The sequence below is a fragment of the Alphaproteobacteria bacterium genome (assembly GCA_005883305.1).
GTDB lineage: Bacteria > Pseudomonadota > Alphaproteobacteria > Sphingomonadales > Sphingomonadaceae > Allosphingosinicella.
Genome location: VBAC01000001.1, coordinates 1,447,288 through 1,556,623, shown reverse-complemented (window position 1 = coordinate 1,556,623; position 109,336 = coordinate 1,447,288). Strand labels below are relative to the sequence as shown.

Here is a 109,336-nt window from a genome sequence, read left to right as displayed (position 1 = left end):
ATCCAGGCGCTGATCGTCGCGGCGCTCGACCGGGCCGAGGCGCCGATCGACCCGCGGGCCGAGGAGCGGCTGATCATCAAGTCGGTCTCGGCCAAGCAAAGGCCGCGCCGGCCTAACTAGGGATTGTCCCTCTTTTTCCGGCCGCGGTTTCGCGGGCGGCGGCGTAACGAAGGGAACGGGAAAGCGCCTCGTGCGTCCCACCTCGCGCAACGCCATGGAGCCCGTCATGACCCACGCCGAAGCCGAAAATACGCCCAAATCCTGGACCCTGGCCGAGCAGGTCGCGCGCGGCCTCGGCTGGTTCTCGTTCGGCCTCGGCGCCGCCGAGCTTGTCGCGCCCGGCCGGCTTGCGCGGTGGCTCGGCCTCGAGGGCAAGGAAGGCCTGATCCGCTTCTACGGCGCGCGCGAGATCGGGGCTGGAGTCGGCGCCTTCGCCGCCAATCCGGCGCCGGCGATGATCGCGCGCGCCGCAGGCGATTTCGTCGATCTCGGGACGCTCGCTTTGGGGCTGAGGAGCGAGGACCGCGCCGTCCGCCGCAACGTCGTCGCAGCCATGGCCGCGGTCGCCGGAGTCACGCTGGTCGACATCTGGGCCGCGGCCAAGCTGACGGCCGAGCGGCGCGCGCAGCGGGCCGAGGCGCTCGCCGGCGCCTGAGCCGCCGGCGAGCGGGAAATAGCGACAGTCCCCAATTTCGGGCGCGGGGGCCATTGCCTCGGGCGGCGCGGGACCATAATCCTGAAATCGGGTTGGATTTGCCGCGGTGGGGGATCAGGTGGTCGGCGCCGGTACGCTCTTTTCCTATCTGAGCGCGTTCGTCACGATCGTGCTCGCGCTCGCCCTTTCCGATCTGCTGATCAGCCTTCACCGGCTGCTCCGCCGCGCCCACGCCGTGAAATGGGCGGCGCTTCCGGTCGCCGCCGCCTTGCTCGTCCTGCTCCTGCTGATCTCCGAATTCTTCAGCATCTGGAGCATGACCGTGGTCGATCGGGTGAGCTTCGGCGGCCTGGTCGTGCTGCTTCTGCCCAACGTCTTCGTCTTCCTCGCGGCGAGCGCGGTGCTTCCGGACGAGGTCGGCGAGGAAGGGATCGATCTCGGCCGCTTCTATTTCGAAAACCGCCTCTATTTCTACCTCACTTTGGCCTGCGCGCTGGCGGCGGACGCGCCGCGCGCGGCGATGGCCGGCGAGGCCGACCTCGCCGGGCTGCTGCTCGACATCGCCTTGCCGACAGTGCTGATCGCATCGCTGTTCGTCGCCATGGCGCTATCGGAGAGGCGCTGGCTGCACTGGACCGGCCTCGCCATCGCCTACGCTCTGATCTCCCTCAATTTCACCGCCCAGACGATCGCCGCGCCGGCCGCGATCGTCGGCCAGGGTTGACCGGGGGCGGGCAGGGACCCTAGGCCGAGCGACATGAAATTCTTCGCCGACACCGCCGACACCGCAGAAATCCGCGACCTGGCCGAAACCGGTCTGCTCGACGGCGTGACCACCAATCCCAGCCTCGTCCACAAGGCGGGGCGCGACTTCATCGAGGTGGTGCGCGAAATTTGCGGGATCGTCGACGGGCCGGTCTCGGCCGAGGTGGTCGCTCTCGACCATGACGGGATGATGCGCGAGGCCGAGGTGCTTCGCAAGATCGCCGACAATATCGCGGTCAAGGTGCCGCTGACGGTCGACGGGCTCAAGACCTGCAAGAAGCTCACCGGCGACGGGACGATGGTCAACGTCACCTTGTGCTTCTCGGCCAACCAGGCCTTGCTCGCGGCCAAGGCCGGCGCGACCTTCGTCTCGCCGTTCCTCGGCCGGCTCGACGATATCGGCCAGACGGGCATGGAGCTGATCGCTGACATCCGCCTGATCTATGACAATTACGATTTCGCCACGCAGATCCTGGCGGCCAGCATCCGCCACCCGATCCATGTGCTCGAGGCGGCCAAGCTCGGCGCCGACGTGATGACCGCGCCGCCGGCGGTGATCCGGGCCCTGTTCAAACACCCGCTGACCGAGGCGGGGATCAAGACGTTTCTCGCCGACTGGGAGAAGACGGGGCAGTCGATCGGCTAGGGTGCGGACTCGAGTCGAAGTTCACCCTTGGAATTAATAAGGAGTCATCCCGGCGAAAGCCGGGACCTATGAACACTTTGGGTCGAGGAGAGGCGCAGACTTGCGTCTTTCCACCGAATACCGCGTTCATGGGTCCCGGCTTTCGCCGGGATGACTCTGAATTTTTCTCGCCAATCCAGGCAAGCCTAACTGAGTCCGGACCTAAACCGCGGCGCCTTCGCGCTGTGGGTCCAGCAGGCCCATCGATCGGAAACTCGCCCAGCCGGCGCGCGAAATGACGATGTGATCGTGGACGCAAATCCCCATCGACGAGGCGGCCATGAGGATCCGCCGGGTCGCGTCGACGTCGCCGTCGCTCGGCTGGTGGCTGCCGGAGGGATGGTTGTGAACGAGGATGAGGCCGACGGCGCCGACTTCGAGCGCCCGCTTGACCACCTCACGCGGATAGGCCGGCGCCTCGCCGACCGTCCCCTCCCAGATGAGATCGTCGGCGATGAGCGCGTTCTGCGCGGTCAGGAAGAGGACGCGGAAGCGCTCGTTGGTGAGATTGGCCATGTCGGCCTTGAGATAATCGAGCAGCTGCTTCGAAGTGGAGACGACCGGGCGCTCCGCCACCCGCACGCGAAGGCCGTGAACGAGGCTGTCCTGGACCCGCCCGAGGAAGCGCGCCGGCGCCGGACCGGTGATCTGCGCCCGCTCGCTGGTCCGCGCCGCGAGCGCCGCGGGAAGAGAGCCGAAGCGGGCGACCAGAGCGTCGGCCCAGCGCTCGGATTCGCCCGGCCAGGCGGGGCGGAGAAGCGAATCGAGCAGCGAGCGGCAGCGGCCGGTTTCTTCTTCTCCGAGAGCCACCCGCGAAACCTCGCCGCCATCGCACGGCTGCGGACCGCAGGGGTCGCGCGACAGGGCCACGGAATGGCTGGCGGACGTCGCGACGTCGCCGAGCCCTCCGCCGGCCGGGTCTTGTCCGGAACGGCCCGCCGGCGAGGCTGGGGACTGCAAGCGGCCGCGCACGCGCCGGCGCAGCATCCGCGGCTCCGTCCGGCGCAAGCGGCGTTCCTCGCTGGCTTTGCCCACGATCAGAGCAGCCCCAGGTTGCGGAAGCTCGACCAACCCGACCGGGCGACGATCAGGTGATCGTGGATGCAGATGTCGAGCGCCTTGGCGGCCTCGGCGATTCGCCGGGTCGAGTCGATGTCGCCCTGGCTCGGCGAGGGGTCTCCCGACGGGTGGTTGTGGACCAGGATCAGGGCCGTCGAGCCGAGCTCCAGGGCGCGCTTCATGATCGCGCGCGGATGGATCGCGATCTCGCTCACCGAGCCTTCGCTCATGGTCTCGTCGGCGAGCAGCCGGTTCTTGGCGTTGAGGAACAGAACGCGAAGCCGCTCCGTCGGCAAATGCGCGAGATCGGCGAACAGATAGTCGACCAGCGCCCGCAGGTTGCCGAGGACCGGGCCCTTGAGGATCTCGGCGCGAAGCACGTGGAGCATCACGTCGCGGATCATTCCCAGATGAGGGACGGCGGGGTGGCCGGCGCCGAGCAGCCGGGCCTGCGCGGCCGGCCCGGCGGCGAGGATCGCCGCGACCGAGCCGAACTCGCCGATCAGCGCATCGGCGCTGCCGGCCGCCCCGAACGGCCGGAGAAGCTCGACCAGGACGGATCGCTCCCGAAGCGCTTGAGACGACGCTGGTGGTTGAAGGTGCCGAAGGCGATGATGGCCAGAATCGGATAGCTCCAGATGCCGAGAAGAAAGGCGTAAGCCCAGCGTATCATCTGCGGGTCGGCCAACTTTGCGAGATGACCGACTGTACTGACGGCTTGCAAGGCTGTCACCCATAATGGCCACCATCTTCGAGCACGGAGCGCGAGCACCAGAAGCGCGACGGTTGTTGCCAAGTCGAGAGCCATGATTCCGACCTCAACTGCTCCGAAGCGCTGCGCCCACGCTCGGTAAGTAAGCACTGTGAGAGCGGTGCCGATCGCATAAATCGCGGCGCCAATTCGCTCCGGCGCACCGCCGCGCAGGAGCGCGTAACCGCAACAGACGAGCAGCAGAAGGTAAAAGACAATGAGCTTAACCATAGGTTGATCGGACCACGCGACCGCGATCCGGTCAAGTCCATCTTCAGGCGGCTATGAGGGTGGTCCGCGGCGCTACGCTGGTCTTGAGCTTCGCCCCCCGATTCCTGCCTTCTCATCACAAGCGACTCTCCTTGCAACCTTCCTACGGCGCTAATTAGGCAACGACCTTGAGGTGGCCACTTTGCTCTCCGGTCGGCTGGGGCGGCTTAGGCCAATCGGTTCCGTCGCCGACCGCAATAGTGCGCAAACCAACTTGGATTTTGGTCTCGCTCAGCCGCTTGTGAGTTTCGACGATGTCGCAACGAGCTCGCGCGAGAGCGGCAAAGGCGGAGGCCGATACCTCGAATGCGTCCTGGCCGACGAGCGCGGACAGCTTTGCATCGATTCGAGCAGTGACGATGTTGCCATTAAGTTCGGCAGCTCGAGCGAGCGCGTTGTCGATGGCCTGCTCCGCGGCGAAAAGGCTTTCCGCGACCTTGATCGCAGCACTACGACGAGCCTTCAGCATAAAGCTTCCCCCTCTCCACGCAGCCGTGGCTGCGTGGTCATTTGGTTTTTCGGTTTCTCTACTGTTCAGCCCCAGATGAGCCGTGTCAGTCCTTCAACTCCGGCGATCAGGGCGCCAAATGCGAGCGCGACCCCGATCGTAATGGCGGCAATCCATGCCAGCCGTCCAACCAACCCTATGTCATCTGGCCTCATTCTCCCAATTGGGAGCGGCAGCGCGGGTTCTCTGCTTTGAGGCGCTACCCAGAAGGCAGCCTGGTCTTCCCTCATCGCTTCGCCCGAGAACCCGCTTTGCCGCCCGCCCTCGGTTGATGGGCCAAGCATCGCCGGTTCAGACGCTGAGGCAATGTCCCGCGACCGGTATACCAGCGGCGGGTAGGTCCCAAGGCCTTCCGCCTCGGCCAGCATTTGGGCGGCGTCGCGGCGGCGGCTGACGCCGAGGGTATTCATCGCGGTCTTGATGCGCTGGTTGACGCCGTCGGGACTGAGGCCCAGCTGCCGGGCGATCTCCTTGGTTTCCTTGTGCGCGTAAACGAGGCGCAGGCATTCGCGCTGCTTCTCCGTCAACCGGTCAAGGCCCTCGGGTTTCATGGCTTTTCCCTTATCGCGCGAATCGGCGCGATTACAAAGGCCCGTCTATGGCCGCCGGGGGGGCGCCCGTGCCCGCCGTCACGCCCCAAGCGATGTATTGGCTATGGCGCCCAAGGCGACAGGTTGAGCGCCGCCAGCAGGTAGGCGCGCATCCGGTCGGCGCCGTCGTCGGTAAGGTCGACCAGCGCCTCCTCGCCCTCGGGAATCCTGCGCGATATCAGGCCGCGCGCGGCGATCGAATCGATCCAGTGAAGCACCGAATCGAGGGGGAGCGCGGTTGTGTCGCTGAGCTCCGCCACCGTGAGTCGCCGGCCCTCGAGCCGGCAGGCGAACAATTCCAGCAGAACGTCCCATGCGCCCTCGCTCATCGCCGGCCAGAAATGCTCGTCGCGCAAGCGGCGCGCGGCGATGAGAGCGCGGACGGTTGCCGGGTTAATCTCGAGAGCGACGGTTTCCGCCATGCGCCGAAGGATCGGCACCCATGCCGCCAACTCCCGGCTGAGCACCGACAATGTTGCGGCGCGATCGAGCGCATCGGGCGCGGCGGCGGTTTCCTTCAATGCAATGTCCCGGCAGCGGATATCGCAAGGAGTTAGGCGTCATGCCGGGAGCACCGGCAATCTCCGGCAATTGGTATTCCAATAATCAAGATCAACGATCAGGCCGAGAACAGAGTCCAAGGCCTGTCCTCTCCAAATCGCGCTAGGCGACGGCGATGAGTCCATGCTCCCAACGCCATCAAGAACAGTATCGGGTAGCTCCAGATGGTCAGGCTGACGGCATAAGGCCACGAGCCTAGATTGGGCGTAAGCCATCGCGCCAAATGGCCGAGCACTCCAAGGCCAAGCAATGCGCTCGCCCATATCGGCCAGAATCGGTCGGCGCGCGACGCGAGCACACAGAAACACGCAAATATCAGGAAGTCGATGATCAACACGCCGACTTCGAGCTTCAGCCAGCGGCTGCCCGCGTGACTCGCCAAGGCGAAGTGGGTCCCACCACAGGACAAGGCGTAGCTCGCCGCTGCAATCCGCTCAGGCGCGCCGCCGACCGCAAGGGCGTAGGCCGAGCAAATCGCGAGGAGAGCGACGAAATAATAATTCACGAAACGAGCGTCCGACCGAGCCGTGAGAGCGCCTCCAGTCCGGCGAGGAAGACGCCGAAGGCGAAGGCAATCGCCATCATGATTGCGAAGATCCAGGCCAGTCTTTGCAGTGGTCTCAGGTCGGCAGGGGTGACGCCGCGCAGCGGGAGCGGCCATCGGGCCGACGGCCGCGGCGGCCCCGCTTCAAACACATCCTGCTCCTCGCGCATCGCCCGCGCCGGCTGCGCCGCATTTTCATTTGCCGCCAGAATCCGCGCGGCCGCTCGCCGCTCGCTGACCCCCAAAATCCGCATCGCCGTCTTTACATATTGGTCGACCGTGCCGGGCTCGACACCGAGTTGCTTGGCGATCTCCTTGGACGACATATGCGCGTAGACCAGGCGCAGGCATTCGCGCTGTTTTTCGGTTAGGTGTTTCAGGCGATGCTCGTCCATTCGCTCACGCTTATTGCGCGGATCGGCGGAATTACAAAGAGCCGGTGTTCCGGATCGCAGCCGCTTCATGCCCAATTGCCCTGAAAAGAGCCGACGTCGCCACGCTCCGGCGCTCCTTCCGTTGCGGTTAGCCGAAACGCCTTGCCCATCGCATCTTAACCATATTCGGTTTAGGCTGGTCTCATGGGTACGGTGATCAACTTCGAGGACCGGGCGCTGGCCAGCCTGCGCGCCCGGGTCGCCGCGGCGGAGGAGGCCAATCAGGACCTCATCGCCTTCGCGCGCGGCCATTCGGGCGCGGTCGCCTCGATCCACACCGCCGTTCTTGCGGCGATCGAATCGGAGGGCCTCGATCATCTGCTCCATGTCGTGACCCAGGAATGGCCGCAGATGCTCGGGCTGGACGCGGTCGCCGTTGCCCTTTTCGCAGGCGAGATGGGCGTTCGCGCCGACGCCTCGGGGCTGCAGTTCGTCGATCCGCGGCTGATCGAGCGGTCGGTCTGCGATTTCCAGGGCGTGCTCCTCCGCGGAGTCGAGCGCGGCCATCCCCTGTTCGGCCCGGCCTGCGAGTTGATCCGCGCAGAGGCGCTGATCCGGCTGACCAGCGAGCCCCCGCTGCCGAGCGGCCTGCTCGCGCTCGGCCAGCGCAACCCGCAAAGTTTCGACACGCGCCACGGCTCCGAGCTGCTCGTCTTCCTCGGCCGGGTGCTGACCCGCTGCATGGGCCGGTGGCTGATCCCCTAGGCAGCCATCCCGCGGCCGCCGTCGCCGCGCGCTGGCACGACCATCTGACGCGCGAGCGGCGCCGCTCCGAACATACGGTCCGCGCCTATGTCGCCACCGCCCACCGCCTGATCGGCTTTCTCGGCGGCCATCTCGGCGGTCCGCTTCATGCCGAGGCGCTGGCCGGCCTCAAGCCCTCGGACCTCAGGGCCTTCCTCACCGTTCGCCGCGCCGAGGGTCTCGGCAATTCTTCGGCGGCGCGCGAGCTCTCCGCCGTTCGCGGCTTCCTCGCCTTCGCCGCGGCGGAGGCCGGGCGCGAGGCCTCGGTGCCGCGGCTCAAGGGGCCGAAGAGGCCTCGCTCCGTCCCGCGCCCGATCTCGCCCGACGAAGCGGTGTCGCTCGCCGAAACCGCGGCCGGGGATTCGGACGAGCCGTGGATCGCTGCACGCGACCAGGCGGTGCTGATGCTGCTCTACGGCTCGGGCCTGCGCGTCGCCGAAGCGCTCGGCCTGACCGGCGCCGCGCTTCCGCTCGGCGAGGCGCTGATGGTTACCGGCAAGCGCAACAAGACCCGAGTCGTTCCCCTGCTCGTGCCGGTGCGCGAGGAAATCGAGCGATACCTTTCGCTTTGCCCGTGGCCGACGGCCAGGGAGCAGCCTTTGTTTCGCGGCGCTCGGGGCGGGCCGCTCAGGGGCGAGATCGTCCGGCGCGCGGTGGTCAAGGCGCGGCGGACGCTCGGCCTTTCGGAGCGGACCACGCCGCATGCGCTTCGCCACAGCTTCGCCACCCATCTGCTCGGGCGCGGGGCGGACTTGCGCTCGCTTCAGGAGCTGCTCGGCCATGCCAGCCTCTCCTCGACCCAGATCTACACCGCGGTCGACGCCGCGCATCTCATGGACGTTTATCGCAACGCTCATCCGCGCGCCTGAGCGCGCGCTTGTCCCAGGTGAATTGCCGCCAGACGTACCAGATCGCGAGCAGGGCGACGGTGCCCGCGGTGACCGGGCCGATCAGCTCGGCGGTGATTCCGAAGCGGCGGCCGAGGCCGAATCCGATGGCCGCCAGCGCCCAGCTCCACAGTGCCGTGCCCGCGCTCGACCAGAGCAGATATTTGGCCAGGTTCATCCGCGCGATGCCCGCCGGAATCGAGACGAAGGTGCGCACCGCGGGCAGGATTCGGGCGGCGAAGACGATTCCGGATCCGTGGCGGTCGAACAGGCGCTGCACCCGCTCGACCTCTTCCCAATCCATCGTCAGCCAGCGCCCGTGCCGGTCGATGAAGCGGTGCAGCCGTTCCTCTCCGATCGAGCGCGCGATCTGGTACCAGAGGAAATTGCCGGCCATCGAGCCGAGCGTTGCGAAGACGACCACGCCGGGAAGGCTGAGCGTGCCCCGCCACGCCTGGTAGCCGGAGAGCGGCAGAATCACCTCCGACGGCATCGGCGGGAACATCGTTTCGAACAGCATCAGCGCGAAGACGGCCGGATAGCCGCCCCATTCGATCAGCCGCAGGACCCAGTCGGTCAGCCGACCTTCCCTTCGATCGCGTCCCAGATGCGCGCCGGCGTGTCGGTGCCGTTGAAGCGGTCGATGGCGACGATGCCGGTAGGGGAGGTGACGTTGATCTCGGTCAGCCATTCGCCGCCGATCACGTCGATTCCGACGAAGAGCAGGCCGCGCTTCCTGAGCTGGGGGCCGATCGCCGCGCAAATCTCCTGCTCGCGCGGGGTGAGCTCGGTCTTCGCCGCCTTGCCGCCGACGGCGAGGTTGGAGCGGATTTCGCCTGCCCCCGGGATTCGGTTGACCGCGCCCGCCACCTCGCCGTCGACTAGGACGATCCGCTTGTCCCCTCCCGCCACGCCGGGGAGAAAGGCCTGCACGACGTGGGGCTCGCGATAGGCGGTGTTGAACAATTCCATCAGCGAGGCGAGGTTGGCGCCGTCGCTGCCGACCCGGAAGACCGAGCCGCCGGCGAAGCCGTGCAGGGGCTTGACCACGATCTCCTTATGCTCGGCGAGGAACTTGCGCGCCACGCCGAGCGAACGGGTGACGACGGTCGGGGGCATGAAGCGGGCGAAATCGAGCACCCATATCTTTTCGGGCGCGTTGCGAACGCTCGCCGGATCGTTGACCACGAGCGTCTCGCTCTGGATGCGCTCGAGCAAATGGGTGGCGGTGATGTAGCCGAGGTCGAAGGGCGGATCCTGGCGCATCAGCACGACGTCCACGTCGCGGCCGAGGTCGAGCTTTTCCGGCTCGCCGAATTCGTAATGGGCGCCGGCGACTCGCTGCACGGTGACGGGGCTGGCCATGGTCCACAGCCGTCCGTCCCACCAGGTCAGATCCTGCGGCGAATAATGCCACAGGCGGTGGCCGCGCGCCTGGCCGCCGAGCATGATGGCGAAGGTCGAATCCCCCCCGATATTGATCGAGTCGAGGGGATCCATCTGGACGGCGACGCGCAGGCTCATGGCACTGACTTAGCTGGGTAATACAGCCTTGTCACCCCATCCTCACAGGAGTCATCCCGACGAAAGTCGGGACCCATGAACGTCAGCCCGGCAGGAATGCGAGATCGTGGTCGCCTCTCCCTCAAATTCCGTGTTCATGGGTCCCGGCTTTCGCCGGGATGACTCCCCTCTTACCGATCTTTCCTGCCGATCCGTGCCCTACGGGATGACGCCCCAGTCGGTCGGATGGACCTGGCCGGTGGCGATCACCGTGATGTGCTCGATGAAGCCGTGGTCGTTTATCTCGTAATGCGTCGAGCTGCCCGTGCCGACCCGGGTGAGCGTGGTGCCCGGCGCATAGCCTTCGAGAACGATCGAATCTTCGATCGAGGCGCCCTGGCCCCAGAAGTCGATGATCGTGTCGCCGTCGGCCTCGCCCTTGTGGAAGACGAAGATGTCCTCTCCGGCGCCGCCGCGCAGCACGTCCGCGCCGGCGCCGCCGTTCAGGACGTCGTTGCCGTCGCCGCCCGAGATGTCGTCATTGCCGCCGTCGCCGTAGAGCACGTCGTTGCCGGTGCCGCCGAGAATCGTGTCCTGTCCGCCGCCGCCGCGAAGCGTATCGGCGCCGCCCGCGCCGTTCAGAGTGTCGCTTTCGGCGCCGCCCCAGAAGGTGTTGTTGCGGCCGTCGCCGAGCACGTTCTCGCCGTGAACGTCGAGAACGCTCACGTTCATGTCGAAATCGGCGGACGCGCCTTCGTCGTCGGTGGCGCGTACGCGAATCGTGTGGCTGGCGGCTTGCTCGTAATCGAGCAGCAGGCCGTCGGCGACGGTAACGTTGCCCGCCGAATCCATTGCGAAGCGACCGCCGGCATCGTTGAGCAATGTGTAGGTGAACACGCTGCTGTCCGGATCCTGCGCGGTCACCGTGCCGACCGCGCTGCCGTTGTTCGCATCCTCGGGGGCCTGGAGCGTGCCGGTCACGCCAGTCGGCGCGTCGTTGATGTCGCTGACGGTGACGTTGACCGTGGCGGTCTCGGTCGTGCCCGCCGAGGTCACGGTGTAGGTGAAGCTGTCCGATCCGACATAATTGGGCGCCGGCGTGTAGGTGACGAAATCGTCGGCGGTGTTGCCTGGCGTTCCGTTGTTGTTGATGGAAACCACGCCGCCGTTGAGGCCCTGGGTGACCGCCGTGATGGACCGCCCGGGATTTTCGAAATTCTCGTTGGCGAGCAGATTGAGAGCGTTCGCGACACTGTCCTCGTCGACCGTCACGCTGTCGCCGACGATGTCGGCGACCGCATTGACCGTCATGTTGACGGTGGCCGTCTCGGTCGCCCCGCCCGACGCCACCGTATAGGTGAAGCTGTCCGAGCCGTTGAAATCGGCGCTGCCGGTGTAGACCAGATAGTCGTCGCTCGTATCGCCCGCGGTGCCGTTGTCGTTGAGTGTGACGCTGCCATGGACGCCCTGGGTGAAGCCGGCGATTGCCGGGACGGCCTCGAAGCTGTCGTTGGCGAGGACGAAGACATTTGCGGCGCTGTCCTCGCTGGCCGAGGCGGCGTCGCCCGCGATGTCGGCGACCGCGCTGACGGTGATCGCGACGCTGTCGCTGTCGCTCAGCGTGCCGTCGCTGCTGACCATTTGCAGCGTGTCGGAGCCGTTGAAGTCGGGCGCGGGCGTGTAGGTGACACCGTTCATCGCGGCCAGAGTGGCGTTGATCTGGCTCTGGGTGCCGGAAAGGACGACCGAGCCGGTGCCGTTGCCGCTCACCTGCCCGGCGCCGAGGCCGCCGGAGACTCCGGTCGCGACGTTGATCGCGCCGTGAGTCACCGACAGGGTGACGGTGAGGGCGTTCGAATCCACGTCGTTCACCGAGAGCCCGGTGACCGCGACGGCGCTCCCATCCTCGCTCGCCGAGACCGCGCCGCCGGTGGTGTTGACGGGGGCGTCGTCGGTGTTGACGACGTTGACCGTGGTGTCGAACTCGTCGCTGGCGAGCAGGCCGTCATTGACCGAGAAGGAGATGGTCCGGGTCGGCGCCGTTCCGCTGGCGTCCGGATTGTCGCCGCTGATCGAATAGGAAACCATCTGCAGCGCCGCTTCGTAATTGTCGAAGCTGTTGACGCCGGCGAGGGTCATCACGCCGGTCAGGCTGTTGTAGCTGTAGGAGATGCCGGTGCCGAGCACGCCGCTGGTCGTGCCGCCGATCGTCAGCTGCTCGGCGCTGCCCGGGGCCGAATTGAACCCGCCGGAGATGCGCACCTGAGCGCCGCGGAGCTGATCGGTGAACGCCGCCGAATCGAGATCGCTCGCGGTGATCGAGGCGAAGGGCTGGGCCTGGTTGCTGAAGCCCGAGCCGACGCCCGCCGTCTCCGTCGCCGTGGCGCCGGTCTCGGTGCCGGCGAGGGTGGGCGCGTGGAGGATGTCGATGCCCTGCGGGATGAGGTCGCCGGGATTGCCGATCGTGGCGAAGAGCGTCGGAGTGCCGCCCGAAAGGCTGCCGACATAGACTCCGCCGTCGCCGTTGGCCGGGCCGCCGGTGGTGTCGACGACGAAATAGCGGCCGGTCGAAGGATCGACCTCGATGAAGCCGAGCGAGCCGACCGGGCCGGTCACGCCGTCCTGCTGGTAGATGGTGGTGTAGGCGCCGCTCCCATTACCGGTCGTCTGGTAGGAGAAGACGCCGCCATAATAAGTGGTGATCTCGGACCCGTCCTGATCGGTGCTGGTGTCCAGCGCGACCGACGCGGTGCTGATGTAGAGCGTGTGGGTGACCGGATCGTAGTCCAGCCCGCGGATCGCCCCGAGTTCCTGCGGAAAGCCGTTGCCGGGGACCGGCGGGATGTCCGGATCGCCGAAGGCTGCGTCGTCGGGGCCGAAGGGCAGGGTGGTGAAGGTGAGGCTGGCCGAAGCCGGCGTGAGGCCGGAGGCGTGATAGATGTAATTGTCCTCGACGATGTCCTGGCCGAAGAAGCTGTCCGTGCGGCTGCTCGCGAGATAGACGTCGCCGGTGGCGAAATCGATCGCGATCTGGGTGATGAAATTGCCGGCGCCGAGGTTGGCGAGAACGGTCGGGGTCTGAAGAGCCGAGTCGTAGCCGATCTTGTCGAACGTCGTTCCGTGATCGAAGTAGATCAGGCCGTGCTCGGGATCGATGGCCAGCGCGCGAAGGCTCGCCGCCGCGGTCGTGCCCGTGTCCTGGTACAAGGTGGTGAAGGCCGGCGATCCCGGATTGGCCAGGACCTGGCTGATGCTGCCCTGGATGATCCTGTTGTGGCCGCCCGAAACATCCGAATCGACGAAGAAGAACTTGTCGTGGACGGTGTCGAGCACGATGTCGCGAGGAGCGAAGAGGTTCGGGTTGCCCTGCAGGATATAGGTCAGAGCGATCGCCGTATTGCCGCCGCCGGACCCGGCATCTCCGCTGACGTAGACGAGCGCTTCGCCCCCGCCCGTTCCGCCGAACCACAGCTGAAAATCGTTCGAAGTGTTGTTCGTCGGCATGATGTGTCTCCCGCTCTCTCGTCTCGATTCGTCGAGTCGCCCCGTGTCATACTCACACGGAAAGAAGACGGGTCAAAGACGTTTAAGGACCGTTTCGACAATCATTGCGGAATCCGTGGCTTGCGCGACTTCGCTTTACTCGACCGTTATAGTTGAGAAACGTTTTGCAGCCATTTCGGCAGTGCCCAAGGGGTAATGAACATGGCGTCGATTCGCACAACGTCTCCCTCTTTCGCGTAGCGCGGAAGCAAGGCCTCGGCGGCGCGGACAACGCGGCGCAGGCGCCACTCGTCGAGCGCCGCTTCGCTGTCGGCGGCCGTCGCCCGAGCCTTGACCTCGACGAAGATGAGCATTCGGCCGCGGCGGGCGATGAGGTCGACCTCTCCGACCGGGGTTCGGACGCGCATCCCCAGGATCCGCCAACCCTGCAGCCTCAGCCACCAGGCGGCGAGGCGCTCCGCCCGCCGCCCGCCACGCTCGGCACGGCGGCGGGTCACTTGAGCCGCTGCGCCCGCTCGTAGGCGAGCCGGCGCTGGACGCCGAGCCGTTCGGCCACCTCGGCCGCGGCGCGCGACGGGGAAAGGCGCAGCATCGCCTCGCCGAGCGCGGCGTCGAGCTCGGCCTCGCTCGCGCCGGGCGCCTCTCCCGGCGGACCAACGACGATCACGATCTCGCCTTTGGGCGGCGCCTCGGCGTAGCGCTCGGCCAGCATTGCGAGCGTGCCCGTGACGCATTCCTCGAACCGCTTGCTGATCTCGCGCGCGACCGCCGCGTCGCGATTCCCGAGCCCCTGGCCGAGCGCGGCGAGCGAGGCGGCGAGCCGGGGCCCGCTTTCGTAGAAGGCGAGGGTGCCCTTGAAGGCCGCCGCCTCGGCGATCGCCGAGGCACGGGCGCCGGCTTTGGCGGGGAGGAAGCCGAAGAAGGCGAAGCGGTCGGTGGGGAGGCCGGCCAGGGTCAAGGCGGCGATGACCGCGCTCGGCCCGGGGATGGTTGTGACGGCGATCCCGGCCGAGCGCGCGTCGCGCACCAGCTTGTACCCGGGATCGGAAATGAGCGGCGTTCCGGCGTCGGAGACGAGCGCGACCGCTTCGCCGCGCATGCGCTCGATGAGGCCGGGCCGCACCCTGTCGGCATTGTGATCGTGGTAAGGGAGCATCGTCCGCCTGACGCCGATATGCTGGAGCAGCTTCGCGGTGACCCTGCTGTCCTCGACCGCGATGGCGTCGGCACGCGCCAGGATATCGGCCGCGCGCGGACTCAAATCGGATAGATTGCCGATCGGGGTGGCGACGATATAGAGGCCCGGCTGAAGTTTCTCGCTCATGAGGATTCACGTCATGGCATCGCTGTCGCTCCGCCCGCAAGCCTGTCCCGAGCAAGGCCGGGGGGCCGCTTTCAACCTGGTGAAGCTCGGCGTCCTCGCCCTGATCTCGGTCGCCCTCGCCGGCTGCGTGTCGCGGACGAGGCCTGTCGCGCCGCCGGCGCCGCCGCCCCGGGAGGAGGCCCCGAGCCGGCTGCCGCCCGGCGAGACGCACAACCGGGTCGCCGTTCTGGTGCCGCTCACCGGCCCCAATTCGGCGCTCGGCCGCTCGATCCTCAACTCCGCCAACCTTGCCTTGCTCGATATGGGCGGGCAGCGGATCCGGATCACCGCCTACGATACGGCGGCCGGGGCGCTCCCGGCGGCGAACAGCGCGCTCGCCGAGGGCAACGGCCTGATCCTCGGGCCCCTGCTGGCCGAGGACGTGCGGGCTGTGGCCGGCGTCGCCCGGCAGGCACGCGTGCCGGTGATCGCCTTCTCCAACGACGTCAGCGTGGCGGGCGAAGGGGTCTATCTGATGGGCTTCAACCCGGCCCAGTCGATCGAGCGGGTGGTCTCTTTCGCCCGCGCCGGCGGCGCCCGCAGCTTCGGCGGGCTGGTGCCGGCCAACACTTATGGCGAGCGCGCCGGGCTCGCGATGACCCAGGCGGTCCAGGGCGAGAGGGGGCGGCTGATCGGCATTGAGACGTTCGATGCAAGCCCAGCTGGCGCCCGCGCCGCGGGGACCCGGCTTGCGGCGAGGGGAGCGGCAGACGCGGTGCTGGTCGCCGACGTACCGCGCACGGTGGCCTCCGCGGTCCCCGTCCTTCGCCAGGCCTCGCCCCAGGCGCGCCTGCTGGCGACCGAGCGCTGGGCGGCGGAGGGGGAGATCGGCGCCAATGCCGCGCTTCGCGGTGCCTGGTTCGCGGCTCCGAGCGACGCCAATTTCGGTCCGTTCCGCACCCGCTACCGCGCCCGTTACAACGCGGCGCCCTTCCGCCTTTCGACGCTAGGCTACGACGCTGTGCTGCTGGTCATACGCGCCGCCGCGAACTGGCCGCTCGGGCGCGATTTTCCCGAGCGCGCGCTGCGCGATCCCGGCGGTTTTTCGGGTGTGGACGGCGCGTTTCGCTTCGGCCGCGACGGCGTAGCCGAGCGGGCGCTGGAGGTGCGCGAGGTGAATGCGACGGGGACGAGCGTGGTCTCGCCCGCCCCGCGCGGCTTCAACTGACGATCTCGGCCAGTATCGCGTCGAGGAGCAGCATCCCCCGCGGGGTTGCGCCGAGCCGTTCTTCGCTTCGCTCGAGCAGGCCCTGGGAGACGAGCCGTTCGACGGCCGGAAGGTTCAGTCCCCCGGGTTTGAAGGGAATCCCTTCCGCGAGGCGAAGGCCCATCAGCAGCCGCTCGATCCGCTGATCCGCGAGCGTGATCGTCGTTTCCTCTACGATTCCGTGGCCGTTGCGCGCGATGCCGGCGAGCCAATTTTCCGGCTTGCGGTGGCGTTGCGTGGCGTGGCCGCCGCGCCGGCCGTGCGCCCCGGGGCCGACGCCGGCATAGGGATCGTAGCGCCAGTAAGCGAGATTGTGCCGGCTCTCCTGGCCGGGCCGGGCGTGGTTGGAAATTTCGTAGGCGGGGAGCCCGGCCTGCGACGTCATCGCCTGGGTCAGCTCGTAGAGCGAGGCGCTCGAGTCGGGATCGGGGATCGCCAGGTCGCCGCGCGCCGCGAGCGTGGCGAAGCGCGTGCCGGGCTCGATCGTCAGTTGATAGAGCGACAAATGCCCCGTGCCGAAGGACAGCGCCCGCCGCAGCTCATCGGCCCAGGCGGCTTCGCTTTGACCCGGCAAGGCGTAGATGAGGTCGAAGCTGGCCCGCGCGAAGGCCGCTTGGGCGGTCTCGAGCGCTCTCAGGCCTTCTTCGACATCATGCGCCCGACCGAGAAAGCGCAGCGCCTCATCGTCGAGCGATTGGAGACCGAGCGAGACTCGGTTGACCCCTGCGGCGGCAAGATCAGCGAAGCGCGCCGCCTCGACCGAGGAGGGATTGGCTTCGAGCGTGATCTCGACGTCCGGTGCGAATCCCCAATGCGCCTCGGCCGCGGCGATCAGCGCGGCGACAGTCTGCGGGGGCATCAGCGACGGCGTGCCGCCGCCGAAGAAAATCGAGGTCAGGCGGCGGCCAGCGGTCTCGCGCGCTTCATGGGCGAGGTCGGCGAGCAAGGCGGTACGCCACACCTCCTGGTCGATCGACTCGCGCACATGGCTGTTGAAGTCGCAATAGGGGCATTTGGAGACGCAGAAGGGCCAGTGGACGTAGAGGGCGAGCTGGGAACGGGGCTCTCCGGAACCGTTCGTGTCGAGCGAAGTCGAGACACCCTGCCGAGCCATGTCGAGGCTCGTATTCTCGCTGCGCTCGAAGGGGTCCCTCGACTTCGCTCGGGGCGAACGGGTCTGTATTTCGACGGTCAACCGAGCAGCGCCGCCACCAGCTTCCCGAAGGCATCCGCCCGGTGGCTCATGGCGTGCTTCTCGGCCGGGTCCATCTCGCCGAACGTCTCCTCGCGGCCGGCGGGCACGAAGATCGGGTCGTAGCCGAAGCCGTTGGCGCCGCGCGGCGGCCAGACCAAAGTGCCGTCGACACGGCCCTCGAACCATTCGCAATGGCCGTCGGGCCAGCACAGCGCGAGGGCGCAGACGAAATGGGCGTTTCGGCTCGCATCGGGGTCGAGCGCCTCCAGCTCGTCATGGACGCGGCGCATCGCGCGGTTGAAGTCGCGCTCGCCGCTCACCTCGCCGGGACCGGCGGCGGCGGGAACGCTCGCATCGGCCATCGCCCAGCGCGCCGAGAAGATGCCGGGCCGGTCGCCGAGCGCCTCGACGCACAGGCCGCTGTCGTCGGCGAGCGCGGGAAGCCCGGAAAGGTCGGCGGCCGCGCGCGCCTTCAAATCGGCGTTGTCGATGAAGGTCGTGCCGATCTCGTCGGGCTCGGGCAGGTCCAGCTCGGCCGCGGAAACCGGCTCGATTCCATAGGGGCCGAGCAGCTCGCGGATCTCGCGCACCTTGCCCTCATTATGGCTGGCGATGACCAGCTTGCCGGCCTGTAGCTTCCTCACCGTCCGGTCGCCTTGTCCTGCGCCGCGAAGATCTCGGCGCAGCCGATGCGGGCGAGGCGAAGCAGGCGGAGCAGGCCCTCCTCGTCGAAGCACTCGCCCTCGGCGGTGAGCTGAGCCTCGACCAATTTGCCGTCGTCGGTCAGCACGAAATTGCCGTCGCAGCCGGCGTTGCTGTCCTCGACATAATCGAGGTCGAGCACCGCCTGCCCGCCGTGGATTCCTGAGCTGACCGCGGCGACCTTCTGGCGGATCGGGTCGGTTTCGATCAGCTTCTTCGCAATCAGCCCGTCGACCGCCAGCCGCAGCGCCACCCAGGCGCCGGAAATGGCCGCCGTGCGGGTGCCGCCGTCGGCCTGGATCACGTCGCAATCGAGCGTGATCTGACGCTCGCCGAGCTTCTCGAGATCGACAACGGCGCGCAGGGAACGGCCGATCAGCCGCTGGATCTCCTGGGTGCGGCCCGATTGCTTGCCGCCTGCCGCCTCGCGCCGGCCGCGGGTGTGGGTGGCGCGCGGAAGCATGCCATATTCGCCGGTCACCCAGCCGCGCCCCTTGCCGCGAAGCCAGGAGGGCAGGCTGGTCTCGACCGAGGCGGTGCAGAGCACTCGCGTGTCGCCGAAGGAGACCAGGCAACTACCCTCGGCATGGCGGGTGAAGCCGGGTTCCATATTGATTGCGCGCATCTGGTCTGGCGCGCGGCCTGAGGGACGCATAGAAACTCCTGAGACGAAGGGGCGCGCTTTAGCCCCAAAGGGGGAGAGAAGGAAATGGCGATCGTCCGGCTGCTCATCGTCGTGATCGGGGCGCTTTGCCTGATCCTAGGCCTGCTCTGGATCGGCCAGGGGCTGGGTATTGTCCGTTGGCCGGCCGAAAGCTTCATGGTCGACCATTCCGAATGGAGCATGCACGGCCTGGTCCTCGCCGCCCTCGGCGCGGTGATGATCGCGATCGGACGGCGGATCGGGCGGTGACGCGGGCGCGTCCCGCATGACGAAACGAGATTCCAGCTTCCGCTGGAGTAACGGATCACTACATCTCCTTCCATGACCACCAGCATCGGCGAAATGAGCGACCGCGCGCGCGACGTGTTCCGGATGGTGGTCGAAGCCTATCTGGAGAGCGGGCAGCCGGTCGGCTCGCGGACCATCTCGCGCACCTCGACGCTCAACCTTTCGCCAGCCTCGATCCGCAACGTGATGCAGGATTTGGAGGAATCGGGCCTGCTCGCGGCGCCGCACACCTCGGCGGGACGGATCCCGACCGAGAGCGGGCTGCGCCTGTTCGTCGACGGGATCATGCAGGTCGCGGAGCCGCGGCCCGAGGATCGCGCGGCGATCGCCGCCCAGCTCGACCGCGGCGGGCCGATCGAAGAGGCGATCGCCAATGCCACGGCGGCGCTGTCGGGCATGTCCGCCTGCGCCGGTATCGTGCTGGTGCCGAAGGAAGAGCCGGTGCTCCGCCAACTCGCCTTCGTCCCCCTCTCGGCGGGCCAGGCGGTGGCGGTGGTCGTCGGCAGCGACGGCCGCATCGAGAATAGGGTTGTCGATCTGCCGCACGGGGTGACGGCCGGGACGCTCGCGGAGGTCGGCAATTATGTCACCGCCCGGCTTTCCGGGCTGACGCTGTCCGACGCCCAGGCCCGCCTGTCTGCCGAGATTCGCGACGGGCATGCGGCGCTCGACAAGGCTGCGCGCAAGCTGATCGAGGCCGGCCTGGCGCTCTGGTCCGAAGACGGCTCGCGCCGGCCGGTGATGATCGTGCGTGGCCAGGCGAATCTGATCGACGAGCATGTCGCCGCCGATCTGGAACGGGTCCGCCAGCTGCTCGATGAGCTCGAGGGCAAGGAGGAGATCGCCCGCCTGCTCGATCAGGCGCGCTCCGGGGCGGCGATGAAAATCTTCATCGGCTCGGAGAATGAATTGTTCGCTTTGTCGGGCTCGTCCGTTATTGCCGCGCCCTATCGCGGGCAGGACGGAAAAGTGGTCGGCGTCGTCGGCGTGATCGGCCCGACCCGGTTGAACTATGCGCGGGTGGTTCCCATGGTGGATTTCACTGCGAAGGCACTATCGAGATTGTTGAGATGAGCGACGAACACAGCACCACCGACGACGCCGAGATCGACCTTTCGGGCGAGATGAACCTCGACCGGCTGGGCGAGCTGGAGAAGGAATTGGAGGAGGTGCGCCAGCACGTCCTCTACGCCCAGGCGGAGACCCAGAACGTCCGCCGCCGGCTCGAGCAGGAGAAAAGCGCGGCCACGCAATATGCCGCGACCGCCTTTGCCCGCGACATGCTGAGCGTGAAGGACAATCTCGAGCGCGCGCTGGCCGCGATCCCCGAGGACCTGCGCGCCGACGATCGAATGAAGAGCCTGGTCGCCGGGATCGAGGCGACCGGCCGCGAGCTCGACGCCGCCTTCCAGCGCCACGGCATCGCCCGGGTCGAAGCGATGGGCCAGATGCTCGACCCGCATTTCCACCAGGCGATGCTGGAAGTGCCGAGCGACGAGGAGCCGGGCAGGATCGTCCAGGAGATGCAGGCCGGTTACACGATCAAGGATCGGCTGCTCCGGCCGGCCCTGGTCGGGGTGGCGCGGAAGGGCTGAGCACCTCCGTCATTCCCGCGAAAGCGGGAATCCAGCTCTTTTTCAGAAGCTCTGGAGGCGGTTCAGGCGATCCTGGACTTGCTTGAGCAAGGCGCTCAGCCATTCATGTCCGGCGTCGGGATTGAAGGCCTCGATCGGCTTATGATCCTTGCGGCGGTTGCAGGGTTTGCAGGCAATGAGGAGGTTCTGAATCTCGTCACGTCCGCCAACCTTTATCGGCTCGGCGTGGTCGATCGTAAGTTCCTCATGTACGACCGGTTTCTTGCAATAGAAGCAGTTGCCGCCGTGGACTCGGTGGGCTTCCTTGAGCGCTTTTTCCGCTCCTGAGGGATCGGCATCGGAGCCAGCGACCCAATAGAGCGGCTTTTGATGATGGTTCAGCTCTTTGAAGACGAGCGCCCGGTAGGGCATATCCTCAAGGCAGGGCCGAGCCGCGTGGAGCGGATTTTCCTTGCGCGCGGATTTTGAAGCCATAGCGCTCATTAGTCCCGATTTTTCTGAGAAATCGTGAATCGCGAGCGAAGAAAAAGCTGGATTCCCGCGTTCGCGGGAATGACGATGGGGTATGACCCGGCTGCCGATCCTTTGCTTCATGCTCGGCGCTTGCGCGACAGTGCCGGCGCGTGAGGCGGCGCCTGCTCCGTCCTCGCCGGCGCCCGCTTATGCCTGGGCGACGTTCGACGGCTCGCGAATCCACAGCGCCGGCGCCTCCGGCCTCGCCGACCGGGCGCGGGGGCGGGCGCTTACGATCGACGATCCTGTGCGGATCGCGTCGATTTCCAAGCTCGTCGTCGCATTGGGCGTGATACGGATGGTGGAGCAGGGGAAGCTCGATCTCGACCGCGACGTTTCGGACTATCTCGGCTGGAGCCTGCGAAACCCGGCTTTTCCCGAGCGGCCGGTCACGCTCCGCCTGCTGCTCGGCCACCGCTCCTCGCTCAAGGACGGGATCGACTATGCGATTCCGCTCGGCACGACGCTGCGCCAGGCGCTCGCCCACCCGGCGGCGTTCGACGCCGAGCACGCGCCCGGAGCCTATTTCCGTTATTCGAACCTCAATTTCCCGGTGATCGCCTCGGCGATGGAGCGAGTCTCCGGCGAGCGGTTCGACAAGCTGATGCAGCGCCTCGTTTTCGGTCCGCTCCATATGGACGCCTGCTTCAACTGGACGACGTGCAGCGACTCGGCGGTTGCGCGCGCGGTCGTGCTTTACGGAGCCGACGGAGCGGTCATGCGCGACGACCTCGGCGGCCATCGCCCCGATTGCCCGGTGCTGGCGCCGTCCGGGTGCGATCTCTCCACCTATGAGCCCGGAAGCAACGGCGCGCTCTTCTCGCCCCAGGGAGGCCTGCGCGTGTCGGTGCGCGATCTCGTCACCGTCGGCCGCCTGCTGCTCGACCGCGGCTGGCACCAGGGCGCCCCGTTTCTCAGCGAGCAGAGCCTGACGGCCATGCTCGGCCCGGAGTGGCGCTTCGATGGCGCCAACGGCGATACCGACGGCGGCTTCTACTGCGCTTATGGCCTCGCTGTGCAGAGCCTTCCACTCGCCGCCCCCGGCTGCAACGACGATCTTTTCGGGGGCGGGCGGATCATGATCGGCCATGCCGGCGACGCCTATGGCGTGCGCTCGGGCCTGTGGATCGACATCCGCACCGGCACCGGGATCGCCTATATCTCCACCGGCAACGGCGACGATCCGCCGCGCGGCCGCTCTGCCTTCCGCCAGATCGAGGAGCAACTCGCGGCCCATCTGGGGCGTTCAGCCCCTTGACAGACAGGCATGATAAAGCGACCGACGAACCAATGCGCACGATGATCGCAACCGTCTATTATTATCGGCTCGCCCGGGCGGGACCGATCTGACGCGCGCTTAACAAGCCAGATTTCAGATACGCCCCGTCCGGACCTCCGGGCGGGGTTTTTCTTTGCGTGAGGAAGACCAATGCTGACCGAGACCATCATCAAGGCCCAGAGGGGCGATTGGACGATCCCCCAGAATTGGGAGCGATTTACCCGCGAGGAGCATGCCGTGTGGGACCTGCTCTTCGCGCGCCAATCCGAGGAGCTGAAGGGGAGGGCGGTCTCCGACTTCTTCAGCGGGCTCGACGTCCTCAAGCTGTCGAAGCCCGGAATTCCCGATTTCGACGAGCTCAACGAGCGGCTGTTCGCGCGCACAGGCTGGACGGTGGTCTCGGTCCCCGGACTGGTGCCCGACGACGTGTTCTTCGAGCATCTGAGCAAGCGTCGCTTCCCGGCCGGCAACTTCATCCGCGCTCGCGGCAGCCTCGATTATATCGAGCAGCCCGATGTCTTCCACGACGTGTTCGGACACGTGCCGCTGCTCGCCCAGCCGGCGGTCGCCGATTTCATGCAGGCGATGGGCGCCGAAGGGCTGGCGGCGATCGAGCACGGGGCGCTCCATCGTCTGTCGCGGCTCTACTGGTACAGCGTCGAGTTCGGGCTTGCGGAGGAGGCGGGTGAGACTCGCCTCTACGGCGCCGGTCTTCTTTCCAGCTTCGGCGAGGCCCACTTCGCGCTTGAAAGCCCGAAGCCGCGGCGCCGGCCGTTCGAGATCGAGCGCGTGCTTCGCACCCGCTACCGCTCGGACGCCTTCCAGGAGAGCTATTTCGTCATTCCGAGCTTCGACGCGCTGCTCGGCATGCTGAACGATGTCGCACTGCCCGAACTCTATGACGCGCTGGAAGGCCAGCCCGACCTCGATCCGGCCTAGGGTCGGTACTTAAAAGGGGTTGAGCGTTTTCGTTTACACAGTCATCCCGGCGAAGGCCGGGATCCATGAACACTGTATTGGCAGAAGCAGCTCGGGACTTGCGGCCCCTTTTTCACCCGTCGGTGTGCATGGGTCCCGGCCTGCGCCGGGATGACTCCATTTTTGCCCCAAAGCTCAATTCCAATTGAGTCCCGACCCTAAGGCGCGTCCTCGTGCACCATGTCGATTTCCCGCACGCTGCGTTTTTGCCGCGCGGTGTCGACGAGGCGGCGGAGCTGCTCGCGGCGCTCCTGGGCGCGCTCGATGTCGCGCATGACGAAGTCCCCGCCGCGGGTGGTCTCGTCCGACGAGGAGACGCTGATCCGGCCGATGCCCGCCATCTGGTTGACGAGGGTGAAGTCGATGCGCACGTCCTTGATCCGGTAGAGCTCGATCTCGTCAATGCTCTTGTTGACGATCCCGCGGCGGACGATCAGCCGCTCCTCGGTGACCTCATATTTCGCGGCGACGTTCTGGAACCACTTCCACACGACGATCAGCGAGGCGAGGGCGGTGAGGCCGAGCCACCAGGTGCCGTAGCCCATGAGTGTCACTAGGATCCCGGCGAGGGCGAGAAGGACGGTTCCCCATCCGGCGAGCGTGCCGCGCAGCCAGCCGAGCGTCGAGGGCCGGAACGTGTCGAGCGCTGCTTCCATCTTCTACCCTCCCTGTCGCCGGCGATGGCTAGCATGGACGAGGTGGCCGCGAAACCGCTTGCTAGCGGGTCTCCCCGCCCGCGGATTCGACCCGCGCAAGTTCGGTCCGCGGGGGTCCCTGTTCGAAATGGAAGACCAGCGGAATTTCATCGCCGGCGTGGACCCCCGGGTCGATTCCGAAGAGCATCAGGTGGCGGCCACCGGGCGAGAAGGTGATGCCGCAAGCGTCCCCGGTTGCGCGCGCGATGGGCCGCATCGATGTCATCCGGCCGCCGGACATCGTCTCGTGCATCTCGATCCGCTGGACGCGCGGCGAGCTGACGGAGACCAGCGCGGCGTCGGACGGAATCCGGAAATAGCCGGCGCCCGGGCCTGCCGGCACGGCCGGCAGCCGGATCGACGCCTCGATGGGCGCGGCGCAGGTCGGATCGCTTCCCTGGCTGCATCCGCCGAGGGCGGCCAGGGCGGCCAGGACCGGGACAGGCATTCTCATGGCGGTGCCCTTAGTGCCGCCCGGCTTCTTGTCGCAAGAAATTCGGCTCCTATATCGCCTCGGTAAACACCCGCGCTGCCTTCGGAAGCGGCCGCGGGCGGCTTGAATTTTATTGGGGCACAAGAGGATAGACATGGCAAGAGTGATCGGCATCGACCTCGGCACCACCAACAGCGCGGTGGCTGTCATGGAGGGCGGCAAACCCAAGGTCATCGAGAATGCGGAAGGCGCGCGCACCACGCCTTCGGTGGTCGCCTTCACCAAGGACGGCGAGCGCCTGATCGGACAGCCGGCGAAGCGTCAGGCGGTCACCAATCCCGACAATACCGTGTTCGCGGTGAAGCGCCTGATCGGCCGCCGCTTCGACGATCCGATCACCAAGAAGGACACCGAGCTGGTCCCCTACAAGATCGTCAAGGGCGCCAACGGCGACGCCTGGGTCCAGGCCGGCGGCAAGGATTACAGCCCGAGCCAGATTTCCGCCTTCATCCTCCAGAAGATGAAGGAAACCGCCGAAGCCTATCTCGGCGAGCCCGTCACCCAGGCGGTGATCACCGTTCCCGCCTATTTCAACGACGCCCAGCGCCAGGCGACCAAGGACGCCGGCCAGATCGCCGGCCTCGAGGTGCTTCGAATCATCAACGAGCCGACCGCGGCCGCGCTCTCCTATGGCCTGGAGAAGCAGGACGGAAAGACGATCGCGGTCTACGACCTCGGCGGCGGCACGTTCGACATCTCGATCCTCGAGATCGGCGACGGCGTGTTCGAGGTGAAGTCCACCAACGGCGATACCTTCCTCGGCGGCGAGGATTTCGACGCCAAGCTGGTCGATTACCTGGCCGACAAGTTCAAGGCGAAGGAGAATATCGACCTTCGCACCGACCGGCTCGCGCTGCAGCGGCTCAAGGAAGCGGCCGAGAAGGCCAAGATCGAGCTCTCCTCGGCCCAGACGACGGAGGTGAACCTGCCGTTCATCACCGCGCGGATGGAGGGCGGCGCCTCGACCCCGCTCCACCTCGTCGAGACGATCAGCCGCGCCGACCTCGAGAAGATCGTCGCCGACCTGATCAAGCGCACGCTGGAGCCTTGCAAGAAGGCGCTGGCCGACGCGGGCGTCAAGGCCGCGGACATTGCCGAGGTCGTCCTCGTCGGCGGCATGACCCGCATGCCCAAGGTGCGCGACACGGTGAAGGAGTTCTTCGGTCAGGAGCCGCACACCGGCGTCAATCCCGACGAGGTCGTCGCCATGGGCGCCGCGATCCAGGCCGGCGTTCTCCAGGGCGAGGTCAAGGACGTCCTCCTGCTCGACGTCACCCCGCTCTCGCTCGGAATCGAAACGCTCGGTGGAGTCTTCACCCGGATGATCGACCGCAACACGACCATCCCGACCAAGAAGTCGCAGACCTATTCGACCGCCGAGGACAACCAGAATGCGGTGACCATCCGCGTCTTCCAGGGCGAGCGCGAGATGGCGGCGGACAACAAGCTGCTAGGCCAGTTCGATCTGGTCGGAATCCCGCCGGCGCCGCGCGGCGTGCCGCAGATCGAGGTCACCTTCGACATCGACGCCAATGGCATCGTCAACGTCCATGCCAAGGACAAGGGCACCGGCAAGGAGCAGCAGATCCGAATCCAGGCCTCGGGCGGCCTTTCGGACGCGGACATCGAGAAGATGGTCCAGGAAGCGGAGCAGTTCGCCGACGAGGACAAGAAGCGCCGTGCCGCAGCCGAGGCGCGCAACGAGGGCGACAGCCTGGTGCACGCCACCGAGCAGCAGCTCGGCGAGCATGGCGACAAGATCGACTCTTCGCTGAAGTCCGAAATCGAGGCTGCGGTCGCCGAAACCAAGACCGCGCTCGAAGGCGACGACACCGACGCGATCAAGACCAAGGTCGAGGCGCTGAAGCAGGTGGCGATGAAGCTCGGCCAGGCGATCTACGAGAAGGGCCAAGCCGAAGCCGCGGCGCAGCCGGAAGGCGGCGCTTCGGCCGGCAGCGAGGGCGGCGCAGAGGACGTCGTCGACGCCGAATTCTCCGAAGTCGATGAAGAGAGCAAGGGCTGAAGATCCCTCCCTCTCCCCTCTGGGGAGAGGGCCGGGGAGAGGGGGAATTTGGGAGATGAGCTGCGTGTGTGATTGCCAGGCACTGCCCCTCTCCCTTCGCCGCTTCGCGGCTCTTCCCTCTCCCCAGAGGGGCGAGGGTTAAATGGCTGAGACCGATTATTACGAGATGCTGCAGGTGGAGCGGACGGCGGACCCCGCCACGATCAAATCCGCCTATCGCAAGCTGGCGATGGAATGCCATCCGGACCGCAACGGCGGCTGCACCAATGCCGAGGCGAAGTTCAAGGCGCTGAGCGAAGCCTATGAATGCCTGAAGGACCCGCAGAAGCGGGCGGCCTATGACCGTTTCGGCCATGCCGCCTTCCAGGGCGGCAACGGCAATGGCGGCGGAGCGCAGGATTTCAGCTCCTTCGCCGACATCTTCGACAACATCTTCGGCGAGTTCATGGGCGGCGCCCAGCAGGGCGGCGGGCGCGGCAACGTGCTGCGCGGCTCGGACCTTCGCTACGACCTCCAGATCACGCTCGAGGACGCGTTCAACGGACGCGCGGTGGAGCTCCAGCTCGATACGACCGCGCCCTGCGCGCCATGCGACGGCTCCGGCGCCAAGGCGGGCACCTCGGCCAAGACCTGCGGCACCTGCGGCGGCCGCGGACAGGTTCGCGCGCGGCAGGGCTTCTTCGTCATCGACCAGACCTGCCCCAATTGCCGCGGCGCCGGCCAGACGATCGCCGATCCCTGTCCGACCTGCCGCGGCGACGGGCGCGTGGAGAAGCGCAAGTCGCTCCAGGTCAACGTCCCCGCGGGTGTCGACGAAGGCACCCGAATCCGAATCGCCGGAGAGGGGGAGGCGGGCGTGCGCGGAGGGCCGGCGGGCGACCTCTACATCTTCGTCCACGTCGCCCGCCACGCGATCTTCCAGCGCGAGGGGACCAACCTCCTCGCCCGCTGCCCGATCAGCTTCACCACCGCGGCGCTCGGCGGGACGATTACGGTGCCCGGCCTCGACAAGACTCCGCACGAGATCAAGATCCCGGCCGGCACGCAATCCGGCAAGCAGCTTCGCCAGCGCGGCGCGGGCATGCCCTCGGTCGGCCGCAACGGCCATGGCGACATGGTGATCCAGGTCGAGGTCGAAACGCCGACCAAGCTCAGCGCCAAGCAGCGCGAGATACTCGAGCAGTTCCGCGCCACCGAGACCGGCGACGAATGCCCCAATTCGCGGGGCTTCTTCCAGAAGATCAAGGTGGCGCTGGGGGCGTAACCGCGGGCGGCTATGTCTCGGGACGAGCGGGAATCGTCAGACCGCGCTGCACCGCCGGCCGCGCCAGCCCGCGCTCCAACCAGGCGGGCACGTTGGATAGAGCGTCGAACTCGACCAGTTCCCGCGCTTCATAGAAGGTGATCAGGTTGCGGACCCAGCCCAGGGTCGCGACGTCGGCGATCGAATAATCGCCCACGATCCATTCGCGTCCTTCGAGCCGCTCCTCAAGCACGCCCAGCAGCCTTTTCGCCTCGGCGACGTAGCGTGCAAGCGGGCGCTTGTCCTCCCACTCGCGGCCGGCGAACTTGTTGAAGAAGCCGAGCTGGCCGAACATCGGGCCGACGCCGCCCATCTGAAACATCAGCCAGGCGATCGTCTCGTAGCGGCGCGCGCCGGTGCCGAGCAGCTTTCCGGTTTTCTCGGCGAGGTAGATGAGGATCGCGCCGGATTCGAACAGGCCGATGGGACGGCCGTCCGGCCCATCCGGATCGACGATCGCCGGGATCTTGCCGTTGGGGTTGAGCGAGCGGAACTCGGCGGACCCTGTACCCTCCGGTTCGCCGAGGGGAATGAAGTGCGGCTCGTAGGGCAAGCCGGTTTCCTCGAGCATGATCGAGACTTTCACGCCGTTTGGCGTCGGCACCGAATAGAGCTGCAACCGGTCGGGATGCCCGGCGGGCCAGCGGCGGGCGATGGGGAAGGCGGACAGGTCGCTCATTCGGCTGCTCCCTCGACAGAGGCCCGACATAAGGCCTAATCCATCGCGCAAAAGGGGGATGCCGATGAAAGCCGCCGCCGCACTGCTGCTCGCCCTCGCCGCGCCAGCCGCCGCCCAGACGAGCACTATGGAGAACGTCCAGATCCGGGTCGAGCGGGTCGCGCCCGGAGTCGCCGTGCTGTTCGGCCGGGGCGGCAATATCGGCCTCTCCTACGGCGCGGACGGCAACATCATCATCGACGATCAATATGCGCCGCTGACGGAGCGGATCCTCGCCGCGATCCGGACGCTCGACCCCGATCCGGTGCGCTTCGTCATCAACACCCACTGGCACGGCGATCATACCGGCGGGAACGAGAATGTCGCGCGCACCGGGGCGGTGATCGTCGCCCACGACAATGTCCGCCGGCGGATGTCGGCCGAGCAGCTGGTGCGCGGCGAGATCGTTCAGCCGTCGCCCTCGGGCGCGCTGCCGGTCGTGACCTTCGCCGAGGGCGTCACGTTCCACCTGAACGGCGACGATTTGCGCGTGGTCCATGTCGCCAACGCCCATACCGACGGCGACGCCTTGGTCTATTTCACCCACGCGAACGTGCTTCACATGGGCGACGTCTTCTGGAACGGGATGCTGCCGTTCATCGATCTCGATTCGGGCGGATCGATCGACGGGATGATCGCCGGAGTAGCGCAGGGGATCGAGTTGGCGGATGAGCGCACAGTCGTGATCCCCGGCCATGGCCCGATCGGGCACAAAGCCGATCTCGAGCGCTTCCGCGACATGCTGATCCACGTCCGCAATCGCGTCGGCCAGGGAATCGCGGCCGGGCGCACGCTCGATCAGCTCAAGGCCGAGGGCCATGCCGACGCCTATGCCCACCCGGGCGACTTCATCACCGGCGCCTCGTTCACCGAGACGGTTTACCGAAGCCTGATGCGCGACCATGGGGGGATCGGCGAGGAGCGCCGCTAGCCCTTCGCACGCAATCCTCCTATCATAGGTTAAACGGACCGGCGCATCCTCCGTGGGAGAACTCCGACATGGCCTCGATTCGCGCGTTCCTCCGCAGCCTGCAGCGCTTGCTCGGCTTGGGCAGCCCTGAGCCCGAAGCGCATCCGGCACCAGGCCCCGGGACGCAGGAACCCGATGTCGACGCCTTCAGGCCGGCGCCGGGCCCGACGACAAAGGCGATGCCGCAGCTCGTTGCCCTTTCCGGCGAGTTTCCGACCCGAGGCGACGGCGGCACCAATGCCTATTTCACCCTGGCCATGGTCCAGACCTTCGCGGGCCTCAGCCCCGCTTTCGGCGCGCCGCGCGCGGAAGGGCAGGTCCTGCAGCTCAGCAATCCGCCGAGCAATCAAGCTCTGTTCTCGGTGTTCGGAACCTCGTTCGGCGGCGACGCGATCAGGACGTTCGGCATTCCCAATCTCGTCGGCCGGGCCGCGATCGGCGAGCCGCAGCAGGTCGGAAGCTTCGGGCAGGGCACTTTGGGCCTGACGTGGCTGATCTCGACCGGACCCTCGACGCTCGCACCGGAACCGGGCACGCTCGCCATGTTCGGCGGCAATTACGCGCCGGACGGCTGGGCTTTTTGCGACGGCAGCACGCTGGCGGTCGCTCAGTGGGTCCCGCTCTATGAAGCGATCGGCACGGCCTTCGGCGGCAGCGCCGGGCTCGACTTCATGCTGCCCGATCTCAATGGCGCCGCCCCGGTCGGCGCGGGTCAGGGCCCGGGCCGGGCACCGGTGGCGCTCGGCCAGCAGATCGCCGGGCCGATACCGGGTCTCGGCGTCAATTATCTGATTTCGATCGAAGGGCCCGTTCCGCCGAGCTCCGGTTCAGGAGCCTTTCCCGACACCGGCCAGTTTCTCGGCCAAATCATCGCTTATGGCGGCGCGCAGGTGCCTGCGGGCTGGGCGCTTTGCGACGGCTCGCTGTGGCAAGTCTCGGCCAACGAGCCGCTCTTCGATCTGATCGGCACCATCTATGGCGGCGACGGAAAGACCAGTTTCGCGCTTCCGGACCTTCGCGGCCTGATGGTGACCGGGCTGGCGAGCTAAACAAGGGGGCGGTCAGCCGAAAACGCGCGCGAAGATCGTGTCGACGTGTTTGTAGTGATAATCGAGGTCGAAATTGGCCTCGATCTCGGCGGGCGGGAGCAAAGCGGTGACCTCCGGGTCGTCCTTGAGCAGCTCCAGCAGCGACAATCGCCCGTCCGATTCCCAGACCTTCATCGCGTTGCGCTGGACGAGGCGGTAGGAATCCTCGCGACTGGCGCCGGCTTGGGTCAGCGCAAGCAGGACGCGCTGGGAGTGGACGAGGCCGCCCATCCGGTCGAGATTCTTCTGCATGCGCTCGGGATAGACGAGCAATTTGTCGACCACGCCGGTGAGGCGGGCGAGCGCGAAATCGAGGGTGATCGTGGAGTCCGGGCCGATGAAGCGCTCGACCGAGGAGTGGCTGATGTCGCGCTCGTGCCACAAGGCGACGTTTTCGAGCGCCGGAGTCACCGCGGCGCGGACCATCCGCGCGAGGCCCGTCAGATTCTCGGTCAGCACAGGGTTGCGCTTGTGCGGCATCGCGCTGCTGCCCTTCTGGCCCGGCGCGAAATATTCCTCGGCCTCCAGCACCTCGGTCCGCTGCAAATGCCGGATCTCGGTCGCCAGCCGCTCGACCGAGGAGGCGATCACGCCGAGGGTCGCGAAGAACATCGCGTGACGATCGCGCGGGATCACTTGGGTCGAGACGGGTTCGACGGTCAGGCCCATTTTCCGAGCGACATAGGCCTCAACCCTGGGATCGATGTTGGCGAAGGTGCCGACCGCGCCGGAGATGGCGCAGGTGGCGATGTCGGCTCGCGCCGCGAGCAGACGGGCGCGATTGCGGGCGAACTCGGCATAGGCCTGCGCGAGCTTGAGGCCGAAGGTGACGGGCTCGGCATGGATGCCGTGGCTGCGGCCGATCGTCGGCGTCAGCTTGTGCTCGAACGCGCGCCGCTTCAGCACTTCGAGCAGCGCGTCGAGATCCGCGATCAATATGTCGGCGGCGCGCGACAGCTGCACCGCGAGGCAGGTGTCGAGCACGTCGGAGCTGGTCATCCCCTGGTGCATGAAGCGCGCCTGCTCGCCGACCTGATCCGCGACCCAGGTGAGGAAGGCGATCACGTCGTGCCTGGTGACCGCCTCGATCGCGTCGATCGCCGGCACGTCGATCGCCGGATCGGTCGCCCACCAGTCCCAAAGCGCCTTTGCCGCCTCCTTCGGCACCACGCCGAGTTCCGCCAGAGCGTCGGTCGCGTGCGCCTCGATTTCGAACCAGATGCGGAAACGCGCCTCCGGTTCCCAAAGGGCGGTCATCGCGGGGCGGGCGTAGCGGGGAACCATGAGGCCGCCTAGCAACCGCGCCGGGGACGCGCAACTTGACGGACCGAGGCCCCGTCAGGCAAGCCTTCGATATGATCGCACTCGGCTTCCTCCTCCTCGCTGCCCAGCCCGCTCCGGCGCAAACGCTCGCGCCCGAGCTTCAGCCTCTCGCCTTTCTCGTCGGCTCCTGCTGGCGCACGACCATGGGAAACGGTCACGTGACCGACACCCATTGCTTCACCAGCATGTACGGCGGGCGGTTCGTGAGAGACCGCCATCGCCTGACGGGCGCCGATTATGCGGGAGAGACGATCTATCGCTGGGATTCGGGCGCGCGCCAGATCCGGTTCGACTATTACCAGTCGCAAGGGCTGATCATCCGCGGGACGGCCGCGCCCGCCCCGCAGGGACTCGCCTTCGAGCTAAGCATTCCCCTGGCGGACCCGCCGACGCAGATGCGGGGCACCTGGACGCGCGACGGTGACGATGCCTATGTCGTCAGCCAGGAAATTCGCAGCGGCGACAGCTGGCGGCCGGTGGCCGAACGGCCGAGGTTCGTTCGGGTCTCCGCAGCACCGGCCGACTAGATCAGGCCGAGTCCTTTCAGGCTCGAATGGCCGGATGCGGCGATGATCACATGGTCGTGGAGCGTGACGTTGAGGTTGCGGCCGGCGGCGGCGAGGTCGCGGGTCAGCCGGATATCCTGCTGGCTCGGCGAGGGGTCGCCCGACGGATGGTTGTGGACGACGATGATCGCGGTGGCGTGAAGGTCGAGAGCGCGGCGCATGATTTCGCGGATGTAGACCGCCGATTCGTCGACCGAGCCTTCCCACATCGTCTCGTTGGCGATCAGCACGTTCTTCGAATTGAGAAACAGCACGCGCACCCGCTCGATCGGCTCATGCGCCATGTCGGCGCGCAGGTAATCGAGCAGGGCCTGCCACGAGCCGAGCACCGGCCGCTCCTTGATCTGCTCCTCGAGCAGCCTCAGCGACGCGGCCTGGACGATCTTGAGCGCGGCGACGGTCGTCTCGCCGAGCTTGCCGACCCGCTCGAGCGCATGCGGATCGGCGGCGAGCAGCCCGCCGAAGCCGCCGAACTGGGCGATCAGCCGCTTGGCGATCGGCTTGGTGTCCATCCGCTTGATCGACAGGCCGAGCAGATATTCGACGATCTCATGGTCGAGCAAAGCATCCGGTCCGCCCACGAACAGGCGCTGGCGGAGGCGTGCGCGGTGTCCCGCGCCGTCGATCGAGGCGTCGTCGGCCATCGGCAATGGATTAAAACGGGCCGTCCGGTTAGGCAAACGGCGTGGATGAAGCGACTGAAGTGGTGCGGAAGCGGCGCTGGCCGCGGAGGCTCGGCATCGCCCTGCTCGGGCTGGCGCTTCTCCTCGTCCTCGCCTTCGCCATCGTCTGGCCGATGCGTGAGGACCTCGCCACCCGCTATATCGAGGCCGAGTTGCGCGCCCGCGGCGTGCGCGCGACCTACGAGATCAGGCGGATCGGGCTCGGCACTCAAATCTTCGAAAATCTCGCGCTCGGCGACCCGCGCCGTCCCGATCTCACCGCCCGGCGAGTCGAGGTGCAGGTGCTCATCGGGCTCACAGGGCCGCGGATCGGCCTGATCACCGCGCGAGGGGTGCGCCTGCACGGCCGGATCGAGAACGGGCGGCTTACGCTCGGCGAAGTCGATAAGCTGCTTCCGCCGCCGAGCGGGCAGCCATTCCGCCTGCCCGACCAGCGTCTCGACCTGAAAGACGCGGCGCTTGATCTCGCCACGCCCGCCGGGCGGCTCGCCATCGGCTTTGCCGGCCGGGGCAATCTGGCGGACGGTTTCATCGGCGGCATTGCGCTCGCCTCCCGCGAGCTTCGTCTGGGCACGTGCAGGCTGGACGGCCTCGTCGCCCGCCTCCGCCTGCGCGTCGAGAACGAGCGGCCGCAGGTGAACGGACCGGCCGCAATCCGGCGACTCGCTTGCGGCGGCGGCTTCACCGCCGAGCGGCCGCTCTTCGCGCTGGGCGCGCAGCTCTCGCCGGCCCTGGACCGCTGGCGCGGCATTGCCGCGACCCGCATCGCCAACCTGCGCGCGGGCACGCAGATCGTCGCAGGCATTGAAGGTCGAGTTGGCTTCGACGGGACGGCCGACCGGACCCGCGGCGATTTCTCGATCGACACCGGTGCCGCAGCACTGGGCATGCTGCGAAGCACGAGCGCCGCCGTCGCCGGACGCTACGATCTCGCCGCCCGCCGCAACCAGTTCGCGATGGAGGCCACCCTCGCCGTCCACGGGCTGCGGGTGGCCGAGCCGGCGCTGGCCTCGATCACCTCCGGGCTGCGTGGGGCGCGCGGCACGCCGCTCGGCCCGATTGGCGAGGCGCTCGCTCGGGCCGTGCTGAATGCAGGGCGCGGCGGCGCCGAGGGTGAAGCCCTTCTCCTGCTGGATACGGGTTCAGGCGGCGGCTCGTTGCGGCTGGCGTCGATCGACGTTGCGAGTCGCAGCGGCGCGCGCCTGACCGCCCCGGGCGGCGCGGCGTTGAGCTATGCCTGGCCGAGCGGGGCGCTACAGCTGGACCGCGACTTCACTCTGACCGGCGGAGGATTCCCCGACACGAGACTGGCGTTCGCCGGCGGCTCCGATGGCGTGGTGATCGGCGCGGGGCAAATCGCCCCAATGTCCGCTGGCGGCGCGCGGCTGGCGTTGGGCGAAATTGCGTTCACCACCGGCGGCGGGACCACCACCTTCCGAACCACCGCGCTCGTCGACGGGCCGCTCGGGGATGGCCGCGTCCGTGGCCTCAGGCTTCCGCTGACCGGGCGATTTGGACGCGGCGGCTTCGCTCTCGGCGAGCGCTGCGTTACCGCCTCTTTCCAGGCCTTGCAGCTCCAAGGGCTGGCGATAGGCCCGAGCCGCCTGCCGATCTGCCCCACCGGCCGCGCGCTGCTGTGGAGCGATGGCGGCGGCATCCATTTCGGGGCGGAGCTCCGGGGGCCTCGCCTCGCCGGGCGTATGGGCGGCGTCCCGATCGCGCTCGCCGCCAGCCGGTTTCGGATCGACGCGGGCGGCTTTGCCGCGGCGGGCCTGACCGTGCGCGCCGGCTGGATCATGCGCATAAGCCGTTTCGAGGCCGCCAGCCTCACCGGGCGCTTCGTCCCTGGCGGCATGGCGGGGCGCTTCGCCGGCCTTTCCGGCGCGCTGGCGGGCGTTGCGATCGAGGTTCGCGAAGCGCAGGGCGATTGGCGGCTGCGCGGCGGGACCCTCTCCGCGAACGGCCGGCTCGCGGCTCTCGACACGGCGGAGCCGCTTCGCTTCCATCCGCTGCGCAGCGACGACGTGCGCCTGACCCTCGCGGGCAACCGGCTCCATGTGACGGGGACCCTGGCCCATCCCCAAAGCGGTACGCGCGTTGCTTTGGCCACGATCGACCACGATCTCGCCAGCGGCGCCGGGCGGGCCCTGCTCGACGTGTCCGATCTGCGCTTCACGCCGCAATTCCAGCCCGAGGCGCTCACCCCCTACACCGTCGGCGTCGTCGCCCTGGTGGATGGCAGCGTCTCCGGACAGGGACGGATCGAATGGGATTCGCGCGGCTCGCGCAGCTCCGGCCAATTCTCGACGTCGAACATGAACCTGGCGGCGCCGTTCGGGCCGGTGGAGGGGCTGTCGACGACGATCGATTTCACCGACCTGCTCGGCCTCGCCAGCGCCCCCCACCAGGAGGCGCGGGTGCGCCTGATTCAGCCGGGCATCGATGTCTATGACGGCGTGGTCCGCTACCAGCTCCAGCCGAACTACCATGTAGCGGTCGAGAGCGGGCGCTGGCCGTTCGCCGGCGGCACGCTCACGCTGGAGCCGACGATCCTCGATTTCAGCCGCGAATCGACCAAGAACCTCACCTTCCGGGTCGAGGGGCTCGACGCGGCGCGCTTCATCCAGCAGATGGAATTCAGCAACATTGCCGCCACCGGCACGTTCGACGGAATCGTCCCCATGCAGTTCAGCCAGGCGGGCGGACGGATCGTGGGCGGCCACCTCGTCGCCCGGCCCGAGGGCGGCACCCTCTCCTATGTCGGCGAGCTCTCCGACCGCGATCTCGGCCCCTACGGCATCCTCGCCTTCGATGCGCTGAAGTCGATGCGCTACAGCAGGCTCGATCTGACCATGGACGGCGCGCTCGACGGGGAGTTCATCACCCACGTCAATCTCGACGGCATCGCCCGCGACGTCGCCGGCACGCGCGAGCCCGCGGGCGGGATCAGGGCGATGGTCGTCGGTCGGGTGCTCGGCCAGCTCGCGCGAATCCCGTTCCACTTCAATATCCGCATCCAGGGCCGCTTCCGCGCCTTGCTCGCAACGGCGCGCTCGTTCGAGGATCCGAGCGAACTGATCCGCGCCGCGCTCCCGCAGCTTCTTGAAACACAGCCTGACAACAACGTTCAGCCTCACGAAAGCGAGCCTCAGCCATGATCCTGCCAAGCTTGACGAACCGGGCCCGCGATGCGAGCCGGAAAGGAATGAAGCGGATCGGAGGAGGATTGTCGGTGATCGCCGCGGCGGCCGGGCTTGGCGGGTGCGTCAACGTCTCAGCGCCGGAGCGGCCGATCGAGATCAACCTCAACATTACCATCCGCCAGGAAGTCGTGGTCAGGCTCCAGCGCGACGCGCAGGAGCTGATCCAGAACAACCCGGGAGTATTCTGATGAACCGCCGAACCAAATTGCTGATCGCCGCCGGCATCGGCATCGCCGTGGTCGCGGTAACGCGCGCCTACGCCATGCAGGACGCCGCCGGGCAGCTGCGCGCCTCGGGCCAGGTCGGCGAGCAGTCCGACGGCTATCTCGGCCTCGTCGGCGCCGCGCCGGCCGACGTCCGCGCGCAAATGGAGCAGGTCAACATCCAGCGACGCGCGGCCTATACCCAGCTCGCCACCCAGCGCGGGGCGACGATCGAGGAGGTCGCGGCGGCCACCGCCTGCCAGCTCTTCTCCGGCCGAGTCGGCCCCGGCCAATATTACCGCCTGCCCGACGGCGTCTGGCGCCAGCGCAACGGCAACGAGCCGGTGCCTCGGCCGAGCCATTGCGGGTGAGTGAATCCCTTTCCTCCCTGTGAGCGTAGCTCATGGGGAGGGGGACCATGCGACGCATGGTGGACGGGCCATCGGCGCCTGAAGCCCCTCCACCGCACTTCGTGCGGTCCCCCTCCCCATCCGCTGTGCGGACAGGGAGGAAAGTTCAATCGGCGGCGCGAACCGCGAACGCCTCGCGATATTCCGGCTTGATGAGTGCGAGCAGCTCCACCGTCACCGGGAAGGCGAAATCGTAGGGTCCTTCCGCCCAGCTTCCGGCCACATAGGGATTGAGCAAAGCGTAGAAGCTGTCGATCCGCCCGCCCGGCCCGAGTTTCAAGGTGATCGGCTGCTGCGCCGGGACCGGACATTCGGCGCCCGATTCGTCTGTGCCGCGCCGCTCGCCCATCTCTTGGCGGAGCGCGGCGCAGAAGCCGTTCTGGACGAGCGGCCACGCGCGCGAGGGATCGGTGAACAGATCGGCGAGCGCGATCCGCCGGCCCCGGCGGCGGTCGATCAGGATCGTCTTGAACTCGATCCCCCCGTGCGCCCCGCCGGTATAATGCTGGATCGAGCCCGACGCCGCGACCAGATCGGGCGCGGCGGCGTCGATCGACCATAGGCCCGAATAGCTTAGCGGGAAGATCTCGGCGCCCGCCTGCTCGCGTTCCCGCACCCAATCCCGCGCGATCCCGGCGATCCAGCTTTCGGCGCGCCGCGCCTCCTCCCTCATAATCGCTTCGAGCGCCGGCACAGTACGGATCTCAGCATCGTAGGCGAGGGCGAAGGCGTAGCCGCGAGTCAGCCGGCCGATGCACAGCGATCCGGGCGGCCGCGCCGACGCCATGTCGCCGAGCGGACAGGACGGGTCCTGCGGCGGGTCCTGGGCCAAGGCAGCGGCGGGGAGGAGCAATCCGGCGAGGGCCAGGAAGGCGCGTGACAGCATCGTAAATCCTAGCGGCTTTCGAAGGCTGGGCGGTAGGCTGCGGCGACGGCGGTCAGGTCGGAAGCCTCGAACGGCACATCGACAACGAACGAGCCGTCGGCATAGGAGGCCGCGACATAGGGCGCGATGAGCACGTGCAGCGCGTCGAAGCGACCGTCATGATCGGCGTCGGAGAAGGCGAGGACCCGCTCCGCGAGCGGCGGACAGCGCTCCGGCGGCTCGCCGCCGTGCCGGGCGACCATCGCCGCCAGCGCGCTGCAATAGCGCGCGTTCATTCCGGTCAGCGCCGCCGCGCCTAGCACGGCTGCGACGGACGTCCGCCGGCCCCGAACGCGGTCCCAGATCAGGGAATCGAAATCGCGGTTCGGATGGGCGCCGTTCTGATCGGTGCGATTGTCGGCGGTGAGGCTCAGCAACCGGCCATTGCTTGCCTCGACGCTCCAGACCTTGTCGAACATCTCCTGATGGAAAGCGACCTGCGCTTCGCGTGAGACTTCGCGCGTCTCCCGCGCATTTGCCAGTGCCTCGGCGCGCGCCCTTGCCATCTGGCGCCGCAGCTCGGCGCGCAGGGCAGGAATGGCCTTCGCCTCCGCCGGCCAGGCGTAGTGGAAGCTGAGCAGGGGGGTGTCTTCGCGGCGCTCGAATGCCCCCGGCTGAGCAGCGAGCAGAAAGACCAGAAGGGCGATCATCCCGCCACCATAACCGCCCCCGCGCCACCGCCAAAGCCCGACCGATGCTGCACCGCGGCGAAGTGTTGACTTGGCCCCGGCCCCTTCCTAAAGGAACCGCGCCTTGGCGGGCTCGTTCGCCGGCATGTCCCTCGCCCTCGCCGCCTGAGCTTTCGAGCGCGCGGCCGCATAGGAAAGAACGGCATGGCGGAAAACGAACCCTGGCAGGACCCGATGTCTCCCCAGGATGCGCGGCTGGCCTCGCTCGACGAGCGGCTCGCCCAAGCGCAGGCAGAGGAGGCGGCGAGGACCCGCCCGATGAAAAGGCGCGCACGGGCAAAGGGGCAGGCCGAGCTCGGCCGAATCCTGTCGGTGTTGGTCAGCTACCCGCTGGGGAGCGCGCTGATCGGCTACGTGATCGACCGCGTGGCGGGAACGCGCGGGATCTGGGTCGCGATGCTGTTCGTCGGCTTCGCTACGGCCATGTGGGAAGTGTGGAAACTGTCGAAGCAAAGCCCGAAGGGCTGAGGGAAGCATAAGAGTGGCGGCCGAGAGCAAGATAGATCCTATGCATCAATTCCAGATCAGCCCGCTCGCGGGCAATCTGGACGGCAGCCCGTTCGTCTTCACCAACAGCGCGCTGTGGATGTTCGTCATTCTCGCGCTCGTCTGGCTGTTCATGCTCGGCGGGATGAAGCGCGCGCTCGTTCCGGGGCGCTGGCAGGCGATGGTCGAAGGCGTCACGGGCTTCGTCGCCGGAATGCTGGAGACGAGCGTCGGCCCCGAAGGACGCAAATACGTCCCCTGGGTCTTCACCATCTTCATGTTCATCCTGTTCGCCAACCTGCTGGGGCTGATGCCTTTCGCCCTGGTCGGCGCCCAGCCCTTCACGGTCACGAGCCAGTTCACCGTCACCGGAGTGATGGCGATCATCAGCTTCTCGATCGTCCTGATCACCGGCTTCTGGCGGCACGGCTTTCATTTCTTCTCGCTGTTCGTGCCGCACGGCACGCCCTTCATCCTCAAGCTGCTGATCGTTCCGATCGAGTTCGTCTCGTTCATGGTGCGCCCGTTCAGCCTCGCGCTTCGACTGTTCGTGGCGATGATCGCCGGCCATATCCTCGTCGAGGTGTTCGGAAGCTTCGTCGTCAGCGGAATCAACGCGGGCGGCGTGGCAGGCCCGGCGATCAGCCTGCTGTCGTTCGTTTTCATCGTCGGCGTGATGGCGCTGGAGGTGCTGGTCTGCGCCATCCAGGCCTATGTCTTCGCTCTTCTGACCTCGCTCTACATCAACGACGCGGTCAACCTTCACTAATCTATTCAAGCGTTTACCCAAGGAGAATATCATGGACCTCGCATCTGCAAAAGTGATCGGCGCCGGCCTCGCGGCGATCGGCGTCGGCGCCGCCGCCATCGGCGTCGGCAACGTGTTCGGCTCGTTCCTCGAGAGCGCGATCCGCAATCCGGCCGCCGCCGACGGCCAGCAGGGCCGCCTGTTCATCGGCTTCGCGGCCGCCGAGCTCCTCGGCCTGATCGCGTTCGCCGTGGCGATGATCATCCTCTACGCCCAGTAAGAACCGAGAGGGGACAGTTGTCCGCGACTGTCCCCGGATAAGGGCCGATGCCTCAGATCAACCAGCTCGCGCTCGTCGCCTACTCGCAGTTCTTCTGGCTGCTGGTGGTGCTCGCGCTCATCTATTTCGGCATCGGCCACGCCATGCTGCCGAAGATCCAGTCGACCGTCGATTCGCGCGACAAGCGGATCGCCGACGATCTCGCCGCCGCTCAGGCCGCGCGTACCGCGGCCGACGAGACGGAAGCGGCCTATCGCGCGCGAATGGATTCGAGCCGCGCCGAGGCGCTGAAGGTCGCCGCCGCCGCGAAGCAGTCGAGCGCGCAGGCGACCGAGGAGCGGATCCGTTCCGCCAACGGCGAGATCGAGGCCAGGGTCGATGCGGCGGAGCAGCGCATCCGCGCGGCCACCGACGCCGCTCTGGCGGATATCGAAAGCGTGGCGGCGGAAGCGGCACAGGATATGGTCAAGCGTCTGGCCGGCGTTTCGGTCGGCGCTTCAGAGGCGGCGCGGGCCGTGAAGGCGGCACTTTCCCATGGCGCTTAATTCCCAGGACACCCATGTCGCCGCGCCTCCGGGCGACGGCGGCAATGTCGAGCATGTCGGGGCGCCCGAGCATCATCCCGAGCCGACGGCCTTCGGTCTCGACGCGCCGCAGTGGATCGCGCTGGCGATGGTCGCGGTTCTCGCCATCCTCATCTGGAAGCGAGTCCCGGCGCTGATCGGCGCCGCGCTCGACCGCAAGATCGCCGGAATCCGCGAGCAGCTCGACGAGGCCGCGCAGCTGCGCTCCGAGGCCGAGGCGCTGAAGGCAGAATATGAGGCGAAGTCGGCCCAGGCCGACGCCGAGGCCGTGACCATGATCGAGCGCGCCCGCGGCGAAGCCGACGCCATCGTCAGGCAGGCCGAGGCCGACGCCGCCTCCCTGGTCGAGCGCCGCGCGCGCATGGCCGAGGACAAGATCGCCGCCGCCGAGCGCGCCGCGATCGAGGAGGTCCGCGCCACCGCCGCCCGCGCCGCGACCGCGGCGGCGGAGTCGCTGATCCGGGAGAAGGTGGACGCCAAAGCCGACAAGGCGATGGTCGACGCGGCGATCGCGGAATTGGGCAAGCGCTAGATGCTCCCCGGCGAAGGCGGGGGTCCAGGCCCGGCGTGAGCCGGGGGTTAGGACGAGCGCGCAAGCGGGGATCTCAGCAAGGGTCCGCTTCCTCGTCTAGCCTCGCTGCAGACTTGCAAAAAAAGCCTTCGGCTCCTGGGCCCCGGCCTTCGCCGGGGAACCGCATCGTGCGAGCCCCATCATTCGAGACGAGCTTTCGGCGCCCGCTTCGCCCAGGCCCATTGTAGCGTCCGCTCCAGCCATTCGTCCGACACCGCATCCAGCCGCACCAAGGTCGACCCGCTCCGGCCCCACGCACCGGTCGCTGGCGTGAACGCCTCCGGTTCCGCCTCCATCGCCAGTTCCTGTTGCTCGGGCAGCAGCATCACCGCGCCGGTGCCCTTGCCCGGCGCGTGGAGCGTGGCGAAGATCCTGCCGCCAACCCGGAAATCGGGGTGGTTCATGTGCGCCTTCTCCTCCGCGCCTGGGAAGGAGAGAGCGATCCGCCGGAAATCGTCCGCGCTGGCCATGGGCTGAGGCTATCATGCGCGCGGGCAAATCCCTAAATCCTCCCCATGTCCGCCGAGCGTCCAGACATCCCGAACGCGCCCGAACGCTTCAACGAGGAGAAAGCGACATACACCGTGCGCGGCGCCGGCCAGCCCGATCTGGAGGCGGGCGTGGCGGCGATCCGGTCGGTGGTGAAGACTCTGCCGGTGCGGCCCGGGGTCTACCGGATGCTCGATTCGCGCGGCGACGTGCTCTATGTCGGCAAGGCGCGGGCGCTGAAGAACCGGGTCACTCAATATACCCAGGTCGCGCGGCAGCCGAAGCGCTTGCTGCGGATGATCTCGCAAACGCGCTCGATGCAGATCGTCACGACCCACAGCGAGGCGGAGGCGCTGCTGCTCGAGGCGCAGCTGATCAAGCGCTACCGGCCGCCCTACAACGTGCTTTTGCGCGACGACAAAAGCTTTCCGTTCATCCTGCTGCGCGAGGACCACGATTTTCCCCGCGTCCAGCTCCACCGCGGCGCGCGGCGGATCAAGGGGCAATATTACGGGCCTTTCGCGAGCGCCGGATCGGTGCGCAACACGCTCAATTCTCTGCAGAAATTGTTCCTCCTCCGGAGCTGCTCCGACAGTTTCTTCCAGAACCGCACGCGGCCCTGCCTGCTCTATCAAATCCGCCGCTGCTCGGCGCCCTGCGTCGGGCGGATCGACGAGGGCGGCTATGACGAGCTGGTCCGCGACGCCAAGGATTTCCTCGGCGGCAAATCGACCAAGATCCAGCAGAAGCTACAGACTCTGATGTCGGAGGCCTCGGAGGCGATGAACTTCGAGCTGGCGGCGGTTTATCGCGACCGCCTTCGCGCGCTGACCTACGTCCAGGGCAGCCAGGCGATCAACGCCGAGCGGCTTGGCGACGCCGACATGTTCGCGCTCGCCTGCAAGGGCGGGACGATGTGCATCCAGGCCTTCTTCATCCGCGGCGGCCAGAATTGGGGCCATCGCAGCTTCTTCCCGGCGCATACCAACGACGTGCCCGAGGCGGAGGTGCTGCAGAGCTTCCTCGTCCAGTTCTACGAGGAGGTGCCGCCGCCCAAATTGATCCTGACCGACCGTCCGGTCCCCGAAGCGGAGTTGCTCTGCGAGGCTTTTTCAGAGCGCGCCGAGCGCAAGGTCCAGCTCAAGACTCCGCAACGGGGCGAGCAGGCGCGGATGATCCGCCAGGCTGCGCGCAACGCCGAGGAGGAGCTCGACCGCCGCCTCGCCGAAAGCTCGACCCAGGCGAAGAATCTGCGCGAGCTGGCCGACGCGTTCGAGCTGGCCGAGCCACCGCAGCGGATCGAGGTCTACGACAACAGCCATGTGATGGGCACCAACGCGGTCGGCGCGATGATCGTCGCCGGGCCGGAGGGCTTTCGCAAGAACCAGTATCGCAAATTCAACATCAAGCGGCCCGAGACGGCGCCGGGCGACGATTTCGCGATGATGCGCGAGGTGCTGTCGCGCCGCTTCGCCCGGCTCGAGAAGGAGGATCCTGACCGGTCGAAGGGCGATTGGCCGGACCTGCTGCTGATCGACGGCGGCAAGGGCCAGCTCTCGGCGGTCTGCGAGGTGATGGAGGATGCCGGAGTCCACGACGTTCCGGTGGTCGCGGTGTCGAAGGGGCCGGACCGCAACGCGGGGCGCGAGATTTTTCATTTGCCGGGCGGGCGCGAGATCACGTTTCCGATGAACGCGCCTTTGCTCTTCTACCTCCAGCGCCTGCGCGACGAGGCGCACCGCTTCGCGATCGGCGCGCACCGGCAGAAGCGCGCCAAGAGCTTCACCGCAAGCCCGCTCGACGAGGTCCCGGGAATCGGCCCGGGGCGCAAGCGGGCGCTGCTGATGCACTTCGGCACGGCGCGGGCGGTGAGAAATGCGGCGCTCCAGGATCTGGAGCAGGCGCCGGGGATTTCGGCCACGGTGGCGCGCAAGGTCTACGATTATTTCCACCCGGGGGGGTGATATCCTGTTCCCCGGCGAAGGCCGGGGCCCAGGGGCACTGGAACAGGGCCTGGACCCCGGCCTTTGCCGGGGAACGTTCAGCGCCCGACAGCCTGCTTCGCCTTTCTGATCGCGCGGTAGGCGTAGGCCTTGCCTGCGTTGCTGCGGGGGAAGGGCGCCGGCGAGCTCGGCTGAAGCCCCACGCGGCGCAAGATGTGGTTGAGCCCGCGGGCGTCGGCTTCCTGGTAGATCCAGTGGGACTTCCAGGTGATCGAGAAGCTGATCGAGGGCTCCGGCCCATTCTTCACCCAATGCGGCCACATCAAGGGCACGTGGACCGCGTCGCCGGGGGTCAGCTCGAACTTCTCGCCGCGCGCCTCGTACTCGTCCTCCCAGGGCACGTTGCGGTGGCCGCCGACATGATAGGCCTCGTGCTTCTCGTCCGGCACGACGTCGCTTTCGCCCGGCACGATCATCATCGTCTTCCGCCCACGGATCTGGAGCAGCACATTGTGCTCGGGATCGAGATGGAACGGAGTCACCGCGCCCGGAGAGGAGACGAAGATGAAGCCGACCTTGGTCACCATCTCGCCCGACACGGGCTCGATCACGTCCGCCAGCTCGCCGAGGCATTCGTCCAGCAACGCCTTGTAGGCCGGGTCCTGGTCGACATGCTTGAGCACCATCCAGCTGCCGCATTCCTCGATGCGCCGGATCGTGTCCTCGACCGAAAGACCGGTGTGGCCGACCGCTTCGGGATCGACGCCATAGGGCAGATCGCCCGCATTATATTCGACGCTGAAGCGCGGCAGGCGCTTTCCCAGCTCGACCAGCGCCTCGAGGGTGAGCAGCGGATGATCGAGCAGCTTGTGGGACAATTTGCCCGGCTGTTCGGGATAAAGCTCGCGCAGGCGCGAAAGATCGCTTTCGGAGAAGATCGACATGCCGCGTCCCTAGCGCAAAACCGTCGCCAATCGGTTACCGAGGGGGCATGCATCTGGCGACCCGAGCCATCATCTGCGCCGTCCGCGGCCATGGCGAGCATGGCGCGATCGTTCGTGCGCTGACTCCGGACGACGGGTTGCAGGCCGGCTATGTCCGCGGCGGACGCTCGCGGCGCCTCAGGCCGGTTTTGATGGCGGGCAATGTCGTCGAGGCCGACTATCGCGCGCGCACCGAGGAGCAGCTTGCCCATCTCTCAGTGGAACTCGTCCGCAGCCGCGCGTTCGTCCTTTCCGAGCCGCTCGCCGCGGCGGGGATCGAGTGGGCGACGGCGTTGACCGCGGCCGCCTTGCCCGAGGCGCAGCCTTATCCGGCCCTGTTCGAAGGACTCGACGGTTTGCTGGCAGCGATCGAGGCTGCGCCCAGCGCGCGCGGCTGGGCGGGGGCCGTCGTGCGCTACGAGCTTCTGCTGCTCGCCGAGCTCGGCTTCGGGCTTGACGAGGAGGAGATCGAGGCGCTGCCCAATGCCGTTCGCGACGCGATGAAGATCACCGGCGAGCGTCTCGCGCGCGACCTGCTCGCCGACCGGCGCGGCGTGGTGCTGGCCGCACGCGAGCGGCTGGTCGAGCGGCTCGGGCGCATGGCCGGTTGACCGCGCCCTCGCTCCGTCTCATCAAGCGCGGGTGAAAGAGCTTTTTCCCCACAGCGCGACGACCGGCGACATCACTGTCCGCGTCTCGGTCAGCTTTCTCCCGGAGCAATCGGAGCCCGGCAAGGGACGCTGGTTCTGGGCCTATCACGTGCGCGTCGAGAATGGCGGAGGCCGGACGGTGAAGCTGGTCAGCCGCGAATGGATCATCTCCGACGGCCGCGGCGCCCGCCACGAAGTGCGCGGCGAAGGGGTCGTCGGCGAGCAGCCGGTGCTCGAGCCCGGCGCCTCCTTCGATTATGTCTCGGGCTGCCCGCTGACCACTCCGACCGGGGCGATGGAGGGGCGCTATTTCATGATCGCGGCGGACGGATCGAGCTTCCCGGTCGAGATCCCCCGCTTCCCGCTCATCGCGCCTGCGGTCGCGAATTAGGCGAAGACCGTGCCGACGGCGCGGTCGCGGATGTTGCGATTGGCCTCGCGGACCATCGAGGGGATGATGAAGACGTCGGCGAGCATCCACAGGCCGCCGCAGAAGAGGACCGGCAACCCGGCCAGCGAGCCGGCGATCAGCATCGCATAGCCGATCGGCGTCAGCGCGAGCTGGATCACGGCCGAGGTGGAATAGCCGAGATAGAAGCGGTGCGCGGAGAAACCGCAAAGGAAGAACCACAGCAAATAGGCAGTGCCTGTGGATTTCTCGCGCACGAACAGGGGGGCTCGCGCGGCGCCGATGGGATCGCCTTGCGCCTGCGGCTGGTTCCGGCGGGCGCGCTCCTCGGCGAGGAACGCGGCACGCCGTGCGGCGAGCGCCTGATCCGCGCCCGCTTCCGCCTGCTTGCGGCCAAAGGTCGCGCCGCTCATTGGCGCCCCGAATTCCGGTGCATGCGCTCGACCAGGAAGCCGTCGGCGACCATCCACAGGCAACTGAGCGCCAGGCCCGCGAACGCCCAGTAATATTCGAGCAGGGCCGCGCCCCAGCAGCCGAAAAAGAGCGTCGCCTGGATGCCGCCGGTGATCGGACGCCGCAGGTAGAAGCGATGGCCGCCGGCGAGGCCGGTCAGGAACCACGAAGCGTAGGCGATTTTCAGCGACCGGTCGGTGGGAGCCAATTCCGCCTTGAAAGCGCGGAGGGCCTCTTCACTTGCCTCCTGAGGCGCTTCCTCGGCCTTCGGCCCTGCGCGCGCGCGCTCCTCGGCGACGAAGGCGGCGCGGCGCGCCTCGATTTCCTCGTCGGTGCGCTTCGCTCTATGAATCGGCTCGAAGCTTCGCGGCTGGCCGGCGACGAGGGCGATGCGCGAGGGCGCCGGCGCGGCGCCCGCCAGGGATTTGCGACCAAAGCTGCGAGCCGTCATGCTCCACTCCCGAAGGCGACGGGCAAATCTAGAAGCGGGCGGCAAACATCCGGTTAATGAACGCGGATCAACGCAGCTGCTGGGCGACCCGGGCCATCAGGCCGATGAAGCGGCTTTCCTCCAGCCTCGCCGCGGGATCGTTCCAAGTGCCGCTAAGCGCATGCCACACGCCCGAGCGATTGCGCACCAGCCAGGTCAGGTTGAGCACGCCGGCCTCCGATCCGCCCTTGTAGCCCGCATAGGCGAAGCCGCCCGAATTGGGTCCGAGCGCGCCGTTGATCGCCAGGATCGCGCGCGCCGTATCGTCGCCGTTGCGCCGAAGCCAGTCCATCGCCTTGACCAGGTCCGCCGTCGACGCGAACCATTCGAGGCTGTCGATGTGAAGAGGGCCGCCCTCGAGCCGGGAGATGTCGACTCGCGTTGGGTCCGGATTCGCATAGTCCCGCGCCAGCAGCTGCCGCCGTCCCGCCGCATCCGCCTGCAGCCAGGCGTTCAGCGCCGGGGCCGGCGCGGTCTTGAGCGTCGATACCTCCAGAGTCGAAAGAAACGGGATGTTGCGGGCGGGATCGGCGACCCCGATCGTGGTCATCATCCGCTCGACATTCTCCCGGCCCAACGTGTGCAGAAGCACGTCCGCGGCGGTGTTGTCGCTGACCGAGATCATCAGCGCCCCGAGCGTGTGCAGCGTCACCGGAGACCCGAGCGGCCAGGTCTGAAGGCTGCCCGTGGGGATCGAGTGCCGATCGAGCGCGACCACGTCGCTCCAGTGCCGCCGTCCCGCCTGCACCTGGCGGGTCAGCTCGGCGAGGATGAAAAGCTTGAATGCGGAGCCGATGGCCATCGGCCGGTCCGGCTCGAGCGAGGCGAGCATCTGGGGCGCGCCGGGCCCGAGCCGAGCGACCGCCAGCGACGTCGTTCCGGGCAGCGCACGCATCTCGCCGACGACCCCGCTCAGGCTGTCGCCCTGCGTCTCGGCTCCGGTCACGAGCAAGCCGGCCACGCGTCCCGGCGGGTCGGGCTCGAGGACAATCCGCATGTGCACCGTGCCGCGCTCGAACGCGACGTGAATCACGCCCGCCTGCGCCGAGGCCGCGTCGACTCCCGCGAGTCCGCGCACCGCCCCATATTGCGCGGCGAGCTGCCGGGAGACGGCGCGGACCTGGTCCGGCGGGACCTGCGCGAGAAAGACGGGAGTGAACAAGGCGGTGGGATCGCCGCCGCCGCGCAACAATTCGACGACCTGCTCGGCGCGGGCGCGCAGGCCGGCCTCCGCTTCTTGCGCCCGGACCGGACCGGCAAGGCCAAACAGGAGCAACAGGATCAGGAAAAGAACACGCATGGTCTGAACCTCCGGGCGCGAATCTAGGCGAAACCTCTCCACCGCTCCACCGTTACACGCTCGAACCATTGAAAAAGGGAGAGCGCCGTGCCGGTGTCCAACATGAGCCTGGTGGAGCGGATCGCGCGGGTCATCGCCGGGCGCGTGCTCAGCATCAACGCCGAGGGCGAGGATGCTTCCGCTTCGGACGAGGTCGATTCGACCTGGCGCGATTATCGCGAGGACGCGCTCTCGATCCTGCGCACGCTGCGCGAGCCGGACCCGGCCATGGCCGAGGCCGGCGACGTCGACAATTGGCACAGAATGGTCGAGGCGGCGCTCGACGCCGCCGAGACCGACGCCTCATAGGCCGAGCTCCGGCCAGACCAGCCACAGCGCGTAGGCGCTCGGCAAAATGAGCGCGAGGCCGGCGGCGACGTCGAAGACCCGGATCGGCCGCATCCGGCCGCCGCGGCCGCGATTGCGGACGTCGAGCATGGTGATCCACAGGACGGACGCGCCGCAGCACGACGTGAAGGCGAGCAAGCCGGCATAGATTCCGAGCAACGGCTCGTGCCAGCTCCCGCCCAAGGCGGAAAGCAGCAACGCCGCGACGCCCGCTGCGATCCCGGCAACGGTCGCCCGCTGGATCGTCCAGAAGGCGAGCGGGCCGTCCCTTTTTTGAGGAGGCGGGCGGCGGCTACGCGTCAATCGCTTCCTCATCGAGCTCGGCGGCCCGGGTCTGGATGAAATGGAAGCGGTGCTCGGGGTTGCGGCCCATCAGGCGCTCGACGAGGTCCTTGACCTCGAAGCGGCCCTCGGGGTCGTGGGGGAGGGTGATTCGGAGCATGGACCGCGTTGCGGGATCCATGGTGGTTTCCTTGAGCTGGTTCGGGTTCATCTCGCCGAGGCCCTTGAAGCGCGAGACCTCGACCTTCTTGCCCTTGAAGGTGCCCGCCTCGAGCTCGGCGCGGTGCGCATCGTCGCGCGCATAAGCGATCGTCCCGCCCGAGACGAGCCGGTAGAGCGGCGGCTGGGCGAGGTAGAGGTGGCCTTGTTGAACTAAGTCCTTCATTTCATTGAAGAAAAAAGTCATCAACAGAGTGGCGATGTGGGCGCCGTCGACGTCGGCGTCGGTCATGATCACGACGCGCTCGTAGCGCAGATCCTCGGGCCTGCACTTGTCGCGCGTGCCGCAGCCCAAAGCCTGGATCAGGTCGGCGATCTCGCTGTTGGCGCGGATCTTGTCGGCGGTGGCGGAAGCGACGTTCAGGATCTTGCCGCGTATCGGAAGGATCGCCTGCGTCTTGCGGTTGCGCGCCTGCTTGGCCGAGCCGCCCGCGCTGTCGCCCTCGACGATGAAGATCTCGGTCCCCGCCGGATCGTCGTTGGCGCAGTCGGTGAGCTTGCCCGGAAGCCGCAGCTTGCGCCCCGAGGTCGCCGTCTTGCGCTTGATCTCGCGCTCGGCGCGGCGCGCCAGCCTTTCGTCCATCCGCTCGAGCACGAAGCCGAGCAAAGCCCGCCCGCGCTCCATATGGTCGGCGAGATAATGGTCGAAATGGTCGCGCACCGCGGCCTCGACCAGCCGCGTCGCGTCGGGCGAGGTCAGCCTATCCTTGGTCTGGCTCTGGAATTGCGGATCGCGGATGAAGAGCGAAAGCATGATCTCGGCGCCGTTGGTGACGTCCTCGGCCTGGATGTCCCTGGCCTTCTTCTGCCCGACCAACTCGGCGAAGGCGCGAAGCCCGCGGGTCAGCGCCTGGCGAAGCCCCTGCTCGTGGGTGCCCCCGTCGGGCGTCGGGATCGTGTTGCAGTAGAAGGAGGCGTTGCCCTCGCCCCAGAGCGGCCAGGCCACCGCCCATTCGACCGAGCCGGCCCCGCCCGCGAAATCCTGCCGCCCGGTGAAGGGCGTCGAGGTCGCCGTCTCCTTGCCCTCGACCTGCTCGCGGAGGTGATCGGCGAGGCCGCCGGGGAACTGGAACACCGCCTCGTCGGGAATGCCCGCCTTGCGGTCCTCCTCGGAGAGCAGGGAAGGGTCGCACTTCCAGCGTATCTCGACCCCGGCGAAGAGGTAAGCCTTGGACCGCGCGAGCCGGTAGAGCCGCGCCGGCTTGAACCGCGCGTCGGCCCCGAAAATCTCCGCGTCGGGGGTAAAGGCGACGGTGGTGCCGCGACGGTTCTGGGTGGCCCCCACTTCGATCAGCTCGCTGGTCGGAACCCCGCGCGAGAAGCTCTGGCGGTAGACCATCTTGCCCCGGGCGACCTCGACCATCGTGTCGGTCGACAGCGCATTGACCACCGAGACCCCGACGCCGTGAAGGCCGCCCGACGTGGCGTAGGCCTTGTCGGTGAACTTCCCGCCCGAATGGAGCGTGGTCATGATCACCTCGAGCGCCGACTTGCCCGGATATTTGGGATGCTCGTCGACCGGCATGCCGCGGCCGTTGTCGGCGATCGTCAGCCGCCCGGCGGCGCCTTCGGCGGCCTCCAGCGCGACCTCGATCCGGTTGGCGTGCCCGGCCACCGCCTCGTCCATGCTGTTGTCGAGCACCTCGGCGGCGAGATGGTGAAGCGCCCGCTCGTCGGTCCCGCCGATATACATGCCCGGGCGGCGGCGGACGGGCTCCAGGCCTTCGAGCACCTCGATCGAGTGGGCGTCGTAATCGGTGCTGGTGCGGGAGGCGGAAGCGAACAGGTCGTCGGACATGGGAGGGGTATGGGGCGGGGGAATCTTGAGGGCAAGTTTGAGGGGCTGTTCTATCCACAGGTGGATTGGGTGCGCGCGGAGACGCGGAGGGAGGGGAGACGTGGCGCGGAGAAGCGAAAGGGGGTCTCACGCGAAGGCGCGAAGGCGCGAAGCAGGCCGGCTTCGGTTCAGCCGTGGATTGCGGCGACGATGGTGAAGACGAGGAAATAGGCGGCCCACACACCGAACATGGCGAGCGAACTGTAGAGGCCGCGCTTGCCCCATTCGCGGAACAGGCTCTCGCCCCTGGCGGCGCTCCGCACCGAGACGATCGTCGACACGATCATTGCCGCCAGAAACGATGCGATAGCCGTGAGCCAGACCACCCATTCCGGGGCGGTCATGGGTTTGCCGGCTTCCGGCGGAAGGCCCCTTGGGCGGGCTCAGGACGGGGAGAAGCGAACAGGTCGTCGGACATCGGAGGGGTATGGAGCGGGGGAATCTTGAGGGCAAGCGGGGCGGGACGTGGCCGTTGAATTCTGTGGAAAGGAGCCCCGAAGAACTGGCCTTTAAGCCTCCAATTTCCTATATTTATCGCATAGGAAGAAAGCAGCAGTCTGACGCCTTGGTCCGTTAGGGGGAAGGAGATGTTGCGTATGAGAAGGCTGTGGGGTGTCGAAGGAGACAAAGCCTCCCAATGATGTGAATCCGCCCGCACCAGCAGGTACGGGCGTGAAAGCCTTTGTTCCGATCACCACGCGCCTTGCGATTGAGATACCCAAGCCGAAGGATTGGCAAGCATTCCAGCGCAACTGCGTATTGCTATTCCGATCTGAACTGAAAGATCCTCATGCCCAGGAATATGGCCGCGCAGGCCAGAAACAAAGGGGCATCGACATTCTTGGCCGGCGCGACGGCCGCGGTGATCATTTTGTAGGTGTTCAATGCCGATTGATCGTCAATCCCCTTAAAGAGGCAAAAATCCTCTCGGACGCCCGTGCTGCTTTAGAGCTTAAGGCGGACTTGAAGGAGCTCATTTTCGCTACTACGGCCAAAGACGATACTGGAGCGGCGGATGCGGCCATCGCAGTGACGCGAGCTCTCAAAGCCGAAGGTCACGATTTGGAGGTCGCAGTCTACGGCTGGGGCCAGCTTCAAACGCTGATTGCGCTCCACGAGCAAGCCCACAATGCCTTTCATCCGTCTGCTGTCGCGAGCGCGGCTCATCAGAACACCGCTTTGTCAGCGGATCAGCCAGAACTGGCAGCCCTCATTGCCAGCCAAGTTGTAGAACAGCTTCGCAATTCGGTCTTCACGGCGCCACAGCGCGAAGTCGCTACCGGTGCTGATGAAGATCCAGCCTTACATGCGCGCATCGACACATTTCGCGATCTGTTCAATGATCAAGACGAGACAATCTTGGCCAAGAAGGGCCTGCTTTCGATCTTAGACACAGAGGATCTCTCAGACAAACCCTGGGCTCGCTATCGGATCGAAACCAACCTTGGAGCAATTGCGATCGATCTTGGCCGAGAGGAAGAGGCCGCGGGTCGATTTGAAACTGCCCATTCCATTCGTCCCGAAGATCCAAATGCCTTGGCGAACCTCGCCCTCGCTCGAACCATTCAAGGACGTTTCGACGAAGCGATAGAGGCCGCGCGATCGGCGCTAGCTGGTGAACCACGCGCAGATCATGCCGTCGGATATTTGCTCCAAGCGGCGGCGCAAAGCGACTTCAAAGGCGATCCAGAAAGTTTGATCCCGGCCGACATGATCGGATCGACCCACGCCGACCTTGGTCTAGCCGAATACCTGCGCAGACGGAGCCCGCCCCACTGGGAGGGGAGCGTCTTGGAGATAGTGCGGCGTCATCCGGATGCATCGGAGTTCACCCGTGTTCGCAGTGTCGCCATTCTCGCTTTGGCGGTTGAATCCGCTGACACGATTGCTGGCGGTCACGGTCCGGTCACCACGCAAGAGCTGAACGCGGCTGCCGACGACACCAAGAAGCTGGCAGAGCATTGCCTCGATGTCGGCTTTCAAGACACGCACGATTTAGTGGCACATCTGAACAATGCGGCAGTCTTGCTTCGCCTTTGCCAGCGTCACGCCGAAAGTGAAGAGTTGTTGGTTAAGGGGATCTCCAGAATTGGGGACGAGCCTCAACTACGTCGACTGCTTGCGATCGCACGTGCCGCTCAAGGGCGGGACGATGAAGCAATCCAGACACTCAGAGATGATGCCGACCCCGAAAATCAGATTTTTCGCGCGGAGCTTCTCGCCTCCACCGGCGATTTGCCGGGAGCACTAGCAAGCGCTCTAGCCATTGAAACGGATGGTGTTTCCGATCGAATAATTCGCCTGCGATGGCGAATAATTGGCGAAGTGGCAGTCCGACTGGGTGACGATGCAGCCCTCACCAGCGCCGTCGGAGGTCTGCGCTCACTTGATCCTGATGACATCGCTGCCAGCTTGCTGGAGATTCGGGCCGATCGAAAGGCCTCCGCCGATGACGAGGCTGCACAAACCAGGCTCCGCGCCCTTGCCGCAACTGTTCCAGCCGATCTCGATATGATGTCTCGATACTTCTTGGCAGCCGAGCTGAAACACCAAGATTTGCCGGAAGAGGCGTCGCATCTACTGGAAGGCCATGTCGACTTGAGCCGACAGAGTCCCTCCACAACGCTTTTTCTTGACAGCCTCGCGGCGGCGCGGCGCGACAAAGCCTTTCGCCAAGCACTGGCTGAATCGGCCCCAGAAGTCCGAAATGATCCGGAAACCTTGTGGACGGTTGCCGCTCATGCTTGGAATCTTGGCGACCTTGCTGCGTCACTAACCGCAGTCGATGAACTCCTGCAACAACAACCGGATGAACCTCGGGCCCGGCTCCTTCGAATTGAAATCCTAATTCGGCAGGATCGATCAAATGAGTTATTTGCAGAACTAGAAAAGCCCCTCGAACGCCTTGCGTGGCAACGTCCAAGTGATCAATTCCGCCTTGCATCTTTGCTAGGGCACTTCGGGTTTGTAGAGCGCGCCGCTGAATTGGCTTACCGGCTCTTTCTTCAGCACCGAGATAGATCTCGCGCATGGATGACGCTTTCCATGTTGGTTCTCGGCGAAGGTCAGGGGGACCAAAACGCAGGCACGCTTTGGGATGCCTCGCAAGTCGCTCCGAACATGGCAGTAGATTTGAAATTCGACGACGGAAGTGATCTGTTTTTCGTCGTGGAACCAGATGCAGGTCTGCGCAGGCTCGACCCAGAGTCGTGGGAGTTGGATCATGCCACAGTTCGCAACGTCATAGGATTGAAAGTTGGCGATACGTTTGTAGCTCCCGATGGCCGCAGTGGGGAAGTCAGCCAAATTCGCCACAAATATGTGGCTCGATTTCATTATGTCATCGATCATCATGAATCGCGCTTTCCGGAGATCTTTGGCTTTAAGCGCGTCGCAGTGGATGTTGATCAGCCCGGCGGGCTCGATGGATTAATCGCCCAGCTCAAATCGCGGCGTGAATGGATTGAACAGGAGCAAGCCCAATATCTGAATGGGCCAATGCCACTTGGCATCCTGGCTCATCGGCTGGGAATGGACACGATCGAGGTTGCAGCTGGACTGGCCGAGCAGGGCTTGAAGCTGAAAGTTGCCATTGGAAACCTCGAGGAACGTGAAGCTGCAAATGAAGCGGTAAATGACAACGCCAAGCGGGGCTGTGTCCTCGATCTCTTGGCATTTTGGACGATATGGCGGCTTGAGGCGTTTGATGCAGTGAGAGCCACTTGTGGTCCAATTCATTTGCCGCCGAGCGTCCTGGATCGCCTTCGTGCGCGCCGCGAACGATTGGAAGCCTTCACGGCCGATAGCCACAAGAGCGCCAGCTACGAAAAAGGCAAGATCGTCCTCCAAGAAACGCCAGCAGAGGTCGTTTGCAAGCTTCGTGAGGAGGTGGATCGTGCTCTCGTGTGGGCTGAGTCGAATGCGACGATATTGCCAATAGTAGCTAGCGATGAACTTCCTGAGGCGTTGCGTGAGCACCTGCGCCTCGGACGCTCCGATATCTGTGACAGCGTGGTCGTGGCACATCAAAATTCTTTGCTTCTGGTGACCGATGATTTGACAACGCGGCAACTGGATCGACTCATGGGAGGAGCCGGTGGCGCATGGCTACATGTGGTGTTCGGAGTCGCCTGCAATCGCGGCAACATCAATTTCGACCAATACGTTCGGTGGTCAGCGAATTTGGTTGGAGCCGGGCACAACTATCTTGGTGTTTCGGGCGCAGCATTAGCTCAAGCTGCGCGGCTGGACGCCCTGTCGGAAGGATCCCCAGGTTATCTGTTCCGGACCCTCAGTCAGCAGATCGGCGGATCAGCAGCAGAGCCTGTCTCGCATATTCAAGCAACCATCGACTGCTTGCAGGAACTCTGGAGTGATGTTGCAGCTGCTAGGTATCGCGAGCCAGTGACCGGCTACTTGCTACGTCAACTAGTGCGCCAGCGTCAGGCTGATTATCCGATAATTTTGCGGACAGTATTAGCGTCCGTGTGGAGGCAACCGCACCTAATTGAGTATATCCGTGATTGGTTGCACGGGCACTTTATGTCCAAGGCCGTGCTTAACCCGAATCAAAAAGCAAAACGTCCGCGCGGCGGCTCGAAAAAATAAATTCGTCGCGCATTTTTCCTGCATTTTGTCGGATTTCCGATCCGACATTCCGCCCCCCTCAGCGGCGGGAAAGTGCCGAAAAGGGCGGGATTTTGTCGGAGATGAACCGGTCAGGATTTTCTGGTTGACAGCTACACACTGATATGGCACATTTTGGTCATCGTCGAGAATTGCGAGTCGCGCCGGTGGGCGAGTCGCGGGGACGATTTTCACATCGTGGTGGGCGGTGACATTTGGGTCTGATCTCAGGCGCCGAACCCCCTCACCCTAACCCTCTCCCGCTAGGGGAGAGGGGATTTGAGGCCGTGGCGTTTCGCCGCGGCCTTTTTCATTTTTCGCAGACGGAGAGCGGGAATGGCGCGCAAGACGGACGGGAAAAGCGTGAGCATCAGGGGCGGCAACAAGCGCAAGGTGCAGGCGCGCAAGGAGCGCAAGGACGGGTTCACGGCGGCGAAGAAGCGGATCGTGCTCGATCACATCGCGACCTGCTGCAACCTCAAGGCGGCGGCGGAGGCGGCGGGGATCACGCCGGAGACGGTGAACTATCACCGGCGGCGCGATCCCGTCTTCGCCGGGCAATTCGATGAGGCGCTGGAGATCGGCTACGGCAATCTCGAGGCGCAGATGATCGCGCTGGCGGCCGGCGGCTGGCCCGACGGGCCGGGGCCGGACTCGCCGGAGCCGGCGCCCGAGCCGCTGCCGCCCGACAGGGAGCTGGGGCTGCATCTGCTGCGGCTGCGGCGCAAGGCCGGCGAGAAGCGCACCGGGCGGGCCGGCTACGCGCCCAGGCGGGTCAGCGAGAAGGCGCTGGACGAATCGCTGCTGGCCAAGCTGGAGGTGCTCAACCGGCGGCTCAGGCTGAAGCGCGAGCAGGTGCGCAAGCTGAAGACTCGGGGCGATGTGGCGGCGGCGGCCGGTATGGATGGAGGCGAGGGTGAGTGATGCCGAACACCGTACCCCCTCACCCCAGCCCTCTCCCCATGGGAGAGAGAGCACCGGGCAGCGAGGCCTGACCCGCGACGAACGGGCGTTGCGGCGGACGGTGTACCGGATCGCGCGGCTGCCGGCGGACAAGAGGGCGTGGATCGTTCGGCGGCTCTCCGTGCCCGAGAAGCGCACCTTCAACGAATTCTGGGCGGGCTGGGCGCATGAGGGGCAATTGCCGCCGCCGGGAGACTGGCCGGCCTGGCTGATGGTCACCGGGCGCGGCTTCGGCAAGACCCGCGCGGGGGCCGAGTGGGTCAGTGCGCTGGCGCGGGCCGACGGGTCCTTGCGGATCGCCCTCGTCGGAGCGACGATCGAGGATGCGCGCAAGGTGATGGTCGACGGTGTGAGCGGGCTGATCGCGGTGGCTCGGACCGGGGAGGCGGTGACGTTCGCGCGGACGGCGGGGGTGGTTCGCTTCGCCTCGGGGGCCGAGGCCACTCTCTATTCGGGCGCCTGCCCGGAGAAGCTGCGCGGGCCCGAGCATCATTTCGCCTGGTGCGACGAGATCGCCAAATGGCGCTACCCCGAGGAGACGTGGGACAATCTGCAGCTGGGCTTGAGGCTCGGGAGCGCGCCCAGGACTTTGGTGACGACCACGCCGCGCGCGGTGCCGCTGCTTCGCAGGCTGGCGGCGGCGGGCGACGTCGCCCGGACCAACGGGCGGACGGCCGACAATCTCAACCTGCCGGCGGCGCGGGTGGCGAAGCTCGAGGCCGATTATGGCGGCACGCGCAAGGGGCGCGAGGAGCTGGAGGGCGAGCTGATCGCGGAGGCGGAAGGGGCGCTGTGGACTCGGGGGATGGTGGAAGGTGGCCGAAGCGAGGCCTGGGCCCCGGCCTCCGCCGGGGAACGGCTTCGCCGGATCGTGATCGGGGTGGATCCGCCGGCTTCGGCCGAGGGGGATGCGTGCGGGATCGTCGCCTGCGGGGTGGATGCGGAGGGCCTCGGCTATGTGCTCGGCGACCATAGCGAGCGCGGGCTCTCGCCCGAGGGGTGGGCGGCCCGGGTGGTCGCCGCGGCCGAGCATTGGGGCGCGGAATGCGTGATCGTCGAGAAGAACCAGGGCGGGGACATGGTGAGGAGCGTGCTTCGCGCGGCCGACCGGGGGCTTCCGGTGCGGCCGGTCTTCGCCCGCTTCGGCAAGGGCGACAGGGCCGAGCCGGTGGCGATGCTGTTCGAGAGCGGCCGGGCGAAGTTCGCCGGGCGCTTCCCCGAGCTCGAGGACGAATTGTGCGCGATGATCCGGGGCGGCGGCTATGCGGGGAAGGGATCGCCGGACCGCGCGGACGCGATGGTCTGGGCGCTGACCGATCTGATGCTCGGGCGCGAGCGGGGCGGGCCGCGGATCGCCTGGCTCTAGGCGCGCGCCTGTCGCCCGGGCGCAACAGTGCCGCCGAATGTGCGCCGCGCGCGGCGAACGGCGGAACGCGGCGGCGCTTCCGCCGGTTTGGGGCCCCCATGGACGAGGGTGAGATCGTCGCCAAGATGCGGGCGCGGGTGGCGCAGTGCCGGCGGCTCGCGGCGGCGACGACCGATCCGCGCGCCGCCTCCATCCTTCGGGCCATGGCCGAGGAGGGCGAGGCGGATATCAGGCGGATCCTGGAGGAAGGCGGCGGCGCGGGCTGAGGGGGACGGCTAGGGAATAATCAGCTTTATTTTGAACCGCTCATCCTGAGTAGGGACTGAGCTTGGCGAAGGCCCGTATCGAAGGACCGTCCTTCGAGACGCCGTTTCGACAAGCTCAACGGCTCCTCAGGATGAGCGGAGAGGGCTGTCGAAGGCGATCAGGCCCCTAGACGACCGAGCCGACCGGATTGCCGTCGCGGAGCACCTCGCAGACCGGGCAATCGTCGCTCTCGTCGGCGCGGCGAAGCGCCTCGCGGTCGGAGGCGGCGAGGACGTCCTTCTTCTTGAGCACGGTCCCGCCGGGCCTGGTCAGCTTGTTGATCCGGTAAAGCTTCACTGGGACCCCCGAATATCGGCCGCGAAGGCCGCCTTCCATGCCCGGCAGATTAGCAGATCGGTCCGCGCCCGCAACCGCGATCAGCCGTTCAGCAGCGCGCGATATTCGGCGCGCATCTCGCGAAGCGTTTCGCGCTCGTCGGGCGGGCAGAGCGGGGCGGCGAGCGCCTCGCCGATCAGAGCGCTCTGGTCGGCGATCAGCGAGCGGCACTGGCCGGGGGCGATCAGCCCGGCATCGGCGGCGATCCGCCAGGCGACGCCCATCGAAACCGTCGTCGCCCCGAACGGCGCGTTGGCCTCGATCTCGCGATGGCCGGGCAGTCCGCTATTCCTGGAGCCGGGCTTCATCCGGCGAAGAATGGCCCGGGTCCAGGGGCGGTCCTGCCCGGCGAGGGCCAGCGCGTCGCTTCGCGCCCGGCGCGTCTCGGAGTCGACGATCCGGCCCGCTTCGAGGACGATCGGAGCGTTTGGGCCGGTGTCGCAGCCATAGCCCGGCGTGGCGACGAAGGCCGCGAGGTCGCGCCCGGCCGAGGCCTCGGCGCGCGAATAATGGAAGGGCACGCTCCGGCAGGCGGCGGGGCGGCGCTCGTAGATCGTGCAGCGGCCCTCGTGGAGGGCGGCGCAGGCGCCGCCGCCGGTGTCGAGCGACAGCGCGGAGACGGCGAGCGAGCGGATATAGTCGACCGGCTTGCCCTCGCGCCTCAGCTTCGCGGGATATTGGCGGGCGGCGAAGGCGGCGAGCAGGCGCCTCGATTCGTAAAATTCGGCGGGCGAAGCGGCGGCGGCGGTGCGGGCCGCGAAGGCGCGCGGAAGATCGTAGAGGCGGAACATCAGGCGGAAGACGAACGTGCCCGCCAGCGCCGCCGCCTCGGACAATTGCACCTCCGGCGAACGGTTGCAGCAGGCGCCGCACGACGTGCAGGCGAATCGCAGCGTGGGGGCAGGTTCGGGGGCGGTGGACATGGGCGCGATGCTGGCAGATCGCGGGGCGGAGGGGAATGTTCGGGTGGGGTAAGGGGTTGAATTGGCTCGATGAAGGGGTTGGCGCCAAAACCCTCTCCCCATGGGAGAGGGAGTCAGCTTAGCGCGCTTCGAGGACCATATTGAAAGGCCCCTCGGTGGCCCGGCGCACGCTGGCGAAGCCGCCGCTGCGGATCACCTCCGACAGGCGCGCCTCGCCGGCCTGGGCGCCGAGGCCCTCGCCGACCTCCTGGTCGAGCGAGGTGGGGACGCAGATCATGGTCGAGGCGTTGTAGTAGAGCCGGCCGACCGGGTTCATGTTGTCGGCGGGCGAATTGCCGGCGATCGGCTCGACGATCATCCAGCTTCCGCCGTCCGCGAGGATTCGGCGCATGTGGCCGGCGCAGCCTTTGGGATCGCCCATGTCGTGGAGGCAATCGTACATGGTGACGAGATCGAAGCCGTCCTCGGCGATGTCCTTGGCCGCGGCGACCTCGAAGCGGACGCGATCGGCGAGGCCGTGGCTTTGCGCATGGGCGCGGGCCTCGCGGATCGAGGGCTCGTGGAAATCGTAGCCGACGAAGCTGGAATTGGGCCAGGCCTCGGCCATCAGAAGGGTCGAGAAGCCCACTCCGCAGCCGACGTCGGCGACCTTCGCGCCGGCCTCGAGCTTGGCTCCAACGCCGTCGAGCGCCGGGATCCAGCTCTGGACGATGTTGTTGACGTAGCCCGGGCGGAAGAAGGCGCCGGTGGCGCAGAACAGGCAGCCGGCATGGTCGCCCCAGCGAACGCCGGTGCCGCGGCGGAAGCACTCCTCGACCCTGGGCTCGGCCTCGATCATCGCCGCGACCAGCTCGAACGCGCCGGCGAGATAGACCGGGCTGTCCTTGACGGTGAAGACCATCGCCTGCTCGGGCGAGAGGCTGAAGCGCTCGGTCGCGGGATCGTAGTCGACATAGCCGTTGGCGGCCTGGGCAAGCGCCCATTCGCGGACGTAACGCTCGTGAAGGCCCCCGGCGCGCTCCGCGAGCTCGGCGGCGGTGGCGGGGCCCTCGTCCAAGGCAGCGAACAGGCCGAGGCGGTGCCCGATGCGCACCGTCGGAACGCTCATCGCGCCGCCGATGTCGCCAAGCATCTTGCCGATGAAGGCGTGCAGCTTTTCTTCGTCGATCGCGGAGGCCATCGCTTTCCCCTTTCAGGCGCGGGACTCGAAGGGGGGATCATATCGCGGGCGGTACGAGATGGCGAGCGGGAGCCTGTTGACGGCGGGCGGTTCCAAATTTGGAACGGTTCGCAATTCAGAGTCATCCCGGCGAAGGCCGGGACCCATGAACACCGACCGTCAGGAGAGGCGACGCCCGCGCGGCCCGCACTTCACTCTCAGAGTTCATGGGTCCCGGCCTACGCCGGGATGACTCCCTTTGGGGCAGAAGGGCAGGGCACTTGTCGGTTGAAGCCTGTCTTGGCGGAAACGTCACGGAACCATTGTCCCGTGACGTCGGACGGGTTCGGCGGACTTAAGGCCCGCCGCCCCGCCGGCCGGGTGAGCCGACTCCGCTAATAGTGCGCGCACTATTAGCGGGACGGCTTCACCTCACTCTCGGTCCACCAAACGGAAGCGGAGGCGGGGGCTTCCTGTCGCGGCGCGGGAGCTGGGCCTGGTAGGCGACTCCGCAATGCTGGACGCAATAAGGGAAGCCGGGGTTGGACGGGTTGCCGCAGAAGTGGAAATCGGGTTCCCCGGGGTGCCCGATCGGCCATTTGCAGACCTTCTCGTTGAGATCGAGCAGGCCGGTCTTGTCGGCGACCTCGGGGCTCGGCTTGGCGGGCACGAGGCGGCGCGGAGGGGCGGGGGGGATCGGCGCCTGCTGGTCGCCCGGACCCTGGCGGACGAAGCCGCCCGGGCCGATCGAGCGGACGAGGGGCTCCTTGGCGGCGGGGCGCGCCGCCGGCTCGGCGGTTGCCGTGGAGGCGTCGGCCGGGGCGGGGGCGGGCTTGGGCTCGGGCCGTGCGGGAGCGGGGCGGGACGCCTCGGCGGCCACAGGCCTGGGCGGCGCCGGAGCCGGGGCGGCCTCGGGCAGCTCTTTGGTCTTCTTGGGCTTGGGCTCGGGCTCGTTCGGTTTGACCGGCGAGGGACGCGCCTGGAGGCCGAGGCGGTGGGCCTTGCCGATCACCGCGTTGCGCGAGACTCCGCCGAGCTCGTCGGCGATGTGGCTCGCCGTCATTCCCTTGGTCCACAGCGCCTTCAGGCGATCGATCCGTTCGTCGGTCCACGACATGGCTTCGTCCTATGCTCTCACGGCTTGCGGCAACAGGCGTCTGCGGATAGCGACGGCCCCTGTGAACGACCAGCCTTCGAATTGGGTTCGTACCGCCCCAGGCGTCCCTGTCATCAGGAACGTCAATTGGGGCGGCCTTGCGACGCTCTATGTGAAGGAGGTGAGGCGTTTCTTCAAGGTCCAGTTGCAGACGATCTGGGCGCCGGCCGTCACCACCTTGCTTTTCCTGGTGATCTTCACCGTCGCTTTGGGCCGATCGGGGCGGACGGTGATGGGCGTGCCCTTCGCCGATTTCATCGCTCCCGGCCTCATCGTCATGGGCATGATCCAGAACGCCTTCGCCAATTCGAGCTTCTCGCTGCTGGTCGGCAAGATCCAGGGAACGATCGTCGACTATCTGATGCCGCCGCTCTCGACCGGCGAGCTGATCTGCGGCCTGGCCGGCGCCTCGGTGACCAGGGCCGTGCTGGTCGGCCTCGCCGTGTGGCTGGCAATGCTGCTGTGGCCCGGCGTTCACGTCATTCCGCGTCATTTGTGGGCGGTGCTGTGGTTCGGCCTGGCGGGCAGTTCGATGCTCGCCTTCCTCGGCCTCATCACCTCGATCTGGGCCGAGAAGTTCGACCATGCGGCGGCGGTGAGCAATTTCGTCGTCGCTCCGCTCGCCCTCCTTTCGGGCACTTTCTATTCGATCGAGCAGCTCTCGCCCGCCTTCCGCGCGGTGAGCCATGCCAACCCGTTCTTCTACGTCATCTCGGGCTTTCGCTACGGCTTCCTCGGGACGAGCGATTCGCCGGTGATGTTCGGGGCGCTGCTGCTGCTGGCGATCAATATCGGGCTGGGCGCGCTGTGCTACGGGCTGCTTAGGACGGGGTGGAAGATCAAATCCTAGGGTCCGGACCCGATTGGAAGTCGCTTCATCGTTGCGATAAACGAGTCATCCCGGCGAAGGCCGGGACCCATGAGCACGACGGGGTGAAGAGACGCGAGGCTTCTCAGCCCTTTTCTGCGCGTCCTGAGTGCATGGGTCCCGGCCTTCGCCGGGATGACTCCTGACATCAGACGCAAAGCATCCCAAGCTGATTGAGTTCGAACCCTGCGTCGGTTCATCTGCGTAACAGGTTTGACAGACTAGGCTCCCCGGCATCGCCATTCGAGGAGGTGTCGGGTGCACATTGTCCTGCTTCTCGCGATGTATCTGCCGCTGACGACCGGCACCGGGCCAGGCGCACCGCGCCACGGCGGCGGGATCGCGGGCACGATCCGGACGGAGGCGCCCGCCCCGCGCAACGCCTCGCGCGGCGTGGAGCTTGGCGGGCAGATCCGGCGGCTCGAGGAACGGATCGACGATCTTCGCGACAGCGGGCAGATCACGCGCCGCCAGGCACGCGACATGCGCCGCGATGCGCGGGCGATCGCCGATAGCTGGTGGGCTTATGGCAGCGACGGCTTGTCCGATTTCGAGGCCGATCAGCTTCAGAGCCGGCTTTTCGCCGCCCGGAGTCTTGCCCGGCCGACTGCCCCGCCTGCTCACTGAGGGAAGGATACGCTGCTTCGTCATTGCGAGGAGCGAAGCGACGAAGCAATCCAGCGGGCCTCAGAGGCCGCACTGGATTGCTTCGCTACGCTCGCAATGACGAGAGGAGCCTGATTCCGTTCATACAAGTTGCGACAATTATGAACGGATTCTGTCGGACGCATTCAGGAGCCTAACAGCGGCTCGTGCGTAGAACGGCCTCTGCAATAGTGCAGCAAGGAGTGAGTAACATGCGTAAGTTGATTGTTTCCGTCGCTTTGGCGACCGCCGCGATCGCAGCCAGCGCGCCGGCTGCCGCCCAGTATCACAATACGGCCTGGAACCAGCGCGGCCCCGCCCGCCCGGCCGTCAACAACCTGCTGCGGCAGCTCAACGAGGTGAACCTGCGGATCGACCGCTCGCTTCGCTACCGGCAGATCTCGCCGCGCGAGGCGACCGCCCTGCGGCGCGACGCCGAGCAGATCCGGATGCGGCTGAACTATCGCGGGCGCAACGGCCTTTCGGGCCGCGAGTTCGCCAGCCTGCAGAACCAGGTCAACCGCCTCGAGCAGCAGCTCCGCTACGAGCGCCGCGACCGGGACGGCCGCCGCGGCTAAGCGGCAGCGACCGAGGCGGGCAACCCCGCGTGAAGGAATGGGAAGGCGGCTCCTTAGGGGGCCGCCTTTCTTATTGGCGCCAGGAAACGAATATCCGTTTAAGCCCTCCCCCTGAGGGGGAGGATGAGCAGGTCGCCATGTCCCCCGGACATGGCTAAGCAGTGCGGGGCACTGCTTACCTTCTCATGGTGGGGGTTTACGGAGTTTGCGGGTAACCTCCCGCGCCCGAACCCCTCACCCCGACCCTCTCCCTATGGGAGAGGGAGGTTACGCTCGATTGACGCTTCTCGCCCCCCTTCCCTATAGGCTGGCCCCTGCGTCCCCGGGACGCGTTCAACACCTGATCCGGAGCTCCGAAATGGCCATCACGCCGCTCATGCCCGTCTATCCGCGCTCGCCGGTGCGGCCGGTTCGCGGCGAGGGGTGCTATCTCTATGGCGAGGGCGGCGAGAAATATCTCGATTTCGCGGCGGGAATCGCGGTCAACCTGCTCGGCCACGGCCATCCGGTGCTGACCAAAGCGATCCAAGACCAGGCGGCGACGCTGATGCACGTCTCCAACCTCTACGGGAGCCCGCAGGGCGAGGCCTTCGCCCAGCGCCTGTGCGACCTGACCTTCGCCGACACCGTGTTCCTGACCAATTCGGGCGTGGAGGCGATCGAGTGCGCGATCAAGACGGCGCGTCGCTACCACCATCATCACGGGCGCCCCGACAAGCACGAGCTGATCACCTTTTCCAACGCCTTCCACGGCCGCACGCTGGGCGCGATCAGCGCCACCAACCAGCCCAAGATGCGCGACGGCTTCGCGCCGCTGATGCCGGGCTTCACCGTCGTCGAGTTCGACGATTTGGAGGCGGCGAAGGCGGCGATGGGGCCGCACACCGCCGGCTTCCTGGTCGAGCCGGTGCAGGGCGAGGGGGGAATCCGCCCGGCCAGCCAGGAGTTCATGAAGGGGCTTCGGGCGCTTTGCGACGAGCACGACCTGATGCTCGTGCTCGACGAAGTGCAGTGCGGCTATGCGCGGACCGGCAGGATGTTCGCCTATGAGCATTACGGGATCGAGCCGGACCTCATGGCCGTGGCCAAGGGCATCGGCGGGGGATTCCCGATGGGCGCCTGCCTCGCCAGCGAGAAGGCGGCGGCGGGGATGGTCGTCGGCACTCACGGCTCCACCTATGGCGGCAACCCGCTCGCCTGCGCGGCGGGCCAGGCGGTGCTCGACGTCGTCGCCAACGAGGACTTCCTCGCCCACGTGGCCCAAATGGGCGAGCGCCTCAGGGGCGCGCTCGAGCAGATGATTCCCAATCACGACCATCTGTTCGAAAGCGTGCGCGGCATGGGCCTGATGCTCGGCGTGAAGATGAAGACCGACAGCCGGGCCTTCGTCAATTACCTACGCGAGCACGGGCTGCTGACGGTGGCCGCCGGGGACAATGTGATGCGGGTGCTGCCGCCGCTGGTGATCGGGGAGGCGCATATCGCCGAGTTCGTCGAGAAGCTCTCGGCGGCGGCGCGGGATTACGAAGTGCCGCAGGCGGCCTAGGCAGGCGTGAATCTTGACATTGGACAATCCTTTGTCCATATCGCGGCGATGAAAGCGATCAGCTATTCCGAGGCGCGCGAGAATCTGAAATCGGTGATCGACCAGTGCGTCGACGACCATATGCCGATCGCGATCACCCGCCAGCGCGGCGAGGGCGCGGTGCTGGTTTCGGAAAGCGACTGGGCGTCGATCGAGGAGACGCTCTATTTGCTGCGCTCGCCCGCCAATGCCCGCGAGTTGCTCGCCAGTATCGCCGATCTCGACGCCGGAAGGGGCATTGAGCGGGATCTGCTCGAGCCGTGAAGCTCGCCTTTTCGGAACGTGCCTGGGACCAATATCTCTATTGGCAGGCGGAAGACGATAAAATCCTGGCCCGCCTCAACGCCCTTCTGAAGGGATGCATGCGCGATCCGTTTCGCGGCACCGGAAAGCCGGAGCCGCTGGGAGGCAATCTGACCGGTTGGTGGTCGCGCCGGATCGACCAGAAGCATCGGCTGGTCTACCGAGTCTCGGGGAAGGGCGACGCGCAAACGCTGGAAGTGGCGCAGTGCCGTTATCATTACTGAGCCTGCTCCGCGGAGACACGATGGAGTGCCGCAGGCGGCTTGAGGGGAACGCGCCGCGCTCCGGGCCGTTTTGCCCGGATGGAGAACAAGCCGCACGCGACTCCGAGCGAGGTCACCGCCGAGGAAGGCGAGGTCCAGGTCGACGGGCCGGACGGAGTCGCCATTTCCTTCACTCCGGACGCGGCGGTCGAGACCTCCGACCGTTTGTTCCGCGGCGCGGCCGAAGCGAAAGGCCAGAAGGCGCGGAGCGAATCGGGCGCGGAGTGAAACACGTTCCGCATGACGACCTTCGGGGCGGCGCGCCTCAATCCACCGCCTTGCCCATGCGATAGGCGTCGACTCCCTCGCCGAGGTGGGGGTTGTTGGCCTCGCGCAGCTTCGCTCCCTCCTCGTCGTAGAGGAAGGGGAGGAAGGCGAAGCGGCGGCCGCGGGTGACCGGGGTCGCCTCGTGGAGCAGCGAGCAGGAGAAGACCACCGCGCCGCCGGTGGGCGCCCGGTAGGTGCGCGCGCCATATTCGGGGAAGCGAAGGTCGCCGCCGTCATAATCCCCGGCGTTGAGGTTGATCGTCACGGCGAACTTGCGGTGCGCGGTGCCGGCGGTGGTGTTGTCGCGGTGGGGACGGAAATAGCCCGCTCCGGCCTCGTAGCAGGCGACGATGTAGCGCTCGATCCTGGTCGGGCGGAACTGGAAGGCGCGCTCGACCGCCGGGCTCAGCCGGCGCCGCAGCCGGGCGACGAGCGCCCGGCGAAGCGCCTCGTCCTCGATCCCGGCGTCGCGGCGCTGCTTGTGGGCGGGATCGACCTGGAGGACGGTCTTGCCCTCCACCTCGCGCATGAAGCCCGAAGGCTCGCCGCCCTGCTCCTCGTAAAGGCCGATCAGCGTGGCGCACATTTGCGGCTCGAACACGTCCGGAACGACGAGGACGGGAGCCCAGCCGCTCTCGCCGGCGCCGGCGATTCTCTCTCTCAGAGCGGCGACGGCCTGTTCGCCCTGGTCCGCGGCGAAGCGGCCGACGACCCTGAGGCCGGGATCGAGCAGCAGCCAGTGCGGGCGGTAGCGTTCGCCGTCGATCGCCCCGTAGAGCGCGCTGACCTTGCGGTCGAAATCGAGGAAGAAGCGGACGCCCGGGAGCTGCTGGACGATTCTGCCCGCCTCGGCGTCCTGTGGATCGACGGTTATTCCGAAGAAGCAGGCGGTCTCGTCGTCGAACAAAGCGCGTTCGCGGGCGACGACGGCGAGCGCGTGGCGCATCGCTTCGTGCTTCGCCGAGCCGATGAAGAGCAGCAGGACGTGGCGCCCGGCGACCGTATCGAATTGATAAGTGGGCGATCCCGAAAGCGCCGCGGCGCGGAACCACGGCGCGTGGTCGCCGGAGGCCAGCGGCACGCCCGGCGCTTCGCGCTTCCCTTTCCCTGCGTCGGCCATGGCGCCCACCCTACAGAAGCGGCCCGCAGGACGGAAGATATTGACCCCGCCGACTCAATCGCCACATCGGCGCGATGGATTCCGACAAAACGACCAATGCGGCCGCGGCGATCGACGCGGCGATCGGCTTCGCGCTTCCCGACCGGCACGCCCGCGGGCGGCTGGTGCGCCTCGGCCCGGTGCTCGACGACATCCTCTCGGCGCACGATTATCCGGCGTCGATCGCCCGGCTCCTCTCCGAGGCTTTGGTGCTGACCGCCCTGCTCGGCGCAACGCTCAAGGACGCCGGCGGCCAGCTCACTCTGCAGGCGCAGACCGAGGCCGGGATCGTCGACCTGCTCGTGGCCGACTATCGCGGCGGCGAGCTTCGCGGCTATGTCCGCTTCGATACCGAGCGGCTCGCGGAGCAGCCGAACCTGCCCTCGCTCTTCGCCCTGTTCGGCAAGGGCTATCTGGCGATCACCTTCGACCAGTCCGCGTCGAACGAGCGCTACCAGGGCATCGTCCCGCTCGAAGGCGGGAGCCTCGGCGAGGCGGTCGAGCATTTCTTCGCCCAGTCCGAGCAGATCCCGAGCCTCGTTCGACTCGCGGTCTCGGACAAGGGCCATGCCGCCGGCGGAATTCTCCTCCAGCATTTGCCGGAAGGCGAGGAGGGGCGCGAGCGGCTGCACACCAGGCTCGACCATCCCGAATGGGACCATGTCCGGGCGCTCGGCGAAACGATCCGCCGCGAGGAGCTGGTCGATTCGGCCCTGCCGCTCGAAACCCTGCTCTGGCGCCTGTTCCACGAGGAGGAGGCGCGCGTGCTCGCTGCCGTGCCGCTGAGCAAGGGCTGCCGGTGCAGCTACGATTATATCCGCGGGGTGATCGGACGGTTCGGGGCCGAGGAGCAGGCGGAGATGGTCGACGACGAGGGCTTCATCAGCGTCGATTGCGAATTCTGCTCCAGAGTCTTTCCGATCAAGGCGAGCGAACTCAACGATTGATTGCGGTCGGGGCGCCGATGCCGTAAATTTGCTGTAATTCGGACCGAGTAGGCCCCGTCTCATGCGTATCCTTCCCCCCTTCGCGCTTCTTTCCGCCGCTCTGGCCTGGCCGGCCGTGTCGCAGGCGCCCGGCCCGCTCGGCGCGGTCGAGCGCGGGCAATGGGAGCTTCGGTCCGGCGACAGCCCGGCCGGAACCGTCTGCCTCGGCGATCCCTTCCTGCTCGCCCAGCCGCAGCACGGCCCCCAGGCCTGCACCCACGAGGTGATCTCGTCGGATGCCCATTCGGTGACGGTCAACTATGTCTGCCCGGGCGTCGGCCGCGGCCGCACGGTGCTTCGGGTGGAGACTCCGCGGCTGGTGCAGATCGACAGCCAGGGCCTGCACAACGGCACGCCCTTCGCGCTCCGCGCCCAGGCGCGCAAGATCGGCGCCTGCTGAGGCCTTGAGCCTGGGCCGGCCTCGGACGGACCGACATTCAGCGTCGTTGGCTTGTTTGGCTCCGGATATTACCTTGCCCGTCACCCCGCGAAAGCGGGGGTCCAGCTTGTTTCTCCTCGTAGGCGATTGAAGAAGCTGGATTCCCGCTTTCGCGGGAATGACGATGAAATTGAATCTCGATCCGCCCTTCGCCCGTGGTTAACCGGCTGTTTACCATTCGCCGCTAGAGGATGTGCGTGCCTTTCATTGGGCACGCTTTCCTCCCTAGCAGGCTTCGAGAGGCCTGAACTGGGCCGTCCCTTCGGGGGCGGCCCGTTCTTTTTGTGGCCTCGCGCTCAGAGTCATCCCGGCGAAAGCCGGGACCCATGAACACCGATCATCGCGGAGAGGCGACGCCGTCTGACCGCCAATTCATTCTCTGAGTTCATGGGTCCCGGCCTTCGCCGGGATGACTCCCCAGGGGGCGGGGGGCGGCCCGTTCTTTTTTGGGCGTGGCTCGCTATATGCCGGCCCATGTCCGCCCGCGCAGTCGTGCTCCTCTCCGGAGGCCTGGATTCGATGGTCGCCGCCGGCCTTGCCCGGGAGGCCGGCTTTTCGCTGCTCGCGCTGACCGTCGATTACAACCAGCGCCACCGGGTGGAGATCGACTCGGCCCGGGCCATCGCCGCCGCTTTGGGCGCCGAGCGGCACATCGTCCTGCCGCTCGATCTCACCGGCTTCGGCGGCTCGGCCCTGACCGCCGACATCGAGGTGCCAAAGAGCGGGGTGGAGGAGGGCGCGATCCCGGTCACCTACGTTCCGGCGCGCAACACGATCTTCCTCTCGCTCTCGCTCGGCTGGGCCGAAGCGGCGGGCGCGCGCGACATGTTCATCGGCGTCAACGCGCTCGATTATTCGGGCTATCCCGATTGCCGGCCGGAATTCGTCGCCGCGTTCGAGACGATGGCCGGCCTCGCGACTAAGGCAGGGATCGAGGGCGAGGCGTTCAAAGTCCACAGGCCCCTGATGGCGATGACCAAGGCCGATATCGCGCGCGAGGCGGCGCGGCTCGGCCTCGACGCCGGGATGAGCTGGTCCTGCTACGACCCGACCGGCGACCTCAAGCATTGCGGCCTGTGCGATTCCTGCCGGTTGAGGGCCAGGGGATTCGCCGAGGCGGGGATCGCCGATCCGACCGATTATGCGATTCTCGGGGACGGCGGCGCGTGAGCCAAGGTCCCGTCTCAATCAGGATTCAGGTTTGGGCAAAAAATGGAGTCGTCCCGGCGGAAGCCGGGACCCATGCACACTTTGGGTTCAGGAGGAGCGCAGACTTACGTCTTTCCTCCCAACACCGCGTTCATGGGTCCCGGCTTTCGCCGGGATGACTCTATCATTGAACGAAACCGCCCTGCTATTTGAGCCGACCTAGCGCGCCCGCTCGCACGCGCGCCGCTCGTCGCGGGGCAAGCTTCTGCAGTCGCGCCCGCGGCTCGACACGGCGATCGGCGACAGGCGCAGCGGCGAGCGGTCGAAGGCGTAGCGATCGGGGGTCGGAATCAGGCTGTCGCGAAGCTCGCGCATCCGTTCCGAGGCGAGCTGGGCGAGCTGGCCGCGCGGCCGCGCAAGCGCTTCCTTGCCGATCCGGGCGGCCGTCTGGCAGAAGGCGTATTGGGCCTGCAGGGTCGAGAAATTGTTATAGGTCTGGGTCGAATAGCGATCGAAATTCCCGGCGCCGCCGCGGCCGCCGACACGCCGGAAATAGCCTTCGAGCGCGGTGTAGGCGGCGGCCAGCTCGCGCGAATGGTTGTTGATCACCGCATTGTAGGTGTCGACCGTGCGCAGATAGGGCGAGAACTGGCATTGCAGCGCAGCGACGTTGAGGCCGGCGCGCAGGTTCCACAGCATGTGGGCGCGATATTCGGCCGGTGTCGCGCCGGGCAAAGCGATGCCGACGAGCGGATCGTTTCCTTCGATCGGCCCGAGGTGGAAGACCGGATCGGTGACGAACAGCTGGGCCGAGGCCGCGGTAGCGAAGCCGGCGAGACCGGCCGCCGCGGTCGCCCGGCGGACGAATTTCCAGATCGCGATCATCTCATTCCTTCCCTGGCCCCCTATCGGCTTCGCTTAGCATGGAGGCGCGGGGCGCCCCACAAGCAGCGGCGCCTTTGGTCGCGCGCGCCGAACCGTCTGGCGGGCGCGCGCGCGACCGGGCCTTACATCCCGACGGTGTTGCTCTCGACGTTGTTGCCGCCGGCATCGCCGCCGACGTTCGTGCCGCTATTGCTGCTGTTCTCGGCGGGCATGGGGGCGACCGGTTCGGCGGCGTTGGTCGTGCTTTCCATCGCGCTGGCATCGTTGGCCGGCTCGCTCATCGTCATGTTGGCGTCGAGCTCGTTGGCCGCTGCGTTGTTGGCCGGGGCCGCGCCGCGGTCGCAGGCGGTCATTGCGAGGGTCATTCCGGCGGCGACGGCGATCTTGATCATGTTGCGCATCTTCAAGTCTCCATGGATGGCGTCGCCCCGCTTATCCCCGCGGAAGGCCACGCTTTCAAGACGAAAGCGGGAGACAAAAAAAGAAGGCCGCCGGAAATCCGGCGGCCTTCCCGTCGATAACGTTCCGAACCCGATTACTGGGCGTTGGTCGTCGTCGTGTTGGTCGTCGTCGTGGTGGTCGACGCGTTGCCGTCCACCGTGGTGGTGTTGGTCGTCAGGTTGGTGTCCATGGACATGTTGGTGTCCATGCTCATGTCGGAGGCATTGGCGTCGTAGGTGGCGTCGACCGCATTGGTGTCGGCCGCCGTGTTGTTCGCCGCGGTGTTGCCGCCGCAAGCGGCGACCATGAGAGCCGCGCCGGCGACCATCGAGGCAGTGAGAATCTTACGCATGAAATAGTCTCCCTAGATTGGTGATTTGGTCGGGTTCGCCCCTCTTAGATCCCCAAATCGGGGTGCACATTTATATGGAAAGGGCGCCGCCCTCAAGCCTTCCCGGTTCCAGCCCCGCCTATTCCGCGCTGAGCGAGGTTAGAAAGTCTTCGAATCCGTCCCTGAGAGCCAGATCGAAACGGGGCTGGACGTCCGCCAATCCCATTTCCCTGAGGCTGGTTACCGGAAATTCGGCGATACCGCACGGCACGATGCCCGAGAAGTGCGAAAGCTCCGGGCTGAGGTTGACCGAGAAGCCGTGCATCGTGACCCAGCGGCGAACGCGCAGGCCCAGCGCGCCCACCTTCGCCTCGCCGCCGCGGCGATCGACCCAGATGCCGATTCGCCCCGGCGCGCGCCGCGCCTCGACGCCCAGCCCGGCGAGCGCCGCGATCACCCAGCCTTCGAGCGCGTGGACGAATCGCCGCACGTCGCGGCCGCGCCGGTCGAGGTCGATCAGCACATAGCCCACCCGCTGCCCGGGCCCGTGATAGGTGTAGCGGCCGCCGCGCCCGGCCGCGTAGACCGGAAAGCCCTGCGGGTTGAACAGCTCGGCGGGATCGGCGCTGGTGCCTGCGGTGTAGAGCGGCGGATGCTCGAGCAGCCAGACCAGCTCGCGCGCCTCGCCGGCGCGAATCGCGGCGGCGCGCGCCTCCATTTCCGCCAGCGCCTCCGGATAAGGCGTGAGGCCCGCGGAGACCCGCCATTCGATATCGTTCGAAGCCACCGCCGCGACCTAGCTTGTAAGCCCCGCGGCGCAAAGGCTATGCTCAGGCCAGACGAGAGGGGCCTTTTCGAATGACGATTTCCTACAGCGCCGTCTGGGACGATACGATCGCGCTTACCCGCCGCCACGCGACCCTGATCGCCGCGATCGCCGGCGTCTTCATCTTCCTTCCCGCTTTGCTCTTCGACGTCTTTCTCAAGCCGGAGGATCCGCAGACGCAGGATTTGAGCCGGATGCTTGAAATGATGGTCGAATGGTATCGCTCGGCCGCGCCCTGGCTGGTGCTTCAGGGGCTGATCAGCATGGTCGGGGGCCTGGCGATATTGCGGCTGGTGTTCGCCGAGCGCACGACGGTCGGCGGCGCGCTGATGTTCGCGCTGGGCCTGCTGCCCTTCTATTTCCTGATGACCGTGATTTCCGGCTTCATGGTCCTCGCGGCTGCGATTCTTTTCATCATCCCGGGCCTCTATGTCTGGGCGCGCGTGGCGCCGGCCGGCGCGATCATGGTCGCCGAGAACAGGCGCGGCCCGATCGACGCGATTCGCCGGTCCTTCACGCTGACTCAAGGACAGGGCTGGGCGATCCTCGGCCTCGTGCTGATCGTCCTCATCGTCGGCGCCGTCTCGATCGGTGTCGCCGAAACGCTGCTCGGCATCGTTTTCCACCTGGCGGCGGGGCAGGAGCTGGGCTCGTTGCTGACGACGATCATGGCGACCGCGCTGACCGCCGCCTTCTCGACGCTGATCATCATGCTCTACGCCGCGATCTACCGCGCGCTGGCGCCCCAGGTTCCGGCGGCGGTGTTCGAATAGGCTATTCGACCAGCGGCAGCTGAGGCGCGACATCGCGCGGCAGAAGCCCCGCGAGGCGCGGATCGGGAAAGCTTTCGAACGCCCGGCCCACGGCGGCGAAGCCGGCCCTGAGATAGGAGGGCAAGGCCGCCGGATGGTCGAGCGAGCAGGTGTGGACCGTCACCTGCGCGATCCCGGGCGCCCAGGCGCGGCGCAGGGTCTCGGCGAAAAGCCAGCGGCCATGGCCCTGCCCGGCGAGCTCCGGGACCAGCCCCAGGAACAGGATCATGCATTTGTCCCGGCGGAAATCGAGCTCGACCATGCCGCACGAGGCGCCGCCCTCGTCGATCACTTCGTAGACCGTGCCGGCCTTTTCGAGGAGCTCGGCATCCCTCATGGCCAGACGCGAGAACCACAGCCAGCGCCCGCCGACCCGGCGGAACAGGTCGCGGTAGCGCGCCGGATCGATCGTCTCCCATCGCCGAAGCCGAAGCGGCGAATCGGGCTCCGGCTCGAGCGCCGGCCGGGCGTTCATTTCGAGATAGGTGACGATCGCCGCGACGTGCCCCGCCGGCACGGGCGTGAGGCCGAAGCTCATTCCCCCACCCTCATTCCCACGTCGCCAGCGGCGGAAGGCTCATCAGGATCGCGTCGACATTGCCGCCGGTCTTGAGGCCGAACAGGGTGCCGCGATCGTAGATGAGGTTGAACTCGGTGTAGCGGCCGCGCCAGGCGAGCTGCTTCGAGCGGTCCTCGTCGGTGAACGGCGTTTCCATCCGCCGCCGGACGATCCGCGGGAAGACGTCCAGGAACGCCTCGCCGACGTCGCGGGTGAAGGCGAAATTCTGGTCGAAGAAGCCCTCCAAATGATCGTAGAAGATTCCGCCGACTCCGCGATGGGCTCCGCGGTGGGGAATGAAGAAATAATCCTCCGCCCATTTCGAGAAGCGCGGATAATAGGTCGGGTCGTGAGCGGCGCAGGCGGCGCGGAGCCGGGCGTGGAATTCGTCCGTATCCTCGCCGCAAGGGATCGGCGGATTGAGGTCCGCGCCGCCCCCGAACCAGCGCCTGGTGGTGGCGAGGAAGCGCGTGTTCATGTGCACGGCGGGGACGTGCGGGTTGGCCATGTGGGCGACGAGGCTGATTCCGGTGGCGAAGAAGCTCGGATCCTCCTCCGCTCCGTGAATCGTCCGGGCGAACTCCTCGGAGAAGCGGCCGCCGACGGTCGAGACGTTGACTCCGACCTTCTCGAACACCTTGCCCTTCATCACGCCGCGAACGCCGCCGCCGCCCGGGGAGCCGTCCGGATCCTCCCGATCCCAGGGGGTGTAGGCGAACGCGGCGTCGCCGCCCGCCTCGCGCTCGATCGCCTCGAACTCGGCGCAGATCCGATCCCGAAGCGATTCGAACCAGTCGCGGGCCTGTTGCTGCTGGTCGTCGAGCGCGATCATGGAGCGATCGCCTATCAAATCCTCGCCGACGTGGGGAGGGGGCTTGAGCGGCGGTGGCCACAATCCCCGATCGGAGGCTAAGGTGCGTCATGGCCGACCGTCCGGACGAGCTTCAACTGGTCTCAGCCGACTTTGCCGCGGCGCTCGATCTGCTGCGCGCCCTCGGCATGCGGCTGGACCTCATCTTCCCCGCCGACGATCCGCATACGGCGGTCCTGACGCATGACGGGACGCGGGTGCGGCTGACCTCGCGGCCGGACGCGCCGGCGCCCTCCGCCGGCCTCCCCGCCTTTCGGCCCGAACTCGTCGTCACCCGTGCGGGCGCCGCGGCGGGCGAGGGGCGGGCGGGGATGCGCTACCGCGATCTCATCCCGGGGCGGCTCGGCGGGCGCTACATCGCCTCGCATATTTCAATCCCCGAAGGCGGTCCGGTCGCCGATTGGGTCCATTTTCACCGCATCGCCTTCCAGCTGATCGCGGTGCGCCGGGGCTGGGTCCGGGTCGTCTACCAGGACCAGGGCGATCCCTTCGTCATGCACGCGGGCGACATGGTCCTCCAGCCGCCCGGCATCCGCCACCGCGTGCTCGAAAGCTCGGCCGGGCTCGAGGTGGTGGAGATCAGCTGCCCCGCGAGCCACGAGACCTTCGCCGACCACGACATGGTCCTGCCGAACGGCGAGGCCGATCCGGGGAGGCTCTACGGCGGCCAGCATTTCCTCCACCACGCCGCTGCCGCGGCGCCCTGGACGCCGTGGCACGGCGCCGAGGCACAGGAGACCGGGGTAAGCGAGGCGAGCGGCGGGCTCGCCGAAGCGCGTATCGTGCGGCCAGGAGCCGCGCCGGCCGTCCTCGTTCCGCCGCACGAGGGCGAGCTGGCCTTGGGCTTCGTCCTCGAAGGCTCGGCCCGGCTCGACGCCGGCGACCGTCATCCCCTCGGTCCCGCCGACAGCTTCGTCATCCCGCCGGGCGAGGCGTGGCGGCTGAGCGAAGCGTCGGACGATTTCCGCCTGCTCCACGTAACGACGGCGAAGATCGCGCGCTAAGCGGGCTGCAGCGCCTCCGGCATCGCCGCCGCCGGCCGCTTGCCGGCCTGCCAGCCGGCCCAGCTGGTCAGCGCGCCGATCGCGAAGCCGGTCAGCACCACCGCCGCGCTCGGCACATGGCCCAGGGCCGCGAGCAGAGAGCGCAGCAGCGGCACGTCGGCCATCAGGCCCATGGTCAGCATCTGGGCGGCGATGAAGCCCGCGGCGACGAGGAACGGCCGGGCCTTCTCGCGATATCTGAGCCAGATCGCGGCGACGAACGCCAGCTCCAGCGCCATCGACCACAGGATAGCCGGCATGATCAGGTGCAGATCGTCGAGCCCCCGGATCTGAAGCCCCGGCATGAAGCCGTTGAGGATCCGCCCGAACGGCGATTCGAACAGGATCAAAGGCGTCGCCAGCATATAGCCCGAATGGACCCACACCTTCCGCCGGAACTTGAGCGCCCGGTAATAGACCGTGACGTAGGCGGCGATGGCGACGGCCATGCCGATCAGGAAGGAGCCGCCGAACATCATCCGCGACGGGCCGTCGCCGGCGACATAGCCCTTGGCGGTGACGTCGATGATCGCCGAGAGGCCGGCGATCAGAAAGGGGAAGAGGAACAGGCTCGATTTGCCGACCGCGCGGTGCAGCGGCAGCTGCTTGTGGTGCGCGGTCCAGCTCTGCCCCGCGACCATCGCCACCCAGATGCTGGCGGCGACGCCATGCAGGTGGAACTGCCACGGAACGCTCCCCCAGACCGAAAAATAGCTCGGCCAGAAGCCCGCGGCGATCACCGCCATGACGACGAGGACGTAATAATGCGCGTGGCGATATGGCATGGGGACCCCCCTCCCGTTGCCGCAGCGTCATAGCACGAAAACCGCGCTCCTCCCGCGAAATCGGGGCGAGGTTTCGAACGCGTCGCGGGCCTGTGGCGCTCGTCGAGCGGATCATCATTTCGAGCCACCGGAATGGAGCGAAAAACGTGTGGCGAGGTCAAGAATATGATCTAGATTATCTTTGCAAGAAATCTGCAAGAAGAGGAGCAATAGCCTCATGAACGCAGTCGCCGGCCGCCGCGGGCTTTCACCTTTATTGTGGATTGTCATCGCCCTGATCGTCCTGGCCGCAATCGCCTGGCTGGCGGGCGCGTTCGACGGCTGGCGCGGCCGTGGCGCCCCCGCGCGCGCCGGCATTTACGTCGGCGCGTTCCAGGTCTGCAGCCAGCCGACCGCGCCGATCCCGGCCGGCTTCGATTTTCCGCAGCCGGAGGGGACCGTCGCCCAGTGGGTGCAGCAGGGCAACGAGGCGCGCGCCCGCGAACATGGCTGGTTCGTATGGGCCGGACTCAACAGCGCCACCGGCGCCGGCCCGGTCTGGCGCACCTGGTGCACCTCGACCCAGGCGTTCACGGGCGAGGGCTCGGCCGCGATGGCCGCCAGCCACGCCATTGGCGGCCGGCTTTCGCTCGGCGCCCGGCGCCGCGCGGTCGGCGGCGCGGCGCAGGCCGGCGAGGACCCGATCAGCTTTCCCGTCTCCCCCGTCTACACGTTGCCCGCTGCGGTGCTGAACAATCCGGCCTATCAGCAGGCCGGGTGCATCCGGCCGGCGACGTCCGGCATCCCGGCCGCGCTCAACGACGGTCCCACGCTGGAATCCAACGGCGACATCATGGTCGCCGGAGTCGTCTACAACGACTCCGCCTTCAACTCGATTCGCGGCCAGAATCTCTACCAGCCGGCGACGCTCGAGCGGATGCTGCCCGCGCCCGGCCAACAGCAGCCGAACTGGCCGCGGCTCGCGGCGAACTCGGTCGCGCTCAAGCCGATGATGTGGCCGGTGCCGCAGACCGGCTATTGGGCGCTGCCGGTGTGGGACAATCTCGAGTCGGACAACGGGGCTTATTCGGGCTTCGAAATCTCGGGCCAATGGCGGCGCGCGGTGGCGGTCTCGGCCGAAACGCCGGCCGCCGGCACGCGCGACGTCAGCCTGCTGACGAACGGCGGCATCGCCCTCAACGGCGCGCCGCTCGGGCCGAATCTCTATCCCGGCGCTCCAGTCCATTCGATCGACGAATTTTACGGCTTCCAGCCCGATCTGGCGAGCATGACGCCGTGCGACCGGGCGATCCTCGATGCCTCGTCCTACTGGGCCTATAACCGGCCGTTTCAGCAGGGCGATTATCTGATCGTGGTGGCGATGCACATCATGACCAGGGAGCAGGCCGACTGGACCTTCCAGTCGGTCTGGTGGCACGACCGGCCCGACGCCGGCCCGTTCGCGGCGAACCGTCCCGATATCCCTGGCGCGCCGGGGCCCTGGCGCCATTATCTGATGACATCGACCTACGGGTTCCAGGGCCCGCCGGGGCCGCGCGGGCCGCAATGGCCGATCGCCTACAACCCCTATATCGAGCTCGCCGCCAATCACCCGATCCGGACCAATTGCATGAACTGCCACCACCGCGCCGCCGCGCCGGGCGAGCCCCCGCCTCCGGCGCCGTCGCCTCCCTGGCCGGTCGGCAGCTACGAGGCGGGGCGGCTCATGTGCGGCGCGCCCGTGCCCGACGCGCTCGACGTCTACGCGCAGGACAATGCGATCTTCAACAGCCTGCTCCTCGTCGATTCGATCTGGTCGATCAGCGACCGCGTTCCGGTCAGCCGATCGGGCGCCGCCGCCGCCGGCCCTCGGCCGGGAGCAAGCGCCGCGTCGTGCCCGTCCGCCGCGCGGGCCGGCGCTCCGCGGCGGCGATGATGCGTAGCGCCTGTCGCAGTCGCGCGCTCAGCCCAGCGCCCACAACCCCGTCTGCCTGATCGCCTCCGCCACGCCGATCCCCGCCGCCACCGCAAGGTTCAGCGACCGCGTCCCCTCGACTTGGGGGATGCGCACCCGCAAATCCGCCCGCTCGTGCGCCTCCTCCGGCGCGCCGCGGCTTTCGGAGCCGAGCAGGAGCGTGTCGCCCGGCTCGAAGCGCGCGTCGGGCAGCGGCACCGCGGCTGCGGCAGTGGTGAACAGCACCAGCCGCCCCTCGAGCCGGGCCGCGAACGTCTCCCAGCTTTCGTGCCGGGTCACGTTGGCGATTTCGGCATAGTCCATCCCGGCGCGCTTCAGCGCCCGGTCGCCCCACGGAAAGCCCAGGGGCTCGATCAGATCGAGCGGAACGCCGAGGCAGGCGGCGAGGCGAATGATCGTTCCGACATTGCCGGCCTGGTCGGGCTGATAGAGGGCGAGGCGCATGATCTTCTCTTCGACGAAGGGGCGGCCAGGATATTAACCGGAAAGAGAGCCCGCCCCCCTAGGGATGTCCTGCAATTTCCGGAGGTTCGTCGATGAAGTTCGTTCTGCTCAAGTCCATGGGGGGCGACTATATGGTCGTCGTGGAGAATGTCGCCTGGCTGCGCGCGGCCGAGAACAACCAGACCAATGTCGGGATCGTCGGCGGCAATCCGCTGCTCGTCTCCGGCAATATCCAGGAGACGGCGGCGACCATATTGGCCGGCTAGGCTCGCCGCACGTGGGACCGGGCGACCGTCAGCTCCGCCCGGTCATCAGCGGGCCCTCCGGCGGCGGCGCGAAATCGAGCGGCGGGATGGCGGCGCCCGGAGAACCCGCGGTGACTCCCCGGTAGATCGCGTCGCCGAGCGGGCTGTAGGTGATCGCCTCGGTCAGCAGGAAGCCGCCGAGCATCGCCGCAATCCCCCAGCGCCAGGCCGGATGGGCTCGCCCGCCGCGCCTGACGTCCACCATGGCGCCGACGAACGGCGGGATCAAGCAGGCCGCGAAGGCCGCCTCCCAGGCCCAGGGCTGAAGCAGCGGCATCGGCAGCAGCCGCCCGAAGGCGGGGCCGAGCAGCATCGCCATGCCGCAGAAATGCAGCCGCCGGTGCCATTCGGTGCGGCGGCGCAGAACGATCGCCGCCGTGGTCAGGACGGCGAAGGTGAACACGGTCATCGGATCGAAGACGAGGAATTGCAGCGGCCGGAAAAAGAACGGCACCTGCCCGTTGCGGACCATCACGGCGGTGACGTAGCAGCCGAGAACGACCATCGGCACCATCCACGCCGCGGCGATCCAGCCGAGCGGCCGGTGGAGGTGCATCCGCCCCGTCGCGGCGAAGACGTTCTGAAGCAGGTAGATCGCCACCCAGCCCATGAACACGATGGCGTGGGCATGGACCCGCACGGGCGACGCGAAGGTCGATCGGCCCATCGCCAGCTGGAGCGAGAAGCCGGCGACGACGATCAACGCCATGACGATCGCGCCGCGCAGGAAGAAACGCTCGTCGCCGACGGCGGGAGCGGTTGGTCTTTGCGTCAGTGTCGCCATCTCCGTTCCCCCGATTGCCCGGGGCGAGACTATCTCAATCCGGCACCCGTTCAAAGTGCTCCGCGGGCGCGCTTCCGGGACGGTGCTTCGCAGCCACGGGCGGACGCCGATCCGCCGGTGCGGCGTTTCAGGCGCTCCGCCGTCCGAGCGAGCTGACTCCGCGATTAGCGCTGCGCGCTATTTCCGGGACCAACTTCGCTGTTGGCAAAGGCCGCGTCGCGCGTCTATCAGGCCCGCCAAGCCGCCCGATCCTGGGGCGGTGCGGACGCATATTCGCGCTAATCGAGCAACCCTGAAGGACATTATGGCCGCGGTTGAGACGAATGATGGGACGGCCCTCGCGGCCGACACCGCCGAGGGCGGCGAAATCCGCCGCAGGGACTTCATCAGCATCGCCGCCGTGAGCTTCGCCGGCGTCGGCGGGGCCGCCTTGCTCTATCCTTTGGTCAACCAGATGAACCCGTCGGCGGACGTGCTCGCGCTCGCCCAGATCGACGTCGACATCTCCCACATCCAGCCCGGCCAGGCGATCAAGACGATCTGGCGCAAGCAACCGATCTTCATCCGCAACCTGACCCCGGCCGAGATCCAGGCCGCCAACGCGGTCGACACCGGCTCGCTGCGCGATCCGCAGACCCTCGCCGAGCGGACCAAGGAAGGCCATCGCAATTGGCTGATCACGCTCGGCGTCTGCACCCACCTGGGCTGCGTTCCGCTGGGCGCCGCCGAGGGCGAGCAGCGCGGCGAATATGGCGGCTATTTCTGCCCCTGCCACGGCTCGCACTACGACACCGCCGCGCGCGTGCGCAAAGGCCCGGCGCCCCGCAACCTCGAGGTGCCGGATTATGAATTCACGACACCCACCCAAGTTCGCATCGGCTGAGGTCTGACACGATGAGCTTTCCCTGGGCTGAAGAATACAAGCCGAAGAATTCGTTCATGCGCTGGCTGGACGACCGGCTGCCGCTGCCGCGCCTCGTCTACGGCTCGGTCGGCGGCGGCTATCCGGTGCCGCGCAACCTCAACCATTGGTGGAATTTCGGAGTCCTCGCCGGCCTCGCTTTGGTGCTTCAGATCGTCACCGGGATCGTCATGGCGATGCATTACGAGGCCTCGGCCGCGGGCGCCTTCGCTTCGGTCGAGCATGTGATGCGCGACGTGAACCAGGGCTGGTTCCTTCGCTACGCCCACGCCAACGGCGCCAGCTTCTTCTTCATCGTCACCTACATCCACATCTTCCGCGGCCTCTATTACGGTTCCTACAAGGCGCCGCGCGAGATGGTGTGGATGCTCGGCCTGGTCATCTTCCTTTTGATGATGGCCACCGCCTTCATGGGCTATGTGCTTCCCTGGGGGCAGATGAGCTTCTGGGGCGCCAAGGTGATCACCGGCCTGTTCGGGGCGATCCCGCTGGTCGGCGAGCCGATCCAGCATTGGCTTCTCGGCGGTTACGCGCCCGATCAGGCGACGCTGACGCGCTTCTTCTCGCTCCACTATCTGCTGCCGTTCGTGATCGCCGGCGTCATCATCCTCCACATCTGGGCGCTTCACATCCCGGGCTCGGGCAACCCGACCGGGGTGGACGTGAAGACCCCGCAGGACACGGTGCCGTTCCACCCCTATTACACCGCCAAGGACGGCTTCGGCGCCGGCGTCGCGATGATCTTCCTCGCGGTGCTGATCTTCTTCCTGCCGAACTTCCTCGGCCACGCGGTCAACTACGTGCCCGCCAACCCGCTTTCCACTCCGGCGCACATCGTGCCCGAATGGTATTTCTGGCCGTTCTACGCGATTCTTCGCGCCTTCACCGTCGATTTCATCCTGCCGGCCAAGCTGTGGGGCGTGCTGGCGATGTTCGGCTCGATCCTTCTGCTCTTCCTTCTGCCCTGGCTCGACAAGTCGCCGGTGCGCTCCGGCAGCTACCGGCCGACCTTCCGGATGTTCTTCTGGATCCTGATCGTCGACGTCGCGGTGCTCGGCTATTGCGGCGGCTCGCCGGCTGAAGAGCCCTATGTGATGATCAGCCAGGTCGCCACGATGTATTATTTCGCGCACTTCCTGATCATCCTGCCGATCCTCTCGATGGTCGAAAAAACGAAGCCGCTGCCCAATTCGATCTCGGAAAGCGTGCTGCACGGCGAAGCCGCCGAAGCCGCGCCGGCGCAAGCGTAAGGGGACGACGCAGTCATGGTTCGAATTCTCGGTTTCCTCGTCGGCCTGGGTTTCGTCGGAGTGGCCGCCTGGTCGCTGCTGTGGGGCGTGATCGCCTATGTCGGCGAGCCGCCGGCAGCGACCGCCGAGCATCGCTTCCACGAGGAAGCGCGCAACATCTCCTATTCGTTCAACGGCCCGCTCGGCCGCTACGACACGCAGCAGCTCCAGCGCGGCTTCCAGGTCTTCAAGGAGGTCTGCGCCGCCTGCCACAGCCTGAACTACGTCGCGTTCCGTAACCTGCGCGAGATCGGCTATACGGAGGCGGAGGTGCGCGCGATCGCCGATCAGTGGCCGATCCAGGTGGCGTCGATCAATCCGGATACCGGCGAGCCCGCCACCCGCAAGGCGATCCCGGCCGATCATTTCCCGAGCCCCTATGCGAACGAGACCGCGGGCCGCGCGGCGAACAACAACGCGCTTCCGCCCGACCTTTCGCTGATGGCCAAGGCGCGCGAGGGCGGCCCCGCCTATATCGCCTCGCTGATCACCGGCTATCGCGATCCGGCGACCTACCGCAACGAAGAGGGCGAGGCCCTTCCCGCCGAGAACCGGCCGAGCGGAACGCTCCACTTCAACCCCTATTTCGCCAACCTCAACATCGCCATGCCGCCGCCGCTGACCGCCGACGGCCAGGTGACCTACGCGCCCGGCAATCCGGCGCCGACCCGCGCGCAGATGGCCGAGGACGTCTCCGCCTTCCTGATGTGGGCGGCCGAGCCCAATGCCGACCAGCGCAAGAATATGGGTCTCGTGGCGCTCGTCTTCCTGACTCTGGCGACGATCCTCGCCTACATGGCCTATCAGCAGATCTGGCACGGTGGGGCGAGCCGCAGGGTCCGCCGGACGGGCGCGCTCGATCCGGAGAACCAGGCGAGGATCGCGGAGGCCAAGGGCGAGGCGGGAATCGCGGGCTAGAGTCGAGCCCGATCAAGTCAGTCGTTCCCCGGCGAAGGCCGGGGTCCAGGCCCGGGGCGAGCCGGGCTTGGGACGCGAAAGCGTTGGGGAAAGCCTTCGGCTCCTGGGCCCCGGCCTTCGCCGGGGAGCGGCAATGTGAGTATCCGCCCCGAGCTGGAGTTTTGCGCCGCGCTATTGCGGCCGGCGCCGCATCAGCACGATCGAGACGAAGGTGAGCACCGGGATTCCGTCCTGGTTGGTCACCGTCGTTTTGGTGCGGAACGAGCCGATGTCCGGCTTCGAGCGCGACGGGGTCTTTTCGAGAATCGTTCCGTGGACGTGCAGCGTGTCGCCCGGATAGACGGGCTTCAGCCAGCGCAGCTCGTCGATTCCCGGCGCTCCGAGGCCGGCCTGCTCCTCCTCGACGACCTTGCGGGCGATCACCCCCATGACCATCGCGCAGGTGTGCCAGCCGCTCGCGGAGAGGCGCCCGAAATAGGTCTTGGCCGCCGCTTCGTCGGAAAGATGGAAGGGCTGCGGATCGTATCGCCGGGCGAAGGCGATCACCTCCTCGCGGTCCACCTCGGCGCTTCCGAAATAGCGCTCCTTGCCGACCTCGAGGTCCTCGAACCAGATCAATGCGTTTCTCCGGCAGCCGCGTAGACGAAGGCCTCGTTACCCGATTCCAGAGTCACTGCAATGCGCGCATAATCGTCGACCTCGTAATCGTCGGCGGTCGCCAGCTCGGCGTCGGTGAGATGAAGCACCAGCCCTTCGACGCGCGCCTGGGGCTCGTCGCTCCGCCGGAGGATCCGGTGACCCGCGGTCCCGCTGGCCGCGATCGCCGCTGCGTCCGTGATCGTCACCTCGCCGAGCCGGTAGCCCGGCAGAGCGTCCGGCGTTCCCTCGACGGCCCGGCCGAACAGGCCGCGCTGGACCGCGGGATCGCGCAGCGAGCCGTAGACGAAGAGATGGGCGGCCACGTCAGGCCTGGTTTAAATCGGCCTGGCCGCGTGCCACGGCGAACGTCGCGCGCTTGCCCAGGGCGCCGCCCGGCGTGCTCACCCGGTCGACGACCATGAAGTTGGTCCGCCATTCGTCCGGCGTCACCTCGCAGGTGAGGTAGCCGCGCTGGTCGTTGATGAACTTGAGCTGCGGGTTCTCGGCGAGGATCCGGTCGCTTCCGCGGCGCTGGTCCGAGCCGTCGCCCCCGCTCGAGATCGAGGTGCCGACGAACTCGACCGCGACCGGCCGATCGCCGCTCTGGAGGATGCCGGCGAAGTTCTGATGCTCGTCGCCGGTCAGGACGACGACATTGTCGAGGCCGCGCATCCGCGCGAGCAGCCGCTGCCGCGGCACCTCGTAGGCGGCCCAGCTGTCCATATTCATGATTTTCGCCGGCTCGTCGCCGGTGCGGCGGTCGAGCGACATCATCATGATCTGCTGCGCGAGGCAGTTCCAGCGCGAGTCGCGGTCGGCGAGGTTGCGCGCGAGCCAGGCTTCCTGCTCGGCGCCGAGGACCTGGGCATTGGCGTCGGTCACGGCCGGGCAGCTCGGCTTGAAGCCGTCCTCGCAGGGCTGATCGGAGCGGAACTGGCGGGTGTCGAGCACCTCCATCTTCATCAGATCGCCGTAGCGAACGCTGCGATGGGCACTGACGGCGCCGTAGCGCGGAAGCATCGAGCGGCGGACGGGCAGATTCTCGTACCACGCTTGGAGCGCCATCGCCCGGCGCGTCCGGAAGAGGTCCGTCGGCGCTCCGTCCGGATCGACGTCCTGCACCCAATTGTCGGTGATCTCATGGTCGTCGAACGTATGGAAGAAGCTGTGCGCCGCATGGGCGCGCTGCAGATCGGTGTCCGCCTTGTAGAGCGCGTAGCGTGCCCGGTAGTCGGCAAGGTCGAAGCAATCCTGCTCGCCGCCCTGGCGCGCCGCCGCGACCAGGCTTCCGCCCCGGCTCGGGTGCACCGCGTCGATCCGGTATTCGTAGATATAGTCGCCATAATGATAGACGAAGGCGAGGTCCTCGCGCGCTAGGTGGCGGTAGGCGGTGAAGTAGCCGTCGCCGTAATTCTGGCAGCCTGCGACTCCGAAACGAAGCGCCGCCGGGCTGGCGCCGGTGGCTGGGAGGGTGCGGGCACGGCCGTTGATGCTTCGCTCGCCGCCGGCGCGGAAGCGGTACCAATAGGGCCGGTCGGGCTCGAGGCCGGTCAGCTCGACATGGACCGAATGGCCGAGCTCCGGCCGCGCCAGCTCCTCGCCGTGGCGGACGATCGTTCGGAAGCCCTCGTCGGACGCCACTTCCCAGGTGACCGGCATGGGCGCCATCGCCATCCCGCCGTGCTGCTCCAGCGGCTCGGGCGCGAGCCGGGTCCAGATGACGAACCCGTCCGCCGCCGGCTCGCCCGAGGCGACTCCAAGGCTGAACGGATAGGCGCGAAAGACGCTCTGCGCGCGAAGGATGGCGGGGGCGGCGAAAGCCGTGGCGGCGGCGCCGGTGATGAAGCGGCGGCGATTGAGCATGATCGTCATGCTCCCAGCCTTATCGCGCGGTTACGGCCTCTTCAAACGTTGAAGCGGAACAGGAGGACGTCGCCGTCCTGCACGACATAATCCTTGCCCTCGGCGCGCATCCGGCCGGCTTCCTTCGCCCCCGGCTCGCCGCCGCAGGCGATGAAGTCCTCATAGGCGATCGTCTCGGCGCGGATGAATCCGCGCTCGAAGTCCGAATGGATCACGCCCGCGGCCTGCGGGGCCTTCGCGCCCTTCTCGACCGTCCAGGCGCGCGCCTCCTTGGGGCCGGCGGTGAAGAAGGTGATGAGGTGGAGGAGATCGTAGCCGGCGCGGATGATCTGGCTGAGGCCGGTCTCGGTGAGGCCGAGATCGGAGAGAAACTCGGCGCGGTCTTCGACCGGCATGGTGGCAATCTCGGCCTCGATCGCGGCGGAGATGATCACCGCCTTCGCGCCTTCGGCTTCAGCCTTGGCGAACACCGCCGCGCTGTGGGCGTTGCCGGTTGCCGCGTCGCCCTCGTCGACATTGCAGACGTAGAGGATCGGCTTGGCCGTCAGCAGCTGCGCGCGCTCCAGCGCCAGCTTCTCCTCCGGATCCTTCGGCTCGACGAACCGCGCGGGCCTCGAATCGCGCAGCAGATCCAGCGCCTGGCCGAGCACGCTCGCCTGGATCTTGGCCTCCTTGTCGCCCTGCTGCGCCTTCTTGGCGAGGGCGGGGACGCGCTTTTCGAGGCTTTCGAGATCGGCGAGCATCAGCTCGGTCTCGACCGTTTCGGCGTCGGCCACCGGATCGACCCGGCCCTCGACATGGGTCACGTCGCCGCCCTCGAAGCAGCGCAGAACGTGGACGATCGCGTCGACCTCGCGGATGTTGCCGAGGAACTGGTTGCCGAGCCCTTCGCCGGTCGAGGCGCCGCGCACGAGCCCGGCGATGTCGACGAATTCGAGCTGGGTCTCGATCTCCTGGGCCGATTTGGCGATCTCCCTGATGCGATCGAGACGCGGATCCGGCACGGCGACTCGGCCGACGTTCGGCTCGATCGTGCAGAACGGATAATTGGCCGCCTGCGCCGCCGCCGTCTCGGTCAGCGCGTTGAACAAGGTGGACTTGCCGACATTCGGCAGCCCGACGATTCCGCAACGAAAGCCCATGACTTCTCCCTCTCCCCTATGGGGAGTGCTCCCCTAGCTCTAGGTCGATCGTGCTCCCAGCACGATCTGCGAAATGCCGGGGGCATTTCGCACCTTGGGCTAGGGGAGCACTGGCCGGGGAGAGGGGAGTCCCATCATCCCGACCCTCGGATGTTGATTGAAATGGAGAGGCCGTTCCCCTCTCCCAGCCCTCTCCCCGAAGGGGCGAGGGCTATTCGCGGCGTCCGTTAGACGTTGCGCCGGGCGATTGCCAGTCTATCGTCCCGGGCCATGAAGCTTCGCCTCGCCGTCTTGCTGCTCGCAGCCGCCGCCGCTCCCGCCTTCGCCATCGATCCGCCCGCGCAGGTGCTCGCCGGGACGACGGCCGAGGAAGGGCTGCTGCCCGTCCACGTCGATCGAGGCGGCGGGCGGATCATCCTGTCCCTGCCGCGGCCCGGCGCGGACGGGGTTTCGGGCCGCTTCCTCTATGTCAGCGCGCTCGAATCCGGTCTGGGATCGGCATCGCTCGGGCTCGACCGCGCGCAAAGCAGCGAGGCGCGGCTGATCGTGTTTCGCCGGATCGGCCGAAAGATCGTGGCGGAGATCGAGAATCCCCGCTTCCGCGCGAGCGGCGCGGGCGCCGACGAACGGGAAGGGGTCCGCCGAAGCTTCGCTTACTCGACGATCTGGATGGGCGATGTCGCGGCCGAGACCGCCGACGGGCGGCTGCTGGTCGACATCGCGTCCTTCCTGACGCGCGACGACCAGAACATCGCCCGGGCACTTCGCGAGCAGGACAATGGCGATTACCGGCTCGTCCCCGAGCTCAGCGTGGCCGACGTCAATTTCGTGCGCGTCTTCCCGCGCAACATCGAGCTGGAGGCGCGGCTGACGTTCGTCAGCGCGCGTCCCGGGCCGGAGGTGGGCAATATCGCGCCGGTGACGGGCAATGTCAGCTTCGTCGTTCGCCATTCGCTGATCGCCCTGCCGGAGCCGGGCTACCAGCCGCGACGTTTCGATCCGCGTGCCGGTTCGTTCGGAATGCAGGTGGTCGATTTCTCGGCGCCGCTCGGCCGGCCCGTGGTCTACGAGCTGGCCAACCGCTTCCGGCTCGAGCGGACCAATCCGTCCGATCCCGCCTCGCCGGTGCGCAATCCGATCGTCTTCTACATCGACCGCGCGGCGCCCGAGCCGATCCGCTCCGCGCTGCGCGAGGGCGTTTCGTGGTGGGCGGATGCCTTCGCCGCGGCAGGCTGGCCGGGCGCCTTCCGCGCCGAGATCTTGCCCGAGGGCGCCGACCCGCTCGACATCCGCTACAACGTCGTCAACTGGGTCAACCGCGCGACCCGCGGCTGGTCCTACGGCCAGCCGATCGTCGATCCCAGGACCGGCGAGATCGTCAAGGGCCAGGTTCTGCTCGGCTCGCTGCGCATCCGCCAGGACCTGATGATCTATCAGGCGCTGGTCGGAGCAGGCCTGACCGGCACCGGCGATCCCAACGATCCGGTCACCGCCGCTTTGGCACGAATCCGCCAGCTCGGCGCGCATGAAGTCGGCCATGCGCTCGGCTTCGCCCACAATTTCGCCGGATCGGCCGCCGGGCGCTATTCGGTGATGGATTATCCCGCGCCGCGCGTCGGCCTGGTGAACGGGGTTCCGGACCTCACCGACGCCTACGGCACCGGCATCGGCCGCTGGGACCGGTTCGCGGTCGACTGGCTATACGGCGCGCAGACCGACGCGGAAGGGGAGGCGCGGATGCGCGCGGCGATGACCGAGGGGCTTCGCTACGTCGCCGACGACGACAGCCGCCCGGCCGGCTCTTCCCATCCTCTCGGCAGCCTGTGGGACGACGCTGCCGATCCGGTCGCCGAGCTGGTTCGGGTGATGGCCGTTCGGCAGGCCGCGGTCGAGCGCTTCGGGCCGGCGGCGCTCCATCCGGGCGATCCGCAATCGCAGCTCCGCCGCGCCTTCGTGCCGGTCTGGCTGCTTCACCGCTATCAGGTCGAGGCGGCGGCCAAGCTGCTCGGCGGCGTCGATTTCACTTACGCGCTGGCCGGCGACGGCTATGGCGAAGCGCATCCGGTCGACCCCGCGAGGCAGCGGCAAGCCCTCGACGCGCTGCTCGACACGCTCTCGCCAAGCGCGCTCACGGTTCCGTCTCCGATCCTCGTCAATCTTTCGGCCGGCTGGTCCGGCAATTCGGACCGGCAGACCGATATCGAAACCATCCCGACTCCGGGCGGCCCGCTGTTCGATCCGCTCGCCGCCTCCGAAGTCGGCGCGATGGTGACGCTGACGGGCCTGCTCGCGCCCGAGCGACTCAACCGGCTCGACATCCAGAACCAGGCGAATGCCGCCTCGCCTCCGGCGCATGAAGTCATCGACCGGCTGATCGGGCGCGTCTTCGCGTTCGGCGGCCTCGATTCGTCGGGAGCCGCGGTTCAGCGCCGGATCGCGACCACCACCGCTCTCGCGCTGGCCCGAGTCCAGCGCGACCCGGCCTTGTCGCCGACGATCGCATTGGCGCTGTCGGAGCGCCTCAGCCGTCTCGCGGCGCAGCTATCCCGAGCGAGCGACGACTGGAGCCGGGGCCTCGGCCGGCTGCTCGCCGACCGGGAGGCGCTCGGCGCCGCGCTCGCCGACCAGCGTCGCCTGCCGCGAATCCCGCCGGGCATGCCGATCGGGGCGGAAGGGGAGGAGTGGCCGGAGCTATGAACAGAGGGGTCTATCTTGCAGCGCTGGCGCTCGGGCTGGCCGTGCTCATCTATGCCGAGTGGCACACCGACGAGGTGACGGTGATCCTGGCGCTGCTGCTGGCGCTCTCGGCCGCGGTCGGCTTCGTTCGTCCCGCGGCGGCGCTCGTCACCGGCCTCATGCTGGGCCTCGCCATCCTCGCCGCCCATGCGGGCAGCTTCCTGACCGGCCTCTATTCGCCTGCCTATCAGGGGTTTCCGCCCGCGGGCACCGACTGGCTCGTAATGGCTTGCCTGGTCCTGCCGGCGCTTGCCGCCGCTTATGCCGGTGCCTGGGCGCGGCGGGCTATGGCCGCCTGAGGCGGGGATCAGCCTGGCACCGGCGAAGCGGCAGCGGGCGGGCCGAGACGATCCGGGTGACCCGGCGGGTGCGGCGGTCGACCGTTATGCGGATGCAGGCGCAGCCGTGCCCGTAATGGCCGTTGGTCTCGGTCCACCCTGCGGTCGACATGTCCGGCATCTCGTCCATCCCGGGCGCCTGGTAGCCGCCCTGCGCGCCGATCAGCCATTCGCCGTCGCGGTCGGCCAGCCACCAATTGCCCGGAGTCGGATTGTGCAGCCAGCCGCAGCGCATTTCGATCGGGGTCGATTGGGCGGCGATGGCGAGGGCGATAAGGGGCGTCATCATGCCCCCGAGCCTAATCCTGCCGCAGCCGCAGCGCCACATCGTTCATGAAGCGGGCCTCGTCGCCTATGGCGAGCCATTCGGCCTCGGCGGCGATGGCGCCCAGCGTGTCGGCGAGCTGGTCCATCTCGGCCTTGGCGTAATTGCCGAGGACGTGCTTCGTCACCTTGTCCTTGTGGCCGGGGTGGCCGATGCCGATGCGCACGCGGCGGAAATCGTTGCCGATATGGGCGTCGAGCGAGCGGATGCCGTTATGCCCGGCGGTGCCGCCGCCGACCTTCACCTTGACCTTGAAGGGCGCCAGATCGAGCTCGTCGTAGAAGACGGTGACGTCCTCCGGCCCCTTCTTGAAGAAGTCCATCGCCGCGCGGACCGAGCGGCCGCTGTCGTTCATGAAGGTGGCGGGCTTGAGCAGCAGGATTCGCTGCCCGCCGATGCGGCCTTGTCGGGTCCAGCCCGAAAAGGCCTTCTTGGCGGACTCGAACGGGTGGGTTTCGGCGATGGCGTCGGCGGCCATGAAGCCGACATTGTGCCGGTGCATCGCATATTGCGCGCCGGGATTGCCGAGGCCGACCCAGATCTGCACGGGCGCGAATTCCCCCCAATCGCCGGCGTCAGGAGCGTCCGCCGGGGCCCCCATCAAAGTATTACTTTGATGGGCACCCCCCGGCTGGCCGTGCACCTCCACGCGCCGCGGCGTGAAAAGCGAGGCCAGCCAGCGGAACGGCAATTTATTCGGCCTCGCCGCCCTCGGCTTCGGCCTCCCCGACGGTCGGGACATCGTCCGCGGCCGTCTCTTCGGCACCCTCGGCCGCCGCGGCCGCCTCAGCAGCCTCCGACTTGACGCCGGACGGGGCGACGATCGTGGCGATGGTGAAATCGCGGTCGGTGATCGCCGATTCCGTGCCCTTGGGCAAAGTGACGGCGGAGATGTGCAGCGAATCGCCGATATCCATGCCGGCGAGGCTGATCAGGATCTCCTCCGGGATCTCGGCCGCGTCGCAGACGAGCTCGAGGTCGTGGCGGACCTGGTTGAGCACGCCGCCGCGCTTGATGCCCTTCGATTCGTCCTCGTCGGTGAATCGGATCGGCACCGCGACGGTGACCTTGGCATGCTCGGAGATGCGCAGGAAATCGACATGCAGCGGCCGGTCCGTGACCGGATGGAACTGGACGTCCTTGGGCAGCGTGCGGACCGGCGTGGCGCCGGCCTCGATCATCACCACCGAGTTCATGAAGTGGCCGCCCGAAAGGGCCTTCACCAGCGCCTTTTCCTCGACGTGGATCGAGAGGGGCGTTTCATTGTTGCCGTAGACGACGGCGGGGACGCGGCCTTCGCGACGCAGAACACGGGAGGCTCCCTTGCCAGCCCGTTCGCGCGTCTCGGCCGACAGCGTAAGCTGCTCGCTCATTGCATGTCTCCAAGTTGCTAAAAGTTGATATCCAAACGCCCGCGCTCACGCCTCCAGGGATGACCATGAACGGGGGAAGGCGCGGCCTATAGGCGAGCGCGCCTTCTCAGGCAAGCTAGTGCGCTGCGCCGACGTGAGGAACGCGCTCCACGCGCACATGGTGGGCCGCGAGAACCGATTGGACGCTGTCCTCTCCGGCGAGGTGGCCGGCGCCGACGGCGATGAACACCGTTCCGGGACGCGCCATCCGCTCCTCGATCCAGCGCGCCCAATTGGCGTTGCGCTCGGTGAAGATCAGCCGGTGAAGGGCGCGGTCGTCGGCGTCCTGCTCCTCGTTCATCAGAGCTACGAGCCGCTCGACGTCGCCGGCGGACCAGGCAGCGAGCATCGGGGCGAGCTTGCCGCCGATCTCCTCATGCTCCTTCAGCGTCTCCTCGAGCTGGGCCGCCTGGAGTGCTTCCGGCATGGAATCGAGCAGGCGCAGCTGCAGCTCGAAACCCTCGAGCTCCGCGATCGGCATGTGGCGGGCGTGCGCCGCCTGGGTCAACACCGTCTCGGGCCCCGCGGCACCACTGATGCCCAGCTTCTGAGCGCTCAGCACGGCCAGGCTCATGGACACGAACCAGGGCTCGAACCGGTCGAACGCCGTGGCGGGAACGCCCACCGCGGTCAGCGCCCGGCCGAGCTCGGCATTCTGCTCGGCGGTGAGGCGCGAGGACAAGGTGCGCCCGTCGGGGTCGACCGCATAGCGCATGATCACCGGCTGGAGCGAGGCCGGATCCTCCGGCAGGATGGCCTCCATGACGAGCTCGTTCGAGGCATCGAAGGCGGTCTTGATCTCGTCGTTGAACCATGGCCTGGAGTCGAGCAGGTGGAAGGTCCCGAACAGGTAGATCGTCGTGTCCTCGTCGCGCACGACCCAGAGCGCCGGGTTCGCGTCGGGAAGCGGGGCAGGGGCGGCGGCAGCGGGCGGCGCTGCGGGCGCGGGCGGCTCGGCATTAGCGGCCGCCGGGGCCAGCGCGAGCGCGGCGGCGCACGCCAGGGTGGACCATTTCATCGTCAACTTCTCCATTCGGTTCGGGGCTTTAGCACAAAGGGGAGGAAAGGCGAGGTTAGACCCGCCATGCCTCGCGCGGAGTGCCGTCATCGAAAATCTCCTCGATCCGCTGGCCGAATAGCCGCGCGATGCGGAAGGCCAGCGGCAGGGACGGATCGTGCTTGCCGGTCTCGATCGCGTTCACCGCCTGGCGCGAGACGTCGAGCCGCTCGGCCAGATCGGCCTGGCTCCAGTTCCTCTCGGCGCGGAGCACCTTGAGCCGATTGTTCATGCCCGGCTCCGAAGCCATTTGATGTGGAAGCCGACGAAGAAGGCGGTGATCGCGGCGATGCCCGCCCAGTCCGGCGGAAAGAGGGTCTGGGGGGCAAGCGGAGGGCCCCCTGCGGTCATTTCCTGATAAAATGGCAGGAACAGGAAGCACAGCACGATGGCCGCGAAGGCCCAGGACGTTCCGGCATTCCACAATTGCTCGATATATTCGTCCCGTAGCCGCCGCCACAGAAGCAGGGAGAGGCTCACGACCAGAAGGCCGATCGAGAATCCGTGCACGAAGTCGGGCCAGTGAAGGAAGAGGGCGGCAAGGAGCAGGGGAGTGCCGATGGCCCCCATGTGAGCGGCCGTCATGTAGATCGAAGAGCGCTTCTCGCGTTTCATATGTCGATGCCTCGTGTAATGTTATGCTGACTAAATGTCGCGATTCGCTGACATTGTCAAGATCACCTGACAATGTGTCAGCGAAACGTGCCTTCCCCGCGCACTTTGCGGTGCCTTCTCTCGAGTTTTTGGTCTGTGCCGGTTTGACCGCGCGGGCGCCATGCGCCAAAGCCGACCGCCAGATACCGCACCCGCGAAGGAATCATTGTGGCCGCCGACCAGCCGCTCAGCTTTCAGCGACTGATCCTGACGCTCCACGATTATTGGAGCCGGCAGGGATGCCTCATCCTTCAACCCTATGACGTCGAAATGGGCGCGGGCACCTTCCACCCCGCCACGACCTTGCGCGCGCTCGGCCCCGAGCCGTGGAAGGCGGCTTATGTCCAGCCTTCGCGCCGGCCGACGGACGGGCGCTTCGGGGAGAACCCGAACCGGCTTCAGCATTATTATCAATATCAGGTAATCCTGAAGCCGAGTCCGCCGGACCTCCAGGCTCTCTATCTCGGCAGCCTCGCGGCGATCGGCGTCGATCCGCTGAAGCACGACATCCGCTTCGTCGAGGACGATTGGGAGAGCCCGACGCTGGGCGCCTGGGGTCTCGGCTGGGAGGTCTGGTGTGACGGCATGGAAGTGACCCAGTTCACCTATTTCCAGCAGGTCGGCGGGTTCGATTGCAAGCCGGTCGCGGGCGAGCTGACCTACGGGCTCGAGCGGCTGGCCATGTACATTCAGGGCGTCGACAGCGTCTACGATCTCGCCTTCAACGATGAAGGCGTCACCTACGGCCAGGTGTTCCACGAGAACGAGGTCGAGTTCAGCGCCTATAATTTCGAGGTGGCGGACACCGACAGCCTGTTCCTGCGCTTCACCCACGCGGCCGAGGAATGCCGCCGCTGCATCGAGGCGAAGCTGCCGCTCCCCGCCTACGATCAGGCGATCAAGGCGAGCCACATCTTCAACACCCTACAGGCCCGCGGCGTCATCTCCGTCGCCGAGCGCGCGGCCTATATCGGCCGGGTGAGGGAGCTGGCGAAGGGCGCCTGCCAGGCCTGGATGGAGAAGAACGGGTGGGCGGCGTGACGCGGGTTCGATTCCGGCCCGGGGAACCACATCGTCATCCCAGCGAAAGCTGGGATCTCACTGCCTTCGCGGCGGTCGGAAAAGGAAGGGGGATTCCAGCTTTCGCTGGAATGACGGATCGTGGCTGATTTCCTGCTCGAGCTTCTGTCCGAAGAAATCCCGGCGCGGATGCAGGAGAAGGCTGGTGACGAGCTTTCGCGCAGATTGAGCGACCGACTGGGCGATTTCGGCTTCCATGGCCTAGCTGTCCAGCATTTCGTCACTCCACGACGCCTCGCAGTGATTGTTCGAGATTTGCCGCAAGAAACATCCTCTGGAGTGACCGAAATTCGAGGCCCGCGCACGTCTGCGCCCCAGCAAGCGTTCGATGGCTTCCTGCGCAGTACGGGCCTGGCGAAGGAACAGTTAGAGGATCGGGCTGGTGTCTGGTTCGCCGTCGTCGAAAAGCCCGGTCAGCCCACGGGCGATGTATTGGCGGAGATAATTCCGGAGTTGATCCAGACCTTTCCCTGGCCCAAATCGATGCGCTGGGGCGAGGCTTCGGCTTCGACCGAGAGCCCGCGGTGGGTGCGGCCGCTTCAGGGAATCGTCGCGCTACTCGGGGAGCAGGTGGTCGAGTTCGAGATTGCCGGGATCCGCTCCGGCGCCGCCACTGTCGGCCACCGCTTCCACCATCCGGGGCCGATCACCATCGGCGGCGCTCACGATTATGCGGAGAAGCTGCGCGCGTGCCACGTGATCGTCGATTCCGAGGAGCGCAAGGCGATCATCCGCAAGGAATCGAACAAGCTCCAGCGCAAGACCAAGACGATCCCGGACGAGGGGCTGGTGGCGGAAAATGCCGGGCTCACGGAATGGCCGGTGCCGCTGAAGGGCAGCTTCGACGAGGCCTTCCTCGCGCTTCCGCCCGAGCTGATCCGGCTAACGATGCGGGTGAACCAGAAATATTTCGCCTGCCAAAGCGAGGATGGCGCGCTCTCCAACCGCTTTGTCTGCATCGCCAACATCGCATCCAGCGATCCCAACGCCGTCGTCGCCGGCAACGAGAAGGTGCTCGCCGCCCGCCTCAGCGATGCCCGCTTCTTCTGGGACCAGGACCTCAAGGTCCCGTTGCCTGAGCAGGCCAAGAAGCTCGACCAGATCGTCTTCCACGAGAAGCTCGGCACGACGGCCGACAAGGTCGAGCGAGTCGCCAAGCTTGCCGAATGGCTGGTCCAGGAGCGGCTGATCCGCGCGGACATGGAGGACGTGAAGACCGCCGCCCGGCTCGCCAAGGCCGATCTCGTCACCGAGATGGTCGGCGAGTTCCCAGAGCTTCAGGGCGTGATCGGCGGCTATTATGCCCGCGCCCAGGGCCAGAGCGACGCGGTCGCCAATGCGATCCGCGATCATTACCGGCCTACAGGGCAGGGGGACGAGGCGCCGACCGATCCGGTCACGGTCGCGGTCAACATCGCCGACAAGCTCGACACGCTCGTCGCCTTCTTCTCGATCGGCGAGAAGCCGACCGGATCGCGCGATCCGTTCGCGCTGCGCCGCGCGGCCCTTGGCTTCCTCCAGATCCTGACCCGCAACGGCCTGCGGCTGCCGCTGTCCGATGTGCTGGTCCAGGCGGCGGTGCTGAACGCCGTCTCGCGGCTCGGTGCGATCCGCTCGGTGAGCTTCCCGGACCTGCTCGATACCGGCGATCACGAACATGAGATCACCGCCGAGGTCGGCAGCTTTACCTACCGGCACGGCGAGCGGGTCCTGGTCCGCTGGAAATCGGATCTCACGCCCAATATCGAGCGCGGCAGGATCATCGACGAGGTCAAGGGCATCGAGGAGGCGATCCTCGAGTTCCTCGGCGACCGGCTCAAAGTCCAGCAGCGCGAGGCGGGAGTGCGCCACGACCTGATCGACGCGGTCTTCGCGCTCGGCGGGGAGGACGATCTCGTGCGCCTGCTCGCGCGGGTGAAGGCGCTGCAGACCTTCGTTGAGACGCCCGAGGGCGTGAACCTTCTCGCCGGCTACAAGCGCGCCACCAACATTCTCAAGAAGGAGGGGTGGACCGGCAGCGGCGTGACTCGGCCGCCGTCCTACGCGCCGGAGATCGAGGAGTCGGAATTGGACGAGGCGCTCGACGCCGCGGAGCCGCGCGTCGCGAGCTCGGTCGCGGAGGAGGATTATGAGCGGGCGATGAAGGCCCTGGCCGGGCTTCGCGGGCCGGTCGACGCCTTCTTCGAGAAGGTCACCGTCAACGATCCGGATTCGGTCAAGCGCGAAGCCCGGCTCGGCCTGCTGGCGCGAGTCCGCGACGCCGTTCACCGCGTTGCGGATTTCTCCAGGATCGAGGGATAATGGCCCGCGCGGTCTACCGCTTTGGCGGCGGCGTCACGGACGGGGAGGCGGGCAACAAGGAGCTGCTCGGCGGCAAGGGCGCGAATCTGGCCGAGATGGCCTCGATCGGGCTTCCGGTGCCGCCCGGCTTCACCATCGCGACTCCGGCCTGCGCGCTTTATTACGAGAAGGGCGACAGCTTTCGCGACACGCTCGCCGCTGAAGTCGCCGAGGGGATCGCCCATATCGAGCAGGTGACCGGGCGCCGCTTCGGCGATCCTGCCGATCCCCTCCTCGTCTCGGTTCGGTCCGGCGCGCGGGTCTCGATGCCGGGGATGATGGACACCGTCCTCAATCTCGGCCTCAACGACGCGACGGTCGAGGGCCTCGCCAACGGCTCGGGCGATGCGCGCTTCGCCTGGGACAGCTACCGCCGCTTCGTCCACATGTACGCCAATGTCGTGCTGGGCCTTCGCCACGATCTGTTCGAGGAGGCGCTCGAGATCGCCAAGGAGGACAAGGGCGTCCATCTCGACACGGAGCTGGAGGCCGGCGATTGGCGGCGGCTGACGGCGCGCTACAAGGAGCTTGTCGAGGAGGAGCTCGGCGCGCCCTTTCCCGAAGATCCGCAGGAGCAACTGTGGGGCGCGATCGGGGCGGTGTTCGGCTCGTGGCAGTCGGACCGGGCGAAGACCTACCGCCGGCTCAACAACATCCCGGGCGATTGGGGCACCGCGGTCAACGTCCAGGCGATGGTGTTCGGCAATATGGGCGAGACCTCGGCCACCGGCGTCGCCTTCACCCGCGACCCTTCCACCGGCGAGCGCGCTTATTACGGCGAATATCTGATCAACGCCCAGGGTGAGGACGTCGTCGCCGGAATCCGCACGCCGCAATATCTGACCCGCGCGGCGCGCGACAAAGCCGGCGCGAAGGCGCCGTCGATGGAAGAAACGATGCCCGAGGTGTTCGCCGAGCTGGCGCGCGTCTTCGACCTGCTCGAGCGCCACTATCGCGACATGCAGGACATCGAGTTCACCGTCGAGCGCGGCACCCTGTGGATGCTTCAGACCCGCTCGGGCAAGCGCACCGCCAAGGCGGCGCTCGCCATCGCCGTGGAAATGGCGCGCGAGGGGCTGATCACCGAGGAGGAGGCGGTGCTTCGGATCGATCCGGCCGCTCTCGACCAGCTGCTCCACCCGACGCTCGATCCCGCGGCCCCGCGAAGCGTGATCGCCAAGGGGCTTCCGGCCTCGCCCGGGGCCGCCTGCGGCAAGGCGGTTTTCGACGCCGACACGGCCGAGAAATGGGCTGCGGACGGAGAGAAGACCATCCTCGTGCGGGTCGAGACCAGCCCCGAGGATATCCACGGGATGCACGCCGCGGAAGGCATCCTCACCGCGCGGGGTGGAATGACCAGCCACGCCGCGGTCGTGGCCCGCGGTATGGGCCGGCCCTGCGTGTCGGGCGCGGGTGGTTTGACCATCGATTACCGGGCGCGGCTGATGCGCGTCGGCACGCACGAGATAAAGGAGGGCGATCTGATCACCCTCGACGGTTCGAGCGGCGAGGTGATGCTCGGGGAGGTGCCGACCGTGCAGCCCGAGCTTGTCGGCGATTTCGGAATCCTGATGCAATGGGCCGATGCCAAGCGCCGGCTCGGCGTTCGGGCCAATGCGGAGACTCCGCTCGACTGCCGAACCGCCCGGGAGTTCGGAGCGGAGGGAATCGGCCTTTGCCGCACCGAGCACATGTTCTTCGAGGCCGAGCGGATCGCCAAAGTACGGCAGATGATCCTCGCCGCGGACGAGGGCGCCCGCCGGATCGCGCTAGATAAGCTGCTCCCGGCCCAGCGCGGGGATTTCGTCGAGATTTTCCGCGTGATGGCCGGCCTTCCGGTCACCATCCGCCTGCTCGATCCGCCGCTTCACGAATTCCTGCCACACGGCGAAGAGGAGTTCGCGGAGGTGGCGGCCGCGTCGGGCGTCGGGATCGAGGCGCTGCGCCGCCGGGCGGCGGAGCTTGCCGAATCCAACCCGATGCTCGGCCATCGCGGCTGCAGGCTCGGCATCACCTGTCCCGAAATCTACGAGATGCAGGCGCGCGCGATCTTCGAGGCGGCGCTGGAGGTGGCTGCACAGGGCGAGCCGCCGATACCGGAAATCATGGTTCCACTCGTCGCCACCCGCGAAGAGCTGCGGCTGGTCCGTGCGTTGATCGACCGGACAGCGAAGACGGTGTTCGAAGAGACCGGCCGAAGCGTCGACTATCTGGTTGGAACGATGATCGAGCTGCCGCGCGCCGCCCTTCGCGCCGCCGATATCGCGCAGGAAGCGGCCTTCTTCAGCTTCGGCACCAACGATCTTACCCAGACCGCGCTCGGCCTCAGCCGCGACGACGCGGGCAAGTTCCTGCCCGCCTATGTCGAAAAGGGCATTTTCGAGCGCGATCCCTTCGTCAGCATCGACGTCGAGGGCGTCGGCGAGCTCATTTCGCTGGCCGCGGAGCGGGGCAGGGGCGCGAGGCCCGCCCTCAAGCTCGGCATTTGCGGCGAGCATGGCGGCGATCCTTCGAGCATCGCCTTTTGCGAGAGCGCAGGCCTCGATTACGTCAGCGCCTCGCCCTACCGAGTCCCGATCGCCCGTCTCGCGGCCGCCCAGGCGGCGCTGCGCGGAAAATAGGGGACAGCCCCCTATTTTAGAGCGGTCCGGGGCCGTCGTCGCGGCGGCGCGCCTCGTCGCGGGCGGCGGCCTGGCGGAGCGTGTCCATCTCCGAAGCGTCGCGGCGGAGCTGCGCATTCTCGGCCTCGAGCGCCTGCCGGCGGCGAACCTCGTCGCGATAGCGGCCTTTCCATTTCGGGCTGGCGAGGAAAGCCATGCCGAGGATCAGCCCCAGAATGAAGGCAAGGAGCAGGATCAGCCACTGGTCCGGCGTGAAAGCGAGCATGCGGATCTCCCAAGTCGTTACCGGAACAATCGCGCGGGAGGCGCGATTGTTCCGGAGCCGAACTTAGAAGGAGCTTCTTAGGTAAGGAGCGCGTCGTGGATCGAGCAGGCCGCCGGGCCGAGAATGACGATGAACAGGACCGGCAGGATGAACAGGATCAGCGGCACGGTCATGATCGCCGGCAGCCGCGCGGCCTTCTCTTCGGCGCGCATCATGCGCTCGTTGCGGAATTCGGCCGAGAGGACGCGCAGGGCGGAGGCCAGCGGCGTTCCGTATTTCTCGGTCTGGATCATCGTCGTCACCACGCCGCGCACCGAATCGAGGTCGATACGCTTGGCGAGGTTTTCGAAAGCGAGCCGGCGATCGGTGAGGAAGCCGAGCTCGATCGAGGTCAAGGCGAACTCGTCGCCGAGCTCCGGATAAGCCTTGCCGAGCTCGCGCGCGACCCGGCCGAAGGAGGCGTCGACGGTGAGGCCGGCCTCGGCGCAGATGACGAGCAGATCGAGCGCGTCCGGCAGGCCCTTGCGGATCGCGTGGGTCCGCTTCTGGACCTTGTTCTTCAGCCACAAATCCGGCGCCTTGTAGGCGAGGATCAGCGTGCCCGCGACGAGCCCGTATTTCTTGAACGCCCCCCACAGCGGAAAATAATCGATGACGTAGACGAGCGTGATGATTCCGATGCCGAACACGATCGGAAGCACCATCCGGGCGAAGATGACGACGAAGGCGAGGTCCTTCGAGCGCACGCCGGCCTGCATCAGCTTGGCCTGCGCCTTCACCACCTGGCTTTCCTGGAGCATCTTCAGCGAGGACAGCAGGTTGCGGACCTTGTCGGCCATCTCGTTGCGGTTGGTGATCGTCTTGCGCCGCTTGGTGGTGGACGCGACGATGCCGGCCTTGAGTTGCTCGCGGCGCTCGTTCAGTGCCTTGACCCGCTTGGCCATCGGGTCGCGAACCGTGGTGGCGGCATAGATGGCGACGAGCACGGAGAAGGTGGCGATGGCGGCGAGGAAGCTCGCCACCATCACCACATCGATCCCCATGACCGTCGGGCCGTGCGTCACCATAATCAGTCCCGTCCCTCTAGATTTCGAAGTTGATCATCTTGGCCATGATGAAGGCGCCGATCGCCATCCACACCATGCCGCCGCCGCCGACCATCATCAGCCGCTCGTCGACGAAGAAATTCTGCATATACTTGCCGTTGATGAACCAGATCAGCCCGAAGACGATGAACGGCAGAGCGCCGATGATGTAGGCCGAGGCCTTGGATTCGGACGACATCGCCCGGATCTTCAGCTTCATCGCCGAGCGCTTGCGCAGAACGTCCGCCAGGTTCGACAGCGTTTCGGCAAGATTGCCGCCGGTTTCGCGCTGGATCGCGAGGCTGATGACGAAGAACTGGAACTCGGCGGTGCCGAGGCGGTTCGCGGTTTCCTGCAACGCGACGTCCATCGTCCGCCCGATCCGCATCTTGTCGGCGACGGTGCGGAATTCGGTACCGACCGGCGCCTGAAGCTCGTCCGCCACGATTCCGACGGTCTCGGAAATGGGCAGGCCCGAGCGCAGGCCGCGGACCATCAGTTCGATCGCGTCAGGGAAGCGCGCCGTGAACTTGTTGACCCGGCGCTGGACCAGCTTGCCGATCACGAAATGGGGAATGGCGACGCCCGCGAACAGGCCGAGCGGGACGGCCAGCATCAGCGGCAGGCCCTTGAAGGCCAGGCCGCCGAAGGTGGCGAGGCCCAGGCCCGCTGAGGCGAGCACATAATGCGCGAGCGTCCAATTGTGCCCGGTCTGGCTCAGCCGCAGCTGAAGCAAGGCGGGCTTGGGGATGAAGCGCTTGGCGAAGCCGTCGCCGCGATTCTGCCGCTGGGCGTAAATGCGCTTGAGCTGCGCCTGGGCAGCGACGTCGGTCGAACGGCTGTGCCGTTCGCGCAGATCCTCGAGGCGGCGCGACACCAGCTTGCCGGCCGAGGGCCCGGAAAAGGCCGAGAGCGCGAGCATCGCCGAGGCAACGACCCCGCCGAGCAGCATGATGACCGTGAAACTCGGCATTTCGCCTCCCTCTTCTCGCCGGCCGGCCTAAGCCGCCGCGGAAGCTTCCCTGGGCTTTTTCGAGACCAGCGACTTGAAGTTGCCGAGCTTGCCCAGAAGCGAGCCGCCGCTCGGCGCCCCGCCTTCCTCCGCCCCATCGGCCTCCTGGGCAACGGTGAGCGCGAGAAGCTGGGCGAGCGGCTGCGACACCTTGCCGGACTTGGCGACCTTGGCGAGCGGCTGGCCGAGCTTGGCGGCCTGGGCCGCCATCTTCGGATCGAACGGCACGACGATGTCGACCTTGCGCTCGATCGAGTGCTCGAAATCCTTGCGGCTCACTTCCTGGATGCCGTTCTGGCAACGATTGGCGACGACGATGATCCGGGCCTGCGGCGCATTGGCCTTGAGCCAGGAAAGGATTCGGATCGAATCGCGCGTTCCGGAGAGCGTGAACTCCGCGACGACGACGACGACGTGCACGTCGCCCAAAAGGTGGGGATAGTGGACCATCATCTGCCGCGGCAGATCGATCACCGTGCCTTCGAAGGCGTGACGGATCTCTTCCTGCAGCTGGTAGAAGGCGGAACCGTCGGACATCATCGACTGGTTGATCGGCGCCTCGGCTGAGAGCACGCAAAGCTTCTCGTTGGCGCGGACCATCGCGCGTTCGATGAACAGTCCGTCAATCCGGCTCGGATTTTCGATCGCGTCGGTCAGCCCGCGGCCGGGCTCGAGATCGAGCGCAAGCGCGCCGGTGCCGAAATGGACGTCGAGATCGAGCAAGGCCGTCGAGCGGCCGCCCTTGTCGCCCATCAGCCAGGCGAGCGAGGTGGCGATGGTCGAGGCGCCGACGCCGCCGCGGACTCCGATCACCGCGGCCATCACGTTGGGCTTTTCCATGCCGCTTTCGGCGATGCGCGGCCCCGAGATGGTCATCTGCGCATTGGCGAAGGCGTCGCGCAGCTGATCGGGCGAGAAGGGCTTCAGCAGGTAATCCTGAATGCCCGAGGCGACGAGATCGCGGTAGAGGCGGACGTCGTTGACCTGGCCGGCGGCGATGACCACCGTTCCCGGCTCGCACACCTCGGCGAGGGCGTTGATGTCGTTGAGCGGGTCGCCGCTCTCCGAAAGATCGACGAACAGGATCGACGGGCTGGCCGAGACCGAGAGTGTCTGGACCGCGTTGCGCAGGCCGCCCTTGTTGACCTTCTCCGGAGACCAGCCGTGCTCGACGGCGATCGGCCGCAGCAGCTCGGCGGTTTCCTCGTCGGTGACGAAGGCGCTGAACGGGTCGCGGAGCGAAGCCGCGCGCGATGCGTGAAAAGGCGCGTTCATGGTCTTACCTGCCTCCCTGCGGAGTGGTTTGGGCGGCCGGGAGGCCCTGGCGGCCGGTGGGCGTGCTTTCGCGGTACGAACGGGCGGCCCGCCCGGCGGTCTGCGCGGCGCCGTTGCCGGAAGGCTCGCGGCCGTGGATCAGATCCTCGGGATTGGCGATCATCGCGGAAAGGTTGGTGTTGACCGCGCAGCCGTAATTGGTGCCGGTGCGAACCGGCGACTCGATGCCGGGATCGCCCCAACTCGGGCAACCGTCGACGCTTGCGGTCGAGCGGCTGGCGACGACCCGGACGAAGCCGGGCGGAACCGCGCCTTCGGTCACCGGCGCTCCGGCGTCGGCGATGAGAAGGCCGTGCGCCGAGGCGACCCGCGCCACGTCACGCTTGGCGCCGGCCGAATTGTAGTCGCCCCCGTCGATCGCCACCGTGTCGCCGTAGCGAAGGCCGATCGAATCGAACCAGGCGGCAAGCCGGCCCTGCTCGGCGTCGGAAACGCCGTCGCCCTGGGCGGCGACGTCGAACACGAAGCTGGTCCGCTCGACCACCGGCTGGTGAAGCGAGTAGAGGCTGTAGTTGCGGCGCACCTCGAGCTGGTCGGGCTGCGTCGAGCAGCCGCCGACGACGAGTCCGAAAACGGAGACCGCGGCGATGCTGATCAAGCGGGACATGGTCTTATCCTTTCGAGCGACGGCGGCCATCAGAAGTTGAACCCGGGCTGGGCGGACGAGCGGGCCGGCTGCGGCTGCTGCGGAGGAAGCGCGGCGGAGGCGCTGAGGTCCCGAACCGGGCTCCGGCCGGGCGCGGGCAGGGCCGGCGAGGCGTCGCCGGTGGGGCCGATTCCGGGGGCGACGGTGCGGCCCGGCCCCGCGGTCGGGCCCGGACGCTGCTCGCCGGTGCGGGAGTCATTCTCCGCACCGATCAGCAGGCGCTGGGCCTCGTCGGGATTGCGGTGGCCGTCGGTCGGAAGGGCGATCTGGGCGGGGTTCGAGACCGGGCGCACCAGATAAGGCGTGACGACGATCACCAGCTCCGTCTCCGCCCGTTGGTAGCGGGTTGAGCGGAACAGCGCGCCGAGTATCGGGATGTTGCCGAGGAAAGGCGCGCGGTCGATCGTGTTGGTGTTGTGGTTGCGCAGAAGGCCGGCGATCATGAAGCTCTGGCCTGAGCCAAGCTCGACGGTCGTTTCGGCGCGGCGCACCGTCAGCGCCGGCACGTTGAAACCGTTGAGGCGGATCGTGCCTTCGTTGGACAGCTCCGAAACCTCGGGGCGGACGCGCATCTGGATTCGGCCGTCCTCGAGCACGATCGGCGAGAAGGCGAGGCCGACGCCATATTGCTTATACTCGATGGTGACGCTGCCCAGCGACTGCGAGATCGGGATCGGGAACTCGCCGCCGGCCAGGAAGCTCGACGTTTCGCCCGAAAGGGCGACGATCGAAGGCTCGGCCAGGGTGGTCACCAGGCCGGTGGTTTCGGCAAGATTCATCGTGCTCAGGATGTCGAGCCCGAGCAGGTGGCCGGCGGCGCCGAGCGTGGTCGCGCCCGCCGGGAAATTGAACGTCGCGCCGGTCAGCGTCTCCGGGATCACGCCGGTCGCCGGATTGGCCGGGCCCTGGGCGATATTGAAGCTTCCCGGATTGCCGCGACCGATGCCGAAAAGGAAGCCGCCCGAGCTGTCGCGCGACAGGAGGTTGGTGCCGATCTCGCGCAGAAGCGAGCGGTTCACCTCGGCGATCTTGACCTGGAGCATCACCTGCTGGGGAGTCGCCGTCCGAAGCCGGCTGACCACCTGCGTGCCCTCGCCGACGAAGGCCTGGGCGAGGCGCTCGGCCTCCGCCGCGTCGTTCGGCTGGGCGACTGTCCCGGTGAGGAGAACCATGCCGTTCATCGGCGTGGCGACGATGTCCGCCTCAGGCATTGCCGAGTGAAGCATCTGGCCGACCGAAGCGAGGTTCTGGCCGACCCGGACGCTGGCCGAGAAGACGACCCGGCCCGAACGGTCGGTGGCGTAGACCGTGGTGTTGCCCGCGGTCTTTCCGAAGACGTAGAATTGCGTCGGCGAGCGGACCTCGACGTCGGCGATCTCGTTGTTCGCGACGAACAGATCGGACATCGCGCCGCCCACCCGCACCAGCCGGCCGGTGCCGACCGAGAGAGTGATGTCGCTTCCGGGGGCGACAGCGCCGGACTGGGCGACGGCCTGGCTCGGCGCGGTCGCCGCGATCCCCGCGGCCAGGGCGGCCGCAAGCGCGGTGCCGAGCGCGGCACGCTTCATGCTGATCTTGCTCTTCATTACCTGGCTCCCACCGGAACGACGGTCACAGTATTTCCCCGCGCGACCCGAACCACCGGTCCGAGACCGGCTGCCGGAATTCCGGCCGAGTTGGGCGAGGAGTTGGACGCGGACCCGTTGCTGTTATTGTCTCGCGCCCGGCCGGGAACGGTGCTGCGCTGGAAGCGCGAGACATCGGCCCCGACGGTATAGGTCGTATTGTCGTCGACCGGCCGGCTGGAGACGGCGAGCAGCATCTGCCGCTCGGCCCGGGGATCCCCATTTTCAGGCACGGTCACCTCGCCGGACGCGATCGCGCGCTCCAGCTCGGCATTGTTGTCGGCAAGGCTGCGCAGCGACAGCGAAAGCTGGCCGATGGTCTGCGCGACCGCGATCTTCTCGGCGATCTTGGGGGTCGCCTCGAACGTCACCGTGGCGACGGTCTGCGGAACCTGGTTGCCCTGCTCGTCGCGGGCGTTGAGGCGCTGGTCGACCGCGAGGACGCGGATGTTGCGAACGATCGTCTCGGAGACTCGCAGGGGCGGGCCGTCCCCGCCGCCTTCGACTTCCTGCGCAAGCACGAGATCGACCCGGTCGCCCGGGAAGACGAAGCCGGCGACTCCGCTGGTGGCGGAAACACCGACCGTCACGGCGCGCATGCCGGGGCCGAGCGCCGCGGCGAGGAAGCCGCGCTCGCCCGGACGAACGATCGCCCCCTGGGTCAGCGGCTGGCCCGCGGTGATCTCATTGCGCACGACCGTGCCGACCAGGCTTTGCGGATCGACGCCCTCGCCGCGCGTGAAATAAGCGGGCTGGACCAGGCCCTGGGGCCAGGGCTGGTAGCGAAACGCCTCGGGGTCGATGATCGTGCCGACCGACAAGGTGCGGGTCGCGACGAGCACTTCCGGTCCGGCCGGAACCTGCTGGCTGGCCTGCGCCTGCGGCGCGGCTGCGCCGGTGAACATGCTCTTGGCCATGAAGGCGGTGACGCCTGCAATGATGAGTGCGCCTACGAGCAGCACGATCTTCTTAACGTCCATGGCGCGTGTCGCCTCCCCTGCGGGACCTGAGTGAAAAATCAGGCCCTAGTCATCAGCCAAACTGGTTAAGAAAGCGTTCGCTAATCAGCCACAAACCGCCGAATGCGATCGCCAGACCGTACGGAACTTCGAGTTGACCCTCGCCGGACTTCAGGCGGTGGCGGATATACATCGCGGCGGTGAGCACGCCGCCGGCCAGCGACATCACCACCAGAAGCAGCACCAGCGCCTGGAACGGCAGCCACAAAGCGAGCGCGCCGATCAGCTTCACGTCGCCCCCGCCCATCGCTCCGATCGCGAAGGCGATGGAGAACAGGCCGAAGACGATCGCGGCGATGCCGACCTGGATCGCGGCGTCCGGCCAGAGCGGCAGACCGATCGACCACCAGAAGGGGATCGCCAGCAAGGCGATGGCGAGATTGAGCTCGTTGGGAATGGTGCGCGATTTGACGTCCCACCAGCACGCCGCCAGCAGCATCGCCGCCAGCAGGCCGAGCAGGGTCATGGAGAGCGCGTTAGCCATATTTGCAGGCACTAGACGCCCGACCTTTCGAAACCGTAACCGGGGCGCATGGAAAATCCCCCGAACCACCGGCGCGCGCGCCCGCAAGGCGCTCGTTTCGGAACCTGGACGGCGCCCGACGGCTGGGCGATTCGCAAGATGGACTGGCCGCAGCCGGGCCGCCGGAAGGCGCGTGGCAGCCTGATCTTCGCCGGCGGGCGGGGCGATTTCATCGAGAAATATCTGGAAGCCTTCGCGCATTGGCACGATCGCGGGTGGAACGTCACCGCCTTCGATTGGCGCGGCCAGGGCGGATCGCAGGGGGACGGATATCGGTTCGACTCGTTCGACGCCCTCATCGACGACTGCGCGGCGCTGATCGCCGACTGGCGCGGCGGCACGGCGGGTCCGCACGTCGCGATTGGCCATTCGATGGGCGGGCACCTGCTGCTACGGACTCTGGTGGAGGCGCAGCCGGCGCTCGACGCGGCGGTGCTCGTCGCCCCGATGATCGGGGTCAACAGCGCGCCGCTACCCGGCTGGCTGGCGCCCGACGTGGCCGAGACGATGGCCCTTTGCGGCTTTCGCAACATCCCGATGTGGAAGGCGCCGCCGGCGCTTCAGGTCCCGGGCGGCCAGCGGCAGCGAATCCTGACCGGGTCGCGCGAGCGATACGAGGACGAATTGTGGTGGTGGCGCCAGGAGCCGGAGTGGGAGCTCGGCGCCCCGACCTGGGGCTGGATGCGCGCCGCCTTCCGCTCGGCCGCCTCCGCCTTCACCGCCGAGCGGCTGGCCGCGGTGCGCCTGCCGATATTGATCTTGGCCGCCGGGAAAGACCGTCTGGTCAGCAACGGCGAGATCAGCCGCGCCGCGGCGCTGCTTCCCGATGCTCGGCTGGAGGAGTTTCCGAAGGCGGCGCACGAGATCCTGCGCGAGGCGGATGCGGTGCGAAACGACGCGCTGGCGCGGATCGACGCCTTCTTGGACGAGCGCGCTGCGTGAGCGACGTGGTCGTCATAGGCGCGGGCATCGCCGGGGCGAGCCTCGCGGCCGAGATTGCCGGGTCGGCGTCGGTGACGATCCTCGAGGCCGAGGCGCAGCCGGGCTATCACTCGACCGGGCGCTCGGCGGCTTTCTGGTCCGAGAGCTATGGCGGGCCGATGATCCGGCCGCTCACCACGGCGTCGGGCCCGCTGCTCGCGCCTTGGCTTCGGCCGAGAGGCGCGGTGCACATCGCGGACGCGCAGGGCAGGGGCGCGCTGGAGAAGCTGTCGGCGGACTTCCCCGATCTGTTCGACGCGATGGACCGCCCCGCGCTCGAGGGGGCGATTCCAGGGCTGAGGCCGGGCTGGGATCACGGCTTGGCCGAGCCGAGCTGCGCGGACATCGATGTCGCCGGCCTTCACGCGGCCTGCCTTAAGGCTGCCAGGCAAGGCGGTGCGGCGCTGATCACCGGCGCGCCGATGACCGCGGCGACTCGCGGCGCTGGGCGCTGGAGAATCGAGGCGGGCGGGCGGTCGTTCGAGGCCGACGTGCTGGTCAACGCGGCGGGGGCGTGGGCCGACGAGGTCGCGGAGCGTGCCGGCGCGGAGCGGATCGGAATCCAGCCTTGCCGAAGGACGATCGCCCAGCTGCGCACCGATCCGCCCGCGCCGGAGCGCCTGCCGCTGGTGATCGACGCTTCGGAGCGGTTCTACTTCAAGCCCGAGCCGGGCGGGCGGCTGTGGCTTAGCCCGCACGACGAGACTCCGTGCGAGCCGTGCGACTGCGCGCCCGAGGAGATCGACGTCGCGCTGGCGATCGACCGGTTTGAGGATGCGGTCGACTGGCGGGTGCAGGCGGTCGAGCGCAAATGGGCGGGCCTCAGGAGCTTCGCGCCGGACCGGCTGCCGGTCTACGGCTTCGCCGAGCCCGGCTTTTTCTGGTGCGCGGGGCAGGGCGGCTTCGGCATCCAGACCGCGCCCGCCGCCGCCAGGCTTGCGGCCGCCTTGCTGCTCGGGCGGACGCCGGAGATCGACCCCGCCCCCTATTCCGCGCTCCGCTTCGGCTGAGCCAAAGCCGCCGCGCAGGCGAGGGCGTCGGCGCGGTCGTTTTCGGGGTGGCCGCTATGGCCCTTCACCCAATGCCATTCGACCCGGTGGGGCTGCTGCGCCTCGAGCAGCTCCTGCCAGAGCTCGGCATTCTTGACCGGCTTCCTGTCGGCGGTGCGCCAGCCGTTGCGGAGCCAGCCGTGGATCCACCTGGTGATTCCGTCGCGGACGTAGTTGCTGTCGGTGTAGAGCCGCACGCGGCACGGGCGCTTCAGCGAGGCGAGGCCGCGGATCGCGGCGAGCAGCTCCATGCGGTTGTTGGTCGTCAGCGGCTCCCCGCCCGACAGCTCCTTCTCGCGCTCGCCCGAGCGGATGACGACTCCCCAGCCGCCCGGCCCGGGATTGCCCTTGCAGGCGCCGTCGGTGAAGATTTCGACCTCGGTCACGCGCTGTTCCGGCAAGCGATCGGGGAGTCATTCCGGCGAAAGCCGGAACCCATGAACACCGTGGCCCCCGGCTGGAGCTGAGCCGTGGTCGTGGGCCCCGGCCTTCGCCGGGGTGACTCGGAGGAGAGAGCGGTCACGCCGCCTCCAGGCCCGCGGGCAGCTTGAAGACCATCCGCTCCTCGACTCCCTCGACCGGCTCCTCGGTCACCTCGAACCGCTCGGCCAGCGCGTCGACCACTTCGCGCACCAGCAGCTCGGGCGCCGAGGCGCCGGCGGTGATGCCGAGCGTGCGCACCCCTTCGAGCCAGGC

At 67.2% G+C, this 109,336-nt stretch carries 117 protein-coding genes and 2 pseudogenes (2 of these 119 running past the window's edge); 54 read left to right on the top strand and 65 right to left on the bottom strand.

The genetic code is table 11. From position 1 onward, the window contains the following. The 4 genes from E6G92_07865 to fsa all read left to right on the top strand — a co-directional run. Positions 1–120 carry the 3' end of a DUF1801 domain-containing protein gene (locus tag E6G92_07865; protein ID TMJ19676.1) on the top strand. The gene continues 351 nt to the left of window position 1, outside the view, so the window shows 120 of its 471 coding nt (coding positions 352–471); its start codon lies off the left edge, out of view; the stop codon is at positions 118–120. A 106-nt stretch (positions 121–226) separates the two neighbouring features. After that, positions 227–655 (top strand): hypothetical protein, encoded by a 429-nt coding sequence (locus E6G92_07860; protein ID TMJ19675.1) that lies wholly within the window; start codon positions 227–229, stop codon positions 653–655. A gap of 106 nt (positions 656–761) precedes the next feature. Further along, complete coding sequence (locus E6G92_07855) at positions 762–1,379, top strand: hypothetical protein (protein ID TMJ19674.1); 618 nt, start codon at positions 762–764, stop codon at positions 1,377–1,379. A 33-nt stretch (positions 1,380–1,412) separates the two neighbouring features. Next, the gene (fsa, locus tag E6G92_07850; protein TMJ19673.1) at positions 1,413–2,066 is read left to right on the top strand and encodes a fructose-6-phosphate aldolase; all 654 of its coding nucleotides are present in this window, start codon (positions 1,413–1,415) and stop codon (positions 2,064–2,066) included. A 201-nt stretch (positions 2,067–2,267) separates the two neighbouring features. Here the strand turns inward: fsa and radC (E6G92_07845) are convergent, their stop codons facing one another. The 7 genes from radC (E6G92_07845) to E6G92_07815 all read right to left on the bottom strand — a co-directional run bounded on the left by radC (E6G92_07845) (position 2,268) and on the right by E6G92_07815 (position 6,783). Beyond that, positions 2,268–2,915, bottom strand: coding sequence for a DNA repair protein RadC (radC, locus tag E6G92_07845; GenBank protein ID TMJ19672.1), 648 nt, complete (start codon positions 2,913–2,915; stop codon positions 2,268–2,270). A 227-nt stretch (positions 2,916–3,142) separates the two neighbouring features. Then, positions 3,143–3,901 (bottom strand): DNA repair protein RadC, encoded by a 759-nt coding sequence (gene radC / locus E6G92_07840; protein ID TMJ19671.1) that lies wholly within the window; start codon positions 3,899–3,901, stop codon positions 3,143–3,145. Between the two features lie 399 nt (positions 3,902–4,300). Beyond that, the gene (locus E6G92_07835; protein TMJ19670.1) at positions 4,301–4,654 is read right to left on the bottom strand and encodes a hypothetical protein; all 354 of its coding nucleotides are present in this window, start codon (positions 4,652–4,654) and stop codon (positions 4,301–4,303) included. 65 nt (positions 4,655–4,719) lie between these two features. Continuing rightward, on the bottom strand, positions 4,720–5,244 hold the full coding sequence (locus tag E6G92_07830) for a helix-turn-helix transcriptional regulator (protein TMJ19669.1): 525 nt from the start codon (positions 5,242–5,244) through the stop codon (positions 4,720–4,722). 101 nt (positions 5,245–5,345) lie between these two features. After that, complete coding sequence (locus E6G92_07825; GenBank protein TMJ19668.1) at positions 5,346–5,804, bottom strand: hypothetical protein; 459 nt, start codon at positions 5,802–5,804, stop codon at positions 5,346–5,348. A 98-nt stretch (positions 5,805–5,902) separates the two neighbouring features. Next, a complete protein-coding gene (locus E6G92_07820; GenBank protein ID TMJ19667.1) occupies positions 5,903–6,349 on the bottom strand; it encodes a hypothetical protein in 447 nt (148 codons plus the stop codon). After that, on the bottom strand, positions 6,346–6,783 hold the full coding sequence (locus E6G92_07815) for a helix-turn-helix transcriptional regulator (GenBank protein ID TMJ19666.1): 438 nt from the start codon (positions 6,781–6,783) through the stop codon (positions 6,346–6,348). Before E6G92_07815 ends, E6G92_07820 begins: the two co-directional genes overlap by 4 nt. A gap of 183 nt (positions 6,784–6,966) precedes the next feature. On the opposite strand from E6G92_07815, the gene E6G92_07810 reads away from it, so the two are divergent. Beyond that, positions 6,967–7,527 carry a DUF484 family protein gene (locus E6G92_07810; protein ID TMJ19665.1) on the top strand — a complete coding sequence of 187 codons (561 nt, stop codon included), beginning with the start codon at positions 6,967–6,969 and terminating at the stop codon, positions 7,525–7,527. Then, positions 7,512–8,435 (top strand): tyrosine recombinase XerC, encoded by a 924-nt coding sequence (locus E6G92_07805; protein ID TMJ19664.1) that lies wholly within the window; start codon positions 7,512–7,514, stop codon positions 8,433–8,435. The genes E6G92_07810 and E6G92_07805 overlap by 16 nt, the downstream gene beginning before the upstream one ends. Here the strand turns inward: E6G92_07805 and E6G92_07800 are convergent. From E6G92_07800 to rsmI, 5 genes are all read right to left on the bottom strand, one after another. Then, entirely contained in the window at positions 8,398–9,033 is a 636-nt protein-coding gene (locus E6G92_07800; protein ID TMJ20755.1) for a DedA family protein, read from the bottom strand. The two genes, E6G92_07805 and E6G92_07800, sit on opposite strands and share 38 nt — an antisense overlap. After that, positions 9,030–9,977, bottom strand: coding sequence for a glutathione synthase (gshB, locus tag E6G92_07795; GenBank protein ID TMJ19663.1), 948 nt, complete (start codon positions 9,975–9,977; stop codon positions 9,030–9,032). The genes E6G92_07800 and gshB overlap by 4 nt, the downstream gene beginning before the upstream one ends. Before the next feature lie 198 nt (positions 9,978–10,175). Continuing rightward, positions 10,176–13,460 (bottom strand): hypothetical protein, encoded by a 3,285-nt coding sequence (locus E6G92_07790; protein TMJ19662.1) that lies wholly within the window; start codon positions 13,458–13,460, stop codon positions 10,176–10,178. A gap of 146 nt (positions 13,461–13,606) precedes the next feature. Beyond that, a complete protein-coding gene (locus E6G92_07785; GenBank protein TMJ19661.1) occupies positions 13,607–13,957 on the bottom strand; it encodes a YraN family protein in 351 nt (116 codons plus the stop codon). Beyond that, positions 13,954–14,784, bottom strand: coding sequence for a 16S rRNA (cytidine(1402)-2'-O)-methyltransferase (rsmI, locus tag E6G92_07780; protein TMJ19660.1), 831 nt, complete (start codon positions 14,782–14,784; stop codon positions 13,954–13,956). Before rsmI ends, E6G92_07785 begins: the two co-directional genes overlap by 4 nt. 13 nt (positions 14,785–14,797) lie before the next feature. On the opposite strand from rsmI, the gene E6G92_07775 reads away from it, so the two are divergent. Further along, a complete protein-coding gene (locus E6G92_07775; protein TMJ19659.1) occupies positions 14,798–15,991 on the top strand; it encodes a penicillin-binding protein activator in 1,194 nt (397 codons plus the stop codon). On the opposite strand, the gene E6G92_07770 is transcribed toward E6G92_07775, so the two are convergent. From E6G92_07770 to E6G92_07760, 3 genes are all read right to left on the bottom strand, one after another. Continuing rightward, positions 15,984–17,144: a coproporphyrinogen III oxidase gene (locus E6G92_07770; protein ID TMJ19658.1), complete on the bottom strand. Its 1,161-nt coding sequence runs from the start codon at positions 17,142–17,144 to the stop codon at positions 15,984–15,986. The genes E6G92_07775 and E6G92_07770 overlap by 8 nt on opposite strands. A 77-nt stretch (positions 17,145–17,221) precedes the next feature. Continuing rightward, complete coding sequence (gene rdgB, locus E6G92_07765; GenBank protein TMJ20754.1) at positions 17,222–17,911, bottom strand: RdgB/HAM1 family non-canonical purine NTP pyrophosphatase; 690 nt, start codon at positions 17,909–17,911, stop codon at positions 17,222–17,224. Beyond that, positions 17,866–18,582, bottom strand: coding sequence for a ribonuclease PH (locus tag E6G92_07760; protein TMJ19657.1), 717 nt, complete (start codon positions 18,580–18,582; stop codon positions 17,866–17,868). The genes rdgB and E6G92_07760 overlap by 46 nt, the downstream gene beginning before the upstream one ends. A 54-nt stretch (positions 18,583–18,636) precedes the next feature. Here E6G92_07760 and E6G92_07755 point away from each other — a divergent pair, with 54 nt between their 5' ends. The 3 genes from E6G92_07755 to grpE all read left to right on the top strand — a co-directional run bounded on the left by E6G92_07755 (position 18,637) and on the right by grpE (position 20,474). Continuing rightward, positions 18,637–18,840, top strand: coding sequence for a hypothetical protein (locus tag E6G92_07755; protein ID TMJ19656.1), 204 nt, complete (start codon positions 18,637–18,639; stop codon positions 18,838–18,840). Positions 18,841–18,912: 72 nt separating this feature from the next. Further along, positions 18,913–19,953 carry a heat-inducible transcriptional repressor HrcA gene (gene hrcA, locus E6G92_07750; GenBank protein ID TMJ19655.1) on the top strand — a complete coding sequence of 347 codons (1,041 nt, stop codon included), beginning with the start codon at positions 18,913–18,915 and terminating at the stop codon, positions 19,951–19,953. Further along, on the top strand, positions 19,950–20,474 hold the full coding sequence (gene grpE / locus E6G92_07745) for a nucleotide exchange factor GrpE (protein TMJ19654.1): 525 nt from the start codon (positions 19,950–19,952) through the stop codon (positions 20,472–20,474). The genes hrcA and grpE overlap by 4 nt, the downstream gene beginning before the upstream one ends. A 42-nt stretch (positions 20,475–20,516) precedes the next feature. On the opposite strand, the gene E6G92_07740 is transcribed toward grpE, so the two are convergent. Beyond that, the gene (locus E6G92_07740) at positions 20,517–21,068 is read right to left on the bottom strand and encodes an HNH endonuclease (protein TMJ19653.1); all 552 of its coding nucleotides are present in this window, start codon (positions 21,066–21,068) and stop codon (positions 20,517–20,519) included. Here E6G92_07740 and E6G92_07735 point away from each other — a divergent pair. Next, entirely contained in the window at positions 21,040–22,245 is a 1,206-nt protein-coding gene (locus E6G92_07735) for a serine hydrolase (GenBank protein ID TMJ19652.1), read from the top strand. The genes E6G92_07740 and E6G92_07735 overlap by 29 nt on opposite strands. A gap of 171 nt (positions 22,246–22,416) precedes the next feature. Then, complete coding sequence (locus E6G92_07730; protein ID TMJ19651.1) at positions 22,417–23,205, top strand: phenylalanine 4-monooxygenase; 789 nt, start codon at positions 22,417–22,419, stop codon at positions 23,203–23,205. A 197-nt stretch (positions 23,206–23,402) separates the two neighbouring features. Here E6G92_07730 and E6G92_07725 read toward each other — a convergent pair whose 3' ends face one another. Together E6G92_07725 and E6G92_07720 are read right to left on the bottom strand one after the other, a co-directional pair. Then, positions 23,403–23,900 (bottom strand): PH domain-containing protein, encoded by a 498-nt coding sequence (locus E6G92_07725; protein ID TMJ19650.1) that lies wholly within the window; start codon positions 23,898–23,900, stop codon positions 23,403–23,405. Between the two features lie 61 nt (positions 23,901–23,961). Then, entirely contained in the window at positions 23,962–24,606 is a 645-nt protein-coding gene (locus tag E6G92_07720) for a copper chaperone PCu(A)C (protein ID TMJ19649.1), read from the bottom strand. On the opposite strand from E6G92_07720, the gene dnaK reads away from it, so the two are divergent. Then, complete coding sequence (gene dnaK, locus E6G92_07715; GenBank protein TMJ19648.1) at positions 24,527–26,455, top strand: molecular chaperone DnaK; 1,929 nt, start codon at positions 24,527–24,529, stop codon at positions 26,453–26,455. The genes E6G92_07720 and dnaK overlap by 80 nt on opposite strands. Before the next feature lie 142 nt (positions 26,456–26,597). Further along, the gene (gene dnaJ, locus E6G92_07710; protein ID TMJ19647.1) at positions 26,598–27,719 is read left to right on the top strand and encodes a molecular chaperone DnaJ; all 1,122 of its coding nucleotides are present in this window, start codon (positions 26,598–26,600) and stop codon (positions 27,717–27,719) included. Between the two features lie 10 nt (positions 27,720–27,729). Here the strand turns inward: dnaJ and E6G92_07705 are convergent, their stop codons facing one another. Then, entirely contained in the window at positions 27,730–28,437 is a 708-nt protein-coding gene (locus tag E6G92_07705) for a glutathione S-transferase (GenBank protein TMJ19646.1), read from the bottom strand. On the opposite strand from E6G92_07705, the gene E6G92_07700 reads away from it, so the two are divergent. Together E6G92_07700 and E6G92_07695 are read left to right on the top strand one after the other, a co-directional pair. Further along, entirely contained in the window at positions 28,412–29,407 is a 996-nt protein-coding gene (locus E6G92_07700) for an MBL fold metallo-hydrolase (protein ID TMJ19645.1), read from the top strand. The two genes, E6G92_07705 and E6G92_07700, sit on opposite strands and share 26 nt — an antisense overlap. A gap of 68 nt (positions 29,408–29,475) precedes the next feature. Then, on the top strand, positions 29,476–30,495 hold the full coding sequence (locus tag E6G92_07695; protein ID TMJ19644.1) for a tail fiber protein: 1,020 nt from the start codon (positions 29,476–29,478) through the stop codon (positions 30,493–30,495). A 12-nt stretch (positions 30,496–30,507) separates the two neighbouring features. Here the strand turns inward: E6G92_07695 and E6G92_07690 are convergent, their stop codons facing one another. After that, entirely contained in the window at positions 30,508–31,818 is a 1,311-nt protein-coding gene (locus tag E6G92_07690; GenBank protein ID TMJ19643.1) for an adenylosuccinate lyase, read from the bottom strand. A 71-nt stretch (positions 31,819–31,889) separates the two neighbouring features. Here E6G92_07690 and E6G92_07685 point away from each other — a divergent pair, with 71 nt between their 5' ends. Then, on the top strand, positions 31,890–32,384 hold the full coding sequence (locus E6G92_07685; GenBank protein TMJ19642.1) for a hypothetical protein: 495 nt from the start codon (positions 31,890–31,892) through the stop codon (positions 32,382–32,384). Here E6G92_07685 and radC (E6G92_07680) read toward each other — a convergent pair. Beyond that, the gene (gene radC / locus E6G92_07680) at positions 32,381–33,067 is read right to left on the bottom strand and encodes a DNA repair protein RadC (protein ID TMJ19641.1); all 687 of its coding nucleotides are present in this window, start codon (positions 33,065–33,067) and stop codon (positions 32,381–32,383) included. The genes E6G92_07685 and radC (E6G92_07680) overlap by 4 nt on opposite strands. Before the next feature lie 41 nt (positions 33,068–33,108). Between radC (E6G92_07680) and E6G92_07675 the strand changes: the two genes are divergently transcribed. The 3 genes from E6G92_07675 to E6G92_07665 are packed head-to-tail and all read left to right on the top strand — an operon-like array spanning position 33,109 to position 36,883. After that, positions 33,109–36,264 carry a hypothetical protein gene (locus E6G92_07675; GenBank protein TMJ19640.1) on the top strand — a complete coding sequence of 1,052 codons (3,156 nt, stop codon included), beginning with the start codon at positions 33,109–33,111 and terminating at the stop codon, positions 36,262–36,264. A 47-nt stretch (positions 36,265–36,311) separates the two neighbouring features. Beyond that, entirely contained in the window at positions 36,312–36,497 is a 186-nt protein-coding gene (locus E6G92_07670) for a YnbE family lipoprotein (protein TMJ19639.1), read from the top strand. Then, positions 36,497–36,883: a DUF1318 domain-containing protein gene (locus tag E6G92_07665; protein ID TMJ19638.1), complete on the top strand. Its 387-nt coding sequence runs from the start codon at positions 36,497–36,499 to the stop codon at positions 36,881–36,883. The genes E6G92_07670 and E6G92_07665 overlap by 1 nt, the downstream gene beginning before the upstream one ends. Before the next feature lie 145 nt (positions 36,884–37,028). On the opposite strand, the gene E6G92_07660 is transcribed toward E6G92_07665, so the two are convergent. Further along, positions 37,029–37,808 (bottom strand): hypothetical protein, encoded by a 780-nt coding sequence (locus E6G92_07660; GenBank protein TMJ19637.1) that lies wholly within the window; start codon positions 37,806–37,808, stop codon positions 37,029–37,031. An 8-nt stretch (positions 37,809–37,816) separates the two neighbouring features. Continuing rightward, positions 37,817–38,497: a hypothetical protein gene (locus tag E6G92_07655; GenBank protein TMJ19636.1), complete on the bottom strand. Its 681-nt coding sequence runs from the start codon at positions 38,495–38,497 to the stop codon at positions 37,817–37,819. A 183-nt stretch (positions 38,498–38,680) separates the two neighbouring features. Here E6G92_07655 and E6G92_07650 point away from each other — a divergent pair, with 183 nt between their 5' ends. From E6G92_07650 to E6G92_07630, 5 genes are read left to right on the top strand one after another with little or no spacing between them, the layout of a single operon-like run. Continuing rightward, the gene (locus tag E6G92_07650) at positions 38,681–39,004 is read left to right on the top strand and encodes an AtpZ/AtpI family protein (GenBank protein TMJ19635.1); all 324 of its coding nucleotides are present in this window, start codon (positions 38,681–38,683) and stop codon (positions 39,002–39,004) included. 13 nt (positions 39,005–39,017) lie between these two features. Beyond that, positions 39,018–39,791 carry a F0F1 ATP synthase subunit A gene (locus tag E6G92_07645; protein TMJ19634.1) on the top strand — a complete coding sequence of 258 codons (774 nt, stop codon included), beginning with the start codon at positions 39,018–39,020 and terminating at the stop codon, positions 39,789–39,791. 31 nt (positions 39,792–39,822) lie between these two features. Next, entirely contained in the window at positions 39,823–40,050 is a 228-nt protein-coding gene (locus E6G92_07640; GenBank protein ID TMJ19633.1) for a F0F1 ATP synthase subunit C, read from the top strand. A 47-nt stretch (positions 40,051–40,097) separates the two neighbouring features. After that, the gene (locus tag E6G92_07635) at positions 40,098–40,595 is read left to right on the top strand and encodes an ATPase (GenBank protein ID TMJ19632.1); all 498 of its coding nucleotides are present in this window, start codon (positions 40,098–40,100) and stop codon (positions 40,593–40,595) included. Next, positions 40,585–41,166: a F0F1 ATP synthase subunit B gene (locus E6G92_07630; protein TMJ19631.1), complete on the top strand. Its 582-nt coding sequence runs from the start codon at positions 40,585–40,587 to the stop codon at positions 41,164–41,166. The genes E6G92_07635 and E6G92_07630 overlap by 11 nt, the downstream gene beginning before the upstream one ends. Positions 41,167–41,345: 179 nt before the next feature. Here the strand turns inward: E6G92_07630 and E6G92_07625 are convergent, their stop codons facing one another. Further along, positions 41,346–41,675 (bottom strand): MmcQ/YjbR family DNA-binding protein, encoded by a 330-nt coding sequence (locus E6G92_07625; protein TMJ19630.1) that lies wholly within the window; start codon positions 41,673–41,675, stop codon positions 41,346–41,348. Between the two features lie 45 nt (positions 41,676–41,720). On the opposite strand from E6G92_07625, the gene uvrC reads away from it, so the two are divergent. Beyond that, the gene (uvrC, locus tag E6G92_07620; protein TMJ19629.1) at positions 41,721–43,658 is read left to right on the top strand and encodes an excinuclease ABC subunit UvrC; all 1,938 of its coding nucleotides are present in this window, start codon (positions 41,721–41,723) and stop codon (positions 43,656–43,658) included. Positions 43,659–43,735: 77 nt separating this feature from the next. Here uvrC and E6G92_07615 read toward each other — a convergent pair whose 3' ends face one another. After that, positions 43,736–44,581 (bottom strand): transcriptional regulator, encoded by an 846-nt coding sequence (locus E6G92_07615; protein TMJ19628.1) that lies wholly within the window; start codon positions 44,579–44,581, stop codon positions 43,736–43,738. 47 nt (positions 44,582–44,628) lie between these two features. Between E6G92_07615 and E6G92_07610 the strand changes: the two genes are divergently transcribed. Both E6G92_07610 and apaG read left to right on the top strand, forming a co-directional pair. Further along, the gene (locus E6G92_07610; protein ID TMJ19627.1) at positions 44,629–45,231 is read left to right on the top strand and encodes a DNA repair protein RecO; all 603 of its coding nucleotides are present in this window, start codon (positions 44,629–44,631) and stop codon (positions 45,229–45,231) included. Between the two features lie 31 nt (positions 45,232–45,262). Continuing rightward, complete coding sequence (apaG, locus tag E6G92_07605; GenBank protein TMJ19626.1) at positions 45,263–45,661, top strand: Co2+/Mg2+ efflux protein ApaG; 399 nt, start codon at positions 45,263–45,265, stop codon at positions 45,659–45,661. Here the strand turns inward: apaG and E6G92_07600 are convergent. From E6G92_07600 to E6G92_07590, 3 genes are all read right to left on the bottom strand, one after another. Next, the gene (locus tag E6G92_07600; GenBank protein ID TMJ19625.1) at positions 45,658–46,092 is read right to left on the bottom strand and encodes a TM2 domain-containing protein; all 435 of its coding nucleotides are present in this window, start codon (positions 46,090–46,092) and stop codon (positions 45,658–45,660) included. The genes apaG and E6G92_07600 overlap by 4 nt on opposite strands. Beyond that, entirely contained in the window at positions 46,089–46,583 is a 495-nt protein-coding gene (locus E6G92_07595; GenBank protein ID TMJ19624.1) for a TM2 domain-containing protein, read from the bottom strand. Before E6G92_07595 ends, E6G92_07600 begins: the two co-directional genes overlap by 4 nt. A 67-nt stretch (positions 46,584–46,650) precedes the next feature. Then, positions 46,651–47,991 (bottom strand): hypothetical protein, encoded by a 1,341-nt coding sequence (locus E6G92_07590; protein TMJ19623.1) that lies wholly within the window; start codon positions 47,989–47,991, stop codon positions 46,651–46,653. 33 nt (positions 47,992–48,024) lie between these two features. Here E6G92_07590 and E6G92_07585 point away from each other — a divergent pair, with 33 nt between their 5' ends. After that, positions 48,025–48,270, top strand: coding sequence for a hypothetical protein (locus E6G92_07585; GenBank protein TMJ20753.1), 246 nt, complete (start codon positions 48,025–48,027; stop codon positions 48,268–48,270). Here the strand turns inward: E6G92_07585 and E6G92_07580 are convergent. The 3 genes from E6G92_07580 to E6G92_07570 form a co-directional block, all read right to left on the bottom strand. Further along, positions 48,265–48,612 (bottom strand): hypothetical protein, encoded by a 348-nt coding sequence (locus E6G92_07580; protein TMJ19622.1) that lies wholly within the window; start codon positions 48,610–48,612, stop codon positions 48,265–48,267. The two genes, E6G92_07585 and E6G92_07580, sit on opposite strands and share 6 nt — an antisense overlap. Further along, a complete protein-coding gene (parE, locus tag E6G92_07575; protein TMJ19621.1) occupies positions 48,602–50,608 on the bottom strand; it encodes a DNA topoisomerase IV subunit B in 2,007 nt (668 codons plus the stop codon). Before parE ends, E6G92_07580 begins: the two co-directional genes overlap by 11 nt. A gap of 167 nt (positions 50,609–50,775) precedes the next feature. Further along, positions 50,776–50,991, bottom strand: coding sequence for a hypothetical protein (locus E6G92_07570; protein TMJ19620.1), 216 nt, complete (start codon positions 50,989–50,991; stop codon positions 50,776–50,778). Between the two features lie 268 nt (positions 50,992–51,259). Here E6G92_07570 and E6G92_07565 point away from each other — a divergent pair, with 268 nt between their 5' ends. Then, complete coding sequence (locus tag E6G92_07565; GenBank protein ID TMJ19619.1) at positions 51,260–55,255, top strand: hypothetical protein; 3,996 nt, start codon at positions 51,260–51,262, stop codon at positions 55,253–55,255. A 658-nt stretch (positions 55,256–55,913) separates the two neighbouring features. Here E6G92_07565 and E6G92_07560 read toward each other — a convergent pair. After that, positions 55,914–55,997: pseudogene (locus tag E6G92_07560) on the bottom strand (acetyl-CoA carboxylase biotin carboxyl carrier protein subunit). 180 nt (positions 55,998–56,177) lie between these two features. Here E6G92_07560 and E6G92_07555 point away from each other — a divergent pair. Continuing rightward, the gene (locus tag E6G92_07555) at positions 56,178–57,602 is read left to right on the top strand and encodes an ATP-binding protein (GenBank protein TMJ19618.1); all 1,425 of its coding nucleotides are present in this window, start codon (positions 56,178–56,180) and stop codon (positions 57,600–57,602) included. Between the two features lie 683 nt (positions 57,603–58,285). Here the strand turns inward: E6G92_07555 and E6G92_07550 are convergent. The 3 genes from E6G92_07550 to E6G92_07540 all read right to left on the bottom strand — a co-directional run bounded on the left by E6G92_07550 (position 58,286) and on the right by E6G92_07540 (position 61,443). Beyond that, a complete protein-coding gene (locus E6G92_07550; protein TMJ19617.1) occupies positions 58,286–59,269 on the bottom strand; it encodes a YkgJ family cysteine cluster protein in 984 nt (327 codons plus the stop codon). A 16-nt stretch (positions 59,270–59,285) separates the two neighbouring features. After that, entirely contained in the window at positions 59,286–60,347 is a 1,062-nt protein-coding gene (locus tag E6G92_07545; protein ID TMJ19616.1) for a class I SAM-dependent methyltransferase, read from the bottom strand. Positions 60,348–60,753: 406 nt separating this feature from the next. Further along, positions 60,754–61,443 (bottom strand): GcrA cell cycle regulator, encoded by a 690-nt coding sequence (locus tag E6G92_07540; GenBank protein TMJ19615.1) that lies wholly within the window; start codon positions 61,441–61,443, stop codon positions 60,754–60,756. Here E6G92_07540 and E6G92_07535 point away from each other — a divergent pair. From E6G92_07535 to E6G92_07505, 7 genes are all read left to right on the top strand, one after another. Beyond that, the gene (locus tag E6G92_07535) at positions 61,442–62,332 is read left to right on the top strand and encodes a multidrug ABC transporter permease (protein TMJ19614.1); all 891 of its coding nucleotides are present in this window, start codon (positions 61,442–61,444) and stop codon (positions 62,330–62,332) included. The genes E6G92_07540 and E6G92_07535 overlap by 2 nt on opposite strands. A 276-nt stretch (positions 62,333–62,608) precedes the next feature. After that, on the top strand, positions 62,609–62,977 hold the full coding sequence (locus E6G92_07530; GenBank protein ID TMJ19613.1) for a hypothetical protein: 369 nt from the start codon (positions 62,609–62,611) through the stop codon (positions 62,975–62,977). A gap of 230 nt (positions 62,978–63,207) precedes the next feature. Continuing rightward, positions 63,208–63,573 (top strand): hypothetical protein, encoded by a 366-nt coding sequence (locus tag E6G92_07525; GenBank protein TMJ19612.1) that lies wholly within the window; start codon positions 63,208–63,210, stop codon positions 63,571–63,573. A 358-nt stretch (positions 63,574–63,931) separates the two neighbouring features. Then, a complete protein-coding gene (locus tag E6G92_07520; protein ID TMJ19611.1) occupies positions 63,932–65,119 on the top strand; it encodes an aspartate aminotransferase family protein in 1,188 nt (395 codons plus the stop codon). Between the two features lie 48 nt (positions 65,120–65,167). Next, positions 65,168–65,422 (top strand): type II toxin-antitoxin system prevent-host-death family antitoxin, encoded by a 255-nt coding sequence (locus E6G92_07515; GenBank protein TMJ19610.1) that lies wholly within the window; start codon positions 65,168–65,170, stop codon positions 65,420–65,422. Further along, positions 65,419–65,685 carry a Txe/YoeB family addiction module toxin gene (locus tag E6G92_07510; GenBank protein ID TMJ19609.1) on the top strand — a complete coding sequence of 89 codons (267 nt, stop codon included), beginning with the start codon at positions 65,419–65,421 and terminating at the stop codon, positions 65,683–65,685. The genes E6G92_07515 and E6G92_07510 overlap by 4 nt, the downstream gene beginning before the upstream one ends. A gap of 78 nt (positions 65,686–65,763) precedes the next feature. Further along, positions 65,764–65,952 carry a hypothetical protein gene (locus tag E6G92_07505; GenBank protein ID TMJ19608.1) on the top strand — a complete coding sequence of 63 codons (189 nt, stop codon included), beginning with the start codon at positions 65,764–65,766 and terminating at the stop codon, positions 65,950–65,952. A gap of 37 nt (positions 65,953–65,989) precedes the next feature. Here E6G92_07505 and E6G92_07500 read toward each other — a convergent pair whose 3' ends face one another. Then, the gene (locus E6G92_07500; GenBank protein TMJ19607.1) at positions 65,990–67,111 is read right to left on the bottom strand and encodes a 2OG-Fe(II) oxygenase; all 1,122 of its coding nucleotides are present in this window, start codon (positions 67,109–67,111) and stop codon (positions 65,990–65,992) included. A 74-nt stretch (positions 67,112–67,185) separates the two neighbouring features. Here E6G92_07500 and E6G92_07495 point away from each other — a divergent pair, with 74 nt between their 5' ends. From E6G92_07495 to queC, 3 genes are all read left to right on the top strand, one after another. After that, on the top strand, positions 67,186–68,097 hold the full coding sequence (locus E6G92_07495; protein ID TMJ19606.1) for an Hsp33 family molecular chaperone HslO: 912 nt from the start codon (positions 67,186–67,188) through the stop codon (positions 68,095–68,097). 61 nt (positions 68,098–68,158) lie between these two features. After that, positions 68,159–68,536 (top strand): hypothetical protein, encoded by a 378-nt coding sequence (locus tag E6G92_07490; GenBank protein TMJ19605.1) that lies wholly within the window; start codon positions 68,159–68,161, stop codon positions 68,534–68,536. Positions 68,537–69,049: 513 nt separating this feature from the next. Further along, on the top strand, positions 69,050–69,745 hold the full coding sequence (gene queC, locus E6G92_07485; protein ID TMJ19604.1) for a 7-cyano-7-deazaguanine synthase QueC: 696 nt from the start codon (positions 69,050–69,052) through the stop codon (positions 69,743–69,745). 198 nt (positions 69,746–69,943) lie between these two features. On the opposite strand, the gene E6G92_07480 is transcribed toward queC, so the two are convergent. From E6G92_07480 to lipB, 4 genes and pseudogenes are all read right to left on the bottom strand, one after another. Beyond that, positions 69,944–70,609: a hypothetical protein gene (locus E6G92_07480; GenBank protein TMJ19603.1), complete on the bottom strand. Its 666-nt coding sequence runs from the start codon at positions 70,607–70,609 to the stop codon at positions 69,944–69,946. 122 nt (positions 70,610–70,731) lie between these two features. Next, complete coding sequence (locus E6G92_07475) at positions 70,732–71,010, bottom strand: hypothetical protein (GenBank protein ID TMJ19602.1); 279 nt, start codon at positions 71,008–71,010, stop codon at positions 70,732–70,734. 197 nt (positions 71,011–71,207) lie between these two features. Further along, positions 71,208–71,402, bottom strand: a pseudogene (locus E6G92_07470) (hypothetical protein). A 118-nt stretch (positions 71,403–71,520) separates the two neighbouring features. After that, the gene (gene lipB / locus E6G92_07465; protein TMJ19601.1) at positions 71,521–72,168 is read right to left on the bottom strand and encodes a lipoyl(octanoyl) transferase LipB; all 648 of its coding nucleotides are present in this window, start codon (positions 72,166–72,168) and stop codon (positions 71,521–71,523) included. A gap of 71 nt (positions 72,169–72,239) precedes the next feature. Between lipB and E6G92_07460 the strand changes: the two genes are divergently transcribed. Next, a complete protein-coding gene (locus E6G92_07460) occupies positions 72,240–72,980 on the top strand; it encodes a hypothetical protein (protein TMJ19600.1) in 741 nt (246 codons plus the stop codon). A 1-nt stretch (position 72,981) separates the two neighbouring features. On the opposite strand, the gene E6G92_07455 is transcribed toward E6G92_07460, so the two are convergent. Next, positions 72,982–73,557: a GNAT family N-acetyltransferase gene (locus E6G92_07455; GenBank protein ID TMJ19599.1), complete on the bottom strand. Its 576-nt coding sequence runs from the start codon at positions 73,555–73,557 to the stop codon at positions 72,982–72,984. 10 nt (positions 73,558–73,567) lie between these two features. Further along, positions 73,568–74,410, bottom strand: a complete 843-nt coding sequence (hemF, locus tag E6G92_07450; protein ID TMJ19598.1) for an oxygen-dependent coproporphyrinogen oxidase — start codon at positions 74,408–74,410, stop codon at positions 73,568–73,570. A gap of 89 nt (positions 74,411–74,499) precedes the next feature. Between hemF and E6G92_07445 the strand changes: the two genes are divergently transcribed. Next, entirely contained in the window at positions 74,500–75,453 is a 954-nt protein-coding gene (locus E6G92_07445; GenBank protein ID TMJ19597.1) for a cupin, read from the top strand. Here E6G92_07445 and E6G92_07440 read toward each other — a convergent pair. Then, entirely contained in the window at positions 75,450–76,277 is an 828-nt protein-coding gene (locus tag E6G92_07440; protein TMJ19596.1) for a hypothetical protein, read from the bottom strand. The two genes, E6G92_07445 and E6G92_07440, sit on opposite strands and share 4 nt — an antisense overlap. A gap of 217 nt (positions 76,278–76,494) precedes the next feature. On the opposite strand from E6G92_07440, the gene E6G92_07435 reads away from it, so the two are divergent. Further along, a complete protein-coding gene (locus E6G92_07435; GenBank protein TMJ19595.1) occupies positions 76,495–78,192 on the top strand; it encodes a hypothetical protein in 1,698 nt (565 codons plus the stop codon). 27 nt (positions 78,193–78,219) lie between these two features. Here E6G92_07435 and E6G92_07430 read toward each other — a convergent pair whose 3' ends face one another. Then, on the bottom strand, positions 78,220–78,675 hold the full coding sequence (locus E6G92_07430; protein TMJ19594.1) for a tRNA (cytidine(34)-2'-O)-methyltransferase: 456 nt from the start codon (positions 78,673–78,675) through the stop codon (positions 78,220–78,222). 294 nt (positions 78,676–78,969) lie between these two features. Then, positions 78,970–79,689, bottom strand: coding sequence for a hypothetical protein (locus tag E6G92_07425; GenBank protein ID TMJ20752.1), 720 nt, complete (start codon positions 79,687–79,689; stop codon positions 78,970–78,972). Positions 79,690–80,068: 379 nt separating this feature from the next. Between E6G92_07425 and petA the strand changes: the two genes are divergently transcribed. The 3 genes from petA to E6G92_07410 are packed head-to-tail and all read left to right on the top strand — an operon-like array spanning position 80,069 to position 82,893. Continuing rightward, positions 80,069–80,647, top strand: coding sequence for a ubiquinol-cytochrome c reductase iron-sulfur subunit (petA, locus tag E6G92_07420; protein ID TMJ19593.1), 579 nt, complete (start codon positions 80,069–80,071; stop codon positions 80,645–80,647). Between the two features lie 11 nt (positions 80,648–80,658). Next, positions 80,659–81,936 carry a cytochrome b gene (locus E6G92_07415; protein TMJ19592.1) on the top strand — a complete coding sequence of 426 codons (1,278 nt, stop codon included), beginning with the start codon at positions 80,659–80,661 and terminating at the stop codon, positions 81,934–81,936. 15 nt (positions 81,937–81,951) lie between these two features. After that, positions 81,952–82,893, top strand: a complete 942-nt coding sequence (locus E6G92_07410; protein TMJ19591.1) for a cytochrome c1 — start codon at positions 81,952–81,954, stop codon at positions 82,891–82,893. A gap of 171 nt (positions 82,894–83,064) precedes the next feature. On the opposite strand, the gene E6G92_07405 is transcribed toward E6G92_07410, so the two are convergent. Genes E6G92_07405 through ychF form a run of 4 tightly spaced genes read right to left on the bottom strand, consistent with a single transcriptional unit; the run spans position 83,065 to position 86,537 of the window. Next, a complete protein-coding gene (locus E6G92_07405; protein TMJ19590.1) occupies positions 83,065–83,511 on the bottom strand; it encodes a MaoC family dehydratase in 447 nt (148 codons plus the stop codon). Further along, positions 83,508–83,855, bottom strand: coding sequence for a gamma-glutamylcyclotransferase (locus E6G92_07400; GenBank protein ID TMJ19589.1), 348 nt, complete (start codon positions 83,853–83,855; stop codon positions 83,508–83,510). The genes E6G92_07405 and E6G92_07400 overlap by 4 nt, the downstream gene beginning before the upstream one ends. Before the next feature lies 1 nt (position 83,856). Continuing rightward, positions 83,857–85,395, bottom strand: a complete 1,539-nt coding sequence (locus E6G92_07395) for an alkaline phosphatase (protein TMJ20751.1) — start codon at positions 85,393–85,395, stop codon at positions 83,857–83,859. A gap of 41 nt (positions 85,396–85,436) precedes the next feature. Then, complete coding sequence (gene ychF, locus E6G92_07390) at positions 85,437–86,537, bottom strand: redox-regulated ATPase YchF (protein ID TMJ19588.1); 1,101 nt, start codon at positions 86,535–86,537, stop codon at positions 85,437–85,439. A 270-nt stretch (positions 86,538–86,807) separates the two neighbouring features. On the opposite strand from ychF, the gene E6G92_07385 reads away from it, so the two are divergent. Next, positions 86,808–89,234: a DUF5117 domain-containing protein gene (locus tag E6G92_07385; GenBank protein TMJ19587.1), complete on the top strand. Its 2,427-nt coding sequence runs from the start codon at positions 86,808–86,810 to the stop codon at positions 89,232–89,234. After that, entirely contained in the window at positions 89,231–89,572 is a 342-nt protein-coding gene (locus E6G92_07380) for a hypothetical protein (GenBank protein ID TMJ19586.1), read from the top strand. The genes E6G92_07385 and E6G92_07380 overlap by 4 nt, the downstream gene beginning before the upstream one ends. Here E6G92_07380 and E6G92_07375 read toward each other — a convergent pair. From E6G92_07375 to E6G92_07350, 6 genes are all read right to left on the bottom strand, one after another. Further along, positions 89,559–89,897, bottom strand: a complete 339-nt coding sequence (locus E6G92_07375) for a DUF4087 domain-containing protein (GenBank protein TMJ20750.1) — start codon at positions 89,895–89,897, stop codon at positions 89,559–89,561. The two genes, E6G92_07380 and E6G92_07375, sit on opposite strands and share 14 nt — an antisense overlap. Positions 89,898–89,910: 13 nt before the next feature. Continuing rightward, the gene (locus E6G92_07370) at positions 89,911–90,483 is read right to left on the bottom strand and encodes an aminoacyl-tRNA hydrolase (GenBank protein ID TMJ19585.1); all 573 of its coding nucleotides are present in this window, start codon (positions 90,481–90,483) and stop codon (positions 89,911–89,913) included. A 145-nt stretch (positions 90,484–90,628) separates the two neighbouring features. Next, on the bottom strand, positions 90,629–91,309 hold the full coding sequence (locus E6G92_07365; protein TMJ19584.1) for a 50S ribosomal protein L25/general stress protein Ctc: 681 nt from the start codon (positions 91,307–91,309) through the stop codon (positions 90,629–90,631). 115 nt (positions 91,310–91,424) lie between these two features. Further along, complete coding sequence (locus tag E6G92_07360; protein TMJ19583.1) at positions 91,425–92,366, bottom strand: TraB/GumN family protein; 942 nt, start codon at positions 92,364–92,366, stop codon at positions 91,425–91,427. A 55-nt stretch (positions 92,367–92,421) separates the two neighbouring features. After that, on the bottom strand, positions 92,422–92,637 hold the full coding sequence (locus E6G92_07355; protein TMJ19582.1) for a helix-turn-helix transcriptional regulator: 216 nt from the start codon (positions 92,635–92,637) through the stop codon (positions 92,422–92,424). Beyond that, a complete protein-coding gene (locus tag E6G92_07350; GenBank protein ID TMJ19581.1) occupies positions 92,634–93,020 on the bottom strand; it encodes a hypothetical protein in 387 nt (128 codons plus the stop codon). Before E6G92_07350 ends, E6G92_07355 begins: the two co-directional genes overlap by 4 nt. 240 nt (positions 93,021–93,260) lie before the next feature. On the opposite strand from E6G92_07350, the gene E6G92_07345 reads away from it, so the two are divergent. The 3 genes from E6G92_07345 to E6G92_07335 all read left to right on the top strand — a co-directional run bounded on the left by E6G92_07345 (position 93,261) and on the right by E6G92_07335 (position 99,100). Then, positions 93,261–94,100, top strand: a complete 840-nt coding sequence (locus E6G92_07345) for a glycine--tRNA ligase subunit alpha (GenBank protein TMJ20749.1) — start codon at positions 93,261–93,263, stop codon at positions 94,098–94,100. A gap of 120 nt (positions 94,101–94,220) precedes the next feature. Beyond that, on the top strand, positions 94,221–96,440 hold the full coding sequence (locus E6G92_07340; protein ID TMJ19580.1) for a glycine--tRNA ligase subunit beta: 2,220 nt from the start codon (positions 94,221–94,223) through the stop codon (positions 96,438–96,440). Continuing rightward, positions 96,440–99,100 (top strand): pyruvate, phosphate dikinase, encoded by a 2,661-nt coding sequence (locus E6G92_07335; protein TMJ19579.1) that lies wholly within the window; start codon positions 96,440–96,442, stop codon positions 99,098–99,100. The genes E6G92_07340 and E6G92_07335 overlap by 1 nt, the downstream gene beginning before the upstream one ends. 16 nt (positions 99,101–99,116) lie before the next feature. Here E6G92_07335 and E6G92_07330 read toward each other — a convergent pair whose 3' ends face one another. The 8 genes from E6G92_07330 to E6G92_07295 form a co-directional block, all read right to left on the bottom strand. Continuing rightward, complete coding sequence (locus tag E6G92_07330) at positions 99,117–99,365, bottom strand: hypothetical protein (GenBank protein TMJ19578.1); 249 nt, start codon at positions 99,363–99,365, stop codon at positions 99,117–99,119. 77 nt (positions 99,366–99,442) lie between these two features. Beyond that, on the bottom strand, positions 99,443–100,408 hold the full coding sequence (locus E6G92_07325; protein TMJ20748.1) for a type II secretion system F family protein: 966 nt from the start codon (positions 100,406–100,408) through the stop codon (positions 99,443–99,445). A 40-nt stretch (positions 100,409–100,448) separates the two neighbouring features. Further along, entirely contained in the window at positions 100,449–101,423 is a 975-nt protein-coding gene (locus tag E6G92_07320) for a type II secretion system F family protein (GenBank protein ID TMJ19577.1), read from the bottom strand. Positions 101,424–101,450: 27 nt separating this feature from the next. Continuing rightward, positions 101,451–102,737 (bottom strand): pilus assembly protein CpaE, encoded by a 1,287-nt coding sequence (locus E6G92_07315; GenBank protein TMJ19576.1) that lies wholly within the window; start codon positions 102,735–102,737, stop codon positions 101,451–101,453. Positions 102,738–102,741: 4 nt separating this feature from the next. Continuing rightward, positions 102,742–103,404, bottom strand: coding sequence for a pilus assembly protein CpaD (locus tag E6G92_07310; GenBank protein ID TMJ19575.1), 663 nt, complete (start codon positions 103,402–103,404; stop codon positions 102,742–102,744). 29 nt (positions 103,405–103,433) lie between these two features. Next, a complete protein-coding gene (locus E6G92_07305; protein ID TMJ20747.1) occupies positions 103,434–105,011 on the bottom strand; it encodes a secretion system protein in 1,578 nt (525 codons plus the stop codon). A 17-nt stretch (positions 105,012–105,028) separates the two neighbouring features. Further along, the gene (gene cpaB, locus E6G92_07300; GenBank protein ID TMJ19574.1) at positions 105,029–106,048 is read right to left on the bottom strand and encodes a Flp pilus assembly protein CpaB; all 1,020 of its coding nucleotides are present in this window, start codon (positions 106,046–106,048) and stop codon (positions 105,029–105,031) included. Between the two features lie 52 nt (positions 106,049–106,100). Continuing rightward, a complete protein-coding gene (locus tag E6G92_07295) occupies positions 106,101–106,553 on the bottom strand; it encodes a peptidase (GenBank protein ID TMJ19573.1) in 453 nt (150 codons plus the stop codon). Positions 106,554–106,619: 66 nt separating this feature from the next. Here E6G92_07295 and E6G92_07290 point away from each other — a divergent pair, with 66 nt between their 5' ends. Both E6G92_07290 and E6G92_07285 read left to right on the top strand, forming a co-directional pair. Continuing rightward, positions 106,620–107,552, top strand: coding sequence for an alpha/beta hydrolase (locus E6G92_07290; protein ID TMJ19572.1), 933 nt, complete (start codon positions 106,620–106,622; stop codon positions 107,550–107,552). After that, positions 107,549–108,601 (top strand): FAD-binding oxidoreductase, encoded by a 1,053-nt coding sequence (locus tag E6G92_07285; protein TMJ19571.1) that lies wholly within the window; start codon positions 107,549–107,551, stop codon positions 108,599–108,601. Before E6G92_07290 ends, E6G92_07285 begins: the two co-directional genes overlap by 4 nt. On the opposite strand, the gene rnhA is transcribed toward E6G92_07285, so the two are convergent. Then, the gene (rnhA, locus tag E6G92_07280) at positions 108,577–109,026 is read right to left on the bottom strand and encodes a ribonuclease HI (GenBank protein TMJ19570.1); all 450 of its coding nucleotides are present in this window, start codon (positions 109,024–109,026) and stop codon (positions 108,577–108,579) included. The two genes, E6G92_07285 and rnhA, sit on opposite strands and share 25 nt — an antisense overlap. Positions 109,027–109,159: 133 nt before the next feature. Continuing rightward, positions 109,160–109,336: the 3' end of a 4-hydroxy-3-methylbut-2-enyl diphosphate reductase gene (gene ispH, locus E6G92_07275; protein ID TMJ19569.1), read on the bottom strand. 768 nt of this gene lie beyond the right edge of the window; the window shows 177 of its 945 coding nt (coding positions 769–945); its start codon lies off the right edge, out of view — the gene reads right to left on this strand; the stop codon is at positions 109,160–109,162.

Excerpts from the sequence above, each read along its gene's own strand:
- E6G92_07515 (TMJ19610.1), top strand. The coding sequence starts at position 65,168 with ATGAAAGCGATCAGCTATTCCGAGGCGCGCGAGAATCTGAAATCGGTG.
- E6G92_07725 (TMJ19650.1), bottom strand. The coding sequence starts at position 23,900 with ATGGAAGCAGCGCTCGACACGTTCCGGCCCTCGACGCTCGGCTGGCTG.
- E6G92_07810 (TMJ19665.1), top strand. The coding sequence starts at position 6,967 with ATGGGTACGGTGATCAACTTCGAGGACCGGGCGCTGGCCAGCCTGCGC.
- E6G92_07415 (TMJ19592.1), top strand. The coding sequence starts at position 80,659 with ATGAGCTTTCCCTGGGCTGAAGAATACAAGCCGAAGAATTCGTTCATG.
- dnaJ (TMJ19647.1), top strand. The coding sequence starts at position 26,598 with ATGGCTGAGACCGATTATTACGAGATGCTGCAGGTGGAGCGGACGGCG.
- E6G92_07315 (TMJ19576.1), bottom strand. The coding sequence starts at position 102,737 with ATGAACGCGCCTTTTCACGCATCGCGCGCGGCTTCGCTCCGCGACCCG.
- E6G92_07695 (TMJ19644.1), top strand. The coding sequence starts at position 29,476 with ATGGCCTCGATTCGCGCGTTCCTCCGCAGCCTGCAGCGCTTGCTCGGC.
- E6G92_07290 (TMJ19572.1), top strand. The coding sequence starts at position 106,620 with ATGGAAAATCCCCCGAACCACCGGCGCGCGCGCCCGCAAGGCGCTCGT.
- E6G92_07305 (TMJ20747.1), bottom strand. The coding sequence starts at position 105,011 with ATGAAGCGTGCCGCGCTCGGCACCGCGCTTGCGGCCGCCCTGGCCGCG.
- gshB (TMJ19663.1), bottom strand. The coding sequence starts at position 9,977 with ATGAGCCTGCGCGTCGCCGTCCAGATGGATCCCCTCGACTCGATCAAT.
- E6G92_07775 (TMJ19659.1), top strand. The coding sequence starts at position 14,798 with ATGGCATCGCTGTCGCTCCGCCCGCAAGCCTGTCCCGAGCAAGGCCGG.
- E6G92_07720 (TMJ19649.1), bottom strand. The coding sequence starts at position 24,606 with ATGACCTTGGGTTTGCCGCCCTCCATGACAGCCACCGCGCTGTTGGTG.
- E6G92_07490 (TMJ19605.1), top strand. The coding sequence starts at position 68,159 with ATGCGTATCCTTCCCCCCTTCGCGCTTCTTTCCGCCGCTCTGGCCTGG.
- E6G92_07430 (TMJ19594.1), bottom strand. The coding sequence starts at position 78,675 with ATGCGCCTCGCCCTCTATCAGCCCGACCAGGCCGGCAATGTCGGAACG.
- E6G92_07760 (TMJ19657.1), bottom strand. The coding sequence starts at position 18,582 with ATGCGTCCCTCAGGCCGCGCGCCAGACCAGATGCGCGCAATCAATATG.
- E6G92_07380 (TMJ19586.1), top strand. The coding sequence starts at position 89,231 with ATGAACAGAGGGGTCTATCTTGCAGCGCTGGCGCTCGGGCTGGCCGTG.
- E6G92_07740 (TMJ19653.1), bottom strand. The coding sequence starts at position 21,068 with ATGAAGCAAAGGATCGGCAGCCGGGTCATACCCCATCGTCATTCCCGC.
- E6G92_07705 (TMJ19646.1), bottom strand. The coding sequence starts at position 28,437 with ATGAGCGACCTGTCCGCCTTCCCCATCGCCCGCCGCTGGCCCGCCGGG.
- E6G92_07690 (TMJ19643.1), bottom strand. The coding sequence starts at position 31,818 with ATGGTTCCCCGCTACGCCCGCCCCGCGATGACCGCCCTTTGGGAACCG.
- E6G92_07335 (TMJ19579.1), top strand. The coding sequence starts at position 96,440 with ATGGCCCGCGCGGTCTACCGCTTTGGCGGCGGCGTCACGGACGGGGAG.
- E6G92_07320 (TMJ19577.1), bottom strand. The coding sequence starts at position 101,423 with ATGCCGAGTTTCACGGTCATCATGCTGCTCGGCGGGGTCGTTGCCTCG.
- E6G92_07660 (TMJ19637.1), bottom strand. The coding sequence starts at position 37,808 with ATGCTGTCACGCGCCTTCCTGGCCCTCGCCGGATTGCTCCTCCCCGCC.
- E6G92_07525 (TMJ19612.1), top strand. The coding sequence starts at position 63,208 with ATGCGTAAGTTGATTGTTTCCGTCGCTTTGGCGACCGCCGCGATCGCA.
- E6G92_07445 (TMJ19597.1), top strand. The coding sequence starts at position 74,500 with ATGGCCGACCGTCCGGACGAGCTTCAACTGGTCTCAGCCGACTTTGCC.
- E6G92_07310 (TMJ19575.1), bottom strand. The coding sequence starts at position 103,404 with ATGTCCCGCTTGATCAGCATCGCCGCGGTCTCCGTTTTCGGACTCGTC.
- dnaK (TMJ19648.1), top strand. The coding sequence starts at position 24,527 with ATGGCAAGAGTGATCGGCATCGACCTCGGCACCACCAACAGCGCGGTG.
- E6G92_07550 (TMJ19617.1), bottom strand. The coding sequence starts at position 59,269 with ATGGGGAGAGGGTTTTGGCGCCAACCCCTTCATCGAGCCAATTCAACC.
- E6G92_07670 (TMJ19639.1), top strand. The coding sequence starts at position 36,312 with ATGAAGCGGATCGGAGGAGGATTGTCGGTGATCGCCGCGGCGGCCGGG.
- E6G92_07655 (TMJ19636.1), bottom strand. The coding sequence starts at position 38,497 with ATGATCGCCCTTCTGGTCTTTCTGCTCGCTGCTCAGCCGGGGGCATTC.
- E6G92_07295 (TMJ19573.1), bottom strand. The coding sequence starts at position 106,553 with ATGACCCTGCTCGGCCTGCTGGCGGCGATGCTGCTGGCGGCGTGCTGG.
- E6G92_07360 (TMJ19583.1), bottom strand. The coding sequence starts at position 92,366 with ATGAAATGGTCCACCCTGGCGTGCGCCGCCGCGCTCGCGCTGGCCCCG.
- E6G92_07685 (TMJ19642.1), top strand. The coding sequence starts at position 31,890 with ATGATCGCACTCGGCTTCCTCCTCCTCGCTGCCCAGCCCGCTCCGGCG.
- E6G92_07475 (TMJ19602.1), bottom strand. The coding sequence starts at position 71,010 with ATGCGCAACATGATCAAGATCGCCGTCGCCGCCGGAATGACCCTCGCA.
- E6G92_07425 (TMJ20752.1), bottom strand. The coding sequence starts at position 79,689 with ATGGCGTTGATCGTCGTCGCCGGCTTCTCGCTCCAGCTGGCGATGGGC.
- E6G92_07435 (TMJ19595.1), top strand. The coding sequence starts at position 76,495 with ATGAACGCAGTCGCCGGCCGCCGCGGGCTTTCACCTTTATTGTGGATT.
- E6G92_07755 (TMJ19656.1), top strand. The coding sequence starts at position 18,637 with ATGGCGATCGTCCGGCTGCTCATCGTCGTGATCGGGGCGCTTTGCCTG.
- ychF (TMJ19588.1), bottom strand. The coding sequence starts at position 86,537 with ATGGGCTTTCGTTGCGGAATCGTCGGGCTGCCGAATGTCGGCAAGTCC.
- E6G92_07700 (TMJ19645.1), top strand. The coding sequence starts at position 28,412 with ATGGGGAAGGCGGACAGGTCGCTCATTCGGCTGCTCCCTCGACAGAGG.
- E6G92_07540 (TMJ19615.1), bottom strand. The coding sequence starts at position 61,443 with ATGTCGTGGACCGACGAACGGATCGATCGCCTGAAGGCGCTGTGGACC.
- E6G92_07410 (TMJ19591.1), top strand. The coding sequence starts at position 81,952 with ATGGTTCGAATTCTCGGTTTCCTCGTCGGCCTGGGTTTCGTCGGAGTG.
- uvrC (TMJ19629.1), top strand. The coding sequence starts at position 41,721 with ATGTCCGCCGAGCGTCCAGACATCCCGAACGCGCCCGAACGCTTCAAC.
- E6G92_07570 (TMJ19620.1), bottom strand. The coding sequence starts at position 50,991 with ATGACCGCCCCGGAATGGGTGGTCTGGCTCACGGCTATCGCATCGTTT.
- E6G92_07860 (TMJ19675.1), top strand. The coding sequence starts at position 227 with ATGACCCACGCCGAAGCCGAAAATACGCCCAAATCCTGGACCCTGGCC.
- E6G92_07325 (TMJ20748.1), bottom strand. The coding sequence starts at position 100,408 with ATGGGGATCGATGTGGTGATGGTGGCGAGCTTCCTCGCCGCCATCGCC.
- grpE (TMJ19654.1), top strand. The coding sequence starts at position 19,950 with ATGAGCGACGAACACAGCACCACCGACGACGCCGAGATCGACCTTTCG.
- parE (TMJ19621.1), bottom strand. The coding sequence starts at position 50,608 with ATGTCCGACGACCTGTTCGCTTCCGCCTCCCGCACCAGCACCGATTAC.
- queC (TMJ19604.1), top strand. The coding sequence starts at position 69,050 with ATGTCCGCCCGCGCAGTCGTGCTCCTCTCCGGAGGCCTGGATTCGATG.
- E6G92_07830 (TMJ19669.1), bottom strand. The coding sequence starts at position 5,244 with ATGAAACCCGAGGGCCTTGACCGGTTGACGGAGAAGCAGCGCGAATGC.
- E6G92_07350 (TMJ19581.1), bottom strand. The coding sequence starts at position 93,020 with ATGAAACGCGAGAAGCGCTCTTCGATCTACATGACGGCCGCTCACATG.
- E6G92_07480 (TMJ19603.1), bottom strand. The coding sequence starts at position 70,609 with ATGATCGCGATCTGGAAATTCGTCCGCCGGGCGACCGCGGCGGCCGGT.
- E6G92_07600 (TMJ19625.1), bottom strand. The coding sequence starts at position 46,092 with ATGAGCGGCGCGACCTTTGGCCGCAAGCAGGCGGAAGCGGGCGCGGAT.
- E6G92_07460 (TMJ19600.1), top strand. The coding sequence starts at position 72,240 with ATGACGATTTCCTACAGCGCCGTCTGGGACGATACGATCGCGCTTACC.
- E6G92_07735 (TMJ19652.1), top strand. The coding sequence starts at position 21,040 with ATGACCCGGCTGCCGATCCTTTGCTTCATGCTCGGCGCTTGCGCGACA.
- E6G92_07585 (TMJ20753.1), top strand. The coding sequence starts at position 48,025 with ATGAGCCTGGTGGAGCGGATCGCGCGGGTCATCGCCGGGCGCGTGCTC.
- cpaB (TMJ19574.1), bottom strand. The coding sequence starts at position 106,048 with ATGGACGTTAAGAAGATCGTGCTGCTCGTAGGCGCACTCATCATTGCA.
- E6G92_07505 (TMJ19608.1), top strand. The coding sequence starts at position 65,764 with ATGGAGAACAAGCCGCACGCGACTCCGAGCGAGGTCACCGCCGAGGAA.
- E6G92_07835 (TMJ19670.1), bottom strand. The coding sequence starts at position 4,654 with ATGCTGAAGGCTCGTCGTAGTGCTGCGATCAAGGTCGCGGAAAGCCTT.
- E6G92_07730 (TMJ19651.1), top strand. The coding sequence starts at position 22,417 with ATGCTGACCGAGACCATCATCAAGGCCCAGAGGGGCGATTGGACGATC.
- E6G92_07555 (TMJ19618.1), top strand. The coding sequence starts at position 56,178 with ATGGAGGCGAGGGTGAGTGATGCCGAACACCGTACCCCCTCACCCCAG.
- E6G92_07495 (TMJ19606.1), top strand. The coding sequence starts at position 67,186 with ATGGATTCCGACAAAACGACCAATGCGGCCGCGGCGATCGACGCGGCG.
- E6G92_07595 (TMJ19624.1), bottom strand. The coding sequence starts at position 46,583 with ATGACGGCTCGCAGCTTTGGTCGCAAATCCCTGGCGGGCGCCGCGCCG.
- E6G92_07440 (TMJ19596.1), bottom strand. The coding sequence starts at position 76,277 with ATGCCATATCGCCACGCGCATTATTACGTCCTCGTCGTCATGGCGGTG.
- E6G92_07815 (TMJ19666.1), bottom strand. The coding sequence starts at position 6,783 with ATGGACGAGCATCGCCTGAAACACCTAACCGAAAAACAGCGCGAATGC.
- E6G92_07455 (TMJ19599.1), bottom strand. The coding sequence starts at position 73,557 with ATGAGCTTCGGCCTCACGCCCGTGCCGGCGGGGCACGTCGCGGCGATC.
- E6G92_07365 (TMJ19584.1), bottom strand. The coding sequence starts at position 91,309 with ATGAGCGAGCAGCTTACGCTGTCGGCCGAGACGCGCGAACGGGCTGGC.
- E6G92_07395 (TMJ20751.1), bottom strand. The coding sequence starts at position 85,395 with ATGCTCAATCGCCGCCGCTTCATCACCGGCGCCGCCGCCACGGCTTTC.
- E6G92_07330 (TMJ19578.1), bottom strand. The coding sequence starts at position 99,365 with ATGCTCGCTTTCACGCCGGACCAGTGGCTGATCCTGCTCCTTGCCTTC.
- E6G92_07590 (TMJ19623.1), bottom strand. The coding sequence starts at position 47,991 with ATGGTTCGAGCGTGTAACGGTGGAGCGGTGGAGAGGTTTCGCCTAGAT.
- hrcA (TMJ19655.1), top strand. The coding sequence starts at position 18,913 with ATGACCACCAGCATCGGCGAAATGAGCGACCGCGCGCGCGACGTGTTC.
- E6G92_07375 (TMJ20750.1), bottom strand. The coding sequence starts at position 89,897 with ATGACGCCCCTTATCGCCCTCGCCATCGCCGCCCAATCGACCCCGATC.
- E6G92_07665 (TMJ19638.1), top strand. The coding sequence starts at position 36,497 with ATGAACCGCCGAACCAAATTGCTGATCGCCGCCGGCATCGGCATCGCC.
- E6G92_07640 (TMJ19633.1), top strand. The coding sequence starts at position 39,823 with ATGGACCTCGCATCTGCAAAAGTGATCGGCGCCGGCCTCGCGGCGATC.
- E6G92_07635 (TMJ19632.1), top strand. The coding sequence starts at position 40,098 with ATGCCTCAGATCAACCAGCTCGCGCTCGTCGCCTACTCGCAGTTCTTC.
- E6G92_07500 (TMJ19607.1), bottom strand. The coding sequence starts at position 67,111 with ATGGCCGACGCAGGGAAAGGGAAGCGCGAAGCGCCGGGCGTGCCGCTG.
- E6G92_07520 (TMJ19611.1), top strand. The coding sequence starts at position 63,932 with ATGGCCATCACGCCGCTCATGCCCGTCTATCCGCGCTCGCCGGTGCGG.
- E6G92_07355 (TMJ19582.1), bottom strand. The coding sequence starts at position 92,637 with ATGAACAATCGGCTCAAGGTGCTCCGCGCCGAGAGGAACTGGAGCCAG.
- hemF (TMJ19598.1), bottom strand. The coding sequence starts at position 74,410 with ATGATCGCGCTCGACGACCAGCAGCAACAGGCCCGCGACTGGTTCGAA.
- E6G92_07545 (TMJ19616.1), bottom strand. The coding sequence starts at position 60,347 with ATGGCCTCCGCGATCGACGAAGAAAAGCTGCACGCCTTCATCGGCAAG.
- E6G92_07610 (TMJ19627.1), top strand. The coding sequence starts at position 44,629 with ATGCATCTGGCGACCCGAGCCATCATCTGCGCCGTCCGCGGCCATGGC.
- E6G92_07790 (TMJ19662.1), bottom strand. The coding sequence starts at position 13,460 with ATGCCGACGAACAACACTTCGAACGATTTTCAGCTGTGGTTCGGCGGA.
- E6G92_07385 (TMJ19587.1), top strand. The coding sequence starts at position 86,808 with ATGAAGCTTCGCCTCGCCGTCTTGCTGCTCGCAGCCGCCGCCGCTCCC.
- E6G92_07770 (TMJ19658.1), bottom strand. The coding sequence starts at position 17,144 with ATGGCTCGGCAGGGTGTCTCGACTTCGCTCGACACGAACGGTTCCGGA.
- E6G92_07625 (TMJ19630.1), bottom strand. The coding sequence starts at position 41,675 with ATGGCCAGCGCGGACGATTTCCGGCGGATCGCTCTCTCCTTCCCAGGC.
- radC (TMJ19641.1), bottom strand. The coding sequence starts at position 33,067 with ATGGCCGACGACGCCTCGATCGACGGCGCGGGACACCGCGCACGCCTC.
- E6G92_07650 (TMJ19635.1), top strand. The coding sequence starts at position 38,681 with ATGGCGGAAAACGAACCCTGGCAGGACCCGATGTCTCCCCAGGATGCG.
- fsa (TMJ19673.1), top strand. The coding sequence starts at position 1,413 with ATGAAATTCTTCGCCGACACCGCCGACACCGCAGAAATCCGCGACCTG.
- rsmI (TMJ19660.1), bottom strand. The coding sequence starts at position 14,784 with ATGAGCGAGAAACTTCAGCCGGGCCTCTATATCGTCGCCACCCCGATC.
- E6G92_07535 (TMJ19614.1), top strand. The coding sequence starts at position 61,442 with ATGGCTTCGTCCTATGCTCTCACGGCTTGCGGCAACAGGCGTCTGCGG.
- petA (TMJ19593.1), top strand. The coding sequence starts at position 80,069 with ATGGCCGCGGTTGAGACGAATGATGGGACGGCCCTCGCGGCCGACACC.
- E6G92_07630 (TMJ19631.1), top strand. The coding sequence starts at position 40,585 with ATGGCGCTTAATTCCCAGGACACCCATGTCGCCGCGCCTCCGGGCGAC.
- radC (TMJ19671.1), bottom strand. The coding sequence starts at position 3,901 with ATGGGTGACAGCCTTGCAAGCCGTCAGTACAGTCGGTCATCTCGCAAA.
- E6G92_07615 (TMJ19628.1), bottom strand. The coding sequence starts at position 44,581 with ATGTCGATCTTCTCCGAAAGCGATCTTTCGCGCCTGCGCGAGCTTTAT.